This window comes from Pseudoalteromonas sp. C8, assembly GCF_011378685.1.
In the GTDB taxonomy this organism is placed as follows: domain Bacteria; phylum Pseudomonadota; class Gammaproteobacteria; order Enterobacterales; family Alteromonadaceae; genus Pseudoalteromonas; species Pseudoalteromonas arctica.
In genome coordinates this window covers 115,343-226,679 of record NZ_WTKT01000006.1, presented here as the reverse complement: position 1 = coordinate 226,679, position 111,337 = coordinate 115,343, and the positions used below count along the sequence as shown (strand labels likewise).

At 38.2% G+C, this 111,337-nt stretch carries 83 protein-coding genes, 1 tRNA gene and 1 pseudogene (1 of these 85 only partly in view); 15 read left to right on the top strand and 70 right to left on the bottom strand.

Features of this window, described 5'->3' with window-relative positions:
* The first annotated feature begins 559 nt into the window (after window positions 1–559).
* Window positions 560–2,017, top strand: a complete 1,458-nt coding sequence (locus GQR39_RS08190; protein WP_165735337.1) for a hypothetical protein — start codon at window positions 560–562, stop codon at window positions 2,015–2,017.
* Window positions 2,018–3,091: 1,074 nt separating this feature from the next.
* On the opposite strand, the gene GQR39_RS08185 is transcribed toward GQR39_RS08190, so the two are convergent.
* From GQR39_RS08185 to wecA, 25 genes are all read right to left on the bottom strand, one after another.
* Window positions 3,092–3,739, bottom strand: coding sequence for a hypothetical protein (locus GQR39_RS08185; protein ID WP_165735336.1), 648 nt, complete (start codon window positions 3,737–3,739; stop codon window positions 3,092–3,094).
* Between the two features lie 99 nt (window positions 3,740–3,838).
* Entirely contained in the window at window positions 3,839–5,446 is a 1,608-nt protein-coding gene (locus GQR39_RS08180) for a sulfotransferase family 2 domain-containing protein (protein ID WP_165735335.1), read from the bottom strand.
* Window positions 5,427–5,534, bottom strand: a complete 108-nt coding sequence (locus GQR39_RS20470) for a helix-turn-helix domain-containing protein (RefSeq protein WP_346774493.1) — start codon at window positions 5,532–5,534, stop codon at window positions 5,427–5,429. The genes GQR39_RS08180 and GQR39_RS20470 overlap by 20 nt, the downstream gene beginning before the upstream one ends.
* Before the next feature lie 96 nt (window positions 5,535–5,630).
* Window positions 5,631–6,266 carry a transposase gene (locus GQR39_RS08175; protein WP_240918188.1) on the bottom strand — a complete coding sequence of 212 codons (636 nt, stop codon included), beginning with the start codon at window positions 6,264–6,266 and terminating at the stop codon, window positions 5,631–5,633.
* 281 nt (window positions 6,267–6,547) lie between these two features.
* Complete coding sequence (locus GQR39_RS20415) at window positions 6,548–6,670, bottom strand: hypothetical protein (RefSeq protein ID WP_277344324.1); 123 nt, start codon at window positions 6,668–6,670, stop codon at window positions 6,548–6,550.
* A gap of 5 nt (window positions 6,671–6,675) precedes the next feature.
* A complete protein-coding gene (locus tag GQR39_RS08170) occupies window positions 6,676–8,934 on the bottom strand; it encodes a WcbI family polysaccharide biosynthesis putative acetyltransferase (RefSeq protein ID WP_165735334.1) in 2,259 nt (752 codons plus the stop codon).
* A complete protein-coding gene (locus GQR39_RS08165; protein WP_165735333.1) occupies window positions 8,927–9,661 on the bottom strand; it encodes a sulfotransferase family 2 domain-containing protein in 735 nt (244 codons plus the stop codon). Before GQR39_RS08165 ends, GQR39_RS08170 begins: the two co-directional genes overlap by 8 nt.
* A 62-nt stretch (window positions 9,662–9,723) precedes the next feature.
* On the bottom strand, window positions 9,724–12,486 hold the full coding sequence (locus tag GQR39_RS08160; RefSeq protein WP_165735332.1) for a glycosyltransferase: 2,763 nt from the start codon (window positions 12,484–12,486) through the stop codon (window positions 9,724–9,726).
* Window positions 12,487–12,695: 209 nt separating this feature from the next.
* Window positions 12,696–14,114 (bottom strand): phosphomannomutase, encoded by a 1,419-nt coding sequence (locus GQR39_RS08155; RefSeq protein WP_165735331.1) that lies wholly within the window; start codon window positions 14,112–14,114, stop codon window positions 12,696–12,698.
* Between the two features lie 16 nt (window positions 14,115–14,130).
* On the bottom strand, window positions 14,131–17,853 hold the full coding sequence (locus GQR39_RS08150) for a glycosyltransferase family 1 protein (RefSeq protein ID WP_206007796.1): 3,723 nt from the start codon (window positions 17,851–17,853) through the stop codon (window positions 14,131–14,133).
* 3 nt (window positions 17,854–17,856) lie between these two features.
* The gene (locus GQR39_RS08145; RefSeq protein ID WP_165735329.1) at window positions 17,857–19,062 is read right to left on the bottom strand and encodes a hypothetical protein; all 1,206 of its coding nucleotides are present in this window, start codon (window positions 19,060–19,062) and stop codon (window positions 17,857–17,859) included.
* A 9-nt stretch (window positions 19,063–19,071) separates the two neighbouring features.
* The gene (locus tag GQR39_RS08140) at window positions 19,072–21,057 is read right to left on the bottom strand and encodes a glycosyl transferase family 90 (protein ID WP_165735328.1); all 1,986 of its coding nucleotides are present in this window, start codon (window positions 21,055–21,057) and stop codon (window positions 19,072–19,074) included.
* 28 nt (window positions 21,058–21,085) lie between these two features.
* Window positions 21,086–21,832 carry a hypothetical protein gene (locus GQR39_RS08135; protein WP_165735327.1) on the bottom strand — a complete coding sequence of 249 codons (747 nt, stop codon included), beginning with the start codon at window positions 21,830–21,832 and terminating at the stop codon, window positions 21,086–21,088.
* 86 nt (window positions 21,833–21,918) lie between these two features.
* Complete coding sequence (locus GQR39_RS08130) at window positions 21,919–23,334, bottom strand: mannose-1-phosphate guanylyltransferase/mannose-6-phosphate isomerase (protein WP_165735326.1); 1,416 nt, start codon at window positions 23,332–23,334, stop codon at window positions 21,919–21,921.
* Window positions 23,335–23,376: 42 nt separating this feature from the next.
* Window positions 23,377–24,612 (bottom strand): mannose-6-phosphate isomerase, class I, encoded by a 1,236-nt coding sequence (gene manA / locus GQR39_RS08125; RefSeq protein WP_165735325.1) that lies wholly within the window; start codon window positions 24,610–24,612, stop codon window positions 23,377–23,379.
* Between the two features lie 497 nt (window positions 24,613–25,109).
* A complete protein-coding gene (rfbB, locus tag GQR39_RS08120) occupies window positions 25,110–26,195 on the bottom strand; it encodes a dTDP-glucose 4,6-dehydratase (RefSeq protein WP_165735324.1) in 1,086 nt (361 codons plus the stop codon).
* A gap of 1,579 nt (window positions 26,196–27,774) precedes the next feature.
* Window positions 27,775–28,683 (bottom strand): dTDP-4-dehydrorhamnose reductase, encoded by a 909-nt coding sequence (gene rfbD / locus GQR39_RS08115; RefSeq protein ID WP_165735323.1) that lies wholly within the window; start codon window positions 28,681–28,683, stop codon window positions 27,775–27,777.
* 24 nt (window positions 28,684–28,707) lie between these two features.
* The gene (gene rfbC / locus GQR39_RS08110) at window positions 28,708–29,253 is read right to left on the bottom strand and encodes a dTDP-4-dehydrorhamnose 3,5-epimerase (protein WP_165735322.1); all 546 of its coding nucleotides are present in this window, start codon (window positions 29,251–29,253) and stop codon (window positions 28,708–28,710) included.
* A gap of 12 nt (window positions 29,254–29,265) precedes the next feature.
* Window positions 29,266–30,177, bottom strand: coding sequence for a glucose-1-phosphate thymidylyltransferase RfbA (gene rfbA / locus GQR39_RS08105; protein ID WP_165735321.1), 912 nt, complete (start codon window positions 30,175–30,177; stop codon window positions 29,266–29,268).
* Between the two features lie 47 nt (window positions 30,178–30,224).
* Window positions 30,225–31,691 carry a lipopolysaccharide biosynthesis protein gene (locus GQR39_RS08100; protein WP_165735320.1) on the bottom strand — a complete coding sequence of 489 codons (1,467 nt, stop codon included), beginning with the start codon at window positions 31,689–31,691 and terminating at the stop codon, window positions 30,225–30,227.
* Between the two features lie 2 nt (window positions 31,692–31,693).
* Window positions 31,694–32,344: an ABC transporter ATP-binding protein gene (locus GQR39_RS08095; protein ID WP_165735319.1), complete on the bottom strand. Its 651-nt coding sequence runs from the start codon at window positions 32,342–32,344 to the stop codon at window positions 31,694–31,696.
* 24 nt (window positions 32,345–32,368) lie between these two features.
* On the bottom strand, window positions 32,369–33,154 hold the full coding sequence (locus GQR39_RS08090; RefSeq protein WP_165735318.1) for an ABC transporter permease: 786 nt from the start codon (window positions 33,152–33,154) through the stop codon (window positions 32,369–32,371).
* 2 nt (window positions 33,155–33,156) lie between these two features.
* Window positions 33,157–34,884: a polysaccharide biosynthesis/export family protein gene (locus GQR39_RS08085; protein WP_165735317.1), complete on the bottom strand. Its 1,728-nt coding sequence runs from the start codon at window positions 34,882–34,884 to the stop codon at window positions 33,157–33,159.
* 7 nt (window positions 34,885–34,891) lie between these two features.
* Window positions 34,892–35,278 (bottom strand): hypothetical protein, encoded by a 387-nt coding sequence (locus GQR39_RS08080; protein WP_152609335.1) that lies wholly within the window; start codon window positions 35,276–35,278, stop codon window positions 34,892–34,894.
* A 53-nt stretch (window positions 35,279–35,331) separates the two neighbouring features.
* The gene (gene wecA, locus GQR39_RS08075; protein ID WP_039485641.1) at window positions 35,332–36,363 is read right to left on the bottom strand and encodes a UDP-N-acetylglucosamine--undecaprenyl-phosphate N-acetylglucosaminephosphotransferase; all 1,032 of its coding nucleotides are present in this window, start codon (window positions 36,361–36,363) and stop codon (window positions 35,332–35,334) included.
* A 380-nt stretch (window positions 36,364–36,743) separates the two neighbouring features.
* Here wecA and GQR39_RS08070 point away from each other — a divergent pair, with 380 nt between their 5' ends.
* Window positions 36,744–38,114, top strand: a complete 1,371-nt coding sequence (locus GQR39_RS08070; RefSeq protein ID WP_165735316.1) for an MBL fold metallo-hydrolase — start codon at window positions 36,744–36,746, stop codon at window positions 38,112–38,114.
* A 184-nt stretch (window positions 38,115–38,298) separates the two neighbouring features.
* On the top strand, window positions 38,299–39,441 hold the full coding sequence (locus GQR39_RS08065; RefSeq protein WP_165735315.1) for an acyltransferase: 1,143 nt from the start codon (window positions 38,299–38,301) through the stop codon (window positions 39,439–39,441).
* Between the two features lie 36 nt (window positions 39,442–39,477).
* Here GQR39_RS08065 and GQR39_RS08060 read toward each other — a convergent pair whose 3' ends face one another.
* The 10 genes from GQR39_RS08060 to GQR39_RS08010 form a co-directional block, all read right to left on the bottom strand.
* A complete protein-coding gene (locus tag GQR39_RS08060; RefSeq protein WP_165735314.1) occupies window positions 39,478–40,344 on the bottom strand; it encodes a hypothetical protein in 867 nt (288 codons plus the stop codon).
* 1 nt (window position 40,345) lies between these two features.
* Window positions 40,346–41,665 (bottom strand): lipopolysaccharide biosynthesis protein, encoded by a 1,320-nt coding sequence (locus GQR39_RS08055; protein WP_165735313.1) that lies wholly within the window; start codon window positions 41,663–41,665, stop codon window positions 40,346–40,348.
* A gap of 346 nt (window positions 41,666–42,011) precedes the next feature.
* Window positions 42,012–43,184 carry a glycosyltransferase gene (locus GQR39_RS08050; protein ID WP_165735312.1) on the bottom strand — a complete coding sequence of 391 codons (1,173 nt, stop codon included), beginning with the start codon at window positions 43,182–43,184 and terminating at the stop codon, window positions 42,012–42,014.
* A 952-nt stretch (window positions 43,185–44,136) separates the two neighbouring features.
* A complete protein-coding gene (locus GQR39_RS08040) occupies window positions 44,137–45,000 on the bottom strand; it encodes a glycosyltransferase family 2 protein (RefSeq protein WP_165735310.1) in 864 nt (287 codons plus the stop codon).
* Between the two features lie 124 nt (window positions 45,001–45,124).
* Window positions 45,125–45,871, bottom strand: coding sequence for a glycosyltransferase family 2 protein (locus GQR39_RS08035; protein WP_165735309.1), 747 nt, complete (start codon window positions 45,869–45,871; stop codon window positions 45,125–45,127).
* Window positions 45,872–46,828 carry an exopolysaccharide biosynthesis polyprenyl glycosylphosphotransferase gene (locus GQR39_RS08030; protein ID WP_165735308.1) on the bottom strand — a complete coding sequence of 319 codons (957 nt, stop codon included), beginning with the start codon at window positions 46,826–46,828 and terminating at the stop codon, window positions 45,872–45,874.
* Window positions 46,809–47,786, bottom strand: a complete 978-nt coding sequence (locus tag GQR39_RS08025) for a Wzz/FepE/Etk N-terminal domain-containing protein (RefSeq protein WP_165735307.1) — start codon at window positions 47,784–47,786, stop codon at window positions 46,809–46,811. Before GQR39_RS08025 ends, GQR39_RS08030 begins: the two co-directional genes overlap by 20 nt.
* Before the next feature lie 64 nt (window positions 47,787–47,850).
* On the bottom strand, window positions 47,851–50,529 hold the full coding sequence (locus GQR39_RS08020; RefSeq protein WP_165735306.1) for an SLBB domain-containing protein: 2,679 nt from the start codon (window positions 50,527–50,529) through the stop codon (window positions 47,851–47,853).
* 122 nt (window positions 50,530–50,651) lie between these two features.
* On the bottom strand, window positions 50,652–51,440 hold the full coding sequence (locus GQR39_RS08015; protein ID WP_165735305.1) for a DUF481 domain-containing protein: 789 nt from the start codon (window positions 51,438–51,440) through the stop codon (window positions 50,652–50,654).
* Window positions 51,441–51,625: 185 nt separating this feature from the next.
* Complete coding sequence (locus GQR39_RS08010) at window positions 51,626–52,444, bottom strand: mechanosensitive ion channel domain-containing protein (protein ID WP_165735304.1); 819 nt, start codon at window positions 52,442–52,444, stop codon at window positions 51,626–51,628.
* A 275-nt stretch (window positions 52,445–52,719) separates the two neighbouring features.
* Between GQR39_RS08010 and GQR39_RS08005 the strand changes: the two genes are divergently transcribed.
* The 9 genes and pseudogenes from GQR39_RS08005 to GQR39_RS07970 all read left to right on the top strand — a co-directional run bounded on the left by GQR39_RS08005 (window position 52,720) and on the right by GQR39_RS07970 (window position 67,484).
* Window positions 52,720–52,795, top strand: a tRNA-His gene (locus tag GQR39_RS08005).
* A 482-nt stretch (window positions 52,796–53,277) separates the two neighbouring features.
* Window positions 53,278–54,603, top strand: coding sequence for a surface lipoprotein assembly modifier (locus tag GQR39_RS08000; RefSeq protein ID WP_165735303.1), 1,326 nt, complete (start codon window positions 53,278–53,280; stop codon window positions 54,601–54,603).
* Between the two features lie 12 nt (window positions 54,604–54,615).
* Window positions 54,616–55,734 (top strand): FecR family protein, encoded by a 1,119-nt coding sequence (locus tag GQR39_RS07995; protein WP_165735302.1) that lies wholly within the window; start codon window positions 54,616–54,618, stop codon window positions 55,732–55,734.
* 39 nt (window positions 55,735–55,773) lie between these two features.
* The gene (locus tag GQR39_RS07990) at window positions 55,774–59,655 is read left to right on the top strand and encodes an Ig-like domain-containing protein (RefSeq protein ID WP_240918187.1); all 3,882 of its coding nucleotides are present in this window, start codon (window positions 55,774–55,776) and stop codon (window positions 59,653–59,655) included.
* Window positions 59,622–59,702, top strand: a pseudogene (locus tag GQR39_RS20465) (hypothetical protein); the annotation flags it as partial. The gene GQR39_RS07990 and the pseudogene GQR39_RS20465, both read left to right, overlap by 34 nt.
* 27 nt (window positions 59,703–59,729) lie before the next feature.
* Window positions 59,730–62,768: an Ig-like domain-containing protein gene (locus tag GQR39_RS20265; protein ID WP_165735242.1), complete on the top strand. Its 3,039-nt coding sequence runs from the start codon at window positions 59,730–59,732 to the stop codon at window positions 62,766–62,768.
* A 9-nt stretch (window positions 62,769–62,777) separates the two neighbouring features.
* Window positions 62,778–63,611, top strand: a complete 834-nt coding sequence (locus GQR39_RS07980) for an MBL fold metallo-hydrolase (protein WP_101217992.1) — start codon at window positions 62,778–62,780, stop codon at window positions 63,609–63,611.
* Window positions 63,612–63,739: 128 nt separating this feature from the next.
* Window positions 63,740–65,851, top strand: a complete 2,112-nt coding sequence (locus GQR39_RS20460) for an adenylate/guanylate cyclase domain-containing protein (protein WP_346774492.1) — start codon at window positions 63,740–63,742, stop codon at window positions 65,849–65,851.
* Complete coding sequence (locus tag GQR39_RS07970; RefSeq protein ID WP_007586383.1) at window positions 65,823–67,484, top strand: HD domain-containing phosphohydrolase; 1,662 nt, start codon at window positions 65,823–65,825, stop codon at window positions 67,482–67,484. The genes GQR39_RS20460 and GQR39_RS07970 overlap by 29 nt, the downstream gene beginning before the upstream one ends.
* Before the next feature lie 256 nt (window positions 67,485–67,740).
* Here GQR39_RS07970 and GQR39_RS07965 read toward each other — a convergent pair whose 3' ends face one another.
* From GQR39_RS07965 to GQR39_RS07905, 13 genes are all read right to left on the bottom strand, one after another.
* Window positions 67,741–69,168: an NAD-dependent succinate-semialdehyde dehydrogenase gene (locus GQR39_RS07965; protein WP_165735301.1), complete on the bottom strand. Its 1,428-nt coding sequence runs from the start codon at window positions 69,166–69,168 to the stop codon at window positions 67,741–67,743.
* Between the two features lie 248 nt (window positions 69,169–69,416).
* Window positions 69,417–69,755 carry an ISC system 2Fe-2S type ferredoxin gene (gene fdx, locus GQR39_RS07960; protein ID WP_165735300.1) on the bottom strand — a complete coding sequence of 113 codons (339 nt, stop codon included), beginning with the start codon at window positions 69,753–69,755 and terminating at the stop codon, window positions 69,417–69,419.
* 11 nt (window positions 69,756–69,766) lie between these two features.
* The gene (gene hscA, locus GQR39_RS07955) at window positions 69,767–71,629 is read right to left on the bottom strand and encodes a Fe-S protein assembly chaperone HscA (protein ID WP_165735299.1); all 1,863 of its coding nucleotides are present in this window, start codon (window positions 71,627–71,629) and stop codon (window positions 69,767–69,769) included.
* Window positions 71,630–71,670: 41 nt separating this feature from the next.
* A complete protein-coding gene (gene hscB, locus GQR39_RS07950) occupies window positions 71,671–72,198 on the bottom strand; it encodes a co-chaperone HscB (RefSeq protein ID WP_007586374.1) in 528 nt (175 codons plus the stop codon).
* Window positions 72,199–72,280: 82 nt separating this feature from the next.
* Window positions 72,281–72,604, bottom strand: coding sequence for an iron-sulfur cluster assembly protein IscA (iscA, locus tag GQR39_RS07945; RefSeq protein ID WP_007377674.1), 324 nt, complete (start codon window positions 72,602–72,604; stop codon window positions 72,281–72,283).
* A 12-nt stretch (window positions 72,605–72,616) separates the two neighbouring features.
* Window positions 72,617–73,000, bottom strand: coding sequence for a Fe-S cluster assembly scaffold IscU (gene iscU, locus GQR39_RS07940; protein WP_007377675.1), 384 nt, complete (start codon window positions 72,998–73,000; stop codon window positions 72,617–72,619).
* Window positions 73,001–73,041: 41 nt separating this feature from the next.
* Window positions 73,042–74,259, bottom strand: coding sequence for an IscS subfamily cysteine desulfurase (locus GQR39_RS07935; RefSeq protein WP_002958425.1), 1,218 nt, complete (start codon window positions 74,257–74,259; stop codon window positions 73,042–73,044).
* Between the two features lie 24 nt (window positions 74,260–74,283).
* Window positions 74,284–74,775, bottom strand: coding sequence for a Fe-S cluster assembly transcriptional regulator IscR (iscR, locus tag GQR39_RS07930; protein WP_007586371.1), 492 nt, complete (start codon window positions 74,773–74,775; stop codon window positions 74,284–74,286).
* A 236-nt stretch (window positions 74,776–75,011) separates the two neighbouring features.
* Window positions 75,012–75,737: a tRNA (cytosine(32)/uridine(32)-2'-O)-methyltransferase TrmJ gene (gene trmJ / locus GQR39_RS07925; RefSeq protein ID WP_024589846.1), complete on the bottom strand. Its 726-nt coding sequence runs from the start codon at window positions 75,735–75,737 to the stop codon at window positions 75,012–75,014.
* Window positions 75,738–75,894: 157 nt separating this feature from the next.
* On the bottom strand, window positions 75,895–76,650 hold the full coding sequence (locus tag GQR39_RS07920) for a class I SAM-dependent methyltransferase (RefSeq protein WP_010554084.1): 756 nt from the start codon (window positions 76,648–76,650) through the stop codon (window positions 75,895–75,897).
* Window positions 76,651–76,707: 57 nt separating this feature from the next.
* Entirely contained in the window at window positions 76,708–77,886 is a 1,179-nt protein-coding gene (locus GQR39_RS07915) for a response regulator (protein WP_165735298.1), read from the bottom strand.
* 139 nt (window positions 77,887–78,025) lie between these two features.
* A complete protein-coding gene (prlC, locus tag GQR39_RS07910) occupies window positions 78,026–80,065 on the bottom strand; it encodes an oligopeptidase A (RefSeq protein ID WP_165735297.1) in 2,040 nt (679 codons plus the stop codon).
* Between the two features lie 86 nt (window positions 80,066–80,151).
* Window positions 80,152–80,826, bottom strand: a complete 675-nt coding sequence (locus tag GQR39_RS07905; RefSeq protein WP_165735296.1) for a DUF2461 domain-containing protein — start codon at window positions 80,824–80,826, stop codon at window positions 80,152–80,154.
* 78 nt (window positions 80,827–80,904) lie between these two features.
* Between GQR39_RS07905 and gorA the strand changes: the two genes are divergently transcribed.
* From gorA to GQR39_RS07890, 3 genes are all read left to right on the top strand, one after another.
* Entirely contained in the window at window positions 80,905–82,266 is a 1,362-nt protein-coding gene (gene gorA, locus GQR39_RS07900; protein ID WP_165735295.1) for a glutathione-disulfide reductase, read from the top strand.
* 264 nt (window positions 82,267–82,530) lie between these two features.
* Window positions 82,531–83,163, top strand: a complete 633-nt coding sequence (locus GQR39_RS07895) for a hypothetical protein (RefSeq protein WP_024594473.1) — start codon at window positions 82,531–82,533, stop codon at window positions 83,161–83,163.
* Between the two features lie 107 nt (window positions 83,164–83,270).
* On the top strand, window positions 83,271–84,107 hold the full coding sequence (locus GQR39_RS07890; RefSeq protein WP_024594472.1) for a mechanosensitive ion channel family protein: 837 nt from the start codon (window positions 83,271–83,273) through the stop codon (window positions 84,105–84,107).
* A 330-nt stretch (window positions 84,108–84,437) separates the two neighbouring features.
* On the opposite strand, the gene tldD is transcribed toward GQR39_RS07890, so the two are convergent.
* From tldD to GQR39_RS07780, 22 genes are all read right to left on the bottom strand, one after another.
* The gene (gene tldD / locus GQR39_RS07885) at window positions 84,438–85,877 is read right to left on the bottom strand and encodes a metalloprotease TldD (protein WP_165735294.1); all 1,440 of its coding nucleotides are present in this window, start codon (window positions 85,875–85,877) and stop codon (window positions 84,438–84,440) included.
* A complete protein-coding gene (locus GQR39_RS07880; RefSeq protein ID WP_165735293.1) occupies window positions 85,874–86,713 on the bottom strand; it encodes a carbon-nitrogen hydrolase family protein in 840 nt (279 codons plus the stop codon). The genes tldD and GQR39_RS07880 overlap by 4 nt, the downstream gene beginning before the upstream one ends.
* A complete protein-coding gene (locus tag GQR39_RS07875; RefSeq protein ID WP_165735292.1) occupies window positions 86,710–90,567 on the bottom strand; it encodes a YhdP family protein in 3,858 nt (1,285 codons plus the stop codon). Before GQR39_RS07875 ends, GQR39_RS07880 begins: the two co-directional genes overlap by 4 nt.
* Window positions 90,567–92,039 carry a ribonuclease G gene (gene rng / locus GQR39_RS07870; protein WP_007586345.1) on the bottom strand — a complete coding sequence of 491 codons (1,473 nt, stop codon included), beginning with the start codon at window positions 92,037–92,039 and terminating at the stop codon, window positions 90,567–90,569. Before rng ends, GQR39_RS07875 begins: the two co-directional genes overlap by 1 nt.
* A gap of 1 nt (window position 92,040) precedes the next feature.
* Complete coding sequence (locus GQR39_RS07865; RefSeq protein ID WP_165735291.1) at window positions 92,041–92,610, bottom strand: Maf family protein; 570 nt, start codon at window positions 92,608–92,610, stop codon at window positions 92,041–92,043.
* Entirely contained in the window at window positions 92,610–93,089 is a 480-nt protein-coding gene (gene mreD, locus GQR39_RS07860) for a rod shape-determining protein MreD (RefSeq protein WP_007586341.1), read from the bottom strand. The genes GQR39_RS07865 and mreD overlap by 1 nt, the downstream gene beginning before the upstream one ends.
* Window positions 93,082–93,924 (bottom strand): rod shape-determining protein MreC, encoded by an 843-nt coding sequence (gene mreC, locus GQR39_RS07855; protein ID WP_010553767.1) that lies wholly within the window; start codon window positions 93,922–93,924, stop codon window positions 93,082–93,084. The genes mreD and mreC overlap by 8 nt, the downstream gene beginning before the upstream one ends.
* On the bottom strand, window positions 93,924–94,967 hold the full coding sequence (locus GQR39_RS07850) for a rod shape-determining protein (RefSeq protein WP_007586338.1): 1,044 nt from the start codon (window positions 94,965–94,967) through the stop codon (window positions 93,924–93,926). The genes mreC and GQR39_RS07850 overlap by 1 nt, the downstream gene beginning before the upstream one ends.
* Window positions 94,968–95,101: 134 nt before the next feature.
* Window positions 95,102–97,150, bottom strand: coding sequence for a formylglycine-generating enzyme family protein (locus tag GQR39_RS07845; RefSeq protein WP_165735290.1), 2,049 nt, complete (start codon window positions 97,148–97,150; stop codon window positions 95,102–95,104).
* A gap of 121 nt (window positions 97,151–97,271) precedes the next feature.
* Window positions 97,272–101,012: an H-type lectin domain-containing protein gene (locus GQR39_RS07840; RefSeq protein WP_165735289.1), complete on the bottom strand. Its 3,741-nt coding sequence runs from the start codon at window positions 101,010–101,012 to the stop codon at window positions 97,272–97,274.
* Window positions 101,009–101,500 (bottom strand): agglutinin biogenesis protein MshP, encoded by a 492-nt coding sequence (locus GQR39_RS07835; RefSeq protein ID WP_165721209.1) that lies wholly within the window; start codon window positions 101,498–101,500, stop codon window positions 101,009–101,011. The genes GQR39_RS07840 and GQR39_RS07835 overlap by 4 nt, the downstream gene beginning before the upstream one ends.
* Window positions 101,490–102,329, bottom strand: a complete 840-nt coding sequence (locus GQR39_RS07830) for a type II secretion system protein (RefSeq protein ID WP_165735288.1) — start codon at window positions 102,327–102,329, stop codon at window positions 101,490–101,492. The genes GQR39_RS07835 and GQR39_RS07830 overlap by 11 nt, the downstream gene beginning before the upstream one ends.
* Window positions 102,329–102,880, bottom strand: a complete 552-nt coding sequence (locus tag GQR39_RS07825) for a prepilin-type N-terminal cleavage/methylation domain-containing protein (RefSeq protein WP_165735287.1) — start codon at window positions 102,878–102,880, stop codon at window positions 102,329–102,331. The genes GQR39_RS07830 and GQR39_RS07825 overlap by 1 nt, the downstream gene beginning before the upstream one ends.
* Entirely contained in the window at window positions 102,867–103,358 is a 492-nt protein-coding gene (locus GQR39_RS07820) for a type II secretion system protein (RefSeq protein ID WP_165735286.1), read from the bottom strand. The genes GQR39_RS07825 and GQR39_RS07820 overlap by 14 nt, the downstream gene beginning before the upstream one ends.
* Window positions 103,359–103,366: 8 nt before the next feature.
* The gene (locus GQR39_RS07815; RefSeq protein WP_165735285.1) at window positions 103,367–103,891 is read right to left on the bottom strand and encodes a prepilin-type N-terminal cleavage/methylation domain-containing protein; all 525 of its coding nucleotides are present in this window, start codon (window positions 103,889–103,891) and stop codon (window positions 103,367–103,369) included.
* A 22-nt stretch (window positions 103,892–103,913) separates the two neighbouring features.
* The gene (locus GQR39_RS07810) at window positions 103,914–104,498 is read right to left on the bottom strand and encodes a prepilin-type N-terminal cleavage/methylation domain-containing protein (protein WP_165735284.1); all 585 of its coding nucleotides are present in this window, start codon (window positions 104,496–104,498) and stop codon (window positions 103,914–103,916) included.
* Window positions 104,499–104,502: 4 nt separating this feature from the next.
* A complete protein-coding gene (locus tag GQR39_RS07805) occupies window positions 104,503–105,723 on the bottom strand; it encodes a type II secretion system F family protein (protein ID WP_165735283.1) in 1,221 nt (406 codons plus the stop codon).
* The gene (locus tag GQR39_RS07800; RefSeq protein ID WP_024589866.1) at window positions 105,710–107,437 is read right to left on the bottom strand and encodes a GspE/PulE family protein; all 1,728 of its coding nucleotides are present in this window, start codon (window positions 107,435–107,437) and stop codon (window positions 105,710–105,712) included. Before GQR39_RS07800 ends, GQR39_RS07805 begins: the two co-directional genes overlap by 14 nt.
* Window positions 107,434–108,576, bottom strand: a complete 1,143-nt coding sequence (locus GQR39_RS07795) for a tetratricopeptide repeat protein (protein ID WP_010553776.1) — start codon at window positions 108,574–108,576, stop codon at window positions 107,434–107,436. The genes GQR39_RS07800 and GQR39_RS07795 overlap by 4 nt, the downstream gene beginning before the upstream one ends.
* On the bottom strand, window positions 108,573–109,475 hold the full coding sequence (locus tag GQR39_RS07790; RefSeq protein WP_007586321.1) for an AAA family ATPase: 903 nt from the start codon (window positions 109,473–109,475) through the stop codon (window positions 108,573–108,575). Before GQR39_RS07790 ends, GQR39_RS07795 begins: the two co-directional genes overlap by 4 nt.
* 2 nt (window positions 109,476–109,477) lie before the next feature.
* Entirely contained in the window at window positions 109,478–111,142 is a 1,665-nt protein-coding gene (gene mshL / locus GQR39_RS07785; protein WP_101217852.1) for a pilus (MSHA type) biogenesis protein MshL, read from the bottom strand.
* On the bottom strand, window positions 111,120–111,337 hold the 3' portion of the coding sequence (locus tag GQR39_RS07780; protein ID WP_024594540.1) for an agglutinin biogenesis protein MshK. The gene runs 109 nt beyond the window's last position; 218 of the gene's 327 nt are visible here — the last part of the coding sequence; its start codon lies off the right edge, out of view; its stop codon occupies window positions 111,120–111,122. The genes mshL and GQR39_RS07780 overlap by 23 nt, the downstream gene beginning before the upstream one ends.

Below are 111,337 nucleotides of genomic sequence, written 5' to 3'. Positions count from 1 at the left end.
TTAAAATCTAACTTAGCAAAAAAGCCAGCTCTAACAGTTACACCGACGAGTAATTGGATCTTCTTTTTCACTCTCGGTGAGCTCTGTGTTCTCTGTGGTGATAACAATGTCTTAATCACTTTATAAAAACAAATCTACCACCGAGGGCACAGAGGCGCTGCGCACTACACCGAGGAGTTATTTGATCTTCTCCTTCACTTCTCTGTGTTCTCTGTGGTGATAATAGTCTCTAAATCACTTTCGTTGTATATTTAAAAACAAATCTACCACCGAGGGCACAGAGGCGCTTCGCGCTACACCGAGGAGTTATTAGCTCTTCTCCTTCACTTCTCTGTGCACTCTGTGTTCTCTGTGGTGATAACAATGTCTTAATCACTTTTAAAAACAATCTACCACCGAGAACGCCGAGGCGCTTCGCGCTACACCGAGGAGTTATAAAATCTTTACGTCATCATGATGATACATATAGAATACGCCCATAAAAAAGCTTTATGAAAAAGGAGTCTGTAGTACTTCTGTTCATACATAAAAAATATAATTGAACGTAAAGGGAGATACCGTGAAAATATTGGAAGTGCTAAAAAATGCTGATTTAAGTACAGTACAAAATGGCCAAGATACTGTCGCAGACATGTATTACAGATACAAAATAAAAGACTTAAATAAGCCAATTGTAATCACCTTTCCCCCTAACAGAGAAAAAATCAATAATAATCCGAACATCGCCCCTTTTAATTTTAACTTTTTATGTCGATACGATATAAATATTTTATGTTTTGGTGTACTAGGTGCCCATAAAAATAACTATTTTATGCATCCAGAATTTTCAGCATTTATAGAAAAGTTAGGGGTTGCATTAAAGCCTTTTAAAATACGATTAGGGTACGCAAATAGTAAGGGAGGATTTGGAATTGGGGCTTATGCTAACGCGCTAAAATTAGATCATGCAATTTTATTTCATCCCGTTAGTACAAAAAATATAGCGCTAGTTCCATGGGACAACCAAGCTACAACTAAAGCTTCACAGCACCTAGATTGGTCAGGCCCTTACGGAGACGTAAATATGGGGGAGTGCAAGGGTTTTGTAATATACGACCCCCTCAATCCAATTGACGTAAAACATGCAAATAGATTCCCTAATTTAAAACATATAAAAATGTATGGATACGGGCATAGCCAAGGATATTATTTTTTAGCACAGCATTCCGATCTAATTAAAGAAATGTTAAATGGCTTCATAAATAAACAAGAAGTAGATATAACAAACCTAAGAAAAAAAGGTAAATTGCTCAGAACAACTAGCTATTACTACACCAAACTTTTAGAAAAGAAGCCGCAAAATAAAACACTACTAAAAAGCCGAGAAAAACTTGAAAAACTTGTCACTTCACCACAAGTAAAACCCATAAAAAAGCAATCAGAAAAGAATATTAATACAATTAGAGATTCAGCTTTAGCTTTAGAAAAAATAAGTGTTGAAAAGGCACTAAACCTGATGAAAATTGCATTAGAGCTAAGCCCTAAAGACTCATTTATTATTAATAAAGTCAATGAATACACTCTAGGTTTTATGGAGTTATCACTAAAAAATAATTTAAAAGAAGAAAAATGTAAGCAAATAAAAAGTAAAGCTGGGAAAGTATTATATTTTGATCATATTAAAAATAAATGTATTACGGTTAGTGCATCCAAAGCCCATACCGACAACCTCTCATTAGTTGCATTGAATATATCCGCTTCAAACCAAGTTTCGTTTTTTACTATAAAAAACAAGACTGTTCTAGTTCCTTTATTTTTATCAAAGAAAGGTCTTACAAAAAGTGCTAATAATAACTTTAAAAGTCTTTCCGAATTAATTAAGACTAATGACGGCTACTACCTAATAAAAACTGAAGAATGTTATTTGTGTACAGGGCCTTCTGGTAAAGTTTTATCTAATCGTAAAGTCGCTAATAATTGGGAGCGTTTCAGTATTAGTAATTTACCTAAAAACATTTTGGACCCTTTGGTAAATTAATCCAAAGCAGCTACTAGCTCTTCAAATAATTATATAAGATTTAGTAGAGATGGTTTGTGCACCAGTTAATCTGGTGCAAACCGATGTTTATGCTTTGCCCCACTTCCCTTGTGTTACCTTTATAGTAATTAAAGTATTGTTACCATCTAGGCGCTTAGCACCATACAGAGAAGCTATCTGCTCTTCTCTGTGCCCCCTGTGTTCTCAGTGGTGATAGCAATGTCTTAATCACTTTATAAAAACAATTTATCACCGAGGGCACAGAGGCGCTGCTCGCTACACCGAGGAATTATTAGAGCTTCTCTTTTACTTCTCCTTCACTTCTCCTTCACTTCTCTGTGAACTCTGTGTTCTCGGTGGTGATTACAATGTCTTCATCACTTTATAAAAACAATTCTACCACCGAGGGCACGGAGGTGCTGCGAGCTACACCAAGGAGGTATTAGCTCTTCTACCTCACTTCTCTGTGTTCTCGGTGTTCTCTGTGGTGATAACAAGGTCTTAATTACTTTAAGAGCTTTTAGCCCAAGACAATTTTACCACCGAGGGCACAGAGGCGCTACGCGCTACACCGAGGAGTTATTAGCTCTTCTCTTTTACTTATCTGTGCACTCTGTGTTCTCGGTGGTGATAACAATGACTTCGTCACTTTAAGAGCTTTTAGCACAAGACAAATCTACCACCGAGGGCACAGAGGCGCTGCGCACTACACTGAGGAGTTATTGGCTTTTCTCCTTCACTGCTCTGTGCTCTCTGTGGTGATAACAATGACTTAGTCACTTTAAGAGCTTTAGCCCAAGACAATTCTACCACCGAGGGCACAGAGGCGCTGCGCGCTACACCGAGGAGTTATTCGCTCTTCTCCTTCACTTCTCTGTGAACTCTGTGTTCTCTGTGGTGATAACAATGTCTTAATCACTTTATAAAAAAAATCTACCACCGAGGACACAGAGGCGCTGCGCGCTAAACCGAGGAATTATTAGAGCTTCCCCTTCACTTCTCTGTGCACTCTGTGTTCTCTGTGGTGATAATCATGTCTTAATCACTTGTTTATAGGGTATAAAACCAAATATGTTATTGGTTGGTGGTGGCTAGCTTGGCTTGGTAGGTCTTCACTTTATTATTAATTACCTTACCATGAGGGCGGGCTTGTTGGGCGAGTAGCATTAAGCTTAATGCTTTTTTCAAATCTGTACTTTCAAGCCTCATAGCTTCATCACGAATAAAATCCACATTAAGCGGATCAGTTAAATCACTATCTTTAATATTATGTATATCTAAACGCGGCGCTTTTTGAGGTTGTTTGTTCTTTATATTAAAAAACGAAAATAAATGGTTAGCTATACTTTCTAAACGCTTTTCGTCAAGCGTATACAAGCTATTAGTTATAGCTTCAGCCACGTTTGGCTCGCCCGTAACTTGTAGCTCACCGTTTTGTAACGCATTAATAATTACTTGTTTATCGTTTAAGCTCATTGCTACATTAAGCTTGGTTTTTATCTCCGCGCTAAATTTACGCAACTTAGTTGCTTCAAAACCTGTATAGCCATAGCTTACAAACCAACTTTTTTTAATATCAGTCACATTTAGCTTAACTACTTCGCCTTTTAAGTTACCCAAGGGCGCGTTTAAAAATAAGTAATTTAACGCCTTGCACAAAGCTTTGTTTTGAAGTGTTTTAGGTATTAACCTAAGCGAGGTGGTAATCAGAGTTTTTTTCATTTTTCAATTACTTAAATTAAAGAGGAAAGTATAAGAGTTGCATAAAGTGCTTTATTAAATTAATAAAACACTTTAATTAAAGCAGGTAAGAAAGTTAAATCAGCTAAACAAAAGATCGTTTTCATCACAGTGTTTACTATAAAGAGCTAAATCATCAGCATAAAGTTTTTTAACCAACTGCACTAACTCTTCAGTATAGAGCGCTTTATGGCTTGGGCATTTACCCCCGCGCTTAAGTACGGCAATATCAAATGCTGTGGTTTGGCTGTAGTTATCATCGTTAAGCATTTCATATTTATCAGTACCGTGCCCTGTCAAACTGCGAGCATCAACCACATTAAAATCTATTTTTTCTTTTAATGTGACTATCGCTTTATCAAAGTGCTCTAAGGAAAAGTAATCGTCATACTCTTTATACAATAAAAACTGATTCTGTGGTTTCCAATGTATATTGGCACCTTTCATAGGTGGCACAGCAAGCGATTCAACAAATTGCTCAAAGGTTAAATCATCAAGTTTAACCTCTCGTTTAAGTAAATCGCGGTACTGCCAAGCATCGAGCTCTTTGGCTACAAATTTATCTAAAAATACACTCGCTAAGCGCCTAAATGGGCAACGCAGTACAACAAACTTATATTGTGCGGTCGCCGCCTCTTTTAAGGTGGGTTTAAACGTTTGGTTGTTAGTATGTATCCAATTACCTTGTTCAATACTACTTACACAACCGTTAGCCATAGCAACCGATAAACGTAATGTAGAACAGCCATTTTTAGGTATAAATGAGTATATAGTATCGCTATCATACACCTGCATAGCATAATCCATACAGAATTGATGCTTAGCATTATTGTTAAGGTTATTAATACTGCTATCTGTGTATAAGAAGCCGGATTTATTACTCTTTTTTGCTTTAACAACTGCATTGTTACTTATTATTGCATTATTTAAAGACTCAATACTTTTTTCTTGTTCATTTACAATATGTAACAAGATAGCAATTATTTTTTCATTTGTTATATTTGGAGCATCTGATTTTATATTACTAACCTCATTGTTAAAAGGTTCGCCCCCTTGATCCCTCATTAATAAATTAACTGCATCTAAATCTTTTTTAGAGTTAACTAGCACACTGTTTAACTCTTCAGCTGTTGGAAATAAACCTTTCAAATTTATATCTGGGGTATTTAACGAACCTACTTTATGTTTTTTTAATAATACACCGAGCTCTCTTGGCAAAACTTGTTCTGTAAACAAAGAGTTGTACAGTGCATACATCGCGATCTCTAATTGACTAGGGGCTTCATTAATTCTAATTGTAGAAATATTATTCTTTAGACCTAGAAGTTCAAACATAGCCTGACTTGCGTCAACGCAACTATCAAAGTTGATAAAGTGACACCTTGCACCATTAAAGCCTGCCCATAATTGCATGTGTTCCGAAAAATTAACGCCCTTTTTACTCCACTCCTTAAAGCTTTTAACTTCACCTAAATATGACTTATGCTTTATACCCCATTGCAAATATGCTGACTTAATCCACTTATCATGCCTGCGAATAAACGTTACTGTTTCAAGTTCAAAATCACTATTCAACCTTTCAAGTACATGACGTAACCTTTCGTAACTAACAAACAAACTTTCGTTAGACCATATAATAGTTGTATACCCTTTAGAAACACTCACGGGGTCAAGTCTTGTATTTTGCAATAATACGACTAATTTGAGAGTAATGTAAGCCAAAATAATCACCAATCTGTTTTTGCGTATAACCACCAGAGCGATATGCATTAAGTATTGCTTGGTGCTTATTTATTGCATTAGATTGGTATTCTTTTAGTGTCCGAGGTGTTGCACTTCGCTGTTTAAAAGGAATTTCAAGTAAATCTCCTTCTCATTCACTTTGCATTTCTTGATGCTTTGCAACAAAATCATCATCACCTAGGAATATTTGATGCTGTAAATCATCCCATACTGACTTACCCACACCATCTTTAACAAAGACAATATAGGCTCGAATAGCATCTCGCCGATTATTAGCAAATAACTTCAGTAAAGCATCTGTCGATAACCATTCTGGCGAATCAACATTCCCAAGCATACAATGCCAACTAGACCACAACCACTCATCGGGAGAATTAACCATTTTAGCTCTAACTGGATTTAAAACAATATATCGGCATAATTCGAGCAGGTAGACATCTTTATCAACTAAAATGGCCTTGTACCTACCTTGAAATAAATGCCCTACACGGCCATGTCTACGGTTCATTGATTGGGTGAAAACACCATTTAGGTGGCGCATCCCTTTACTAAGGTTTGCATCGGGCGTTTCGACCAAAAGATGATAATGATTAGTCATTAAACAATAGGCATGAACAACCCAATTATAACGATCACAGGCATCTGCTAAAATCGCTAAAAACAATTCAAAATCATCATCCTGAAGATAAATGATATTCCGACCATTGCCCCGTGAAGTGACATGGTAAAGCGCACCAGCAAACTCTAAGCGTAACGGTCGACTCATAAAGCACCTTAACAAGTTAAACAATATGCAATAAGGTTAGCCTAAAAATCGATAAAAGAAGTAATCATGCAAAAATCAAGACTTGACCCCGTTATCGCGTTATCGTATAAAAACCAGGACCTATATCACCGCAGGAGATAAATAGATTAGTTACCCAGGCATTAGGGTTATTTGTATGAAGGTTATTAATAAAACCAACTAGATTTTTTGCATGAATTTTTTTGGCTATTCTCGCCCTATATTGAATTAAACTACGGAACTCTGTCTAGTCTTATAAAAGATTAAAATGGTTCACTTCCTTTATAGCGAAGCACTACCGTCCAACGTGGTACATCTTGTAAAATATAACTAGATACATCATTCGGTAAATTATCTATAAAGGCTTTTACATCTTTATTTTTCATATAATTTAACTTACCGAATTGAGAAACTTGCGAAATTGATTAACTTCCTTAGAGCTCTTTAATTCTGGAATAACCTTCAAAGCAATATCAATACCTCTTTGGCTTATAGAGGCATTAGCAGTCAAACTGTCCTGCTCTTTATCAATTTCTACACTTAGTATTTCATTGATAATAGCAATCATATTTTTACAAAAAACATCAAAGTTAAACACTTTGAGCTTACTATTAAAAATAAGCTCTGCATTTTTAAAAAACATGTCGTATTGCTCATCTACTGAACTACTCAAGTTATCTCTAAAATACTTTAAACTTTCTGCATCGGTAAGCTTACTAATAAAGTCCTTATAACTTGATTTTATAAAGTGTTCACAACCTCGATCACCCAGAATAACTTGCTCTAAATTAGAACCAAAAGCAACCTTCATAGCGCTAAAAACTAGTTTATGTAAAGTATAAAAGTTTCTTTCTCTACCTTTCCTATTAGCAAAATAATGCCCTACCAGTGGACCTAAAAGGTTTTCGTCACTTATTAATATTTTTTTTATACTTGGCTGTTCACCTTGCATAGTTTCTACTATTGAATTTAATATATTAGCAAGCTTTATAATTACGACTTCTTCGTCAGCCTTGTCAACTAATAAAGCCGCTTGTAATACTTTTGTATAATCATTTCTTAATGATTTATAACTATCAGAAAAGTTAGATCTAATCGTAATTAATCCAATGCTTTCACTTGTTAATAAGCCTTCGTTTTTCTCTAATATGTTTTGAAAAGAGGTTGTTCCTGTTTTATGCGGCCCTAAATGTAAGATTATCCTTGGCTTCGCAACTCTATCGCTCGGTGCATTGAAAATAGAAGTTCCTTTCTGTACTTGTGACCAATGATTCTTTTTCTTATGCTGTAACTCATTAACTAAAGAGAAGTATTTTGAAAGGTCTGTTTGGTCTAATATATCAAGGTTATTAGAGCCTTTACAAAACTCATTAAACAAGCCAGGCCCAGTTGTGCTCCATACATCAACACCTACCTCACAGTCTAAATTGTAAAGAATCTTATTCCATATATTGTTCAACACTGGGTGTTGCGCAGCCGTTAGTATAAAGCCATTCCAAATGCCCCCATGCCACTTCCTCATAACTTGTAAAGATTTAGGCCTATTAAATAAATCAATCAACGACTTATTACAGCTTGTTGCCGCATCGACATATAATCCACCCTTTGCTAAGCAATAAGCGACTCTAAATATATCTGATTGCATCGCGGGTAGTTTAGCTTTGAGGAAAAGAGTTGAAGCTTTCTTATCATAATGATCGCGTATAAATTTTACAGCCTGTTCATGATTAAATATCTTATATTCAAATTCAGGGTTATTTTTTTTCCAAGTATCAGTCAGTTTTTTAATTTCAGCTGGTAGTTCACCATCCCAATATTGAACTATTACTTTAGGTATTATTGTCTCTTCAATGCTTTTGGACTGACTATTCATATTTTTTTTATAAAAATCATAAAAATCTTTAACTAATTGCCCTGTTGTCTTTAATACAACCTTCTTATCTTTAATCAGCTTATGTTCAGGGCTTTCGCCACTTTTCATAAAAGGTATAAACTGACCTAAAAAAGCTCCTGCTGGCTTTTCATTTAGCGGTAGCTCTTTGAGCTTAAGACGCTTAAGAATTCGTTTTGTATACTCTAAAAGTAAATTATTACGAGGATGGTTAAATGTATGAAATAAGCGGTGCTTAGCATTTTTAATGTAATCAACAATAGCTACATCAGCCAACTTTTCTCTAGCCGCTAATTCTTCGTAACTGTCAGCCTGCTTAGCCGCGTTATTATTTTGCTTATTAAGCTCTAATACAGCTGTATTTATATCTTTACCGCTCTCCCAGCATTCATAAACAACGGGGAAATGATAGTCACCAAAAGGAGGTTCTGCCCCACGAAGGTTCTTTGGTAAGTTTCTTAAATACGGGGTATCTGCGTAACTAAATAAATTAACAATCTTAACTAATTTATGTCCATAAGACTGTGCTAACAAGTCTGTTTGTACAAATTTACAGGGATAGTTGTCACTAACTAATTGCGCGATTATGTAATCAGCCTCTTCAAAAAAAGGCTTATACTCAGCTTCTTGAACGGAATTAAGTAAATGGACAATTGCGACTTTGGTAACTTCTATTTCATCACTCATAGCCTCAAGTAAGCTTGCTATTGGTCTTGCTTGGCAATTTCCAACAACAACAACTTTTTTTTTATTAGTCATTATTTAATTTATCCCAGATTTCTAGATCAACTACATTAGCCGTAGCTAACATATCAAAAACCTCGTCACCTAATTGCTCTTTAATTTCTGCTAATTTTTCATCTAAGGTTTTTTTAACTCCGCGGGATACATTTTTCTCTACTGGTTTTAGCTTAATACCTTCAAACCCTTCCGCTTTTAATAAAGCCTCTAAACGCTCTAACGATTCTGAATACTTTTCAACTAAGCCAACAAAAGGTAGCGCTTCTATCGCCATTTTAGCTCTTGTTGCTTCATCGCCTTGTTTTTCACCAAACATCGTAGCTAAACGATGAGCATGAAAATCACAACACTGTCGATCCCCTTTTACCGAGAGACGAGACTCAATATAACCCGCTAGTGTACTTTCACGTGCTAATGTAGCTCCATAGCTCTCCCCTCCCTGTTTTCTTTCAAAGGAATAAGCGGAAGCAATTCTATCAATTGGGTGACGATAAAAAATAACCGGTATGATTTTTATACCTTCAATTTGAGGAACTGGAAATATAGCAGTATGCGATGAAAAGCATTTAGCTTGAGGGTTATCAATAACCCATTGTTTGAGCTCCTCTCTATTTTTAGCAGGCTGCCCAGGAAACTCTTTAGTAACCCATTCACCCTCTTCTTCACTAAAATTTTCTTTTAGGGCTGCATCTAATGATGTGCCTGCATTTTTGAAAAGATGATAGTGCAAGATGATTGTTTTCATTTTCTATCCTGTTATTTTAATTGCTACTTAGCCCTAAAGAGTAAGTAGCAATTAATATCTATTTATTTACTTGAATACACGCCTACGCTCGAAAAAATCTTTTTAAACGCTTTATGGCCATGTTCAAAAGAGTACTTTTCAGCAACTAGGGTTTGCTCATTCTCGGCGAACTTTTCCCACAGTTTTTTATCGTCGTATAGTTTTATTATCGCATCGACCCATTCTTGTGGCTCTTGCGCTATCAAGGTGCTTATACCTTGTGTTAAACCAGTGCCTTCAGCGGCTACTTCGGTAAGAATCGTGGGTGTACCGTAAGCCATAGCTTCAAGTACTTTACCTTTAATACCCGCGCCCGAAAGTAATGGCGCAACAAACACACGGTGATCGTGGTAAACGCCGTCAAGTGTTTCTGCAAAACCAACCATTTCAACGTTATCGCAATTATATTCATCATATTCGACAGGCATATTACTGCCGTACACATAAAGCATAATCTCTGGACGCTGTTTTGCAAGTAAAGGCATAATATCATTAACTAAATATTCTACTGCCTCACCATTAGGGGTGTGGTTAAAGCCACCTAAGAATGCAATTCCTTCACGTTTTTCAAATGCAGGCCCTACAGGTTTTTGCTCAAGCACCCACGGCGTTATATGTAATTTTTTTGTATTTAATATATGTGACGTAATAACAGCATGCTCTGTCGCGTTATAGCATAAAACAGCATCAGCTTTTTGGCACACAGTAAGCTCTTCTGAGCGAGTTTTAAGCGCTTTATTGATAGCGTCATCATCATCGTCATCAACACGAAGAGAAGCCCTTAATTCACGTAAAAAATGTAAATCAGCATTATTAAAAATAACTTTAGCGTTAGAGTTGTCGTTAATATAGTCAATATAATCTTGTGCTATGTAGTAACGTGTTATGTAAACAGCATCAAATTCATCTAAGCGAGTTTCTAGTACGTGGTTTACGCTATGGTAAAACGGTGCATACAACACCTCTACGCCCATACGCTGTAACTCTGTTGTGTATTTGCCAAAGTGCGCTAGGTTGGCAGGTACAAAGGTCACTTTAAACCCTTGCGACTGAATTAGCTTAATTTCTTGAATGGCAGCATAACTGCCTGCGTCTTTATTTGGCGTTGGAGTTGCGTAGTCAATCACCAGTATACGCTGATCGATATTGCGATCTTTTTCAAACCTTAAATTTTCAAAGCTAGGGGTTCCATTATTACGGAAATCTTTAAACCACTTAGAGCGAAAAGTTTGTTCGTTAATTACTTGGTAACGCTTTAGGCCTTTAGTTACATCAGTACCGTGGCTGTGGCCTTCAAAATGGACCACTTCAGAGTGCGGCACATAAACAGTTTTGTAACCAGCTGCACGTACTTTAAACGCTATGTCTGTATCTTCGTAATAGCAAGGTACTAGCTCTTCACTAAACTCACCTACTTCATTCCATACATCTTTGGTAATACACATTGCAGCGCCTGTTAGGTAGTCAACCTCGCGTGCATAATTGTACTCTGGCGTTAGTGGATTTAAGTCTCGCCCTACATTCCACGGCTCGCCAGTGCCCCAAACAATACCACCCGCTTCTTGCATGGTGCCATCAAGGTTGAGCAATTTAGAACCTGTCATACCTATTAGCGAATCGCTTTTGTGTTTTGCTACTAATTCATCTAACCAGTATGATGTTACTTCTGTATCGTTGTTTAAAAATACAATGTAATCACCCTTGGCTTTTTTAGCCGCAGCATTACAGTTACGTAAAAAACGTAGGTTTTCTACATTGCGGGAAACAACTAAGTTACCAATAATGCTTTGCGCTTCACTTGTTTCATCTGTAGAACAATCGTCGGCTAAAATAACCTCATAGCTTGTTTTATTGTAAGCTAAAACAATTGAAGCAATACAATAATAAGTAAGAGCAAACTGGTTATAAGCCGGCACTATAATAGACACTTCAGGGTTTTTAAATTTAGGTATATCAAATGGTATAAAACTAGTACGCCCTTCAAAGCCCTGAGAAATTATTTTATGAACCGTATTTAAATTTCCATGATCGAGCAGTGCTTCGCCATCAGCTATGCTTTGCAGTTGAAAACATAACGACTCATAGCGCTTATCAGCCTGTTTAGAAAGAGATAAAAAACCTGGCTTATTAAAGCTATCTTTAAGATATTGCCACGGTGTTTTTATTGTTTGGCTATTAATAACGGCAGTAGCGGCAATTTGAGGTTGGTTTAAAAGAGCAACTTTAATTAAATGATTGTGCCCATCAGTTAACTCTAAAGGAAGTCCAAACATTACGTCGAACGACGTTTCGGTACTGCTTTTAGTAATTTGGCCAATTTGCTTATTTTCGTTAAAAAGTAAAAAGGTCTGCTCTTCAACCGCTTGGTCTGCCTCTACATGCACCACTACGTGGCCGTGCTGTTCGCCTTTTATATTTATTCTTAATTTAGGCTTGGTATGTTTTCGAACAAAAACGGCATTTTCGATAGGTTGGGCAGTCACGGTATTAACAAGAGTATAAGTAACTTCACGGTCATCGTTAACAGGTAGCTCTTCTATGTTTATTTTAAAGCTATGCTTACCATTGCCAATTTCTGCTTTATCTAAATCTTCTCGGTAAATATCAGCAACGCCAGTACCTAAAACACGATTTTCAGCAACAATGCTTACCGCAATTGGCTCATCGTTAAGTCTGTTATAAGCCCAGCCAAAAACAGCGCCAGCTTCAACATTATCAATTGCACCAATAAGCGACTCTTCTGCTTTTGGGGTAGCGGTTACTATAGAATCATTTTGTTCGGTCATTTTTGTTACCTGTATTTGGCTTCTTTTTATTTAAAGAAATCGTTATCTACATTATTTTTATACTATTTCACGCATTGCTTTATATGTAAATTAGTTACACTAATTAGTTATATTAATTAACAAAAAATTAAAGGGCTAATATAAAAAAAGTGTACACAACAAATAGCAAGCCTTAACGTTGCTAATTTTTGCATACACTTATTAAAAGCTTATAGTGCTTTAATGTTACTTAATACTTGCTCTACATAGTTTTTGGCAACCAGTTCAGAGTTTGCCTCAGCATAGCAGCGTAATTCAGGCGCATTACCCGACGGACGCAAATGAATAATATCATCATTACTTAAAGTTAACCTTAAGCCATCTGTCGTATTTGAAGCACTAACTTTAATGTTTTCAAAGCCTAAGTGGCTTAGTAATGCATCAGGATCCGCTTTTGCTACCTCAATAATTGACAAGCTACGCTGCGTAGCAAAGTCTTTTACCCTATCGCTTGCTGTAAAACGCCTTGGTAAGTTAGCAACTAAACTCGAAACCGTAGCATTGCTCGCTGCTGCTAGTAACACAATGGCAGGTAGTACAGCATCACGCGTAGGTAATGCACTTAAGCGAGCGCCATTAATAGTAATATCGGAGCCCAATAAAAAACCACCGTTTGCTTCAAAACCGGCAACACTTTCGTAGTCATTATTTAGCTTTTCAAACTCAGCAATAACATAAGGCGAACCAATCTTAGTGCGCGCTACATGTTTAAAGCTATTTGATTTTTCAATAGCCGTATTACAGCTAACCGGCACTGCTAAAGCTTCAATGTTAAGCAATTGCGAGCACAATAAACCTAAAATATCACCACGTAGCCACTCGCCTTTTTCGTCTGCAACTAAAGGCCTGTCACCGTCACCATCTGTCGAAAATATAAAATCAAAGTTATGCTGCTTTGACCAATTACGTGCTTTTAAGCAATCGTCTTCACTAACAGCTTCGGTATCAATAGGTACAAACACGTCAGAACGCTCAAGCGCCGTAACATTTGCACCCAACTGAGTAAAAATATCGCCATATAAATCGCGTCCAGCGCTTGAATGCTCATAAATACCTACATTTTTACCAGCAAGCACTTGTGCATCAAATAACGATGTATAACGCTCAACGTAAAGCTGAGCTGCGCTAGAGTCGGTTACAAGCTCGTTTAAATGCGTAACAGGCTCAAACGTTGCTTCGCACGACAAAATTAATTGCTCATCGTTTTTACCAATTTCGCCATCTGGGCGGTAAAACTTAAGCCCATTACGGTCAAACGGTATGTGGCTGCCCGTCACCATAATAGACGGAATATTTTTAGCCATAGCGGCAGCAGCTAAAGCCGGAGTAGGCACAACGCCATAATAAATTACGTTAATACCGTATTGCTCAAGTACCGCAGCACATGCTTTTGCAATGTCTGGGCTGCTTGGGCGGTTATCAATCGCAATAGCAACGCTAGAAAACTCAAAATTTGTTTTCATAACGTTAATAAACGCAGCAGTAAACGCGCCACATGTGTCGGCAGTAAACTCTGTTACTAGCCCTCGTGCTCCGCTGGTGCCAAAGTTAACAGCCGATTGCTCAATAATTTTAGATGAAATAAGCATAATAAAATCCAATAATTTAAATGTTGTTAGCGTTTAACGTTGTAAACGATAATTTTGCAAAACAAATCGATAACATACGTTCGCCTGCTAATTCCTTTGCCTGACCATTAGTAACAAACTTAATTCTAAATTGGTTTTTTATTAATGCTTTCATATCATCTGGAGTAATAGTAAAACTGTATTCCATAAAGTCGCTAGAAAGAGTCTTTTTCTCTACTAGTTTTTTACCAAAATACATGCTCAGCTCAATAGGCTCTTGAAGCTCTTTAAATGGCGAACAAATTACCTTAGCTTTAGTAATAAGCGTTTCTTTGGCAAGTAAGTTACTAATATCTAGCTCACCTGTGGTTTCGGCCATCCATACATGCGAGCTTTCTAATTTATTAAACCCGCGTAATGTAATAGGTGTATCAGGGCTAAATGCTACAGCTAGCTCTTGTGGTTTAATAGTGTCGGTGTTTAATGCGTCCATCCATGTAAAGTCAACTTCTGGTTGCACTTGCTTAACTTTAACTTGCTCAATTTCGTGCGTAGTTAAATTAAATCGCCATGCATGTTTATTGTAATAAATTTCAATAAACTCAGATTCTTCAATATGTTTAGTATTTGCAAATAAGCCAAGGTAACCCGTGTTATACGCTTCAACCGTATCAAAGTGGCTTACCGCCCACACACCTTTATGCGACTTATTACCCAGCTTATTTACCAGTGCGTACGTAAACAGTGATTCTTTGTCGTCACCGTAATAAGGCAATGGGAATTTTTCGCTGTTAATTGCTGCAAATAAAAAGTACTGCTCTACGTCAATTTCAGGACCAAATGGACCTCTAAAGTGAACTAATTGCGGTGCCTCTAATTCGTAGTTATCAGGGGTTGCTTCTTGTTCAAGTTGAGCAACATAAGGCTGAGTAAGTAATAATTTTTTCTCATTACCAAACCAACGTACGCCCTCTTGTACAAGCTCTATCCCTATTGAATGAGCGCCTTTTAATAACCAATCGGTATTAACGCGTATTGGTAATAACAGTTCATTATTTACTGGCAATACAAACGGAATATGCGTACGCGGGTTATCGTAATTTATACAATTGCCTGCTTTATCATACAAGTGGTAGCTTAAGTTAATATTTAAACCGGCTGGATGGCCTAAATTACTTGACCATAAATTATCACTTAAGTTTTTAACCGCTACTGCAATTCGTAAGTGTGAACCATCGTCAGATAAAAACGGCCCTTCTGCAATGTTAAGCGTATGAGTTGTTTCGTGCTCTTCAAGTGCTTTAAGTGTATAAATTTCACCTACATCATTGAATGCCGTATTTGGCAGTACTTGCTCTGGCTCGTAGTATTTATGCCAATTACCATTTAATACTACCTCTTTAATTTCTTGCGCGCTTTCATCCCAGCTTGGCCAATTAACCTCTACCGCTTTGTGATCTACATCAAGCTCAGTTTCAATGTAATCGGTAATTGTATTTGCTAACGATTCAGCAGAGCCTACTTCAAAGTAAGTCGCTTTTGGTGCGCCTTCACCCACTTCTCTAAACACTGGTAAGTCTGCCAATATTACTGGGCAGTTTTTACGCCCAGCTTCAACCACTGGTAAGCCAAAACCTTCAAGGTATGAGGTCATAATTAGTGCATCGGCTTCTTGGTATACGGCTGCTAAGCCAGAGTCAGATATACCTTGTCGCCAAAATAACCGTTTTTCACGCTCTGGGTGGTTTTCAAGCATAGCTTGTAATAACTTAGTATCCCAACCTGCTTTACCTACAATAACAAGATTTACATCAACGCCTTGTTCCCATAATTTTTCAAACGCTTTTAAACCATAATATTGGCCTTTACGTGGCTCAATAGTACCTACCATTAAAAAAGTTGGGCGAGTTTTGGTAAAACCTAGCTCGCTTACATCAGGCTCTACATCAGCAAAGTCGGCACCTAATCTAAAGTAGCCTATTTTCATAGGGCGCGGTAATTTTATGTCTTCAATTAGTTGGTATACTTCGTCGGCTACCGCACGCGATACACACACAATACCGGTAGAGTACCCTAGTACAAATTCAAACCAACGTCTAAACGCCGGTGGCATACCTTCGTCGGTCATTGCCGACATGGTCAATGGACCAATATCATGAATACCATGTACTACTTCTTCACCACATACCAGCGCATCAGCTAGGCGCGGCTCTTGCCCTTCAATAAAGGTCCATGAGCTATCTAGCAATAAGTACGAATCATTATTTTCAAATGTGATTCTGTTTTGAGGCTGTAATTTAACAGCAGGTTTACTTAACTCAGAAAGTGCATACCAACCAGATGCATCCCTACAATAGCTTAATACCGTTTGGTTTTGCTCTGTTGCATTTTGTTTTAATGCTGCTTTAGCTAAGTTATGCATTACACGCTGAATACCCGAAAGTACCGGGCTTTGAGCTGTAGAAGTAACATCCATAATAAGGCGAGAACTTTGCGCCGTAGCAGGCTTTTCAGCACTTGCTTCGTCTACGGTTTTAGCCGGGCGCTCACTTAATGCTTGGTTAAAAGCATTTAAGCTTAAGTCTACCGCTTTAGCCCACGAAAAAGTCAAAGCACGCTCATAACCATGAGCAATTATGGTGTCTCTAAATGTGTCGTTGGTTAATAGTTTTTGAAGCAGATAAGTTAAAGTATGGTGTACATCAGGATCGAACAACTGATCATCGCTTTGTACAACCTCTTCTACTGCGCCGCCCGAGGCCGAAAAAAACGGGGTGCCACAAGCCATAGCCTCAAGTGCGCCTAAACCAAACCCCTCCATACGAGAAGGCTGTACAGCTGCAAATGCATTTTTATATAAATCAACCAGCTCTTTATCAGAAATATAACCCGTGGTTACTAAATTAGTTTGCGGGATAGAATGCTCATCAAAAATAGCTCTTAACGGGTTAATGTACTCGTCACCAAAGTCGCCAACCAGTACTAGCTTCATCTCGCCCGCACGGCACGCCGACAAGTTAGCCATTGCTTTAACTAAGCACGGTACATTTTTACGCCAATCCATGCCACCAACATACACAACATAGTCGCCATACTGTGCGCCAATCGAGTTTTCGTCATACACCCAATTATTAATTAATGCTTGAATATCGTCAGAAAGCCCAGCCGATATAGCCACGCTATTTGTTTGCTCGTAAATATCTTGGTATTCGTCTTCAGTAAACTGTGAGTTACACAGCACTACGTCAAAATTTGGTATTTGCTCAAAACGGCGGTAGTAAAGTTTATACGCATTTTCGTCTTGCAAATAAATGTCTGGGTAACGGTGCGGTATAGCATCGTGATATATACACGACGTTAAAATATCGCTATTAATATAACCCGGTTTAATAAATGGGTTTGAGCAATCTACTGAACCCTCAAACGGGCTTGGCGATAAAGCTATATCTGGATTTATTGTATTTATATGCTCAGCTAAAATATATTCATCTGTCATACGTTCAGTACAATACCCGCGGCGAACTTCACCATCAGGAGTTATTCCATACCAGGTTTGTATATCGCAACTTGGCACAACTTTTTTAATATAATTACGTGCAGCTACTGCTTCTTGCTTCATAGAACCATTAAGCGAAACCACTAACTCTACGTTTTTTTCGGCGAGTTCTTTTAGGAAATCAATTACATAACGGCCAATACCGCGTACATTACTACCTGTTTGAAAACACTGTCCGTCTACCCAAATTTTCATTGCTGCCATGCCCTATACTTTTACTGTTTGTAACTTAGTTTTAATCGAGTCAACTTTAGCGCTAACGTGCTTCAAATTGTATTTGCTTTCAAAGTTCATATCGTCAAACTTTGCCAATAAACTAAGTAGTTTTAATTTAAAACCAGCGGCATTCTTTACATTACCTCTTGCTAGCGCCCGCTCTATTTTCAAAAACTCATTATCACAATGTAGCAAATTAATATCGCAATAATTGCGTATTAATATTTGTACTAAAAAGGCAATGGTTTCGTTTTCTTCAAACATTTTATCGGCGGAGCCTTCCACAGCGAACTTTTTAAAGTCAGCTTCAATATCGGTCAATAAAAAATGACTGTTTGCCTTACAAAATGCAATGTTCGACTCTCGATAAAAAGCATTAATTTTTGATGCTAACGCTCGTGAAATAGTAATAGGTTCTTTACACTCTATTTGTTCAAAATATAAGTTAAGCAACTCTTTTTTCATAGAAATCGTTCGTATAACATTACGTAAATTAAACCCTATTAATCCCATGCGATAGTCAAGTTTTTCGTTTACTCTTGCGGGGGTAGTATAATCACTTAACGAAATACCTAAAATATTAGCTAAGTCTTCTATAACATTTTTATGCTTATTAAATGGCTTAAATGTTACGTGAGAAAATACCGCTGCCCACCTTTGCCATAAATCATAATAATTAAAATATACAGACTCGTTTTTCCATAAATTTTCGACTTCTGCTTTACTGTGAGTTAAATTTCTTACCCCTACAGATAGCCGGCTTTGAAATAAATCTGCTTGTGGTCTTACGTAACATAAGATTTGCATATCATCATCACTAAAGTGTGGGGCAAATAATGCTTTTACACTTTCAACCATTTCTTTAGTTATTATGCGAGAGTGTAAGTGCTCACTCGACACAATAAAATGACTGCAGTTAAGGGATTTAGCAAACTCAACTTCATTTTTAAAATCAAGCTCTAACTGTGTTTTAAATGCTGTAAATTCATCGTTATTACTAATATTATAGCGTTCAAACCCATCATCACTTACACCATGGGTCAGCGGATAAACACTTGCCTTTCGGTGATCTACCTCGCCCAATAATTTCGAATAGTACACACCAGCTTCTTGTAGTGGCTGCCTATTTTGCGCGCCCCACAACTGTAGAGATGAGGTACCTGTTTTTTCAGTACCAATATGAATGACTAACTTCACTATCTTTCCTTATTTGTTTAAACCTAAGTACTGCATCACAAGCATTCGCTGCAAATATAACTCTTTAGTATCATCTTTAAACTGAGTCATATATTTTTTACCATTTAAAGCAATACTTTTACATTCAGCATCATGAGCCTTAGCCCAACCTAATAACTCTTCTAAGTTAGAATAGTCATCATCAAGCGGTAAGTAATGAACATAAGGCTCTAAAAGGCCTTCCATTAACCAAGTCTCTTTAGTGGGTTTACACATAATAGGCACGGAGTTCGATTCTAAAACCCATTTTAAATTTGTGGCTACATCATTCCCTTCAAGGCTTATAATAAATTTATTTTTTAATTGAGCCGCTATACTTGTATAAGGTTTAAAATAATTGCCATCTAACTCTTTACCTTGCACAACTTTAGAAAAGCCAACATCATAAGCATTGTGGTACTTTTCAACAAATATAGCTCTTTTATCATCATAACCTGTTGTTGCACCACGCCAAATAGCACTATCTAATTTACTTTCCCAAGAAATATCTCCTGAAATATCGTATTTCCAATGCCTGTTAGTGTTTAACTTTAATAATATAGATTTTTGACAACCAATTTTTCTTGCTTTTACAAAGGCTACTTTAGGTTTTGTTGTGAGTGTTTTATCTCCTAGCTGCACAGGAATAACTACATCACCTCTAATAGATTCAAAAATTTCTTCAAGATCTTTTAAATATGTTTTAGCTATATCAACGTCTTTAAACGTATTTTTTTTGAAGGAAAAAATTTTATCTGTAGTTATTTTTTTAGAATCCACTTTGTTGTTTTTATACCTAATACTTGTAAAAGGCATGTAGTAATCAAGCCTTTCTAAGTCTGTTTTTAAAGCAACGCCATTTTTTTCACCTAGTAAAAACTCAGCATATGCTTTTTTATTTTTGATCAATACCCCTTGAGGTCTAATTTTATTAGCCGCTGTAAGTAAATCATATGCATTTGTTAGGTTAGAGCCATTGTTTAGGGAATTAATAGCGCTATCTCTAATTGAGTCAACTACTTTATCAATATTTAAACCGTATTGATATTTACACAGCGTTCTTATTAACAAGTCAATATCAAGTGGTTTAACCTTAAACTCACCATCTTCATAATCACCCATTTCATTATCAAAAAAGTTACTTTTATAAGCTAGTTGCTTAGATAGTTTCTTATTGGATTCATCAAAAACATTCAAAAAACTGAGTGCATCTTCTTTATGAAGAAGGACTTTATTTTTATTGGGCTTTATTATTTTCTTTAAATCACTCAGTTGTTTATCATTCAACCCAAACTGAGCAAAAAGATGCCAATATCTATTTTGGTTTAAAGCTAAAGACTCATTAACTTTTACTTCGTTTAATTCAAATGGCAAACCTATAACCTTTGAAAAAAAACGGCAAAGCCCTTCTTTTTTAACTACATCAAAGTCGAACACTTTTACGTAGTTACTGCCAAAACTATCAATCCATAATTTTATTTTTTTACTAAAATCAAAATATTCTAGTACTTTAATTGTTACTTCAGGTAAAGGTTCTGGCGAGTGCCCCATTAAAATACTACCGGGGTTTGATTTATACGTAACCGTTTTAGCTGACTGCTCTTTAAAGCTACGTGCTAACTTGTCTTGCCTGCGTAAAAAGGCAATTATATGTACTTCATCAAATAAGCTTTTAGCAAATTCACATATTTTATTAATTTCATCTGGGTTTGTAATAAAACATAAATGCTCAGCTGAAAAAACAACATTATTTTTACTTGTAGATTTTAATATTTCAAAAAATTTATTTTTTATTGAATATTTAGCATTAACAAAGTCACTTTCAACTTTTACTACCTCTGAACTATTACCACTTGGGTGAGTATATAAAAAGTCCCAATCAGCAAGTTGCAAATCATTTAAAGAATCTTTTAATGAATGCTGTATCGATGTTGAACCTGTTTTATGGAAGCCTATGTGTATATACAACTTTCTCATTTTTATTTTTCACCTTTGTTTAGTAAGCCTATAAATCGAGGATACATGAAAGCATTTTTTGTATTGATAATTCTCTTAGATATAGGCTATCTAAAAGGTGATGATCAGCATATGCAGGTATAAAGATAGATTTACATTGCCCGAGTCTAGTCGGATCTTCGATTTCTTTATTTATATCAAAGTACTTTTGATCACTTTCTTTGTTTTCTTTTAACAGCTGATTGAATTTAATATGTGTTTTATATCTTTCATAATTGGACGGGAAAGCTGTGTTCAACTCATTTTTATATTGATTGATTTCCGCTTGGTTATTAACGTTCTCAGTAATAATCTTACTAGTATAGTTTATTGCTTTTAGCCTAGACTTTGTTAATACTGATAAGTTAATACCTTTTAAAATTATTTTAGAATTATCAAAATTTAAGCTTTTAACTAATTCGTTAATTGACGATAAATAAGTGTCGCATAGCATATTTAAATAACTTTCTAATTCAAAACTTTCATTTTTTACTACTTTCCTATAGTAAAGTCCTAATTCTATATCGACTTGTCCCAAGGCAAACACAATGTAATCAGGCTTAAATTCATTATATGCATTGATGAACTTTTCTCTAGAATTGAGGGTGCTTTCTCTTCTACCAAAGCCTAAAATTGTTGCAGCAGTTAATTTAACAACTTTTGTTTCAACACCACGAAATGATTCATTTAACTCTTTTAACTCATTAGTTAAATTGAAATAGATAGAGTGACTATCTCCAAATATTAAAACCTTCATGTATTTGCCGCCTTTATTAATAGTAAAAATATTTTTGTATTGAGCATCACGATTTAATTAGTAATGCTAAATACAAGTACAAACAACTAATCTTTATCAAAACCATACAAATCTTCTAGGCGTACTATATCGTCTTTTGCGATATACGAGCCTGTTTGTACTTCAATCATTACTAGTGGAATACTGCCTGGATTCTCTATTGAATGCACAGCCCCAATAGGAATATACGTTGATTGGTTTTCGGTAATTAGCGATTCTTTATCGTCGCAGCGTACTTTTGCAGTACCCGATACTACAATCCAGTGCTCTGCACGGTGGTAATGCATTTGCAGCGATAAACGCGCATGGGGCTTAATAGTTACTTGCTTAGATTTATAACGCTCACCGCGTTGTAGTAAATTTATGTGACCCCAAGGGCGGTAAACAGTTCTGTGTTGTACCGACTCTAGGCGCTCTTCACGGTTTAGTTGCTCAACTACTTTTTTAACGTCTTGCACGCGTGATTGGTCAGCAATTAATACCGCGTCGCTGGTTTCTACTATTACAAGGTTACTAACGCCAACGGTGGCAACTAGCTTATCGCGGGCATCTATTAAACAGTTTTTTGTATCAATGCTTTTAACGTCGCCACGTTTTACGTTTTGGTTTTCGTCTTTTTCTTTTACTTCCCAAATTGACGACCACGAGCCTACGTCGCTCCAGCCGGCATTAAGTGGGATCATGGCTGCATGTGCAGTTTGCTCCATAATTGCGTAGTCTATTGAGTCGTCTGGGCAGGTTAAAAACGATTCGGCATCAACACGAATAAATTCTGAGTCGTTTACAGCGTTGTGTATAGCAGCTTTACAGGCAGTCAGTATTTCTGGCTGATGTTTTTCAAGCTCTTGTATGTAGGTACTGGCTTTAAATAAAAACATGCCGCTGTTCCAAAAATATTCGCCCGACTCTACATACGTAGTGGCCGTTTTTAAATTTGGTTTTTCTACAAACTCTTCAACTAATAGGCAATCACTGCCCTTTATTTGCTTGCCACTGCGTATATAGCCATAACCTGTTTCTGGTTTGTTTGGCACTATACCAAATGTAACGAGTCGCCCTGCTTCTGCACATTTTTGGGCTTGCTTAATTGCAGTATGAAATGCATTTACATCGGTAATTACATGATCCGCTGCAAGTACTAGCAGTAAAGGGTCTGAGCCTTTTTCAATTGCTTTAATAGCGGCTAATGCAACCGCTGGTGCGGTATTGCGCCCTTGTGGCTCAAGTAATATGTCGCCACCTAGTGCGTCTATTTCGTTAAGCTGCTCGGCTACTATAAAGCGGTGGCCTTTATTACAAATAATTGAAGGTGCGAGTGTTTCAAGCCCTTTTAAGCGCAAAATTGTTTCTTGCAGCATGGTGCTTTCACCAATTAGTGATAAAAACTGCTTTGGGTGTTGCTTACGAGAAAGTGGCCATAGTCGTGAGCCGTTACCGCCCGACATAATTACTGGTAAAATCATTTGTGTTCCTTAAAATTTAAAACTTTTTAATTGAGTACGCTATTAAGCAATAGTGTTAACTATTGGCGTATATGCTCTGGCTACTTTACCGGTGCCTTTAATCTGGTAGCTTGAATTTTCGGCCGATATTAAGCAACTTTCACCTGCCTTTAAAGCGACCTGGCAGCCGTTACTTGCAAGCACTTGTATGTTGCCTTCAGCTACAAATAAAATTTCGGCTGAGCGCACGCTATCTACTTTATGTGTTGCGTTGCTTAGCACGATAATATTAAGCTTAAAGTCGTCAACATTAGTACTATAGCTGTGCTCGTTTTTGTTTAACTTTGTGGCGTTAAGCTTTAAATCGCTTTGTTTTTTTGGCTCAAACACGGTGGTATGTAAAAGCTCTTTTACATCTACATGCTTAGGCGTTAAACCACCACGCAGTACGTTGTCTGAGTTAGCCATTAACTCAAGCGATGTGCCTTTTAAATACGCATGTAGCGTACCTGCATTTAAAAACATAGCTTCGCCAGGTTGTAATACTATGTAGTTAATTAATAGTGGGCTTAATACGCCTATATCGCCGGGGTACTTATTATTAATATTAATTATTAGCTGCCATAAAGTTTTTAGTGGCATTGGGTCGATATTTGCTTTTAGGCGCTGTTTTATATTATTAATAACTTCGTTTACTAGCTCTGCGGGGGCTGGATGAGTCATTAAGGCTTGGTAAAATTGCTTTAAGCCTTGTGAGGTAAGCGCTGAAACAAACGTATTAATTATAGGGGATAAGTTAGCTCCTTTAACTAAATTAAACAGCTTAACTATTTGAGAATATTCACGAAAGCCATTTAAGGCATGAAACTCGGTAATTGCATATACAAGTTCGGGCTTGTGGTTATCGTCTTTGTAGTTACGGTGCGCTGCTGTTAGCGGTATTTGTTCTGCATTTTCTTTTTCCCAACCTGCCAAAGCCTGTAACTTGTTAGGATGGCTTTGAATCGACAGTGGCGAATCTGCTGATAAAACTTTAAATAAAAACGACAGCTTGTTTGAAAACTTAGCGGCGCATACTTGGCCTAATATATTTGTTGGATTACGTGCTATCCACTCATTCAGAGGTTTTGAATCGTTATTAGTTAAAACAACTGAGGACGTTGCTTTAGGGTGTGCGCCCATCCAAAGTTCTGCAAGGGGCTTGTTTTGTGGGTTGTTGTAACCATACAACTCAACCATACTCTTAGAGCAACCCCATTCATTATTAATTATGGGGTTTTCTAAAACATATACAGTCATGGTAATAATCCTTTATAAATACAATACTGCTTGGTGGCTTTATATAAGCGCTTATAACCAAATTTGTAACTTAAACACCAGGATTAAACTAGTAGTACTTACGTAGTATATTTGACTCCCTGTGTTTTTTCTAGCGGACAATTTTAGCACAAAATAAACATAGTGGTTAGCATGTATTTGAGCTCAGGATGATAAATTTATGCTAGTCGCTATTTTAAAACTCTTTGCATTGAGCTTGCTGTTTATAAGATGAAAGTTAAATGTTACAAATATGATAACCCCACCAAATTTACGTAAAAAGGTTCTGATTATAGGCTTGTTAATTTTTAAGAATCAACAAGCCTTATGCTATTTGATACAAAAAAGAATATAGTGTAAGCAGTGTTTTGCTGTGTAATTTAATGTTCAAAAAATTAGTGTATTACGAGCTAGCTAAAAACCATTACAAAGCTGTAAAAGCACTTATTGATAGTGCTTTAAGTACTTTATTTTAAATACTATTTAGCTAGCAAAGGTGTCCACCAGCTTTCGTTATCTAAGTACCAATCGAGTGTTTTAGCAAAGCCTGTTTCAAAGCTTTCGGCTGGTACGTAACCTAATTCGTTGTTTGTTTTAGTTGCATCAATAGCATAACGACGGTCGTGCCCTGCGCGGTCTGTTACGTAAGTAATTAACTGTTCAACATTATTAGCAATTGCCGATTTTGCATTAGGGAAGCGCTTTGCAAGTTCTGGATTGGTTGCAAATTTTTCGCCCATTACTTTACATACTAGTTTTACTATGTCGATATTGGCCCATTCGTTGTTGCCGCCAATGTTATAGTTTTCGCCTATGCGGCCTTTTTTAAGTACTAGCTCTATACCACGGGCGTGATCTTCTACGTATAGCCAGTCGCGTATTTGCTGACCGTCGCCATACACAGGCAGTGGCTTGTCGTTCAAAATGTTTGTAACAATAAGCGGTATTAGTTTTTCAGGAAAGTGAAACGGGCCGTAGTTGTTTGAACAGTTTGATGTTGTAACCTCAAGCCCATAAGTATGGTGATACGCACGTACTAAGTGATCGCTCGCGGCTTTTGACGCTGAATAAGGTGAGTTTGGTGCGTATGCTGTTTCTTCGGTAAAGGCCGGATCGGTTGCACTTAATGTGCCGTATACTTCGTCGGTACTTACATGATGAAAGCGATGCTCTAGTGGCTCATTGCCAGCCGCTTTTGGCTCGTCTATCCACTTTTTTTTAGCCGCTTTTAATAAGCTGTATGTACCAAGTATGTTTGTTTCAATAAAGGCATCTGGCCCTGTAATTGAGCGATCTACATGCGACTCTGCTGCAAAGTGTACTATGGTATTTAACTGATGAGTGTCGATTAGGTTTTCAATTAGGGTTGTATCGCAAATATCGCCGTGTACAAATGTCATGTTTGGGTTATTTGCTACAGAGTTTAGGTTGGCTTTGTTGCCCGCATAGGTAAGTGCGTCTAGCACTATTACTTTGTCTTGTGGGTTTTGTTTTAGCCAGTAGTGCACAAAGTTTGCGCCTATAAAACCTGCTCCGCCTGTTACTAATAGATTTTTAACTGTCATCTGCTATTCCATTTATAAATTTTTGGCTTTTAGGCCTTAAATCGTCGTTATAAGTCCTCAGCTATAAGCTGTAAAACTGTTGAATTTTTTATATATTAAATTTTTATACTATAAAGAGCTTTGTGGTTTTACTCACTACTTCGAGGAGTTATTAGGTCTGCTCGTTACTTCTCTGTGTTCATAAAATCACTTTAAAATAAATCTACCACCGAGGGCACAGAGGCGCTTCGCGCTACACCGAGAAAAAGATCTTCCCCTTCACTTCTCTGTGTTCTCGGTGGTGATAACAATGTCTTATTCACTTTATGAGCCTTAGCCCAAGACAATTTTTACCACCGAGGACACCGAGGCGCTTCGCGCTGCACCGAGAAAAAGATCTTCTCCTTCACTTCTCTGTGAGCTCTGTGTTCTCTGTGGTGATAAAATCACTTTAGTTTTTTACTTAAAAATAAATCTACCACCGAGGGCACAGAGGCGCTGCGCGCTACACCGAGAAGTAATTAGATCTTCTCCTTCACTTCTCTGTGTCCTCTGTGTTCTCGGTGGTGATTACAATCTCTTAATCACTTTATGAGCTTTATGAGCTTTAGCCCAAGACAAGTTTACCACCGAGGGCACAGAGGCGCTTCGCGCTACACTGAGAAGTAATTAGCTCTTCTCTTTCACTTCTCTGTGTCCTCTGTGTTCTCGGTGGTGATAACAATGTCTTAATCACTTTATAACCTTTAGCCCAAGACAATTTTACCACAGAGGGCACCGAGGCGCTGCGCGCTACACCGAAAAGTAATTAGATCTTCTCCTACACTTCTCTGTGTTCTCTGTGTTCTCGGTGTTCTCTGTGGTGATAACAATCTCTTATTCACTTTACGAGCGAGGTATAAAACCTCACCTACAAAACAATTTTGCCACCGAGGGCACAGAGGCGCTTCGCGCTACACCGAGGAGTAATTAGCGCTTCTCTTTCACTTCTCTGTGTCCTCTGTGTTCTCGGTGGTGATAACAATCACTTTGGTTTTTTTACTTAAAAATAAATCTACCACCGAGGGCACCGAGGCGCTGCGCGCTTCACCGAGAAAAAGATCTTCTCTTTCACTTCTCTATATCCTCTGTGGTGATAACAATCTCTTATTCACTTTATGAGCGAGGTATAAAACCTCACCTACAAAACAAATCTACCACCGAGGGCACCGAGGCGCTGCGCGCTTCACCGAGAAAAAGATCTTCTCTTTCACTTCTCTATATCCTCTGTGGTGATAACAATCTCTTATTCACTTTATGAGCGAGGTATAAAACCTCACCTACAAAACAATTTTACCACCGAGGGCACAGAGGCGCTGCGCGCTACACCGAGAAAAAGATCTTCTCCTTAACTTCTCTGTGTTCTCTGTGGTGATAAAATCACTTTATAAGCTTTAGCCCAAAACAATTTTACCACCGAGGGCACCGAGGCGCTGCGCGCTTCACCGAGAAAAAGATCTTCTCTTTCACTTCTCTGTGGTGATAGCAATGTCTTATTCACTTTATGAGCTTTAGCCCAAGACAATTTCGCCACAGAGGTGTGTTCGCCTATATATGTAATTTAAGCTTGCGCTTTTAACTCTGTTAGCATTGCTCTTAACTGTGCACGCCAGTGCACCGTTTTTACACCGCTTAGCTCTTCTGCTTGTGCTTTATTAAGCACACTAAATGCTGGGCGTTTAGCCGGTGTTGGGTAGCTTGCCGCAGGTATTGCACTAATAGGTATCGCTTTACTTAATAACCCTTGCTCTACCGCGAGCTCTTGTATTGCTACAGCAAAGTCGTACCACGAGGCCACACCTGCATCAGTCCAATTGAGTATTAACGAATTATTAGTGCTGCCGTGCTGCTCATTAATTGTATTATCACTTGTTTTAGCAACTAATGCCCAAAGCATATTAGCCAAACCAGCGGCCCATGTTGGTGTACCAACTTGGTCACCTACTATACCTAATTGCTCTTTTTCGCTCATTAAGCGCAGCATCGTTTTTACAAAGTTATTACCAAAAACTGAGTACACCCATGCTGTGCGCACTATTATTGCTTGCGACCCTAAAGCCTCGTTAATAGCCTGCTCACCAGCTAGTTTAGACGCACCGTAAACACCCAATGGGTTTGTCGTGTCGCTTGCGGTATAAGGCAAAGTGCTCGTGCCATCAAACACAAAGTCAGTCGATATGTGTATAAGCTTAGCGTTAATATGCTTACACACATTTGCTAAATTAGCTGCACCTTGCTTATTCACTGCGTATGCTTGATCAACATCAGTTTCCGCTTTATCAACCGCAGTATATGCTGCTGCATTAATAACTATATCTGGCGAATGGCTTATTAATAGCTCGTTTACTTGCTCAACATTACTAATATCGAGCTCTTTAGATCCAAAGCAAATTAGCTCTACATTGCTTGGGCAGGTTTTTTGTAACTCTGAGCCTAATTGGCCATTTTTACCTGTTATTAATACTTTCATGGTGGCTACTTAATTTATTGAATATTAAAATGTTGGGGCGTTATTAAAGCTAAGGCCAGCTTCGTCTTTGGCAGACAACTGTGGTAACTTACCTTCCACTAATGGCCAATCTATATTTAGAGTTGGGTCATCCCATTTTATTGATACTTCAACATTTGGGTTATAAACGTCAGTACATTTATATACAAACTCAGCGCTCTCGGTGGTTACATAAAAACCATGTGCAAAACCTTCTGGCACCCAAAGTTGGCGTTTGTTTTCAGCCGACAATAAAACCCCTACCCATTGCCCAAAAGTAGCTGAGTCTTTACGCATATCTACAGCTACATCATATACCTCACCCTGTGTTACGCGTACTAACTTACCTTGGGTGTTTTGTGTTTGGTAATGCAAACCGCGCAATATACCGTGCGCCGATTTACTGTGGTTTTCTTGCACAAAGGTGCGCTCGCCACAATGCTGGTTAAATAGCTCAGTACGAAAAGTTTCCATAAAAAAACCACGTTCGTCGCCAAACACTTGCGGCTCTATTATTTTTACATCAGGGATGCTGGTTTCAATAAATTTCATTGTTATTGCCTATTAAAATACAGTTTGATCTAAAAGCCCTAGTAAGTATTTGCCATAGCCCGATTTTTTAAGTGGCTTAGCAAGCTTTTTGAGTTGCTCAGCATTTATGTAACCCATGCGGTAAGCTATTTCTTCTGGGCAATTAATTTTTAAACCTTGGCGTTTTTCTATTGCGCGAATAAAGTTAGCTGCGTCTAGTAAATCATCTAGTGTACCTGTATCTAGCCAAGCAGTACCGCGTCCCATTATTTCAACGTTTAGCTCTTTTTTAACTAGGTATTGTTCTATTACGTCGGTAATTTCAAGCTCGCCACGTTCAGATGGTTTTACGTTTTTAGCAAACTCGACCACACGGCTATCAAAAAAGTATAACCCTGGTACAGCGTAGTTTGATTTAGGTTTATCTGGCTTTTCTTCTATTGAGATGGCTTTACCGCTTTGGTCAAATTCAACCACACCATACGACTTAGGATTTGCTACATGATAACCAAACACAGTAGCGCCTTGCTCACAACTTGTTGCATTTTGAAGCGAAATAGATAAATCGTGACCGTAAAACAAGTTATCGCCTAACACTAACGCGGCGCATTGACCTTGTAAAAAATCTTCAGCTAATAAAAATGCTTGCGCTAGGCCATCGGGGCTTGGTTGTTCTTTGTACTCAAACGTAATACCCCATGCGCTACCATCACCAAGTAACTCTTTAAAGCGTGGTAGCTCCTGAGGAGTCGATATAATTAGTATTTCGGTAATACCCGCCATCATTAAAGTAGATACCGGATAAAATATCATTGGTTTGTCGTATACCGGCATTAACTGCTTACTTACTACTTTAGTAAGTGGGTATAAGCGAGTGCCTGAGCCACCAGCTAAAATGATACCTTTACGAGCCAATTTTTTGGCTGGAGCTTTTATAGAGTGCATATAGAATCCTATCCATTAATTTTAATTAGTTACTTGTAATCTAAAGCTTATCTTAGCTCTTTTACTGTGGCTAAAACTATTTTACCAATACCAAACAGCATCAGCTGTAATACAGCAAACAGTAAAATATTATATAAGGTAGCTGGGTACTTGTTGTCTTGCGGTAATGTGGCTGATTCTACAACCACTAAATATTTTAACTGCCTATAAGCTTCTATTCTAGCTTTATCTAAAGACACCTCAGAAGACGTATAGCCTTTAAGCGCGAGCTCTAACTCTATTTTTAAATCAGAAAATTGCGCAAGTACTTCGCTTACTGAGGTTCCATTGTTTTTAATATTATTGTTAGTGCCCTGCTGGGTAGATAGCCTGTCTCGCTCCAGTTCTAGTTGTTTTTTAAGCGCACTAAGCTCAGAGGCTAGCATAACTACTTGCGGGGCTTTTTCGGTCATGGTTGAACGCAAGCCTTTTAGCTGCGCACTTTTAGTCGCTATTTGCCCTTCAAGCCCGTAAGTTATTTGCTGAAGTGCTAAACCTTCGGCTTCTGGGTCGAGTAAGTTATTTTTTTGCTGAAAAGCGAGGGTGTTTTTTTGCGCATCGCGTAAGCGCTGCTCAACTTTTGCATGCTCTAACCTTATAAACTGTAACTGCGCGTCAGCTAATTGGTGGCCTATAGAGTTTATATACCACTCTGCGCGGTTAACAATTGCTTGCGTTAAGGTGTTAGCAAATTCGGGGGTAAAGCCCTGTACTAAAATTTTAATTACCCCCGACGCTTCGTCAATCTCTACTGTGGTGTGATCTATATAAAACTTTAGTAAATCTTCTATGCTGGCGTCGCTGCTTAAACGTGAAAATACATCGCCACCATTTTGGTAATGTTCTTTTAAGTTATTGTGTGTTTGTAAGTAATTTAGCATGTCTTCTGAATGAATATACGCTTTTGCTATTTCGGTATCAGCTGTTGAGTTTCCGCCTACACCCAAACCGCTCAGTAGCGCCATTGACGGGTCCATTGTTGCCATGCCATCTGGCTGCTGAATTATTAATTGCGCGCGGCTTTCAAACCGTGGTGCAGCCCAAACTAACTGGTAAAATGCAAATAGCACAAACGGTACAGCTAGTAACAAAACCCAAGGCTGGGCCCACTTTTTTGAGCTGAAATTATTATTTAATTTACTGAAAAAGTTATCCAATTTATTATTTTTTTCTTCGCTGTTTTTTTTATTTTCACTTTGCTTTGTACTTGTCTCAGTAGAAGAGCTGGTTTGCGTTTGCTTTGCATGTAAGGCCACTTCGTCGCTTAATCGCTTTAAATGTATTTTTATTTTTGGTCTATCTGGCTGTAATGTGCGCACACGTTGCATAACTCTACGAGCTAGATAAATGTCTGTTTTCTCTAATTGTTGAGAAAGTTTAAAAAGCTCATCGGCGTTATTCCAAACCTCTGGGCTCGTTTTTTTGTGTAGTTCGCTAAAGCGTTGCTCTATTGTATTAACTGCTTGTTGACTCATAATTATAATGCCTGGTAATGAGCAATTCCTTGCTCTAAATCGTTGTAAAAAGTGAGTTCACCTTTGTGTAATACAATGGCGCTGTCGCAAAAATGTCTTAACTCATCCATTTCGTGACTAACCATTATAACACTGGCATTTTTACTCTTTTGTGTAAGCGCTTGGCGAGTTTTATTTCTAAATTTTGCATCGCCCACGGAGGTAACTTCATCTATAAGATACACATCAAAATCTATACCTATTGAGCACGCAAATGCTAAACGCGGCTTCATACCGCTTGAATATGTGCTTACTGGCAGGTCGAACTTACGGCCTAACTCTGCAAACTTACGAACACGCTGTACATATGTGTCTAAATCGGCTACACCGTTAATAGTACCAATAAAACGGGCGTTTTCGGCGCCACTCATTTGTGGGTGAATCCCCGTAGCTAATGCTACCGGCCACGACAAATGAAGATCAGTTATAATTTTACCTTTGTTTGGGTACTCACTGCCAGCCAGCATCCTAAATAACGTAGACTTACCCGCACCATTAGAACCTAAAATAGCAATATTGTGGCCTGATGGAATTTCAAAATTTAAGTTTTTAAAAATATACTGATTCCCCAATGCTGAGGGGTAATATTTTGTGACGTTTTGTAGTTTTATCAACGCTATATTCCTTGTTGCATTTACTTACCTGCTTATAGCCTGTTTCCACGAGATGTGGTAAATACTTGCTGCAAAAAATAGGGCAACTAAGGCTGAAGAAAACAGATAAAACTCGCTTACAGCCTCTGTGCTGTATGTGTTATAAGCTGCATGGCGGGTTAGCTCTATTGCGTGTAAAATAGGATTCCAGTCGAGGTATGGCCAGTATTCTTTAGGTACATCTTGCATAGAAAAAAACACTGCTGATATAAAAAACATTGGCCGAGATAACACACTTTGTATTTTACTTATCTCAGGTACGTAGCACTGGGCTATTGCAAACATTAGCCCAAGCGATAAGGCAAACATCCAAAGTGTAACTATGTTTAATAGTATAAAAAGTGGATCGTCTAATTTAAAATCCATTTTTAAAAAGTACATAATCAAAAATATTAATACAAAAACCGATAGCTTAATTAACAAACTAAATAAGGCAGATGCTAAAACACTACTTATTGGTTGCACTTGCCTAAAAGCAAATAACGATTTATTTTTTTTAATAGCCGAAGCACAATTTGTGAGGGTTCCTAAAAACAGCTGTATTAGCAACATGCCATACATCATAAATTCGAATGTTGGCATTGTATGCGTATCACCACCATCCATTCTGCCACGTAAAAAAGACAGCAAAAAAATGAAGCTTAACGGCTGAAATATAGCCCATGCCAGCCCTAATCTATCGTTAAAGCCGGTGCGAATTTCACGAACAAAAAGGGCAAATATAACGTCGCGCCATATTGCCCAATTACTACGTTTAAGTACGGTAGTCATAATTAAGTTGCTACATTTGCCGCAATAGCAATTTGGTAAATTATTTGCGTAATATCTTTAACCGATTGCAAAAACTTAGTGTCGACTTTTGGTAATACTAATATTTGATCCCCTGGTTTTAAGTTGCCGTAGGCGTCTACGTCTATCATGCCGTTAGGGTGTATTACCATTATTTGCTCATAATTAGCGCGTTCGCTATAACCTCCAGCCCATGCGATGTAGTCATCTATTGTTGCATTTGGGTTATACACTAGCGCTTGTGGCATAAGTACTTCGCCGCCTATGTGTATTAGGTCTGTTTTGGCTGGTATGTAAACTACATCACCCTGCTCTAAACGAATATTAGCTACTTGGCCTTGATCTGAAATTACAACCTTGCCAAGCGGAATCGCTTTGCGGGCACGTTCTGTAAATTCTAAAATCATTTTGCCTTCTTCGGCTCTTATTTTGGCTTCTCCGTCGGAAGATGCAGGTGCTGTAAATATGCTGCGCTCTAATCTGTCCAACGATTGGTCAATCATCTCTTTTTGTTTTTTAGCTACGCTTTTACGCTGAATATAAATTGATTGATAATCGGCAAGATCTTTATCTATTTGTATGTTGGCAAGTAGGTCGTGCAAGCGGGTGTTGTTTTTTACCGCAAAGTACGATGGCCCTAAGTAACTACCCGCAACTTGAATATCGAGCACTTGTGCACGTATATCGTCGTTAAAAATAAGGCGGTCGCCATCTTTAAGTGTAAAGCTTTTAAACTCATTGTAAGGTAAGTAAACCGAAAATGGGCCTGTTTTACGATCGCCTACAATTCCTACGTGACTTACTTTAGCAAGTGGCAAAGCAAACTTTGCGAGTTGTTCACCCGTTGCTTGATTGTCGTTAAATTCAAACCTAAACGGTGCTCTTACACTTCCTGATACAACAACTGTTGCCTTTTGGCGCTCAACTAAAATTACGTCGTTATCTTTAAAGTTAAATTTAGGGAGGTAGCCACTTAAAATAAAGTCGTATAGGTCTATATTTTGAATTACTTTGTCGTCACGCAATACTTTTATAGAGCGGTAGCTGCCTCGCTCAGAGTCAATTCCGCCGGCACGCTTTAGGTAATACAAAATACTGTCGGAAGCTATTCCTGCGTATTGCCCTGGGCGAACAATACTGCCACTTATGTAAATACTCACTGGTGTTGCTGTCAGTAAGTTTACGTATATTTGTACACTACTTTTGTACACTTCTTTTATTTTATTACTTACATAGCTGTTTAGCTGGCTTGCTTTAACATCGGCCACGTATACAGGGCCTACATTCGTTATAAATAAATTTCCTTGGTTATCAACAGTAATAACTTCTGACTGATTTATTGCTCCCCATAACCAAATAGAAACTTTGTCGCCGGGTGCTATTGTGTAATCGTCGTTTAAGCCGTCTTGACGCTCGCTTTCGTAGCCGCCTGCAAATAAGTTTGCACCATACGGTGGTGGTAAACCTAACTCTGAAGTAGGCAGCAATTCGGCTGCTGACATTTCGCCTGGTAATAGTGTTCCTGAACGCCCTTGTTTATTGTATGTCCCATTTTGTAATGAAGCATTAGGTAGTTGCGTTTGGGTTGTACCTGCGTTTTCAAGCTGGCTTAAAGATATTTGCTCTGCAGCGATAGCGCTATTACTAAATGAGCTTACTGCAAAACAGGTTAATATTAAAAATACTTTAAATGTGTTGCTTAACATGTTCATAAAAGGCTTAAGCTCCAAAGCTAATTTGGTTGTTTTTATTTTCAATTACCTGAGGCGTAATTACCCATTGTTGATTAGCATTTTTACATGCAGCTCTGCGCTCTTGTTTGGCTAATTGCTCTGATTTTTTTAGGTATACTACTGTGCATAATTCACCGAGTGCTGACGTATATTGCTGGCCTAATATAAACTCAATATTATTATATTGCCCTGTATAGCCTTGTTGCTGAGTTTCTAATACTTCACTTAGTTGTTGTGGTACTACGCTCGTATCAGCAGACTTTATTGGCTCGTCTATTAAAGCCCGTGTTGCATGAAGAACTGGAGGTGCTGTAGCACAGCCTGTTAAAATAAGAAAAGGGACAAGTGATAGTATAACTTTATTTTTTTTCATTATTTATTTTCTAATCTATTGGTAAGTAACAAAATAAAATTCCTTTGATGCAGCTAAATTTGCGTTAACTTTTTCCATGCATGTCTAGTAAGTGCCGAATAGCACATAAAAAACAATAAAAAAGACACTAGCATTATCCACTCAGCTACAGCATAAACTTCAGCTAGACAACCTAGTGCGGCTAGTATACTTGCACCAGCAGAAATAACAATAAGCGAAAAACGATGGCTGTAACCAGCAGATTCAAACAAATGATGCAAATGCTGTCTGTCTGCCTGAAAAGGGGATGTTCCTGATTTAACTCTACGCATTATTACTGTTGCCATGTCCATTAAAGGCACTGCAATTATGTACAAAGCGGTTACAGGTCTTAATGCTGGCGCATCTAATTCTATTCCTATTACCATGAGCCAAACTAGAGTTAAGCCTATGAGCATATTGCCAGAGTCACCCATAAATATTTTTGTGACTGAACTATGCAGCTTGAGATTAAATATTAAATAACCCAATAAGGCGGCAATAAATAAAAAAGGTAGCAAATACCATGCATTAGTAACTCGACTTAGTAAAAAAGCTAAAGCAGTAAATGCGACTAAGCTGAGTAAACCGACTAACCCGTCCATGCCATCCATCATGTTAATAGCATTTATTCCCGCTATTATTGCAATGATCGTTAATATTACCCCAAACCCTGCTAGTTTTAGTTCAAACCAACCTAAAATATACCCTAAGCTGTGTAAATATATCTCTGTTCCAAATATAACTAACGAGGCTACAAGTACCTGTGCAACAAGGCGAATTTTTACCGAGAGTTGATAACGGTCATCTAGGGTACCCAAAAAAAGTACCAACGCTGATGCAACTAAATAAATATTTAAGTTTCGGCTGTGCTCTATAAATAACATTGAAGTAATTAGTACAGCTAAATAAATTGCAATTCCGCCAACTAAAGGAATGTTTCCTTTATGTATTTTTCGATCGCAAGGGAAATCAACCAATCCTGTTTTTATAGCTATGGGGTTAATCACTTTTATGGCAACAAGTGAGATAGTGAATGTAATTAAGAGAGGGAACCAAAAGTCCATTATTTATCCATCAATGTAAATAGGGGGAAATACTTAGGCATACTTATCATCCATAACCATGCAAAAACCTTATATTTATATGCAGTTAATTATAACTATGTTCCCAATAAATAAATACCAAAAAAAACTTAGAATAATTTATTGCGCCAAAAAGGGTATCACAAATAATAGCTCAATGCGCGATACACGCTAATCTGATCAGTACCAGCACATAAGATAGATAAGCATACTTAAACACAACCTGAACACTATGTAATTCTAGTTATACCTATACTTTACCTTTATCGTAAGATAACAGCGCTGTAACTTACCTTGAATATTTATACTTTAGCTCCTACCTTAAATGCCAATATAATAAATACGTGTCAATAAGGAAAATAATGCAAATACTTCATCACGGAGCGGTTAGTGGGGTTACTGGTTCGTGTCACGAGCTGGTAATTAACGAGCAAACAAGTGTACTTATTGACTGCGGATTATTTCAGGGTGAGGATTCTAAAGCAGATCTTTCAATTGAATTTGATATTACCCATGTAACTGCGCTTATTGTTACCCATTGCCATATTGACCATGTTGGTCGAATTCCTTACTTATTAGCAGCCGGTTTTAAAGGACCTATTTTTACAAGTATTGCATCGGCCAGTTTATTACCTTTGGTAATTGAAGATGCTTTAAAAGTGGGTGTAACTCGCGACCCTAAAATTATAGCTGCCTGCTTAAGCTTATTAAATAAACGCGTAGTTGCTGTTGATTATAAAACGTGGTTTGAACTGCCTTGCAAAGGGCTCAATAAAGCTAAGGCGAGATTACAGCGTGCTGGGCATATATTAGGTTCTGCCTACGTTGAAATTGACGTTACAAATAATGATGATAACAAACATCGTATTGTATTTTCAGGAGATTTAGGCGCGCCGTATACCCCGCTACTTCCTTCTCCTAAGCCACCTTATAAAGCCGACACCCTAGTTATAGAATCAACCTACGGCGATAAAAATCATCAAGGCCGTAAGGAACGTACTCAAACGCTAAAAAATATTATTGAGCGCGCTGTTAGCGACAACGGCGTGGTGTTAGTGCCAGCTTTTAGTATTGGCCGTACACAAGAGCTACTTTATGAATTAGAACAACTCATACATAGCTCATCTAAAAAATCTAAATGGCGAGACATTCACGTAATACTCGATTCCCCCATGGCTGCTAACTTTACCGAGCAATACAGAAACTTCAAACACTTGTGGGATAGCGAAGCTAAACGCAAAGTTGCTAAAGGTAGGCACCCGCTAGACTTTGAAAACTTAACGACCGTAGACTCACACAAGGAGCATATGGCTATTATTAATTATTTAAGCTCGCGGCAAACACCCGCCATAATATTAGCTGCAAGCGGTATGTGCACCGGAGGTCGAATAGTCAATTATTTAGAGCGATTCTTGGGCGACAAAACCACCGATGTATTGTTTGTAGGTTACCAAGGACGTGGCACGCTAGGACGCGAAATACAAAAATACGGGCCACATAATGGGTATGTTTTTATAAATGATGCTCGTATTACTATAAACGCAAAAGTACATATAATTAGTGGCTATAGCGCCCATGCAGATCAAAACGGATTAATTAAGTTTGTAACAGGTATGCCTAAAAAGCCAAGCCATATAAAAATTGTACATGGCGATGAAGATGCAAAAAGCGCGTTAGCAGCAAAGTATAAAGAAGTGTTAAGTAATGATGTTAAAATTGAGATAGGTAAATAACCTCAAGTATAGCAACTTAGCGCACTCTAACAGTCATTAAGCAAAGGAAAACACTTTTGCCGGTATCTTCTTCCCAAAAACTTTAATATTTGGAGTAATAACAAAATAAAAATACACTCCATACCCCTTACGCTGCTGTACAATGTTGCACTTTAGCTCCAATATATAAACTAGGAAGCAAGCTTTGCAAACTACATTAAACGTAATAATACCGATAATATCATTTTTAATATGTATTTTGACCGCTTACATTTTAGGTAAAACTCCCGCATTTAATTTTCTCAATGCAAGAGAAAACCGTTTTAAGAGCCTTGATGGTATAAGGGGGTTTTTAGCGTTATCAGTATTTTTTCATCATTTTGTAATCACTTATTATTGGAAAAAAAACGATATTTGGGCATCACCTCCCGAAAAGATGTTTGATAACTTCGGCAGTGTTGGTGTCGCTATTTTTTTTATTATAACTGGCTTCCTATTCATATCTAAAATAACTAAGAAAAGCACAACTAACTGGGTATCCCTTTATAAATCTAGGTTTTTTAGAATCGTTCCTTTGTATGGATTTACTTTGGTAGTTATTTCATTAGTTGTATTTGCCAGTTCTAAATTTAATTTGCACGTGTCAATCCCGATGCTTATTAAAGACTACATAAAATGGGGACTATTTCACGGGGGGAGTTTGAATGGGTTTACAGATACTCGAAAAATTATTGCCGGTGTAGATTGGACCCTTAAATACGAGTGGCTTTTTTACATCTGTTTACCTCTAATATCACTATGCATAAGCAAACTTAAAAAAGTTGGTATATATTTATTAGTAGCAGCTACCCTAATATTATTTCTTCAACCGTTCTATATTTTTTCATTTAAAACAAGTTATTTCATTTTCTTTTGTATTGGTGGCTTTGCTTCCTACTTAATAAAAAACTACAAACCCAATTTTAAGATAACAGGTAAAATAGCTTCAACCATTAATCTTCTGTTTATTATTATTGCAATGCTTTACCCAAATACATTAGATATTTTTCACGTTTTTACTATAGCTATTGTTTTTTTACTAACGCTATTAGGCAACGATCTTTTTGGAATATTTACATTGCGTTCTTCTATTATCTTAGGTGAAATTAGCTATAGTATTTACTTACTCCATGGAGTTATTTTATATCTCTTATTCACGGTAGCATTTCCTCTTGAAGCTTCAAGTAGCCTGTTAAGTGACTTTTTACTACTCATGCCTTTGACTTCAGTAGCCGTAGTTTTAATATCAGCAGCTACTTTTTTATTGATTGAAAGGCCTTGTATGAGTATTGGTAAAAAATCAACTTAGACGTTTATTTTAAAAGGAAAAATTAATTTCTTAAAGCTATTTTTCATTCCTATAATGGGAACCAGATATAAATGCTTTTAATGTGTAACTTAGGTTGAGTGGACCTTTTTTGATTTTCAATACTCTAAGGAGATTAATTGCTACCAACTTTGAAATTTTATAAAAGGCTATATGAAGGGGATAGTAATACCTCCATTGTAAACCCACATCGTAGCCTCTCTCTTTTACCCGAAACCTACTTATTCCACCCGACTCTGACTCCAACCTTGATAATGAGTGAGATAGCGGAGGAAGAATGATTACTCTTTCATTTTTTTCTAGTCTATTCAGCCTAAAACAAAAAGCCGTATCTACACCATATAAATAAAAATTATTATCAAATACAGAACCGTATACCTCTTTTATTTCGTCGCATATGTTTTTTCCAATAACTAGCCCGCTTCCTATGGCAAAAATTTTATCTTTAGATTTACATACATACTTATGATCTTGAATAATTGTGAGATTTATTATTGGACCTTCAGTTTTATTATCAAATTGAATTGTAGGAATGCCTACCTCTGATTCGCCTAGATTTAGCGCTTCAGATAAATATTGATCGTTTAAATCTGTATCGTCATCTAAAATAATATAACTTTTTGAATCAAACTGAGATATGAATAAATTATATATTTTTGCTAGTGATTCGTTTTTAATAGTTTCTTGTATTTCAACGTTAAAACCTCGAGATATTAACTGGCTAACATTACGATTATCTAATGAAAATGGGCCATTATTCCAAATTACTAACTGACAGTTACTAAAAGACAATTTAGATTGGGCAAGCCTGTTTAACGTTTTTGACTGGTGAATTTCTTTATTATAAATAATTACAATAATAGCTGAATTAAATATCTTTAGCATCTCACACTTTCCCACTTAACATTGCTAAACTCATTAGTGTAGCAGCCAGAAATATTGGTAGCATTTTTACAAAAAACAAAATAGCTGATTGATTAAACACTTTTTTATACATTAATAAATATGTTTGAACGAAATTAATATGCATCGCAATTACTAAGTACCATGAGATTGATAAAATATCTCTTTCAAAAATCCCTATTACGATAGCTGCAATCATTAGTACCGCAGATAAACAACCGCTTAAAAATAGTACACCGGCTTTATCCATTGCTTGAAAAAAGCTTCCACTCGTTGAAGCAACAACTTGGACTGGTATTGAAATCGCTAATATTTTTATAATAGGAATTACCCCCTTCCACTGCTCTCCCAGCATTATTAGTACTATAAATTCGGATAAAAAAAACATTGCGATGCCAGCAGCAATAGCAACCATAGACAGTTTAAAAGTAAATGCCATATGAATTTTTTCTACTTTATCTTTGTCATCTCTATTTTGACGTATAACAGGCTGTATTGCTGGTGTCATAGCAAATGTTAATAACATTAATGGGTATTTCATCAACTGATATGATTTATCATAAATTCCTAGTGATGCTGCACCTAAAAATTTACCAATCAAAATATTATCTAAGTTCCTAGAAAAGAAATTTATAAAGTTGAAACCGAACTGGTAAAGTGAAAAAGAAAGCAAAGGCTTTATGGCTGATAGTTGACTTCCTATTTTAGGTCTACCGAAATCCGTATTAGCAGAAAAATAAAATTGCATTAAGAATGATATACATGCACTTGCTAAATATTTAGCAGATAGAGCATAGACCGCATCTATATAATAGTTTAATAGAAAAGCTATAGAGGTAGATGTAATTTCTGCAATCGTACCTGATATCGCAATCTTATAAAACGATTGATCACGAAGCAGTAAAGCGTTTGGCACAATCGTGATAGCAAACAAGATTAGAGACACTGAGACAAATGGGACAACTTGCTCAATCCCCTTAATTTGATAAAAAGAGACTAAAAAGTCAGAAGACAATAAAAAAAGTCCGGCTAGGATAACCCCAATAATTAAAGTTAGAGTAAATATACCATCTCTCTCTTTATTGGATAATTGAGTAAGGTTTATTATTGCTGGCCCTAAGCCCGCCTCAGCCATCAACTGAAAAAAAAGATAAAAAACCATTATTGCAGCAATTATACCAAAGACTTCAGGAGTGAAGACACGAGCCAAAATCATCATTGATATTAGATTTACTAAGTAAACCGAATATCTACCTAAAACACTTTTTCCAATTGCTTTATACAACAATTTATTTTCTTTCATTAATTTTAATCGCCTATCTAAAGCCAAAATTTGCATTATTTAAAATGAACTATTTATGACTCGTTAAATTTTATTGTGTAAATAATGGTGACAATGATATAACTAAAATAGTTGTATAAAGAAATTTATACTCTTTGGGTGGTTGTACGAAGTCAAAAGTAGCACTTATATACAACCTTGATCTTTAATGATTACAGAATAATACTAAACCAATTTAAGGGATTAAACCTGTCGTTAACTGTGTTAAAAATTTCTGATAAAGAACAACTGAATAACGAAAACTTTTCCTTGTTATCGATAAATTTTTCTTACCTAAGAATAGACCACACGACTAAGAAAATTGAGATTACTTAGCGATTAAAGACTTTAAAAAATCGATCCAATAATGTTGACTTGAATAAACTGACATTTTTTTAGCTTCAGCCTGTAGTTGACTATATAAAACTTCGTCCGTAGCAAGTTTATTAACTGAATCACTTAATTCTTGCATGTTCCCAGGACTAAATATCAGTCCATTTACGTTATGCTTAACAAAAGCTTTAACGCCTCCTGTATTTGAAACGATAACTGGTTTATTGAAGGCCCAACCTTCCATAATTACCCTAGGAAAGCCTTCATAATGATTATTTGAAGGCACGACTACAACGTCTGTTTGATTGTAGTATTCGCTAAGTTCACTATTGGGTAATAACCCTGTAAACGTAACAGTTTCTTGTAGTGAAAGTGAATCAACTAATTGCTTAGCCTCATCTAAATCAGCACCATCACCTATAATAGTTAGCTCTACTTTTTCTTTTAGTTGATTCGCAACCTGAATTAAATCAAATACCCCCTTGTCTTTAACTATACGTCCAAGAAACAGCATCTTAAATAATGTTTTTCTTTTCAATGTAGGCGCTATATTACCTGGCTTTTTAGCCATTAAATCAACAAACTGATATGTGTTTTTAGGTGAGTATTTAGCACTGAAAGTCTCTAAAACATCCCCTGTGCATAAGTTAATTGTATTTTTATGTTCGCATATTTTCTTGAGTTTAATACGTAAATACTTTGAAAAAAGAAATCCAAAAACCTTTTCTGAAAATGAATACTTTGGATCTTTCCAAGTACTAGAAGAATCGGCACACATATGGTGTAAAACTTTTTCGCCTGCTTTTAAAGCTTGAATACCAAAAAGTAAGCTTCCCATTGATGGTGACCTAATCCAAAAGTATGCGCCACTATGCTCTGCGATCACTTTATCAGCATTTAGTTTATAGCTTTTAATATAACCTCGTTGAAAAAGACTCTTAATCGCAAAGTCTTTCGTAGAAGAATAGCTTGGAAATGGATAAAAATGACTTTCATTAACCTCTGTACTATAACTAAGTGGCAATGAAGCAACTTTTTTTACCGGTGAGCATACATATACAGACTCAGTGCCTATCGCATCTTGCAAAAATGCAGCTGAAGTTTGTTTGGTATAATAATTACCATTATACGAATCGAAGGTCTCACCTACGAATGCAACTATTTTCATGAAAATTAAACCTTGAAGTCAACGGTAATTAGCTTTATGTAACAAATCACGCAGTAAAGAATAAAGATAGGAAAGAAGTACTTTTTCTTACCTATATTTTGATAGAAGTAATACAAAACAAATGGCTCAAGCATTGTGTAAACCAAAGTAAAACGTCCCGAAATAACTGACGATTTCGAAAAAATCAAGCTAAAGACCACTATAACAAAACCAAAGTAGATGTACTCAGAATATTGAGCGTTGCTTTTTCTACATAATAAAAAAAGCAGTAAAAGCATGGAAATGAAAAGATAAATCAGAGATGAGATTGACTTGCCTTCTTGATATTTTGTACCGACATAATAATAGTAACCAGTGGCCATAAGAATATGATTCATTAATATACTTATACCTACTGATGCAACAATAAAAATTCCTAGCCAAAACAGGTTATTTTTTAAAAATATCTTTCTTTTGTCATTCAGTAAGTACCTAACCGAATTAGATAAAAAATAAACGACAATTATCGCATTGTGGAATAAGATGGGAAAAAGTGAAATCAACCAGAAATGTTTTTTCTTATACAAAAAGGAAAAAACGACTAAAAATAGTGATATAGCCAAACCAAATCTGATTTGTGTACCCAAAAAACCTTGAGAGATGAAAATGAGGTTTGGGAAGGCAAACAAAAATATTGCGTTATTTCTATATAAAAACGCTATTAGTATAACCTCTAGAACTAAAATAAAGATCCAAAAGCTCAAAAATTCAGACTTAAATACTTTAAAAGGATAGGCTATAGACTCGAAACCTAACTCAAATTGCCACCAATCGTTTTTATAGTTTGCTAGATAGTTTGGATAATCAACATTCAATGCTTTGTCGAAATTCATAAATAAAAATAAAACGATCAATAAAACTAATTTTAGAGAAAATAAGTAAAAGTCTCTTTTTTTTATATGCCAGCTCATTGTTATTTAATTACTCTAAATGTTTTAAGTAATTGTTTCGCAAATTTTAAACATATCGCTTTAATAAACTTAGCCAAAAGTTTGTGTTTTAAGGAAAAGACTAACGCTCTTTTATAGTGCTTATGGGATATCATTGAGCGTAAAATAACTAAATAATAAAAACCTGTTGTGGCCTCATTACTTAATAAATCTTTATACATATTTAGCCATTCCAATGAAAAATTATAATCATTTAACTTAGGAATTTGTATAAACTCATATGCAACGCTTTCTAGCAGAACAAACTTTGCACCACACTTCTCTAGTGATAAACAAAATTGATAATCTTGATGCCTTTTTAAGCTATGAAAAGGTGCTCTTTTTGCTAAAGCTGTAGGAAGTAATATGCCACTAGTTTGGATTATTTGTTGCGCTTTAAATAAGTATTCACCAACAGTTTCACCTTCTTGAATTTTACGTGTAGGGCGGATTATTTCTCGAGATCCATCAATAATCTTACATGTAGAATAAATAACAATATCTTTCCCTAGATCAACTGACTTTTGTTCGTATAACTCTAACTGCTTTTCTAATTTGGTTGGGTACCAAATATCGTCATAATCCAAAAACGCAACAAACTGCCCTTCAGCATTTCTTACACCCACATTTCTCGATAGCCCACCATGTAGGTTATATTCATTGCGTATGATTTTTATACGAGGGTCAGTAATAGATTTGAGTTCACATTTAGCTTCAAGTGGAGAGCAATCATCAACAACTATGACCTGAATGTTATTAATTGTCTGCTTAAGCGCACTCTGCACCGCTTTTATTAACAATCCAGGGATAGTTGAGTAGAAAGGTATTACCACTGTTACATGTGTCATAGGTCTATAATCTTATTTAAGTTCGTGCTTTATCCGGCATACTTTATAACGTTCAATCAGCATCATACTTTTACGAAAATAGTATAATCCTACAAACTTTAAAGATAAAAATAGCGCATAGTACTTATTTTTTATTTTTAAAAAAGCCGTTAAAAGCATAAAAAAAGAAATAATAAGAAGATTGAAAGATGTCAAATTTTAAAACATCTCTATAAAAAACCCACTGCCATTTCAGTATCTTAAATTTATTTTTCGTCATACCTGAATCATGCCGATATGACGCTAAAACATCAGAAAGACCCTCAGCATGTGGTATGTCTTTTAGGATATCAAGCCAAAGCCCCATATCTTGGCGCTTTCTTATTGTAGGCATATATTTTTTACCTACAATTGCGGTGTCGTAAATTGCAGTTAAACAACCAATTACATTCCCATATAATAATTTAGAATACGTGGTTTGCTTTGGAGGGGTAATAATACCTTGAGAATTCCCCTGGCTGTCTATCTTTTGATAGGCCGTATAGGATAGACCTATTTTATTAGCTTTCATGAATTCAATTTGTAATTCTAATTTTTTAGGTGCCCACATATCGTCGGAATCTAGAAAAGCTATAAAGCGTCCTTTAGCCTCTGCAATTGAGTTATTTCTAGCACAACCAGCACCACCATTAACCTTACTCGTAAATAATTTTATTCTTGAATCTATTTGCTGAAATTGCTTAATTAATTCACGTGTATTGTCTTGTGAGCAATCATCTGTAATTAATAACTCCCAGTGTAGATATGTTTGCCGCCTTACAGACTCGATACTCTGAGTAATATACCGACTAGAATTATAAGTCGGCATAATAATAGAAACCATTGGGCCCATTTAACGCCCCAGACCAAACAAAACGACTTTAATCGTTTTAAACATTATTTTTAAATCACCAAAAGTACTATGATGTTTAATATAGTGAATATCGTATTTATGTTTCCATATAGCATCTTCTACTGAAGCACCATAAGGATAACTTATCTGCGCAAGCCCAGTTACACCCGGCTTTACCGCGTGTCTAAACCTATAATACGGTATTTCTTTTTCGAGCTCTGTAATGAACACTTCCCGTTCAGGTCTAGGTCCTACCATTGACATTTCACCACGCAGTACATTGATAAACTGTGGTAGCTCATCGATTCTTGTCTTCCTAATAAACCTACCAACTTTGGTGACTCTTGAATCATTTGCTTGAGCCCACTGAGCTCCATCGGCTTCGGCATCACGAGACATCGAACGAAATTTTATTACTTCAAACTCTTCATTATATTGCCCTGTTCTGGTTTGCTTATAAAAAATAGGACCTCTACTCTCCAATTTTATTAAAATCGCAAATAAGATACCAATAGGTAATGTAAGTAAAATTAATAGTATTGCACTAAGCACATCAATAAATCGTTTTGCTACCTGCGTTTTTTTCACTGATAAGATAGAAAATGCTTTTTGATGTAAAAAATAGTTACTTTGGAGAAGCTGTACCTCAGTAAAACCCAGCCTATTATCTAAATAACTAACTAATGGCTCTACCCACGCACCAAGCTCAGTTGCTTTAACTAAATAGTCTTTTTGAGTTTTACTCAAATTTGTACTTTCAAAGTGACAAATAACTTTTAAACTAAAGTCTTTTATTGAATAATCATTAAAAACCAGCTCAAATTCATATTCTTTAAGTATGCTTTGAAGCTCTTCAGTTCTATTTTCGGGACAAAAAATGAAAATAGTATTTTGTTTTAAAACTTCTTTTTTTGATTTAAATCGTTTCACTGAAAAGTTACCCATTAGTGTGTTCATTAATAGATTCTTCTGGATTAGAACTTAAGTACATAACTGAAACGATAAATAGCGATAGTAATAGTCCAGCTAAAAATCCCAAAATGCATATTAAAGATCGTCTTGGTTTAAATTTTTTTTCGGGAACGATCGCGGGATCGACCGTTTTAAATACATATTCAGTTCTAACGTTTGCAAACATTATTATTTTTGCTTGCTCTTCTAATAGGGTAAATAAAATTGATTTCATATTTGATATTTCAGTGTTTTGAATCTGTTGGGTTAAAAACAAGGTGCTTTTTTGTGCTTCATCAACATCTCTAATTCGCATAACCTCATTTATATCTGTCACTAACCAGTCAACCCAATTCTTAGCAATATATGGCGAGTAATGCTCTACAGATAGTTTAATCATGCCTGTATCAGGATCTAACTCCACACTCATGGCTTCTTGTAATTTGATATATGCTTCTTGCATAGATGGCTTAGCTTTAAAAGGGAGCTTAACTTCTCTTACCCACTCTTGAGTCTCGCTATTAAATATTTCTTTATCGTATGAAATTTTATTTTGATATAAGTCCCATTCTTTAACTGCCATCAAGTCTTTAAGAATGTCGTGCTGCTCTATAAATTTACTACTGAACTTTCTTGATTTTAAAACTTCAATTGCCAAACCTGTTTTACTCGAACTACTCGAACCACCTAAATCTACTCCAGCAAGGTTAGCGATACCACCAAACTGTCCAGCTAAGGAAGCTAAACCGTTATTTTGTTGCTGCTCAGCTGGAGATAATAGAGCCTCAGCCTTATAGATATTTGGCAACTGTAGTGCGTATATAACTACTGCAATACTAATGATTGAAGTTATTAATGCTATTAATAGCTTTTTAGACCATATAAAGATGAAGAGCTCTCTGAGATCAACTTCATCATTTTTAACTAAGCCTTCCTTGGACTGAATATAGCTGCTATTTTCCATGACTTAATGAAACCTTTTTAGTATTGCTACGTAATTTAAAGTATTTGTAATGTAAAAATACATATCACAAACTTCCAATAGCAGCGACAGCCACACCTAACTGATAAAGAATCTGCGTTGCTGTGCTCCAAAGCGTTAGCTTATCCATGTGCCCTGCATCCATTGGTATTACTATTGTGTCACCGGGTTCTAACTGTTCAGCATTATTAGCTGCAAACCAGCCACCTGTACTTGGTATTTTCACTGAACCATTGGCTTTAATAATGTAAATTCTATCTTCAGCAGCACGCTCTTTAAGGCCACCACTTAGCGCAATATAATCATCAACACTAACACCTGATTTATAAAGATGTGATGTTGAGTAGTTAACTTCACCTATTACACTGATTGAATCGCGCTTGCTTGGTACATAAAGTGTATCGCCATCTTGTAATACTAAGTTTTGTTGATTATTTACAATTAAAGGTAAGTCAATTACTAAACGCCCTACAGCTTCAACACTTGCGAGGTCGTTTAACAGCATGTTCATTTCTTCATAAGAAAGTGTGCTGCTACTCACCGAGTTTTGGAAGCTTTTAGAAGCTATATCGCGGCGAAGCTCTGTGGATAAACGCGCTAGTTGTTTTTGTTCTTGTTCTTTAATTGATGTACGGGTAAATACAGCTGCTTTTTGCTCTGCAAATTGTGAAAAACCACCCGCGCGTTCCAGTAATTCAGTTAGCGTTTCACCTCGGCGTATCGTGTACGTACCTGGAAATTTAAGCTCACCTTTTAATTCTACTTTTACGTTTTCTTGCCAGTTTGGAATAGCGAAAACGTTTATGCTGTCTTTACTTTGTAACGTAATATTACTTTGAAGATCGCCCTTCATGGCGCTTTCAAGATCAAATCGTAAGTGTTCTATTTTAGAACCATCGCTGGCTACAATACGTGTAATTTCAGCTTGTTTTACGTAGGCAGACTCCAATAAACCACCGGCTGCAGTTATTAAGTCTTTTACCTCACCACCAATCATTAGTGGATAAATACCAGGGAAAGTAACATTCCCGCTGATTTCAACTAATTGCATAGCTTGTTGCACTGATGCTTGCTGTTTAAATTTAGCAATAATCGGCGCTAATAAGTTATGGCGGCTAAATAATGCGTAATCTTCAGGTTTGAGTTCTTGGTCTTCTTCTTCTTTTGCTTTGCGTTTAGAAATTTCAGCAATTGTTAGTATTTTATTGTCTTCAAGAACAAGCTCTTCGTCTTCTTGATTAACACCAATATATTTTTCGAACTCTTTTTGCTCAAACTTGTGCCATTGCTCTGCTTTTTGTTGCTGCTCTTGTTGCTCTTGGCTAAGGGCCATATTTGCTAGAGCTGATTGCTCTGCTTCTTTTTCTTCAAAACGACTAAATACAACTATCTTGTCATTAGCTTTAAGTTGTAAGTTGTTTTCAGGATTTTTAATAATCGCTTGAGCAACGTCGAACTGATGCGCTTCTATATCACCGTTTACATTTATTTCGCGGATTACGAGGCCGTAGCTTAAATCGGCTTGCGGTAGTAGGTCACCGCGTATAGATTTAAGTACATCTGAAATACGCTTGCCTTGGTGCCATTGATAATTACCTGGGCGTGCTACTGCACCAATTAAGCTAATTGAATTTTGATATTGCGAGCTAACTGAATTAAAGCGAATACGGTCGCCATCTTGCGGGATATAGTTAATTTGTGGTTTTGAAAAATCGACCGAGAGTACTTCTTTACGGTCGAAGTTGAAGCGCTCTACCACTGCATTTTTAGCATAGGCATTTGGTTTGAGGCCTCCGGCCATTGCTAATAACTGCTTAGCAGATTCACCTTTTTTAAGTTCAAAAATAGCGGGACGTTTAACTGCACCTTCAACTGTTACTTGAGCGCCAACTGATGGTATAAATACAACATCACCCGGTTTTAATACGATATCGTTGCTGCTATCGCCTTTAATAAGTAAGTCGTAAAGGTCAAAATTTGCTACAATCTTGCCTGCGCGTTTAACTTGAATATTACGTAGAGAAGCAATATCAGACACGCCACCACTTACAAATAATGCGTGCGAAACGGTTGTTAATGATGAAACACTGTAGCTACCAGGCTTGTAAGCCTCACCTAGCACTAAAATACGCATGCTACGAAGCTGACCAAGTGATACAAACGCTTTTACACCTATTACCTCTTGCTCTACTTTTACTTTTATTAGTTCTTTAATTTCAGCAAAGGTTAAACCAGTCACTTCTACAGGGCTTAAGTCTGGAATACTAATACGTCCTTCACGGTCAACTATAACTTCAAAACTTTCACTTTCTTTACCGTAAAAGTTTATTTTTAATTGATCGCCAGGGCCCACAATATATGTATCTGGTACTGCGGCATTTTCGCTTGGCATAAACGTAGTAGGTTCACCTGCAAACAACTCATAGCCATATGGCTTAAGTTCGTCTATTTTTGGTTTAAAGCGCTCTTCATCTGTAAGCTCTTCTTTTTCAGGCTCGGTACGCTCACCAATACTACTTTGCTGCTGTGTATTATTTTGAGTATTAGATTGGTTTGCACCAGTGATCGTTGATATATCAACACCATACTGTTTTGCTAGCGCTTCTTGTTGAGCTTTTGGTAGCTTTTTAAACTGCTCAAGTTGAGACGCTGTTGGCGTAAAAGCCAAAGTACTAAAACTACAAAGTAGAATAAAAGCACTAATAAATTGTGTAAAAACTTTCACGAGTAGGCATATCCCTAGGTCTACAACCAAAATTGGCCGCTATAATACCTTAATTATAAGCAAATAAAAAAGGGACTTTCGTCCCTTTTGTCACTTAAATGTCATTAACTTAACTACATTGGTTAAAAACTGTAAACCAACGTGAATGACGTTTCTGTGTCAGTGCTTTCTTTGTCATCAGCAACATCTGAGTTGTTAGTGACATTAAAAGCGACTTTCATTTGTAACGAGCCGTTTATTTTTGCAAGTAATGCAGTTTCAGAACGAGTTTTAGTGTTTGTATCACCGTACTCTACAGCAACTAATTGAGTAAAACGTGCACTCTCAGAAATTTGCCAGTTGTAATCTAATTTACCTAAGGCAATTACTTCGCCTTCAAATTCACCAGCAAGAGAGTTACCGTTGTCATCAACTTCAGAGCTGTCATCTGGGTATTCAAAATATTTATAACCAGGACCAACTTCGGCACTTAACCACATTGTTTTTTCGTTTAATAAACGTAGACCGTAACCTGCAGAAATTACTGACTCACTTCTATATGCTCCAAAATAATCTGAAACGTGTGAACCATAAATGAATAGATGAGAATGATCTTCATTTAATTTGTAATTACCTTGCGCTGAAATCGAGTACTTTTCATTAGTGCGCTGCTTATTTTTGTCGCCATTAGCATCTTCAACTTCATCTTCTTTATAGATGCCGTCTAGTTTGTATTCGTTGTTCCAGTTTTCAAGGTTGTGCTGTACTTTAATACCACCTTTGAGTGTGGTCGTTTCTGTATTACCACTTGTGATAATAGCACCTAGTTCACTGGTAACTTCCCATGTTCTTTGTTCTGCGTCTGCGTCTGCAGCAAATGCATTTGTTGCAGCAGATGCTGCAACTAAAACTGATAAAAGCTTTAATTTCATTAAAAAATAACCTTTGTATAAATGTATACCTATTTTATTAAAGCGTTACTTGTTAGAGCAAGCAAAACAGCTAAGTAATAATGTAAAAAATTTCATGCAGCAAATACTGCATGAAATTTTATGTCTAATAGCCGCTTTATCACTACAACAATTAAAGATAACTTTAATTAAATAACTATTTAAAATTAGTCTTGCTTGTGTAAATGAACATCCATTTGTGGAAATGGGATTGCAATATTTGCATCATCTAATGCAATTTTAATATTTTCCATTAATGACCAGTAAGTAGGCCAGTAATCAGCAGAGTTAACCCAAGGGCGAACAACAAAGTTTACGCTAGAATCACCTAGCTCAGATACAGCTACTGTATAAGCTGGGTCTTTAAGTATGCGTGTTTCTGCATCTAATACAGATTTTAATACTTCTTTTGCTTGACGTAAATCAGCATCGTAACTAACACCAATAACTAAATCGATACGGCGAGTAGACTCACGCGAGAAGTTAGTAATAGCGCCTGACATTATTTGAGAGTTTGGTACGATGATTACTTTATTATCTGGAGTACGAAGTTCAGTTGAGAATATTTCGATTTTCTTAACAGTACCCATTTTATTACCTGCTTCAACAAAGTCACCAGACTTGAATGGGCGAAGTAAAATAATAAGTACGCCTGATGCGAAGTTAGATAATGAACCTTGTAATGCTAAGCCAACAGCTAAGCCTGCAGCACCTAAAATAGCAATGAACGAAGTTGTTTCAATACCAATTTGCGAAAGTGCCATTAAAATAGTAACAGCAAATACAAGTGTGTACACAATGCTTGAAACAAACGACCCTACAGCTTTATCTACTTTCTTTTTAGCAAAACCTTTTTCAGTTAAGTTAGAACAAAACTTAGCGATACGACTACCAAGTAAAAAGATAACAAGCGCAACAACAGCTTGTATACCGTAGTGTAAGATTAGGCCTGAGTTATCGTTAAGCCAATTAAGTACTGAATCCATATTTACTCCAAATGTTTTTTATTAAGCGTTTTCCGAGCATTATTATACATTAATTTACAATTTATTCTCATAGAATAATGAATTAATACTATTAAATTCGCCTGTATTCGATTTTTCGCGAAGGTTATGCGACAAATATGTTACCTAATCCCCGTAAATACTAGCTGTCCAACACTGATTAAATTTGTTTATTTTAATTTATTTCACTTTTAGACTTCACAACATTTATTATTTTATGTATTATGCGCGCCACACCAAACAAGGTGTGTGTAGTGGCGGTTGTAGCTCAGTTGGTAGAGCCCCGGATTGTGATTCCGGTTGTCGCGGGTTCAAGCCCCGTCAATCGCCCCACTTTTTCTCCTAGTAATGCCCTTATTTATATTTTAATAATTCCCCTAAATTATATTTTTTAATATGCTATACAGCATACCCAAGCTTTATTACCCAAATTAATTAATATTTTAAGCTAAATTAGTTTATCAGCAACCTCTCCCCTTTAATTAGTTTAACTTGAAGATTTATTAGCAAGTATTTAGCCTGCAATTAAATAACATTTATTTAACCAATGTGATTACATTGGCTGTACTTAAGTACAAAAAGTGCTAGATTTCTAGTACTAATACCAAACCTGCATAAATATTTGAGCAACTTAACGAATTAAATTTCACTAAAACGTTGTTAAAATTTTTTTATTTAGAACAACTAGATACAAAAATTTTCGCCTAGTTCTAGCGTGATTTTCTTAACGTTAAATAGACCTCACATATAAGCAGATTGGTATAACATCACTTTATTACAAAACATCAAACTTCCTATGGGATATAAAATTAAGCATGATTAAACAGCTTTTAAGAAATTTACTATGTAGTTATTTGGCCTTAATAAGTTTTAGCTCATTGGCTCAAAGCAATGATGAATATGATAATCTATTGATTAAACTGCAAAAATTAGTTTCTGAAAAGAAATATACTCAGGCTTACGAAAAAAGTAACAGTGAATTTCAATACTTAGGTGAGCCTGTTTATGATTTTTTACTTGGGGTTTCTGCGCTTAAAACAGGAAATGCGGCACCTGCTGTATTTGCTTTTGAACGCGTAGTTGAAAACAACCCTAGATGGTATGAAGCTCGCTTGTACTTAGTTCGTGCTTATTTAACCGTTAATAATTTACCTGCTGCCGATACCCAAGCTTTAATACTGATTAACTCACCTAATACACCTAATAACATAAAGTCTTCGGCCCAGTCGTTACTTGATACAACCACACTTAAAAAGCAAGAAGCTGGACGTTCTTATAAGCAAAATATTGAGCTTGCCCTTGGCGTTGATGGCAACGTAAATGCGGGTACGGCAGAAAATACGATTATAATCCCTAATATTGGTGAATTTTTATTATCGCCAGAAAGTAAAAGTACGCAAGACAACTATGCGCGACTAAATTACAGAGGAAAGTACTCTCACCCTATAGATCAGAAAAGTTTAATCACTTTGAGTGTTAATACCGGGTGGTACAAGTTTGCAGAACTCAGCCAATACGATCGTATAAATGCGCATATTAATGCTGCCTATCAATATAAACAAAATGACATAAGTTGGTTTGCACAAGTATCGACGACTCCATTAATGCTTGATGGCGATCTTTATCGTACTGAATCAGCTTTAACAGCAGGTGCTAGTTATAAGCTGAATAAACAAGTTAATTTATTTAGCTCTGCGACTGCGGGTGTTTTAAATAATAGATTTGATGAAAAGCTCAATAATTCGTTTTATGCAATAAACGCAGGAGCTAGCTATGCAACTAAGCAATGGTTTCAAAGTTTAAGTGTTAACGCTAAAAATGAAGAAGCCGATATTACTGAAGGTGAATTTAATAGCCGTAATATTACGAGTTTGTACTACCAAGTGAACACTCAACTAGCTCAACATTGGCAGTTGTTATCTCTTGCTGGATACCAATGGATTAATTATAAAGATGATCACCCTTTATTTTTACAAGAACGTGCCGATAACCTCTTTATGCTCTCAACCACTGTTCGCTATTTAGTTAATCGTGATTTAGCAATACAGTTGGCTGCCAACTATCAAGATAAATCCAGTAATATTTCTTTATTCGAATATGACCGTTTAGATATCAATTTAAGCGCTTCTTACTCATTTTAATTTAAGGTATTTATGAAACATTTACTCCCTGTAATTACCACTTTACTTTGTGTAAGTTTTTATACACAAGCAAACTCCCCTGCTGGTAAAACTATTTTAGCGCGAGGCTCTGTACTAGCGGTTGATGGAAGCTCTGAACAACGGCAGTTGCAGCGCAGAGATACCGTTTTTGGTGTAGATCGCATTACGACTGGAGAGAAAAGCAAAGCGCAATTTTCAATGTCGGATGGTGGTTTAATCGCTTTAAAAGAAAATTCAGAACTCAATATTGCTAACTACGAATTTGATGATAATACCCAACAAGGTTCTGCTTCTATTGAGTTACTTAAAGGTGGTTTACGCTCTATTTCGGGTGTGATTAAAAAAAATGGCGGCTCTTATAATGTAAAAACCCCCGTTGGATCTATTGGTATACGTGGAACACATTTTGAAGTTCAGCTCGTTGAAGGCAACGTGTTTTTAGCTGTATGGGATGGCGCAATAGATTTAACTTTAGAAAATAATAGCGTGGTTTCTTTGGGTGATAACGAGGCCTTTTCGTTTGCACAAATTACAGCCTCTGGTGAAGTATTAAAAACGACGCGTGCGGCACGTGTGTTTGATCAAAATATAGTAACGATCGACCCTAAAGATGACAACGAAGAAGAGGCTGAACAAGCATCTGTAACTGAAGTTGAAGTAAATGCTTTTGAAGCAGATACAGATACTATGGATATATATTCTGAACAACAATTTCAAACAGTTAGCAGCGCATCTTTAGTCGATCAAATAGCTCAGCGCCAAGGTGTATTTAACTATGAAGCATCAAGCTTTAATGTAAATTCGAGTGTGGGTGCTGTTACTGACTTTGCTATGACTATGGCTGTTGATTTTGATAATGGCACAGTGCCTGATGGCGAAATTAGTTTTAATGACGCGGGCGGAAATTGGTATGCGGCTTACAGCGGTTTAATAAATTTAAGCGAACTTGACTTAGCCGTTACATTTGCATCCCATGGCAACAATAAAGCCGAGGGCGATGTTGATGCAATATTTTTGAATGACTTAGACAACATTACTGGCAACTTTAATCTTAACGAAATAAATAATCCTGATGTAAATGCTAGCGGTTCTTTTAAATTAGAACCATAAACACATTGGATACAAAGCTTTTATTATGGAGTATTTAAAATGACAGCAAAAAATATATTTTTGCTTGGTTCTATGGTGTTTTTGTTAAGTGCCTGTGGAGGCTCAGAAGAAAGCCCTGCTCAAGAGGCAATACAATCACCTACCGCTGAAGTAGTACCGCCAACGGTGACTAGCTATATAAATTTGGCTGGTGTTATAGCGAGCAATCAAACCAAGAATACAAAAGTTTTAGGTGCTGTCACTTCAAGTAGAGGAGTAGTTGGATCAAGCATAGCTAATACACGCGCTAATATTGTTTTTTCACAAACAAACGAAACTGTGCAAGGCAACGTTTCTTTTTTACTTGAAGCTTCGGATACCGATGGCATTGCTGAAGCTAATTTAGTGCTCCCTAGTGTCAATAAAAGCATATCACTGTGTTCTTCTGATTGTGGTTTTGACTACGAAAAATCAATTATAGGCCTCAGCCCTGCACTTTATGGCGTAACTCCAGGAGAGATACGCCTAGAAATATGGATAACTGACACTTTAAATAATCAAGTCCTTGCTGATGCAATTACTTTTAACTGGCAACCATATCAAATTGAAGGTGTTACAGCTCAGCGAGACGAAGATAATATTAATCTTTCGTGGCAAGCTAACCCCGAACTTAATCGTTATAACGTTTATATTGCAACTCAAGCTGGAGTTTCATCTACTAATATTAATGAATTAGAAAACGGGCAACAATTTTTAAGTATTCAAGATACTGCATTAAGCATTACCGAGTCACTTACAGATAAAAGTTATCAAGTACTTATTACCGGTATTGATGGCAGTGGTGAAAGTGGCTTTGCTAATATAATAAACATAGCACCAGTGGGTGGAGAGCTTGCATTTGCACCAGAAGCTAATGCCGATCAGTTTCAGATAAATGAAGATCAAACTCTGCAAGGCAACGTTCTAACAAATGATACGAATCAATACAGTGGCGATTTACGTGTAAATGCAGATGCATTAATTCTACCGCAGCATGGCACCATTAATATAAGTGAAAATGGGGATTTTACTTATATCCCTATTGCAAACTTTAATGGTGAAGATGCCTTTAGCTATCAAGTTGCTAACGAGCTAGGTATGACAGACACCGCAGTTGTAGAGATAACTATTTTAGCTGTTAACGACGCCCCTATTGCGCTTGATAATACTTATAACATCACAAACAATGGAACCTTAGTTGTCCTATCGCCTGGCTTACTTATTAACGATAGCGATATTGATTTAGATAACTTAACTGTTGATACAACGCCTGTTAGCGAACCGACAAGAGGACAATTAACCCTTTTTGATAATGGTAGCTTTGAATACCAAGGCGAGCAGAACATGCAAGGTGAGGACAGCTTTCAGTATAGAGTTGTTGATGCACAAGGTGCTCAGGCTATTGCAAATGTAACTATTGTAAGCTCAAACACTAACGTAGCCCCTGTAACAAAAAATGATAGCTATAGTTTAAGCGAAGATGAAACACTTGTGGTTACAGCAACCAATGGTGTGCTTAGTAACGATACTGACCCAAATAATGACAGTTTTTCAGTTGATGAAACATTTATTGTGGCACCAACACATGGCCAACTATTATTAGCAATTGATGGCAGCTTTAGTTATGTGCCGGATGCTAATTTTAATGGTGTTGATCAATTTCAATATCAAGCTATAGACTCATTAGGTGCAACCTCTACAGCCACAGTAACTTTAATAATAAACAGCCAACCCGATAGCCCTGTCGCACAAAATGATGCCTATCAATTTAGTAAAAATAAACTATTTGAAGTAACAGTACAAAATGGCTTATTAATTAACGATTTTAATATTGAGGCTGGCGATTTATCAGTTAACACCACGGCAATCAATGCAACTCAAAATGGCGAGCTTACATTAAAAGTTGATGGCTCATTTACCTACCAACCAGACTTAGGTTTTATTGGTGTAGATAGCTTTACTTATTCAATTTCAAATGAGCAAGGCTTAACTGCTACAGCTCAAGTAACCTTAAGTGAAAGCGGCGTTAATACTTTTCCAGAAGCCAATAACGATCAATTTACGTTAGACGAAGACAGCTCTGCATCTTTATTAGACGTGCTAGCTAACGACACTGATGCAGATGGCGATACGATTAGTATTTCGAACATAGAAAATATTGCTGGAGAAGCGACTATTGTCGCCGGAAAAATACAGTTTACTCCACCAGCAAACTTTTCAGGTGAGATAGTACTAACTTACACCATTACGGATGGTTATAGCACTGGTAATGAAGGCATAAACGACAGAACAGCAAGTGTGACGATTACCGTGACACCCGTTAATGATGCCCCTACTGCAAATACTGATTCAGCAACGATGAACGAAGATGCTCCTGCGTTATTAGTTAACGTACTAGCTAACGACTCCGACATTGATGGCGATACTCTTACAATAACAGCTGCTACTGCAGATATAGGTTCTGCATCTGTTGTTGATAATAAAATCCAATACACGCCTGCTGCTAATACAAATGGAACAGCAATTATTAGCTACACAATAAGTGATGGTAATGGCGGTACTGCAACTACAAACTTATCAATAATTATTACTCCTGTAAACGATACTCCTATTGCAAACGCAGACTCAGCGACAGTAGATGAAGATGCAGCGCCAATACTAATAAACGTATTGGCAAATGACTCTGACGTGGATGGTGATAGTCTCACTATCAGTGCTGCTTCGGCAGATATTGGCTCAGTCTCAGTGGTTGGCAATCAAATTCAATATACACCGGCAGCCGACGACAACGGCGTAGCAACAGTTACTTATACTGTAAGCGATAGCAGCGGTGGTGCCAGTACAACAACGTTAACTATCACTATTACCCCCGTAAACGATGCTCCAATTGCAAACGCAGACTCGGCTACCATGGCTGAAGATGCAGCACCGATACTAATAAACGTATTGGCAAACGACTCAGACGTGGATGGCGACAGCCTGACGATCAGTGCTGCCTCGGCAGATATTGGCTCGGTCTCAGTGGTTGGCAATCAAATTCAATATACACCGGCGGCCGACAGCAATGGCTTAGCAATAGTTACTTATACCGTTAGTGATAATAATGGCGGAACAGATAATACCACGGTCACTATTACTATAACTGCAGTGAACGATACACCTGTTGCCAATAACGATACTGCTACTATGGCTGAAGATGCAGCGCCAATACTGATAAACGTATTAGCCAATGACTCAGATGAAGACGGCGACAGCTTGACGATAAGTGCAGTCTCAGCTGATATTGGCTCAGCCTCAGTAGTTGGCAATCAAATTCAATACACACCGGCAGCTGATAGCAATGGCTTAGCAACAGTTACTTATACCGTTAGTGATAATAATGGTGGAACAAATACTGCCACGGTCGCTATTACGATAACTGCCGTGAATGATGTACCTGTTGCCAATAACGATACCGCTACTATGGCTGAAAATGCAGCGCCAATACTGATAAACGTATTAGAAAATGACTCAGATGTAGATGGCGACAGCCTGGCGATCAGTGCAGCATCAGCCGATATTGGCTCAGTCTCAGTAGTTGGTAATCAAATTCAATACACACCGGCAGCCGATAGCAACGGCTTAGCAACAGTTACTTATACTGTTAGTGATAATAATGGTGGAACGAATACTGCCACGCTCGCTATTACGATAACTGCCGTGAATGATGCACCTGTTGCCAATAATGATACCGCAACCATGGCTGAAGATGCAGCACCAATACTGATAAACGTATTAGCAAATGATACTGACTCTGATGGCGATAGCTTGGTGATCTCTTCAGCCTCAGCTGATATTGGCTCGGTCTCAGTAGTTGGCAATCAAATTCAATATNCACACCGGCAGCCGATAGCAACGGCTTAGCAACAGTTACTTATACTGTTAGTGATAATAATGGTGGAACGAATACTGCCACGCTCGCTATTACGATAACTGCCGTGAATGATGCACCTGTTGCCAATAATGATACCGCAACCATGGCTGAAGATGCAGCACCAATACTGATAAACGTATTAGCAAATGATACTGACTCTGATGGCGATAGCTTGGTGATCTCTTCAGCCTCAGCTGATATTGGCTCGGTCTCAGTAGTTGGCAATCAAATTCAATATACGCCTGAAGCCAATACCAATGGACTTGCCACGGTAACTTATACGATTAGTGATAATAATGGCGGAACCAATACAGCCACAGTGGTCATTACCGTAACTGGTGTTAACGATGCACCTGTAGCATTGGTTCAAAGTTTTAGTATTAGTGAAAATGCTACAGATGGCGACATCATAGGGACTGTTAGCGCGTCAGATATTGAGAACCAGACCTTAACTTATAGTTTAACTGGCGGTGACACTGCTTCATTTGAAATTAATAGTAGCTCTGGTGTTTTATCAACCGTAGGTGAAAGCCCATTTGATTTTGAAACAACTAATCAATATATCTTAAATGTCACTATAACTGATGATGGCACACCTAATGAAAGTTCAAACGTTAACATAACCGTTAATATTACTGATGAAGTTGAACTCCTTATTCCAACTGAAGATGTGACATTTGGCCGCCCAATTACAGGTGAGCTTGATCTTTCAAACATTTTTTCTGGTGGTGAGTTTAAAGACAGTATTGAGCTTAATGGCAAACTATATTTTGTTGGTTTTACCAACAATGCTGATAAAGACCTTCTTATTGTCTCTTACTCAAACAATGGTGATATGAATACTACCTTTAATAACACCGGCACTAAAATACTCGATTTAGATCAAGACGAAGAAGCCACCGCTATTATTTCTGACGGTACAGATCTTTTCATTGCCTATTCTAGTTTTGATGGCACCCATAATGAAGCTTGTATACTTAAAATGGATCTCGCTGGAACGTTAAGCACTGGTTCGGATGATGATGATGATGACGACGACGGTGAAAGTGGCGCAGGTGTTCAGTGTACAACGCTTAATAGTACTACCGTTATTAATGACCTTGAAATTGATGGCGATAAATTACTGGCTGTGGGCAAACACTTTGATGGCACTCAAAACGATAGTTTATGGATACATTATAAAAAATCAGATCTAGATTTTGAGAACTCTACTCCAGCTATTGTCGATGTTAGCGGCGCTAATCGAGATGATGAAGGCTTTGCAATTAAGAACTTTGATGATTCCGATTACTTAGTGGTTGGGAGTGTTACCAATGCAGAGGGAACAAAAGACTCTCTACTTCGTTATTTAAAATCTGATGGCGATAATGACAATAACTTTAATGGTGGTGCAGCACTAACAATTGATATATTTGATAATGATAAAGATGACGAACTTTTTGCTGTAGGCGGAGTTGTTGATTCTGAATTTACTGCCTTCGCAGGTGGATATGTAACAAGAACCAGCGGTGAAAAAGAAGCGGTAGTATTAGCTATTAATAAAGATGGGGAGCTAATCACCACCTTTGGTAATGCTGGTATTGCAATTTATGATATTGATAATGATAGTGGAAATGGTGATGGCGGCGCTAAAATTACAGGTATTAAACACGAGCCTAGTAACAATGGCATTAGTTTGTCGGGGACGACTGGCGTATCAGCCTCAGAAAAATTATTTTCAGCACGGATTAATAATCAAGGTACTTTAGATAGTGCCTATGGCACCTCCGGCATTAATATAATTGATGGTATAAGTGGTAAGCAATTTGCCAATACTTTAGCTATCGACTCTAATGACACTATTTGGGTAGCTGGTGTTAATGATGACTCAAATACAAAACCGTTTATTGCAGCAATAGACAGCCAAGCCACATTATTTAGTAACTTTGAAACGAATGGTTACTTTACCCTTAATAATTTAGTAGATGCGACAAACGATGAATCAATGCACGTTTTACAACTTAGCAATGACCCTCATGCTGGTAAGTACATTCTTGCATCAACGGCTAAATCGGACTCAATTACTAAGTTAGTATTAACACGCTTTACGAGTGCGGGTGATATAGATACTAGCTTTAGCGAAAGTGGCCATAAAGAAATTGCCATAGATTTGAGTAAGTCGCGCGTCGCTTTAACCGAGCAAAGCGACGGCAATTTAGTTATTACAGGCTCTAAAAATAGTGAAAATGGTGAAGCGGGCTTTGTAGCTAAAGTTGATCAGTCTGGTAATTTAGACACTTCATTTGCAACAGACGGTGTATACACAACCTCTGTCAGTGGCGCAGAATTGGTAAACCTGACAGGTATTGCACTTGATAATAGCGGTAACATTATTACTGTTGGGTCAATCGTAATAAGTGGCACTCCTAGCCCAATCGTTATAATGTTGACGCCAGAAGGTACCCTTGAGCCTAACTTTGGCACTGGCGGAAGTATCATAGGCTCAGCTTTTGAGTACTATAACCGTGTACATACCGACAATGCAGATATTTTCATTGGTGGTAAGGCAGTATTAAGTGGCACTTCAAAGCTAATCGCATTGAAGTTAAGCTCAAACGGTACTGAAGTCTTTAAATATGTAGGTGAAGGAACCACAGATACCGACAATAAAATAGCGCAGATTTTGACTGACACAACGGGTAAGTTATATTTAATAGCAAACCTTATTGATTCGCCAAATAAAGCCAATGTTATTAGACTGCTTGTTACGGGTACGCTCGATACTAGCTTTGCCGTAAATGGTGTCGGTGAATATACTTTGGCCTCAACCGGTAACACTGAGCTAAGCGGTGCAGCGATCGATAGTAGCAACCGACTTATTTTAGCCGGCAAGGCTAACAATAAAGGAATGTTAGCGCGTATCTTAACTGACGGTACTTTAGACAATACGTTTGGACCCAGTGGTGCCGGATTTTATGAAGCAAGCCAATGTACCAGTACACATGTATTTACTTCAATCATCTTACAAAATGATACCCAAGTTGTTGTAAGCAGCACCTGTAATGACACTAACTCTAACAATGTTAGTATTTCTAAATTCAATTTTGTAGAAGATGGAGCTTAGCCTTAAATTATGAAAGTTGAATTTTTTGGTGTTAGAGGCTCAATGGCTTCAGCAGGAAGTAATACGCACATTTTTGGAGGAAATACCTCATGTGTGTACATCGAACAAAATAATGGCAAAGATCTCATTTTAGACTCTGGTACCGGTATTGTAGAACTCGGTACACGTTTACTAGAAACACAAAGTCCTATCAATATTTTGCTAACGCATAACCATTGGGACCATATTCAAGGGTTTCCTTTTTTTAAACCTATTTACCAACCTAACCGCGATATAACTATTACTGTGGGTAACGTTGATGATAAAAAAAGTGAAGATGCCATATTAAAGCAAATGAGTGGTTCGTACTTTCCGGTGTGTTATCAAGATTTACCTGCCAGCATTACGCTTAATACTGATTTATCGTCTCAAAAGCAATTTACACTTAATGGTTTTTTGGTTTCGACTGCTCCACTAAATCACCCTGGTGGTGGTACTGCTTATTGTATTAAAGCAGATGAAAAAAAGGTGGCTTACGTTACCGACAATGAGCTAAATCCGCCAGAAAAAGCAAACACAAGTATTAGCGAATGGGTCAACTTTATTGAAGGCGCTGATTTACTAATTCATGATGCTCAATTTATAGATGCAGACTTGCCTCTTAAACATGGTTGGGGGCATAGCACCATAGATCAGGTGGCTGAGCTTGCTATAAAAGCGAGTATTAAAAATGTGGTTATTATTAGCCACGATCCATCAAGAACCGATGAACAGTTATTAGCTATAGAAAAATATTTACACACGCAGTACGCTCAACAGGTAAAAATAGAGTGCGGCCGAGAAGGACGAGTTTTTGATTTTTAGTCTATCAAGGAGCGTTACTCATTAGCTCCTTAAAACCAATTACTTCAAAGCACTTTTTCATTGGCGCTGTTATTACATTATTAATTGCATCAATAGAGCTATTTTCAACTGGGTCGCTTGCAAAGTTAGTGAACCGCGTAGAAGGTATAATATACGACTCTCGGTTGTTACTAACACTTTCAGAGACGCCTAGGCGTATTGATGAAACCGTTGTAATAATTGATATCGATGAAAAGAGCATGCAAGAACAAGGACGCTTTCCTTGGAGTCGCTCAAAAGTAGCTGACCTTGTTACAAAGCTTACTGATGCAGGTGTTATTGTTATTGCATTCGATATATTTTTTTCTGAACAGGAAGAAAACCCTGTTACAAAAATTATGTCTGAAATTCCTGATTTATCAAAAAAGTACACCATCCCCTTTGCTGAAATTACTAAACAAGTCGATGCAGACACAAAACTAGCAAGCGCATTATCTAAAAATGATACTGTTCTTGGTTTTTTATTAATTGATGAACAACTCACTAATCAAAACTTGCCAGCTAAAAGCAGTGTTGTATGGGCAAATGCGGATCATACTAATTCACAAATAAACCAGTTTCCTGGTGCTATTGTAAATATTCCTCAGTTACAAAATGCTACAACGGGCACCGGTTTTATCAATGCACATAGCGATGAAGATGGCTTTATACGTAAAGCAGCTCTTATAAATCGAGTTGGCAATAAGCTCTACCCTTCTTTAGCACTTGAAGTTGCTCGACTTTATACCCTTGCTGAAAACATAGAAACTCGTTCCAATATATTAGATGGTATAACGTTATTCGAAGGTATAAAGTTTCAAGATAAGTGGATTCAAACTGATGAATATGGGCAAATATTAATTCCTTACAAAGGGCGTGCACATAGCTTCCCTTATTATTCGGCTACCGATATTTTGACCAAAAAAATTGGTTTAGAGGAATTAGAAGGCACTGTAGCGTTTATTGGTACATCGGCAATTGGACTCGCTGATTTAAGATCAACACCTGTTGGTTTACAGTATCCCGGTGTTGAGGTACATGCCAACATATTTGAAGGGTTAATGCACCCAGAACTACTTCCATCTAAACCTAATTGGTCACTGGGAGCAAGTTTACTCATCATTGCATTAACGGGTAGCGTATTGTCGTTTTTTAGCCACGGTAAGAGCGCACGTTTTATTATTATTTTGTCTCTTATAGTCACAAGTGTCGTTATATTTTTAAACGTTTATTTATGGTCAGTACAAAAAATTAGTTTACCTTTATTAATGCCCCTTTTACTCATCATTATATTAGCGGGTTATTACATCATTGTTGGTTCTATCGCTGAAATGAAACATAGCCGAAAAATAAAATCTATGTTTGACCAATATATGCCTCCTGAGCGTATAAATCAGATGATACTACAGGGTAAAAGTTTATCTCAAAAAAGTGAGCGAAAAAATATGACGGTGCTATTTGCCGACATCCGTAGCTTCACTTCTTTATCCGAAAGTATGTCGCCCCATCAGTTAAGTGAATACTTAAACGAATATCTTACGGCTATTACCAAAATCATATTTGATCATAACGGAACTATTGATAAGTACGTAGGCGATATGGTGATGGCATTTTGGAATGCTCCACTAAAAGATGAAAACCACGCTCGCCATGGTGTTGAAGCCGCTATGGGTATGATTAACGGGTTAACGCAAGTAAATCAGTTATTTGCAGAAAACAATCAGCCTGCAATAAAAATTGGTATCGGTTTAAGTACTGGCGATATGAATGTAGGTGATATGGGTTCGGTTTACCGTAAAGCCTATACAGTTCTTGGTGATACTGTTAATTTAGGTGCTAGAGTAGAAAGCTTGACCAAATTTTATGGCGTAGCTATTCTTGTTACAGAAGAAACGATGAAGGAATGCCCTCATATTTCATTTCGTTTAATAGATAAAGTACAAGTTGTCGGAAAAACAACGGCTGTACTGTTGTTTGAGCCTATAAACTTTACAGATAAGCTCGATGAAGAACAGTTAAATGAAGTTAAAAAATCACAGCAGGCCATGACGCTTTTTTATAATAAAAACTGGCCACAAGCGCTTAGCTTATTTAAAGAACTACACAGCACGACCATATTTAGCTCTGACGTTTATACCATTTTTATCGAACGTATTAAGGGCACTGATTTGCAAACACTAGCTAAGGATTGGAATGGTGCCTTCAAACATACTAAAAAGTAGTAAACATATGCGACAGCACATTAAAGACAAAACAAACCTTCAGCATTTTATCGATATTAGTATTAGGCTAACAACAGAAAAAAACTCGTCTAAGTTACTTGATGAAATACTGCAAGTTGTGATGTCGATAGCAAATTCTGATGCTGGCAGCATTTACTCTATTACCCCAAACAAACAACTCAAGTTTGAAACGGTAATAAATAAGTCATTAAATCTTTATTTAGGTGGAACTTTAGGGAGCCCTGTAGATTTTCCTAATATAGATCTTTTTATTGATGGCAAACCAAACGAAACCGCTATTGTTGCCCACTCTGCAAATTCTGGCGAAGTGATTAACATTCCTGATGTGTATGATGCCCTGCCCTTTGATATGAGCGCAGCTCGCAAAATGGATGCACGCACAGGTTATCGTTCTGAGTCCATGCTAACAATTCCTTTAAAAGATCATGAAGATGACATTATTGGTGTAATCCAGCTTATAAATGTAAAAGATGCGCAAAATAAAAACATTCCTTTTAGTGAAGAGCTTGTCACTCTAATTCGATCTTTTGCCTCTTTAGGCGCTATTTCACTAACTAACTCGACACTAATTAAGGGAATGGAAGATCTTTTTTCAACCTTTGCTGAAACAATTGCGATGGCAATAGATGAAAAGTCTCCTCATACCGGTGGCCATTGTAAACGAGTGCCAGCACTCACGTTAATGCTAGCTGATGCCGTGCATGATATAAATAAAGGCCCTTTGGCTTCATTTTCAATGAGTGAAGCCGACCGACATGAGCTTGATATAGCAGGCTGGTTACATGACTGCGGGAAAATCGCGACTCCCGATCACATTATGGAAAAGTCGACAAAACTAGAAACTATTTTTGATCGAATAAAATATGTAGATGCTAAATTTGAAATAATTAGCCGAGATTTAAAAATAGCGTATCAGCAAAAAATCATCTGTGCGATGAAGCTGCAAAAACCTATCGAAGTTCAACAATTTGAACGCCTACTTGATACCGAGCTTAAACAGTTGGCATTAGACCGTGCATTATTACAGCGTGTGAATGTAGGGGGCGAGTTTTTAGGTGATGCAGAACTTGAGCACATTGAACGCATTGCAAACAAATACCAACTCGTTATAAATGATATTAATACACCATTGCTCTCAGCTGATGAAGTTGAAAACTTAACAATACGAAGAGGCACGTTAACCGAAGCCGAACGTGAAGTAATGAAACGTCATATGGATGTAACTAAAAATATTTTAGATGCCCTGCCGTTCCCTAAACACTTAAGCAATGTGACTGAATATGCTTTAGGTCATCATGAAAAACTTGACGGTACTGGTTACCCAAGAGGTTTAACCAAAGAGCAAATGTCGGTGCCTGCAAGGTTAATGGCTATTACGGATATTTTTGAAGCGCTATCTGCAGTAGACAGGCCCTACAAAAAAGCAAAACCGGTCAGTGAGTGTTTATTTATTTTAGGGTCAATGGTTGCTAAAAACCATCTTGATGCTGACATTTTTGCTATTTTTATTGAGTCGCAAGTCTATAAAAATTATATCAATGAATATGCTAACCCAGAGCAGCTAGATGAGGTAGATTTTGATAACTTACCCGGTTACACACCTATAAGTTAGCACCTATAAAGCAATGCCTATCCAAACAAAAAAATGCCACCTTACGGTGGCATTTACACACGGGGTTATTTCTACTTATAGAAATCCTTTTACTTTTTATTTGTTTTTTTATGTTGTTTTATTAACAAAAAATATGTTCCCAAAGGTAGCATTTAGCGCTTTGGGTAGCAACAGTAAAAGGTAAAGTTCATATATCTGCCATATTAACGTCATAAAAAAGCGCGAAGTAAATTCGCGCTCGTATACTTAACTGCCGTTATATTTTAATACAAACGTATTTTTCTTCTAGGTACTCATCCAGCCCTTGATGCCCACCTTCTCGGCCCAAACCAGATTGTTTAACGCCACCGAAAGGCGCTACTGGGTTTGATATAACACCTTCATTTACACCTACCATACCAAATTCAAGCCCTTCACTAATTCGGTAAATTTGCTTAATATTTTGGCTATAAAAATAGGCTGCTAGACCAAATGGTACATCGTTAGCAAGTGCAAGCACTTCACTTTCTTCATCAAAAGGAATAACCGTTAATACTGGACCAAATACTTCTTCGTGGTAAATATCCATGTCAGTAGTTACGTTGTTTACTATTAATGGGTTTTGAAAGCTGCCACCTAAGTCACTATTATCGCCAATCAACGTAGCACCTTTATCGAGTGCGTCTTGTACTAACTGTTGTACTTTCTCTTTGGCTTTAGGGTAAATAAGCGGACCAATATCAACATCGTCTTCAAAACCATTTGCCACTTTTAACGCTGCAACCTTAGGCGTGATTTTTGACAGTACTTTGTCGAGAATATTACGCTGTATAAAGATACGGTTTGCAGCAACACATGCCTGCCCACTATTTCTAAATTTAGCCGCCATTAGCCCTTCTACAGCTTCATCTAAATCTGCATTATCAAAAATGATAAAAGGCGCATTGCCGCCAAGCTCCATCGAGGTGCGTTTAATTGTGTCTGCACATTGAGATAGCAACTGCTTACCTACACCGGTAGAGCCGGTAAATGTAAACTTACGCACGATTTCTGAGTCAGTCAGCATTTTACCTACTGTTTTGGCATCTTGTGAAACCAGTACATTAAATGCACCTTTAACAAAACCAGCTTGATCGGCCAAATAAGCAAGTGCGATAGCGCATAGTGGCGTATGTTCAGAAGGTTTAAGTATAAAGCTACAGCCCGCAGCGTAAGCTGGAGCTACTTTACGAGTAACCATAGCAACAGGGAAATTCCACGGCGTAATACCAGCTACAACACCGACAGGCTGCTTAAAGTTAGTTAAACGATGCGAGTTATCTGTTGGCGGAATTACATCTCCGTAACTACGTTTGGCTTCTTCTGCAAACCATTTGATAAAACCTGCACCGTAGTTAATTTCGCCAAGGGATTCTTTGAGTGGTTTACCTTGCTCTTTGGTCATTAGCTCTGCAAGTGTTTGCTTGTGCTTTATAACTAGCTCGTACCAGCGCATCAACGTTTCGCTTCGCTCGGTGGCATTCGTCGCTTTTAACTTAACAAAAGCCCCTTGAGCTGCAGTTATTGCGCTATTTACACCCTGCTCGTCAATATCGCTTACATCAACAATACTTTTTTCGGTAGCGGGATCGTTAACGCTAAAGTGCGTATCAGTTTTATAAAATTCGCCGTTAATAAATGAGTCTGAGAAAATAAGATTACTCAAAATAAACCTCCAAAATAGATTTTAGGGATTGGGTTGAACTCGTAGCAGCGGGTTTACCCCGCGTTTATATAATCTGAAAAATACGTGATCATTTTGATGTTCAAGTTTGAGATTAGAAAAATTTAACTTAAAACGTTTGAGATTTAAAAACGCGACATAAAGTCGCTGCTACGTGTTTATAAATGCTTTTTTGAAACAAAAAAGCCGCTGTATCAAACAGCGGCTTTTAATATATACATCGTTAAAAACTAGTGCTCTTCATTAACGATATTGAGATTGTACTTAGGTATTTCAACCACTAAGTCTTCATCTCTTATAATTGCTTGGCAACCAAGGCGTGACTCAGGCTCTAAACCCCATGCTTTATCTAGCATGTCATCTTCTAGCTCATCACTCTCTTGTAGTGAATCAAATCCTTCACGAATCACTAAATGACACGTAGTACATGCACACGACTTTTCGCAGGCATGTGCAATACTAATGCCATTTTTAAGTGCCGCGTCAAGTACCGTTTGGCCTGCAGGGGCTTCAATTGCAGCGCCGTCAGGACATAATTCAGGATGTGGAAGAAAAACAATTTGTGGCATTCTAATCTCTCTTAAATGTTGTCTACTGACTGCCCTGTAAGGGCCTTTTTAATTGATGCATCCATTCTACGCGATGCAAAGTCGCTACTCGCATTATCGACTTTTTCGATAGCTGCTTTAATTTCGCCAGGCTCTTGTGCATTTTCGCGCACTTTTACCAGTTCTGCAATTTCAGCGCGCAAGTTAGCAAGTTGCATATCGTCAAGCAATGCAGCATCGGCTGCAAGTGATGCATTAAGCGCTTCTATTACGCGTAGTGCTTCTACTTGTTGCTCTTTAAGCATACGTGCTTGCATATCGCCTTTAGCGTTGCTCATTGACTCTTTTAGCATGTTAGCTACTTGGTCATCAGATAAACCAAACGAAGGCTTAACCTGAATCTCAGCTTGTACACCTGTTGATTTTTCCATAGCTGAAACACTTAATAAGCCATCTGCATCTACCTTAAAGGTCACACGAATATGCGCAGCGCCTGCCGCCATTGGTGGAATACCTTTTAAGCTAAACTTAGCAAGCGATCGACAATCATCAACAAGCTCACGCTCGCCTTGCAGCACATGTAATGACATAGCTGTTTGGCCGTCTTTAAACGTTGTAAATTCTTGCGCGCGAGCTACCGGAATCGTTGTATTGCGTGGAATGATTTTTTCAACCAAACCGCCCATCGTTTCAAGGCCTAGCGACAACGGCAATACATCAAGTAACAACATGTCAGAATCAGGCTTATTGCCAATTAACACATCAGCCTGAAGCGCAGCACCTAGTGCTACTACACGATCTGGGTCGATTGAAGTCAGTGGCTCTTTATCAAAAAAACTTTGTACTTGGCTACGTACCAGTGGCATACGGGTTGAACCGCCTACCATAATAACTTGCAGTACTTCGTCGTTTTCTATGCCAGCATCTTTTACAGCACGACGACACGAACGCAGCGTTTTTTTAACGAGTGGCATAGCCATTTCGTCAAACGTTTCGCGCGTTACTTCTACTGTGTATTTTTGATCGTCAAACTCAAGACCTACGTTTACTTTAGCGTATTGGCTTAATGCTTCTTTACACGCTTTTGCTTTATTGATGAATAAACGTAAAACTGAAGGTGACAACGCTGACACACCAGTTTGCTGCTTAAAGTAATCAACAAGTAGTGAGTCAAAGTCATCGCCGCCGAGGCTTGAGTCGCCACCGGTTGCCATTACTTCAAACACACCTTGGTGTAATCTAAGTACTGATATATCAAATGTACCACCGCCTAAGTCGTAAACAGCAATAATACCTTCTTGGCCAGAATCTAAACCATAAGCAACGGCTGCTGCTGTTGGCTCATTTAATAAACGTAGTACGTTAATACCAGCAAGTTCTGCGGCATCTTTAGTACTTTGGCGCTGTGCGTCATCAAAGTACGCTGGTACTGTGATTACAGCCCCTAAAATTTCTTGGTTGCCAAAACTTTGCTCAGCTCGTGCTTTTAATGCGGCTAAAATATGGCTTGATGCTTTAATTGGACTGATTTTACCTGCCGCAGTTTCTATTGCTAGCGCACCATTGTGCTCACAAAACTCATACGGTAGTTGCCCATAACTTTGCTCTATTTCAGCCTGAGTTTTACCTAAAAAACGCTTAATCGAAATAAGTGTATTAGCAGGGTCTTGCGTTGCTGCTTGTGCAGCCTCTGCGCCAACAGTAATACCGCCTGCTTGATAACGAACAACCGACGGTAACATAGCCGCGCCAAGATCATCAGTTAACGTGCGGGCTTCGCCACTTTGTACTGTTGCAACTAATGAGTTAGTTGTACCAAGATCAATACCAATAGCTAGTTTATGTTCGTGTGGTGCCGCGCTCTGCCCCGGCTCAGCAATTTGCAATAATGCCATAATGCTCTTTAAACTCGTGTTGCTCGCTTTGCAGCAAGTAATTAATCGTCAAATAAACTGTCTTCAATACGCTCTAGTTCGTCACGTAACTTATAAACAAACTTCAGTTTACGAATATTATCTGCGGCAAGTTGATATTGCTGCTCATCGTTACTTGCGAGTTGCTCGGCAAGTTGTGCACTGTACTGCGTGTTTAGTTGCTTAATTTGTTTTTCAAAATTTGCAATCGCAGTATCAGGATCGCGCGACGATGTTAGCTCTTCAAGCTCTTCGCGAAGTTCCATTTGCTGCATTAAAAACATTGGATCTTGCAAGGTTTGCTGCTCTGCACGAATATCAACGCCTAGCTCGCTCAGCATATATTCAGCACGTTTTACTGGGTGCTTTAATGTTTGTAGCGCATCGTTAATTTCGGCGGCGCTTTGCACTGCCATTAACTTATCGCGGCTGCTCGCATTCGCGTGGCGATCTGGATGTACAGTACGCTGTAATTCCAAGTAGTGCTTGTTAACCGTTGCTAAATCAATATTGTAATCAACGGGGACTGCAAATAATTCAAAGTAACGCATAACTTCAACCAATAATATTCAGAAATAACAAAGCCCTACATTAACTGGCAGGGCTTATTTATACTACAAAGATATTTTAAGCTTAAACGGTAAAGCTTTCGCCACAACCACACTCATCTGCTTGATTAGGGTTTCTAAATTTAAACCCTTCATTTAAGCCTTCTTTAGTGTAGTCGAGCTCTGTGCCATCGATGTAAACTAAGCTTTTAGCGTCAACAATTAATGTTACACCTTTAGCCGCAAAAGTTTCATCGTCTTCGTTTAAATCGTCAACAAACTCAAGTACATAAGCAAGACCTGAACAGCCCGTCGTTTTAATGCCAACGCGCAGGCCTAAACCTTTACCGCGGTTTGCTAAAAATGATTGTACGCGGTTTGCTGCCGCATCTGTCAATGTCACTGCCATGAGTTTCTCTTCTTACTTCGCTTGTTTGCTTTTGTAGTCTGCAATTGCTGCTTGAATTGCGTCTTCGGCTAAAATTGAACAGTGAATTTTCACTGGTGGTAATTCAAGCTCTGCACTGATATCAGTGTTTTTAATTGTCGCTGCTTCGTCTAGCGTTTTGCCTTTAACCCACTCTGTTACAAGTGAAGATGAAGCAATTGCGCTACCACAACCGTAGGTTTTGAATTTTGCATCTTCAATAACGCCTTCGGCAGATACTTTAATTTGCAATTTCATTACGTCACCACATGCTGGTGCGCCTACCATACCCGTTGCCACTGACGGATCATTCTTATCTAGAGTACCTACGTTACGTGGGTTTTCTACGTGGTCGATTACTTTATCACTATAAGCCATTATTCTATCCTCATTACCTGCTAGGGTATGTGCTCACACTATTAGTGGTGAGCCCATTCAACTGAATCTAAATCAATACCTTCTTGATGCATCTCCCAAAGTGGAGACATCTCACGTAGGCGACCGATAGAGTTTTTCATTAATTCGACGGTGTAATCAATCTCTTCTTCGGTAGTAAAGCGACCAATACTAAAACGAATTGAGCTATGTGCTAATTCGTCGTTACGGCCAAGTGCACGTAATACATAAGAAGGCTCTAAGCTTGCAGATGTACAGGCTGAACCTGACGATACTGCAATGTCTTTTACTGCCATAAGTAACGACTCACCTTCAACAAAGTTAAAGCTGATGTTTACAATGCCAGGTACTGATTGGTCTTGCGTGCCGTTAAAGTATACTTCGTCCATATCAGCCATAATGCCGTCGATTAAACGATTACGTAAGGCGCTGATGTGTGCGTGATCTTTTTCGAAATCTTGCTTAGCAATTTTAAACGCAGTACCCATACCCACTAATTGGTGAGTAGCTAGTGTACCAGAGCGCATACCACGTTCATGTCCGCCACCGTGCATTTGCGCTTCAAGGCGAGCACGTGGTTTACGACGAACGTAAAGTGCGCCAACACCTTTAGGGCCATACACTTTATGTGCAGAGAACGACATAAAATCAACTTTAAGCTGTTGCACGTCGATTAATACTTTACCCGCGCTTTGCGCTGCATCTACGTGGAACATAATTTTACGTTCGCGACACATTTCGCCAATAGTCGCGATATCTTGAATTACACCTAGCTCGTTATTAACGTGCATGATGCTTACAAGTACTGTGTCGTCACGCATTGTGTCGGCAAGTTTTTGTAAATCAAGTAGGCCGTTTTCTTCAACGTCCATGTAAGTTACTTCAAAACCTTGGCGCTCAAGCTCACGACATGTGTCGATTACTGCTTTATGCTCAGTTTTAGCGGTAATAACGTGCTTACCTTTTTTCTTGTAAAACTGTGCTGCACCTTTAATAGCAAGGTTATTTGATTCTGTTGCACCCGATGTGAAAACAATTTCACGTGGGTCTGCATTAATTAAATCAGCAATATCTGTACGTGCTTGGTCAACAGCTTCTTCTGCTTGCCAACCAAAACGGTGTGAGCGTGACGCAGGATTACCAAACTTACCGTCCATTGTCAGGCATTGCATCATTTCTTTAGCAACACGTTCGTCAACAGGCGTGGTCGCTGCGTAATCTAAATAAATCGGTAACTTCATTTCTCTCTCCGCTGCAGGTCAACCTTAAAGTTGACAGCTTACTTGAATGTTTTCCAACTGCTTAATTGCATTATTAATACTGTTATCTTGGCGCGATGCTATTTCTTTCACATCTGATTTTTCCACCAATTCAGCAAGGGTAATATTATTCAAAAATTCTTCTATGCGTGCGCTTAGGTCTGACCACAAATTATGTGTTAAACAACGCATACCACTCTGACAGCCGGTATCGGCACCTTGGCAACGTGTTGCATCGACCGATTCGTCTACGGCGCTAATAATATCGCCAACAGAGATAACGCTCGCTTCACGCCCTAGTAAATAACCACCACCAGGTCCACGAACAGAACTTACTAGGCCATTTTTACGTAAACGAGCAAATAATTGTTCAAGGTAAGACAAAGAAATTTCTTGTCTTTGTGAAATATCAGCAAGGGCTACAGGACCTACACCTGTGTGTAGTGCAACATCCAGCATAGCTGTAACGGCATATCTGCCTTTTGATGTTAACTTCATAACGCCCCCTGCACAAAAGAGTGCAAATTTTAATTACCAGAGTAAATTAGTCAAGTATTATCACTTGATAAAAATTTGATTTAGAAACTCTTACTTTTAAATTGTAGAGTTAACAAATTTTCAATACTTGACCTCTTTGGTCAAGTATTACAGCCATTGTAATTACCTGAGTAATTTAGTCAAGTATTAGCGCGTTAATTAGTCTAGGTCTTTTATAACTAATAGCTATACCTAAGTTACTTAGGGATAGCCTTATTAATTGAGGTGAGAATACCGCGTAAAATATTCATTTCAGCATCTTCAGGGTGAGCTCGGTTGAACAAACGGCGCAATTTAGTCATAACTAAACCAGGGTGTTGCTTGATGATAAAGCCTGTTTTAAACAACGTGTCTTCAAGGTGATCATAAAACAGCTCAGTTTGCTTTGAGCTTGGGTAAACTGCATCGTCTTCTTCAACCTTTTTAGGTTGTTGATTTAAAAATGCCATGCGAGTTTCGTAGCTAAGTGTTTGTACGGCCATAGCTAAATTAAGCGAGCTGTACTCTGGATTAGCAGGAATACATACATGGTAATTACAAAGCTGTAATTCTTCATTAGTTAAACCACTGTTTTCACGACCAAATACTAGCGCTACAGGACCATTTACGGCTTCAGCAACGAGCTTTTCACCACATTCACGTGGTTCAACCATTGGCCACGAAAGCGTACGAGAACGCGCACTTGTGCCAATCGTTAATGTACAGTCAGCGATAGCTTCTTCAACGGTACCTACAATAACTGCATTGCCTAAAACATCAGTTGCGCCTGCAGCTAATGCACTTGCTTGGCTGTCTATTTCGCAAGCAGGATCAACTAAATAAAGTTTTGATAAACCCATGGTTTTCATGGCGCGAGCCGCCGAACCAATATTGCCCGAATGTGACGTGTTAACTAAAACAATGCGAATATCATCTAAGATCATTACTGTGCTACTTTGCTATGCCAAAAAATTGCGCAAATTCTAACATGAAAATGTAATAAGATCCTAGATTCAAAAGGCTAGATCCTATGATCAAACCCAATATAACGATTCTTACATGGATAAGTTCTAGGGATATAACGCCGATTTGTTTTGATGCTTAAACCATTGCCGCTTTTACATAGACATCAAAACGGTTCTTTTTGGTTTTGATCTGCATACTTGGGGTTTTTTCGTTTAAGAATGGGGCGTAATCGGGGCGCTTTACAACGACACGCTTACTGGCAAGTGGATAGGCAAAATCAAGTAGGTCGTCAGCGTCGTTGTCTGCACCAACAAGCTCTTGGAATACGCGCATTTCTTTTTTAACTAATGCTGATTTTTCGCGATGCGGGAACATGGGATCTAGATAAACAACATCAGGCATGCTTTCGCATTGAGAGAGCAAAGTATGGCTTGAGCCAAATATTAGGCTCATATTTTCTTTCATCCACAAACCAATTTCAATATCGCTATAGGCTCGCTTTAAACCATCGTATAAAAGTGCAGCTACAACCGGGTGACGTTCATGTAATATAACTTTGCACCCTAGCGAGGCAAGTACAAAACCATCTCGCCCTAAACCAGCGGTAGCATCAAGTACAACAGGCGTTGCGCCTTTATTTAAACCCACCGCTTTGGCAATTGCTTGCCCTTTACCACCGCCAAACTTACGCCTATGGGCGGCAGCACCGGTTACAAAATCAACGTTAATTGCACCTAGTTTAGGCTCGTCGGTTTTAAATAGACTTAACCCTTTATCATCGTAATGTAAGCTAAAGCCACTGCAATTTTGCGCCCATTGGGCTAAACCAAAGCGTGTTTCTAATTCATTTAAATAAGGGCGTAACTCTTTAAAAGCACACTGAATAACCACAATAAACTCCGACGATAAAATACGCCTGTAGTATATCAACCGCTTTACTTTAAAGCACTAAAATAGCTCTATATCACTATGATGATTCGTATTGACCTTTGCGGCTTCCGCTTTAGTACGTAAATTAGATATAAGTTCATTGCGGCTTTCGGCAACTTGTTTAAGCTGATATTTGATAAAGGCTAAATCACTATTAGCCGATACAAATAACTGCATTGTTTGATCCAATTGAGATATATATAAAGTGAGATCCGCAGGATTTGCTTGTGTTTGTTGTAGCTTAATAGCGCAGTCAAGTTCATGTAGCTGCTCTATAAACTCTTTAGTACTTTTGTTTTGCTCTACATTTTGAGTAGTTAACTGCTTAACAATATCTTGAAGGGCTGTACTTATTTGAGCTGCCTGCTCATAACTGCTTTCGCTTCTTTCCATGGTAACAACCTTCTCGTTGGTTACTTCTAATATATGCGGGAACAGATCTTTGTAGCGCCCATACAAAGCATCGTTATCAACTGGCATATTTTTTATCAAAAGGGACACTTTGGGATAATTAATGATAGTGCTGCTACCAATATCAACAAATCGTTGAGCATTTCGATGTTGCTCAAGCAGCTCTTGTTCTAACGGGCAAACACCACTTTGCTGGCTGTAAAAAATACCTTTTCCTTGATACCAAAACACAACCACAACATCTAAATTTAAAGGAGCAAAAAAGGTAAAAAAGTATTCACTCAACGATTGAAAATTATTAGCGTGATAACTTTGTCCAACGTAGCGCATTATACGCCCCATATCGCCCGACTCTGTCATTGCTATTTCTGCTGTTTTATTCGCTTTTGCTATATCCAATTTAAGTTTTGCGCATTTTTGCCTATATTCGTAAAGTACCTTTATTCGCGCTATTAACTCTTCTGCATTAAAAGGTTTTGTAATGTAATCGGATGCGCCGACGCTATAACCTTTTACCCGATCGCTTAGCTCTATTTTAGATGAGAGAAACATAACGGGAATATCTTGAGTATTTTGACTTTGCTTTATTGTTTTACATACGTCATAACCTGACATACCTGGCATTTCAATATCGAGTAAAATAATATCTGGGTTGTATTTATTGGTTAGCCTTAATCCTTCATCGCCATCTTTTGCATGAATTATTTTACAAAACCCTGCTAAAGACTCTTCAATTATATGATGAACATACTTGTCGTCATCAATTGCCAATACCAACTTTGCCATGCCTTAGTCCATTTTATTAGGTGTGCTAAAAGCATAGTACGGTAGGATGAAATTACTAAAAATTATTAGATAATAATTTTAAAATAATAAAAAAGCGCCATTAAGGCGCTTTAATTTGGTTTGTGTTAAATATTAATTTTTAAACAGCAATACCGCTATGGCGTAGTAACGCGTCGACATTTGGCTCACGACCACGGAACTTTTTAAATAATTCCATTGGCTCTTCACTGCCGCCTTTTTCTAAAATATTTTGCATGAAGGCTTGCCCTGTTTCAGCGTTAAAAATACCTTCTTCTTCAAATTTAGAAAATGCATCAGCAGAAAGTACTTCAGCCCATTTATACGAGTAGTAACCTGCACTATAACCACCGGCAAAAATATGGCTAAAACCATTTTGAAAACGGTTAAACTCAGGCGGTTTAACGATTGATGTGCGGCTACGCACATCGTTTAGTACTGCTTGAATTTGGCATTGCTCACCCGCTTTGTAATCGTTATGGATTTTAAAATCGAATAACGAAAACTCAATTTGACGTAGCATTTGTACGCCTGAGTTATAGTTTTTAGCAGCAAGTAACTTATCAAGTAACTCTTTAGGTAACGGCTCACCCGTTTCATAATGACCTGAAATAAAGCTCAGGGCCTCTTCGTCATAACACCAGTTTTCTAAAAACTGACTAGGAAGCTCTACCGCATCCCACGCTACACCATTAATGCCAGCCACTGGCGCGGCATCAACCTGTGTAAGCATGTGGTGAATACCATGACCAAACTCATGAAATAAAGTAGTTACTTCGTCATGAGTAAACAGCGCAGGTTTATCGCCAACCGCCTTATTAAAGTTACACACTAAATAAGCCACTGGAGTTTGTAGTTCGCCGTTAGCACGTACTTTACGACCCATACAGTCGTCCATCCACGCGCCGCCACGTTTGTGGTCACGTGCATATAAATCGAGATAAAAACGTCCGCGTAGAGTATTGCTACTATCTACAATTTCAAAAAAGCGTACATCTTTGTGATAAGTATCAAAGTCAGTAACTTCTTTTACGCTAATACCAAATAAGCGATTAACGGTTTCGAATAAGCCGCTAAGCACTTTATTTGCTGGGAAGTAAGGACGTAGTACTTCGTCTGAAATTGCATACTTTTCTTGCTTAAGCTTTTCGCTGTAGTAACCAAGATCCCATGCTTCTAATTCAGAAATACCGTGTTTTTGCTCAGCATACGCTTTTAGCTCGGCCACTTCTTGCTCTGCTTGTGGTTTTGATTTAGCTGCTAGGTCTTCTAAAAATGAGAATACTTGTTCTGGTGTTTCGGCCATTTTAGTCGCCAGTGACTTTTCAGCGTAGCTGTTAAACCCCAGTAACTGTGCAAGTTCATGACGAAGCGCAAGCTCCTCGCTCATAATATCAGAGTTATCAAACTCACCGGCGTTAGGGCCTTGATCTGATGCGCGCGTAGAAAACGCAGTGTAGGTTTCTTTGCGTAATTCGCGGTTATCTGCGTAAGCCATTATTGGTAAATACGACGGGAAATCGAGTGTAAATAACCAGCCATCTAATTCTTTACTTTTTGCGGTATCAGCTGCAAGTGCTAAAGCAGATTCAGGCAAGCCAGCTAAGTCGCTCTCATCAGTAATATGTTTGTGCCAAGCAAGTGTGGCATCCATTACGTTGTTGCCAAATTTTGAGGCAAGTTCTGATAAACGCGCGCTAATTTCGCCGTAGCGTTTTTGCTGCTCTGCCGCCAGAGCAATACCCGATAATTTAAAATCGCGTAGCGCATTAGTAATTGTTTTTTGTTGTGCTGTAGTCAGCGTTTTAAATTCGTCACTGTTATAAAGCGTATTATACGCGTTGTATAAACCTTGGTGCTGACCTACAAATGTTGAATATTCAGATATTAACGGTAAGCACTGCTCGTAAGCTTCACGTAATTCGTCGTTATTCATTACTGAATTTAAATGCGATACAGGGGAGAACATGCGCGATAATTTATCGTCAGCTTCTTCAAGGGGTAATACTAAGTCATCCCACGTATACGAGCCTTTAGCTAACACGTCATCAATGGCTTTACGACAAAGCTCGATACCGTCTTTTAGTGCTGGTACTACGTACTCAGGCTTTATTTTTGAAAATGGTGGTAAGCCTTCAAGGCCAATTAATGGGTTGCTCATAAATACTCTCTTTGCGTTAATGCATTACGTTTTAAATTGGGTCTAAAAGTAAAAAAACAACTCAGCCGCTTTTAAGTTGTTTAATTTTAATATGGTTGCTCCAGAGCAAAACACAAATAACCCATTAATGAGTCGGCCACTTTATAACGTTCTAACACCGTATCAACTAAATTATTGCTACATATTTGTTTTTGAGTAAGCGAGCTAATGGCTATAAAGTCTTTTCGCTTGAGCTCATCTATTAAGGGATGCTCTTTTTCAAAACCTCTTGGCGGGCGTTTTAGCGATTCTCCTGACATTTCAAATATAGATTTAAATTGTTCATCATAAATTGCTTTTTTATAGCTATTTGGGTTTTCATCTATGCAGGTTCTAATTGCGTTAAGCGCCTTTGATTCTGGTCGCCAAATACCAGCACCTACAAAACATTCGTCATTTGCTAAGTGAAAGTAAAAACCCGGGGCGTGTACGTCTTTTCCCATAAAATGGCGAAATTGAATCCCTATATTAATTTTATATGGGGTTTTATCTTTACTAAAACGCGCGTCTTTATGGATTCTCATTAAGCTACCGCCCACTTTTTTATCTGATGCGACAAAATGGCTAGAAACATCAGCAAGTGGTGCTTGCATTTGCCTAATGAAATCTAAAGCGGGCTCTCTTACGTATTCCTCATACTGTGATTTATGGTCGTTAAACCAGTCTCTATTATTGTTTTTATCAAGCTGAGCAAGAAATTCGAATGTTTTTTTACTAAACATAGGTCACCTAAACACTCTTTATTTTTAAAACTTAATGTTATGCTAATGCGCATAAAACTCAACGCCTAAGGACATAAAATGACACAACACTTTGATTATATTGCAATCGGTGGTGGCAGTGGTGGTATTGCCTCTGCAAATAGAGCGGCAATGCGTGGCGCTAAAGTAGCACTTATAGAAGCAAAACACATGGGCGGCACGTGTGTAAACGTAGGCTGCGTACCTAAAAAAGTAATGTGGCACGGTGCTCAGGTTGCTGAAGCAATTAATTTATATGCCCCAGATTACGGCTTTAATGTTGAAGTAAAAGGCTTTGATTGGAGCAAACTAGTAGAAAGCCGTGAAGCCTACATAGGCCGAATTCATAAAGGTTATGACAGTGGCCTTGCTAGCAATGGCGTTACTGTAATTAAAGGCTTTGCTAAATTTGTAGATAATAAAACAGTTGAAGTAAACGGCGAGCACTACACAGCCGACCATATATTAATTGCAGTAGGCGGCCGCCCAAGCATTCCGCATATTGAAGGTGCTGAACACGGTATCGATTCAAATGGCTTTTTTGAACTAAAAGAGCAACCTAAACGCGTTGCAGTAATAGGCGCAGGCTACATAGCCGTTGAGCTTGCTGGTGTATTACATGGTTTAGGTACTGAGACACATTTATTTGTACGTAAGCATTCTCCACTTCGTAACTTTGACCCATACATAGTTGAAACACTTGTTGATGTTATGGCTGCTGAAGGCCCTACTCTTCATACAGAATCTGTACCTCATAAATTAGTTAAAGAAGATGATGGCTCTGTAACGCTACATTTAGATAATGGCAAAACTCATAACGTTGACCAAGTAATTTGGGCCATTGGCCGCCAGCCAACAACAGATGCAATTAATGTAGCTGCTGCCGGCGTAGAAGTTAACAGCGATGGTTTTGTAAAAGTTGATGAGTATCAAAATACCACAGCTAAAAATGTATACGCGGTTGGCGATATCATCGAAAATGGTATTGAACTTACACCGGTAGCAGTAAAAGCAGGCCGTACTTTATCTGAGCGTTTATTTAATAAAGAACTACCAGATGATTTAAAAATGGATTACAGCTTAGTTCCTACTGTTGTATTTAGTCATCCACCTATTGGTACTATTGGTTTAACTGAGCAAGAAGCTATTTCTCAGTACGGCGAAGAAAACGTTAAAATTTACCAATCTGGTTTTACGGCTATGTACACAGCGGTAACTAAACATCGCCAGCCTTGTAAAATGAAACTTGTATGTGCCGGCCCTGACGAAAAAGTAGTTGGCCTACATGGTATTGGTTTTGCGGTTGATGAAATGATTCAAGGTTTTGCCGTTGCCATGAAAATGGGCGCTACTAAAGCTGATTTTGATGCCGTTGTTGCGATTCACCCGACAGGCTCGGAAGAATTTGTAACGATGCGCTAGGCGCTAAACTCTAAGTTCTCAATTATAAAAAGCCCTTGCTAAGTAAATAGTAAGGGCTTTTTAATGCTTGTTATATTTTGCACAACAAACCACTTAAAACGTCACATTAAAAACATCCATTCAACATTAAATAAATATCTAAGCCATTATTTTAACAGCAAAAATATTAGACCGATAAAAAGATTAAAAGTTTAAATTTTGTTTTGGCTTTAAGGCATTTTTACAATTAGAATCTCGCGCATTTATAGTTTCTCTTGGTTATTTATGTTTTTACTGCGATCTTTTATTTATTTATTATGCCTAGCGGGTGTTGCTCATTTAATTCAACTTGAAGGCTTTGAATTAAAACAGTATGCACTTTACAGTGAAGAAACTCTTACTGAACATATGCAAGATGTTTTAACTTTTTTAAGCTGTATTTTGTTTTTCTATGCTTCGCGAATTAACTTTCAACTCAAAATACCGGCAGTATTACTTGCTGCGTTATCGGCAATGATGTTTGTAAGAGAGTTTGATACCTACCTCGACTTATACTTTTTTGATGGCGCTTGGCAAAGTATCGTCTATTCAATTTTAGCTGGTGTGTTTGTTTATTTAATAACAAACAAAGGAAGTATTTTTAACGCTTTAAAAGCCTATAGCTTCACTCCTAGTTATGGAATTTGCTTATCAGGCATGGTTACTTTACTCGCATTTTCGCGAATGATGGGCAAAGGCGCATTTTGGCATTCAGTAATGGGCGATGACTACGTACGTGCAGTAAAAAACATTGTTGAAGAGGGTATAGAAACGCTTGGCTATACTCTAATCTTTATTTCAGCCATTGAGCTTGTACTCATATGCCGAAAAAGAATGGCTAAAAATCACAAACATTGCACTGATGAAGTAACTCAATAGCGTTTCTCCATTTTTATTGGTTACTTTTTTTGCACTAAATTTGCTAATTGGTTTAATAAATCAATATACTGAGCCTGTTTTTATCAACTCGCGTTTAATTGGATATTATGACTAAAGATATATTGCTGCATCCGTTTCTTCTTTCAATTGTAATGATCACAATTGCATTTGTACTAAAAGTACTTGTTGATAAGCTGGCTAAAAATCGCGCAGAAAAAAAAGAAAAAGATATTCGTTACATCGCACACAATATTAAGCATTTTATTAATTTTGTAATGATGATATCGCTGCTATTTGTGTGGTCTACCGAAATTCAAAACTTTGCACTTTCTATTGCTGCTTTTGCTGTAGCGATTGTGCTTGCAACGCGTGAGTTTATTCAGTGTGTAATAGGCTTTTTTTACCTCGTAACAACCCGCCCGTTTAGAGTCGGTGATTGGATACAAGTTGGTGATTATTTTGGTGAAGTAGCTGAAACGGATTGGATAAAAACAACCATGCATGAAATTGATATACATACTTATCAATTTTCTAGAAAAACCATATACATACCTAATAATAAGCTGATTACCAGCTCTATTAAAAACTTAAACTTTGTAAAACGCTTTGTTACACATCATTTTATTATTGTCCGAAGAGAGAGCTTTAATCCGTACCCTATTCACGACACATTAACTGAGCAAGCTAAGCTGTATTGCGAAGAGTTTCAAGAAGTAGCAAGCCGTTATAATTCGATGATTGAGCGTAAACTTGATGCAAAAATATCTGGCCCAGAACCAGTAATTCACTTTGGTACAACCGATTTAGGTGAATTTAAAGCAAGCTTTACCTTGTTTTGCCCAACAGAAAAAGCGCTTGAGATAGAGCATAAATTAACAGAGTGCTTTTTTGCATTATGGTATAAAGAGGCTGAAAAAAATAAAGAGGATGAAGGAGAAGCATAAACCTCGCCTACACAAAGTAAAAATACAAATCGTAGGTGCGAATTTATTTCGCGCTCTATTTCTAAGTCTGTATTTAAAAAGCGAGGTGTAAAACCTCACCTACCCAAAGTAAGAATGCAAATCGTAGGTGCGAATTTATTTCGCGCTCTATTACGTGAGCGTATATTTAAAAAGCGAGGTGTAAAACCTCACCTACAATAAACATCAAGCATATAGCGAATTTACTTCGCGCATAGAGCCCAGCTTAAACGTAAAAAGCGAAGTGTAAAACCTCACCTACAATAAACATCAAGCACGTAGGTGCGAATTCACTTCGCGCTTGAGTAATATTTAAGCTGTACCACCGACCGTTAACTGATCAATTTTAAGGCTTGGTTGGCCTACGCCTACCGGTACGCTTTGACCATCTTTACCACAAACACCAACACCTTTATCAAGTGCTAAGTCGTTACCAACCATAGATATTTGCTGCATTACTTCTGGTCCATTACCAATAAGCGTTGCGCCTTTAATTGGTTGGGTAATTTTACCATTTTCGATTAAATACGCTTCTGATGCGCTAAATACAAACTTACCTGAGGTTATATCAACTTGTCCGCCGCCAAAGTTAGGCGCGAATACCCCTTTTTTAACTGAGCTGATAATATCGGCTTGGCTGTGCTCACCACCTAACATGTAGGTGTTAGTCATGCGAGGCATTGGTAAATGCGCATAAGACTCACGACGTGCGTTACCTGTAGGGCTTACACCCATTAAACGCGCGTTTAGCTTATCTTGCATATAGCCTTTTAAAATACCGTTTTCGATGAGTACGTTGTAAGCGGCTGGTGTGCCTTCATCATCCACATTAAGTGACCCACGGCGATCGGCCATGGTGCCATCATCAACAACAGTACACAGCTCAGATGCTACTTTTTGGCCCACTTTACCACTAAACGCAGACGCGCCTTTGCGGTTAAAGTCGCCTTCAAGTCCATGCCCTACTGCTTCGTGTAAAAGCACGCCAGGCCAACCATTACCAAGTACAACTTCCATCGTGCCTGCAGGTGCATCAATAGCTTCAAGATTTACTTTAGCTTGGCGTACCGCTTCTTCAGCAAATTCCATCCAACGTGGTTTACCATCAACAAGTTCTTTAAAGTAACCATAATCTAAACGTGCACCACCACCTGCGCCACCGCGTTCACGGCGACCATTTTTTTCAAGCAGCACTGAGCAGTTTAAACGAATAAGCGGGCGAATATCGGTGGCAAACGTACCGTCACTTGCTGCGATTAATACTTCTTCGTAAACCGCTGACATTGAACTAATTACTTGCTCTGCATCGGGTGCTAGTTCACGAATATAGTTTTCAAGTTCGCGTAATAAACTCACCTTGTCGGTATCGCTCATACTCGAAATTGGCTGATGCGGTGCAAACTGCTCTTTAGCTTTAACATCACTAAATACTTTAATCGCTCTATCTTCGCCAGCATCTGCGATGCTACGAGCCGCTGTAGCCGCTTTATTAAGTGCTTCAAGATTTATTGCATCAGAGTAAGAAAAACCTGTTTTTTCGCCGCTTACAGCACGTACCCCAACGCCACGTTCAACGTTATAAGAGCCTTCTTTAACTAAGCCGTCTTCAAGCACCCACGACTCGTGATGGCTTGATTGAAAATATAAATCGGCGTAATCCACTTTATGCTGATGTATGTAAGCGAGCGTTTTTTCGAGCTCTTCTCTATTTAACTGGCTGTCTTGTAGTAAATGCTGTTCAACCGAATTCATAATAAATGCTCTCTAAATCGTTGATGAGACTGCACGGGCATATCTCGTCTAATTTTTTGTAACTGGTCTAAATCTGCGTTGCAGCTTATAAAACCGGTGCCTGTTGGCAATTCACTCAGGATACTTCCCCAAGGTGAAATAATAATACTGTGGCCATATGTTTGTCGGCCATTTTCATGTGTACCGTACTGAGCTGCTGCAACTACATAACATTGCGCTTCTATTGCGCGAGCTGCTAATAATGGCTGCCAATGCGCTTGTCCTGTGACGACTGTAAATGCACTTGGTACTAAAATAATATCGGCGCCTTGGCGTACTAGTTCATTGAATAAGCCACTAAAGCGCAGATCATAACATACTGTTAAGCCTATTTTACCAAAGGGAGAATCAACAACAACCACATCGCTACCTGCTTGGGTAAAATCTGACTCTCGATAGCTACCTGTTTGATCATCTACGTTTACATCAAATAAATGTATTTTGTTATACGTTGCAACCAGCTCGCCTTGATTATTATATAAGTGCGATGCTGCATAATATTTATGTTCGTTAAATGGCTCAGGCATTGTCCCTGCATTTAACCAAATATTATGGTGTTGGCACAATTCACTAAGTTGTAGTTTGTATCGCTCAACTTGCTTAGCAATGGCTAGCGTGTCGTTGCCACTTTTACTAAACACTAAAAAAGCCTCAGGCAAACAAACAAGTAATGGTCTTGTTGCTGGAAGGGTTTTAAGGGCACGCTTTAAGCTTGCTATGTTGTCATCAGGGTTTAGCCCTGAACACATTTGCAGGGCAACTATTGTGGGAGTGCTTAGTATTTCAGTTTTATTCATTGCGTTACTATTGCTTGTGCATCTTTAAGTTTTAAATCGACTGATGCTTGTGGCTGATTTTGCGCAGCTTGAGGAAGCGTAACTTCACGACTTTTTCTGTCGAGTTCTTGGACAATGGGATCGTTCATTTTACCCGTTACTTTAAAGTTGATCTCTGAGATGACGCGCGCAGAATGAATAACTTTATCAATTGCTAAGGCAGCAAGCCCTGTTACTGGGTTTACCATCCATGCAACTATAACCGGAATACTCGAGGTTACCTGCGGCGCTACAGCAAGATCATAATCTATATCAAGCGTGTTTAAATTTGCATAACCTTTAATGGTTAAATCGGCGGGTACGCCGTCCATTTTGGTATCTTTAGTGTAAGCAATACCGTTTTCTAACTGCATAGTGCCTTGCATGCTGTTATAAAAAAAGCCCTTTGAAAATACATCTCTAAAATCAAGTTTCAGCTTGCGTACTAATGAATCAAGGCTCAGTAACGAAAATACGCGTGCCCCGCCATCGCTAACTTCAGTTAAGTGACCTTCTCCTAAATCCCAAGCTATCTCGCCACTTAAACTTTTCACATCAAAATCATAAGGTGCTGCTTGCCAAGTAAGATCATAATTTAGATCGGCTTTTGAGTCTTTAATCGCGGAGGTTATATCAAACTCACCAAACAGTGCGCCTATGTCATCACTTTTAAGCTCGCCACTTAGCGTTGTTAATCCATTTTGCCACTGCCCTTTAGTGCGCAGTAAATGATCGCCTTTATCGACTACAAGTTCTGATATTGATAAACGCTCTCCATCACCTAATAATGACGCACTCACTTTATCAAGTTGGTAGCGGTCAATTTTGCAATCACTACATTCAAACTCAATGGCAGGTATTTTAGTAAGCCAGCTCAAGTCTTTCTCAGGAAGTACATCTGTTATTTCAAGTGCTTGCTCATTGTGCGGTGCAAAATTAAGCCTTAAGTAATCGGCATTAATTCGTATGGGCTGGCTAGGCTGTGATGTAGGGATAAAAACCCCAGCTCTAAGTTCTTTAGCATTTAGCTTTAGGTATAAATCGTCTTTTGATGGTGCTAAACGCATTTCAAAATCATTAAAAATGATGTTACTCGCATCAAGCATACCTATATTTGCGACCACCTCATTAAGCGGTGGCATAATCCCTTTTGATTCTTGATCTGGGTTTGCTTTACCTGCTTTAATTATTTGATCAATCAGATCAAACCAAGGCACTAATTCACTCTGCTCAAGATTTATATTTACGCTTAAGTCTTTTTGGTTTAATCCTAAATCTTGTTTTCCGAGCACAAAATGGACATTACTAAACTGTGATTTTCCATTTTCTAAAATAGCATTAAAGTAAAACTGTTGATTAGCGTTTGCTGTAATGAGATTAGAAATATCATCACCTTGAACTACTGCATCAAGTGCCCACGCTTGTTCGCTATTTTTATTATAAGGTGCGGGTAAGTTACTCGTTAAGCCAAGTAGTTCTGAGTTTACCTGTGCACGGTAATTAAAGCCTTGTTCGGTAAAATTAAGTACTAAACCAATATCAACATCGCTTTGCCCACTTAAATAATTTTTTAATATACCTTGTCCACTATCTATTAGTGTATCAGCGTCAATTTTGGCGTTTATATCTATGTTTGCTTGGTAATTTTTTGCATCACTTTTACTGCTGTAATCAATAATTAGCGGCATGCCCAGCCACTTCGCAGTCGCATTTTTAAGTGTGATATTGTCGTTTTTAAAATTAAGCTCGCCAGTTAAGTTTTTAAGCTCAATCCCTGGCGTTGCTATAAATACTGGCAAGTCATTTAAATTAACCTTGCCGCTAACACTGGCCCCACCTTTAAATTTTGAGCCTACTAAAAGCTCAATACTGGCATCGGCTTCGCCTTTGCCCTGCACAACTTTAAAAATTTCAGCAAGAGGTTTAGCAATAGGTGTCGCTGCAAAAAAGTCATGTAACTTTTCCATTTGTGCTTTTTTATCAATTTGCACAATAAGTTCATCAGCATGCATTAAATCTGCAATGCTTACCTGTACACTATTACCAATATCTAAATTAACCAACTTACCTTGCTGGCTATATATGTCCATACGCTCATTATCAAAATGTAGCTGTACGTCGGCATTGGTGACCAAAGGCCAATCAGGATCAAACTCATAGGTTGCGTTGTCTATTTGCGCTAATACACCAAACTGGCCACTGCCATCGGTGAATGGAAAACCAGATAAAGGACCTGCAAATAAGACTTGTGCTTTAGATACTTCTCCGCCTTTAATTGCCCCATTTAAATAGCTAACGAGCTCAGGGCTCATCGCTTTTAATGGGAAGTAATGACCTGCAATTTTGGCATCTGGGGCGAAGGCTTCAGCGTAAAGATCTAATCGAGGATCATCTGTTAGACTAATTTGTAATTCTGCAGCAAGAGTGACGTCATCATTATCAAACCATATATTGTCACTACTTATATGCCAGCCATCATCTCGCTTAGCTAAATCTAGCTCTACATTTAGCTGATTATAATTTATGTCGTTACTAAAGCTTTCGCCTGTAACTAATGTGCCATTTTCGCCAAATAAATTTATTCGACCACTACTTTGATTAAGTAAACCATTTACTCTAAGTCCTTGTGCTGCAGGTACCGATCTTAATTCTTGCCAACCAATATTGTCAGCCTCAAACCATAATTGCCATTGCTGTGTATTAGAGAAATTTAAATAAGCTTGATCTATTTGCCCGCTAGGTTGGCGCTCTAAAAATGGTTCAAGTGCATCAAAATTACTTAGCCCTGCTAGGTTACTAAGTAATTCAAAATCAACTTGATGGAGCCACACTTCATTTTTCGCCCCTAGTTGAGCTTCAAACTCTAAACTTGGCCATGCTTTATCGTTACTATTAAATGTTAAACCGGTGCTTTTTAAGTGCCAGCTATTTTGCTCGGGATATAGATGGAATCCACCTTCACTCAAGCTAACTTGTTGGCTTTGCTCTTCTCGCTGCCAACGCACAAAGCTTGGTAGCCACTGCATTTTTATATCGCTTACAAAACCTTTATCTAGTTTTAGCCACGCTTGTAAATTAATATCGCTATGCAGTTGTTGCTTTTGCGTATTTATATATTGCGCTAACCAGTTAGATACATCGACCTTATTAGCCTGCACATAAATGTCGCCCGCAACTTGCTCTAGGGTATCGCCAGTAAGTGCTATTCGCGCATCAAAATCACCGACCGAAATACCCGGCAATGCTAAGCTCCCACTACCAAGATGCTGCTCATCTTCATTTTGCCAAACAATATTTTTGAGGAGTAACTTACGCTCTTTACCGTCTTCTAGAACAAAGTTAATACTGGAATTTTCTATTGCAAAATGACCCGTTTTACCCAAAAACAGTTCTTCAATTAGCTCTTTTTGCTCAAAAGAGACTTCGTCGTTGTCACCGGTTTTAAATAAGTTGGTGATATTTACACTGGTATGAAAACCATTAATAACAAAATAATTAGATCTAAGTTGCAGCGCTTTTAAGCTTTCCCATAAGTTTAGCTCTAAGCTGGTTTTAGCAATGGTGAGTGATATTGGTGCAGTTTCGTTATCTTTAAACGATAAATTCTCTAATACTAATGCAGGACCACTGCCCTGCCAACTAGCTGATATTTCACCTATAGATAAGCTTATTTCAAACTTTTCGTGTAAATAGCTTTCTATATTCCCTTTGTATTCGTTTGCATACGGAAGGGTATATTTTAAAATTGAAACAATAACGGCCAGTAATACCAAAATTATGGCGCAGGTCTGCCATAACTTTCTAAAACAAAAAAAACAGACCGCTTTTGCTTTCATTACATCATTACCACATCAAACTGTTCTTGGCTGTATAAGCTCTCTGTTTGAATATTGACTTGCTTACCAATAAATAGTTCAAGCTCGGCAAGGTTATGGTACTCATCGTTTAGTAAGGCTTCGCTCACAGCAGGCGCTGCGTACACCATAAACTTATCGGCAGCGTATGCTCTATTAACGCGTACTATTTCACGTAGTATTTCGTAGCAAACCGTTTCAACTGTTTTTTGCGAACCACGACCAGAACACGCAGGGCATACATCACATAAAATATGCTCTAAGCTTTCGCGTGTACGTTTACGTGTCATTTCAACAAGCCCAAGTGCTGAAAGCCCATTGATATTTGTTTTAGTGCGATCTTTTGCAAGTGCTGATTCAAGTGAATGCAATACTCGGCGCTTATGATCCTCACTTACCATATCGATAAAGTCGATAATGATAATACCGCCTAAATTACGCAGCCTAAGCTGGCGAGCAATTGCAGAGGTTGCTTCTACGTTGGTATTAAAAATTGTTTCTTCTAAATTACGATGTCCTACAAATGCACCAGTATTAACATCAACAGTCGTCATTGCTTCTGTTTGGTCAATAATTATATAACCACCAGATTTTAGTGTAACTTTACGATGTAGTGCTTTTTGAATTTCGTTTTCAACATCAAACAAATCAAATATAGGTCGCTCACCGGGGTAGTACTCTAGTACTTGAGAAAGCTGTGGAACAAACTCTTCAGTAAATAACTTTAGCTCTTCATGAGTAAGTTTAGAGTCAACGCGAATGCGTTCCATATCTTCGCCTACATAGTCACGTAGCGTTCTGAAGGCAAGCGTTAAATCTTCGTGAAGGATGCTGGCCTTACTGGTTTTTTTGCGACGAGCTGTAATTTTTTCCCACAGTTTTCTTAAAAAACCGGCATCGTGTCGTAATTCTGCTTCGCTAGCGCCTTCGGCTGCTGTACGTACAATAAAGCTGCCATTTTCATCGCCATATTCTGCGACTATTTTTTTAAGGCGTGAGCGCTCTTCTTCAGTTTCAATACGCTGACTAACCCCTACATGGGTCGCATCTGGCATAAACACTAAATAGCGAGAAGGAATAGTTATATCTGTGGTGAGTCTTGCGCCTTTAGTGCCTAGCGGATCTTTTACCACTTGCACCATAATGTATTGGCCTTGACGAACTAACTCTCTAATGTCTTGTACTTTTTTTATTGGTACGTCGTCTACGCCTTCAACAATAGAGGCACTATTTACAATGTCGGATGCATGCAAAAATGCCGCCTTTTCAAGGCCGATATCAACAAAAGCAGCCTGCATACCCGGAAGTACACGGCTTATTTTTCCTAGGTAAATATTGCCTACAATACCTAGATTACCAATTCGCTCTAGCTGTATTTCTTGCAGTACACCGTTTTCTATTAGGGCAACACGGCTTTCGCTCGGTGTGACATTGATCAGTAATTCTGTACTCATGTTACCTTCTTAAGAATGTTTTTAATAATTGTTCGGTTTCATATAAAGGTAAGCCTACAACAGAAAAATAGCTACCCGCAATGTAAGTAACAAAGCGACCACCTAAACCTTGGATACCGTAGCCACCGGCTTTATCTTGTGGCTCATTAGAATCCCAGTAGGTATTTATTTCTTCATCAGTTAAAGTTTTAAAGGTGACATCTGTGCTTACAACACAGCTAAGCACATCATTTTGCGTCGCAAATGCAACTGCGGTAAGTACTTGATGTGTGTTACCTGATAAACGTTTTAATGTGTGTATAAAATCGTTTTTATCACGAGGTTTACCCAGCGATTCGTTATCGATAACAACCACAGTATCACTACCAAGTACAGGGCGATCGGTATATCCAAGCTCTACACCGCTTTGGGCTTTCAAGCGAGCTAAACGCTCAACAAGTGCTCTAGGTTGCTCGTTTGGAAGTGGGCTTTCATCTGCATCAACACTAAATTGTGTAAATTCGACACCTAATTGGCTTAATAACTCTTTACGACGGGGAGAGGCTGATGCCAAATATACTGCGGTAGTCATTACCTGATCCTAAAATGTCTGCGATATTTACGAAGTAGTAAAAACACCCAAAACCAACTAACCATTCCGGTTGCTACTGGCCATAAATACTGTGGATTAAAGTAAACCCCTAACAAAAAGTGATTTAGCCAAAACTGCATTAAATGATACAGCGTTAAAAACAAACCAATTAATAAGCTCTGTTGCCAAAGCGAAAAGTTACGAATTTTTTGAAAGTTGCTCGCGGTTACAAATATACATATTGAAAATGTAAGCGAGTTCACACCTAGCGGTGAGCCAGATGCTAAATCTATTAATAAACCAACAACCCAAGCAGTACCAATATTTAAACGATGCGGTACTGCCAACGACCAATACATAAGTACAAGTAAAACCCAGTCAGGTCTAAATGGTTCAAACGAAAAAGGGAGCGGCATTAATGCCATTATTAACGCAAAAAAGATGCTTAGCGCAATTAACAATGAATAACGATTAATCATCGCTGATTTGCTCCTGTTGATTACGCCATAAAATAACCAGCAAACGAATGCGATCTAATTGCGCAATCGGTTCTGCAAAAACTTGTGCAAACGGGCGGCCTTCATCACGGTTTATTTCGGTTACTACAGCCACCGGGTATCCCTCTGGGAATGTGCCACCTAATCCTGATGTAACAAGTACATCGCCAATTCGCACATCTAAGCTGTGCGGAACGTGAGAGAGCTTAACGACGTTAATTTTACCTATGCCCTCAACAACCGTTCGTACATCGTTACGCAGTATACGCACAGGTGTGGCATGCGTAGTGTCGGTCATGAGTAATACGCGTGACGTAGTTGACCCTACTTTAGTTAATTGCCCTACTACACCCATCTCATCAATTACGGCTTGGCTTTCACTAAGTCCATCGGTGGTACCACGATTTATAACAACTTGATGGCTATACGGGTTTGAATGCACAGAAAGTACTTGAGCAATAATTTTACGATTTGATTGCTTTGCAGATGAGCCTAATAAGGCGCGTAGTTTTTGGTTTTCTCTGGCTAGAAATTGATACTGCTGAAGTTGCTCGCTTTGTAGCATTTGCTTTTTTTTCAGCGCTTCGTTTTCAGTAAGAAGTTGCTCCCGCGTATGCAGGCTTTTAGCACTTAAGCTAAATAATTCGTAGGGTAAATTAGCAACATAAATTAGTGGGCTAACTAAGGTATTGAGGCTGGTACGAACAACGGTACCACCTTGCGTATATCTGTCTCCAACAATGAGTACGATACTCAAAAGCACTGCGACAAAAAGTCGCAGTTGCAAAGAGACTGTGCGTCCAAACATTAATTTCATTAGTCGTAACTAAAAACGTCACCACCATGAACATCAATCATTTCCAATGCTTTACCACCACCACGTGCAACACATGTAAGTGGATCATCAGCAACAACAACCGGAATACCCGTTTCTTCCATTAATAAACGGTCTAAATCTTTTAACAATGCGCCACCGCCAGTAAGTACCATACCGTGTGCAGAAATATCTGATGCCAGCTCTGGTGGTGATTGCTCAAGCGCAACCATTACTGCACTCACAATACCCATTAATGGCTCTTGTAGAGCTTCTAGGATTTCGTGTGAGTTAAGTGTGAATGAACGCGGAACACCTTCTGCAAGGTTACGACCGCGCACTTCAATTTCGATTGGCTCATCAGTTTTAAACGCAGAACCAATTTGATGCTTAATATTTTCAGCTGTCGCTTCACCAATTAAACTACCAAAGTTACGGCGTACATAATTAATAATAGCTTCGTCAAACTTATCACCACCAATACGAACAGATGATGAGTAAACAACGCCGTTAAGTGAAATAATAGCAACTTCAGTTGTACCACCACCAATATCAACAACCATAGAGCCTGTTGCTTCTGATACTGGTAAGCCTGCACCAATAGCTGCTGCCATTGGTTCTTCAATTAAGTAAACTTCACGAGCACCTGCACCCATTGCAGATTCACGTATTGCACGTTTTTCTACTTGAGTAGCACCACACGGTACACAAATTAGTACACGCGGACTTGGACGCATAAAGTTATTGTTATGCACTTGTTTAATGAAGTGTTGTAACATTTTTTCTGTTACAAAAAAGTCAGCAATAACACCGTCTTTCATTGGACGAATCGCTTTTATATTACCCGGTGTACGACCTAACATAAGCTTTGCTTCTGTACCTACAGATGCAACACTTTTAGGTCCACCAGCACGCTCTTGGCGGATAGCAACAACAGAAGGTTCATTTAATACAATGCCTTCGTCTTTTACATAAATTAGGGTATTGGCTGTACCCAAGTCGATCGATAGATCGTTAGAAAAAATACCACGGAGTTTTTTAAACATGAGGCTGGATGACCTTTGAAATACGTTCTTATATTAGCTGCCTCACTTTAACATGCTCAACTATATGAGCAATATAAAGCGCAGCGCCTTTGTGAATTTGTGAAAAAAGGAAGCAAAGCTTCCTTAATTGAGTTTTATCGTTCGCGAACTAAGCGAAAACCAATGTAGTTAGATCTAAAATCAGGCGCTAAAATTAAACGCGTAGATGCACGAGCAAGGCTTGGTGCAAAGTTCCACGCTCCGCCTCTTACTGCTACATCAGACTCACCTGATTCTTTATCGGTCCATTCCCATACATTGCCTACGGTATCGTATAATCCAAATGCATTTGGAGAAAAAGAACCTACTGGTGATGCACGTCTGTTTGACCATTCACTACCACACCAACCACAGTTAGCTAGGTTTTTACCAATTTCGTTACCCCAAGGGTATTCTGTTTCAGTTCCTGCGCGTGCTGCGTATTCCCACTCAACTTCGTTAGGTAAACGAAATTGCTGTCCTGTTTGACCAGATAACCACTCAGCGTAAGCTTTTGCATCGTTATAAGTTAAACATACAGCAGGAAAGTCACTGCCTTGCTCAAAACCAGGATTACGCCAATTTAAATTTGCTTCCCATACTGGTTCGCCATTTAAATAATACGCACACCCTTTATTTTTTTCCGCTTGAGTTTTATAACCTGTATTTGCTACAAACTTTTCGTAGGCACCCACGGTTACTTCTTTACTTTGCATAGCAAAAGAATTTGCTATTACTTTTTCAATTACTGGACGTTCATTAGCTAAACCATTGCCGTTAATATCGCCCATTTTAAATTTGCCTGCAGGAATAACGACAACCGGCGTTTCAACGTTTGCATTTAATACATTAACGTTTTCACTAACCTGGCGTGTTGTTACTTCTGGTTGCTCTCGAGTATAGGTCGGTGCAGCAATCGACTTAGGCTTTTTTACTAAATTTGCATTAATTGTTTGCGCTTTATTCAAATCAACACGTGCTTGATAAGGTTTATAACCAAGTTTACGTATTTCAATGTTATGAATGCCCGGCGGTAAACGTGTAATCAAGCGTGTTGAGCCAAAGCTTACACCATCGATAAACACTTCATCGTCGTATACGTTTGATCGTAATGTTAGCTCTACCGATTGATCCTTCTTCTTATTAAGGATAGAAGGGTAATCTTTTTTCACCAATGCAGGTTTAACTGAATAATCACGTACTGGCTGCTCATTTAAACGAGAAACCGACACTGTGTTGCTATTATCCGCGCTATTACTGAATGTTAACTGACTATCAGTAAATGTATTGTTATACGCTGGTTGATAAGCAGCCGTAAGTGGCGTGCCGTACTCAGAACAATAGCGGTTATCTATGCTTAATAAGCTACATAAACGGCTGCTATTAACTTCACCGCGCATAGTTACGCTTAAGTTAACGTTGTAATTACCTTGGCCGCTAAATGCACTGTTAACTACATGGCTACTTAATATTTGTACTTGAGCGCCCGCCAAATTACGTTTTGGCTCAACAATGCGCTCTTCTGTTAGATTTGCAAAAATTTGATCAACAAAGCGTTTAGTTGCTTTTTGTAGACCCATTTGCTGACCGCGTTGCTCACATGCTGCTAGCGTTTCTGTTCGCTTACAGTTAATAGTGTGGTTAACCTCAAGCGTACCTTCACGTGTAAACTCGTTACGTAAACGCTCTACGCGGGCTGTAGTTAACTGCTCTTTTAAACTTTCTAATGTATTTAAAAGCGTATGCTTAGCAACACGAATTTGTTCTATATCTTTACGGTGGGATGCAATTGCCGCCAACTGCATAGAAATGTCATCTTTATTTTGCTTATGATCAATCACCGCTTTTTGATAGCGTGATTGAGCCGCACTAATATTAATAGTGGGATCGTCAATTAAACGACGGTACATTTCGTTCATCGCATCGAGCGCTTGGTTTTTTTCTTTATCTAGCTCTGTAGAACGAGAACGAAGTAGCTCTAATTGATTTTGTAACTGACTTTCTTCTTTAAGATGTTTTTCAAGTATTCTTGTCGAGTTATCGTATTCTGTCTGTTTAACACTAATCTCTGAGTCAATTCCAGTCACTGTAGCTGTGTCTTGTGCAAATGCACTACTAGCTAACAAACTAGCTGAAATTAACAGAGATAAAGGAGTAATTCGCATATATTCCAGTCCCAAAAAGCGGCAATTATTTGGTCGTTATTATTTTTTATAATTAAAGCCTTATGCTATGTACTTGCAGCACAAAACACAAGCTTTGTTCAATTATTATATTAGTTTACAACTATTCGCGTGTTTCACGCCAGTAAATAACCCGATCATTTCCTCTAAAGCGTCCAAATTGTAAAATAGTACGAGGATCAAGCTGTGTTCCATCGCCCTGCCAATCCCACTTTAACCAATCATAAGTATTATATTCTAAGGTAAATTCACCCAAACCATTTGGCTGTGCATAAATACCGTTATCTGCCGGATACACTCCCGCTTCTAGCTGGCCAGATACACCAGTCCCATATTTATAGGTTAATTGTGGGCTGCTAGGTGATATTTGAGTGATTTGGGTATGATCAAATACACTACAATTATCTTCAGTGTTATTTACAAATCCACTGCCGTTGTAATACTGAGCCTGCATAGGAATAAGTAAAGGGTCGAGATCGGAGCCTGCGTTATTGCCAAGGACTAAACGTCCAAACCTAAACTCTATCGGTAATGCATTTAGTCGTACGCTATTACAACCACCCGAGCATGCTGTTTGTGTATTAGGTTTATCATTTGCATCAATGAGTGTTGCTCCTTCTATGTTAGAAAGCGTTGCCATTAAGCTCACCATAGCGAACGGTCCGTCTGCTTGCCCTACACCTAATCTTTTAAGTGTCGTGTTGAGTTGGCTCATTTGCCATTGACCATCGCTTGTATCTCCCCAGTTGTTATTTCCTAGGTTTACTAAGCGGCTAGTAAAATTAGTTGCAGGTACATAGTTACCTACTTCATTATTTTCGGCATTAACGTCTACACTTGATTTATCAAAGCCCGCTTTATAATTAGCCATTAGCTCACCATTTTGATTTTGTGCTTGTACTGTAAAGCCAAGTTCAAAAGGTTGATCAAGGTAAGTTAAATTACTGCCGTATTGCGTGCATTGCGCGGCAGCTTGAACCCCCACTACCTGAAACTGCGAAGGTGCAAAACGACCAACGTTATATAGCTCACCTTTTACATCTCCCGCACCAAAATAATCGGCATCTTGAAGGCCTGCTGTTAAATCAATGATGCCAACTTGGTCGTAATTATATTGCGATATAGATTCACTCAAACTACCTGTATCACTAAACGCAACAGTACTCATCGCTTCAAGCGTACCTTGAATGCCTGGCGTAGGCGCTTTAAGTAATGCCTCTACAAGCGGTTGCTCTGTAATAAAATGCTTAGCTATGTTGTTATTTGTAATATTGCTGTAGTTGTCTGGGAAACCATCGTTGTTAGTGTCTTGCCCTGTTTGCCACTGCACCGCATTCATTTTTAAATCGAATGCTTCGCCAGTTAACCTAAATAAGCTCCCATTAGCGTTTGCTGCATAACCATCACTTGCAACTTCCATCGCTAATCCGAATGGCTTTACAACATATTCATTTGAACTACCTGTTAGATTTACTGACAGGTTAGTAATTGGATCTAAAATTAAGTTGGTTTTTACATTTAAACTCAACTTTCCTGCATCGGGATAATTTATAACAATCGGGGCTTTAGACTCACTATCAAAGTTTAGCGTGAACGATTTAGCTGCTTGCTCGACCGCAAAGGTATTATTGTTGTTACTAAGTGAAACCGTATCAGAACAACTTGCACCAGCACTGCATGTATACGATAAATCTAAGCTTACATCACCACCGGCGGGAAATGCGGCTTCGCATACGCCCGTAGTGGTATTTGTTTTTACCGCTTGAATAGATAGCGCTTTTGCATTAAATCCAGTATTTGAAGGCTTTGCTGATAACTGAGTAGGAATTGTAGTATTTCCATCTGTATCATTATTAAAAATAAATCCAGCATCAGAAAACGTAACTTTGCAGCCACTCAAACCAACATTATTACCACCGATATAACAACGAAGAGGTGCAGAAGGATCCGCAGTGTTATATCCAAATGTAACACTGCCTGTGGTGCGTTTAGCAAATTCGACAACCGCTGATCCTGTAAAATTAATATTCTCCCCCGTAACCCAACTTTGCTGACCACTATTATCTGGAGAAAGGTTTAAACTAGACGGCTCAGCAAATAATAAGTCGCAGGCATCATTAGCGCAGGCTGTTAGTGTCATTTCTTTAGCTTCACACGTTAGACCTTTGTTATCGCTTATTGTTAAACGATAATGATCCAGTGTTTCTGGTGTATAAATACCACAAAAACCAGGGATACTTTCGGGTACTGGTAGAGCGTCAAACGTTGAGCTCCCTTCGGTAATAATTTGAGTAGCCGATGTAATTGATCCCTGATACGTTACATTTTGAGCGATTCTTACCTCACCAGTTGCAACAATATAGCCCGCAATATTTGCATCGGCTGCAATAGCAACCGCACCATCGACATAAATAGCCAAGTACGCGCCAGTTTCTACTACTATATTTGTTTTACCTATATTCAAAAATGAAGTTGATAGAAGTGAGGTTGTGTCTTTTAAAAAAATACGTGTAGGCGCTGTTACTCTGTATTGTGTTTCCAGCATACTTAACTGCAACTCATCGTAATAATAGTCGCCAGCTAAAGACGTAGGTACGGGCCCTGTTGAGCTACCATCATTTGTAACCGTTGGCACCTGCGCCGCTTGATTCGGTTCTAAAGAGTTATAACCACCAGCAACACACGCCTGACCATTACACAAAGGAGGGCTTGTCAGCGCTGTAGAAATTAAACTTGTGGTGGTGACAAACTGCGCATTACCATCGGTTATTTCTACTCCCTGCACCAGCTGCACTTCACCATTGTTATAAGTAGAAATAGCGCCTGGGAATAGCGTATCACAATCTAAAATATCACCATTAAATACAAAGGTACTGGTCATGGCGAGTATTGATGCTTCCTCGTTTACGTGACGGCGCTCGTTATCGCCATCACGATCTTCGTCAACAACAAGTCCTAGCCTGTCAGTTCGCAGGTTACAGCTGCGTAGCCACCCGCCATCATCTTCTTGGCGTGAGTTTTTACTTGCTACAACTAACGGAGCCACACTAAAGTTATTAGTAAAACTAAAGTAATTACAGCCATTGCTCCAGCCGTCAACTTCAAAGCCTGTGAAAAAAGTTTCCCACGATACCTCAACGCCATTATCGTCAGAAAATGTGCGGTTACTTCCGGGCTCTACAGCCATATAGGCAACAGTTTCGGTTTTTATGAGCCCAAGTGCTGTTTCAGATGCTTCTAAAGCAATATTAACGCCGCTGGCAGATAGAGAATTACTTTCTACTGCAACTGTTAAAAACGGAATTAATGCCTCAGAAGGTGGATTGCTGTCTATGCTATTGAGTGTTTGTAACGAATGGAAAAAGTTTGGCCTTTGAGTAAACGGTTCAGCAAATGTTAAAGACTTATAGCCTTTAGGTGTTAATGGAGCAAAGCCAGACTTAGAGCCATACTGTAATTCGAGCAATAGATCAGTATTACCTACTTCCATAATTGTGCCGTCTGGAAATTGATGCACACCATACTCAATGGCTAAATAGTGCGCTCCCATACTAATATGCCCGCCATCCTCTCCTGAAGGTTCAAGCGGTAAGGCCTCAAAGCTAGTTGTGGTTATATTACGTATTCTTATTATTGCAGGGTTTCCGCCTTGGTTTGTTGAGAGCATAAAAACAGCAGGAGGCGTTATATATTGCTGTTGAAAATTAACTTCTGTCCAAACAGGCGATGTATATGTATCTTGCAGCTCTATATAACGGCCTTCGATTTTTGGAGGCACTGCATTTGCGTAATTACAAAGTAACACGCAGCTAAAAAATATAGTGACCAATGCATTTTTCATCATGGTAAAGTTTTAGCCTCCACACTGAGCGTTCTTTGTGTTTGCCAATAATCTTTTCTGCAGCTACTCCCTGCAGGGCAATCAATTGCGGCGCATGTTGCACTGCTTTGTAAGTAATATATATTCACAAGCCCGTTGGTTGTACTGCTATCAGGTAAGTCTATATATTCATCGCAACTCACCACTACTTTACAGTTAGCTAAATATGCAGTTTGGAAGGTTAAATCAGTAGTAACTGATGTACAGCTTTGAACTGAGCTATTTGTTGGAAATAGTTGCGTTAAACCACTTTCTAGGCCGCTTTGTGCTGCCATAAAAGCGCGAGCCCCATAATACTCAATCGTATTTTGTTGAGATGCACCAGAAAGCACTTTAACTAATGCTAATCCTAGTGCTAATAAAGCAACAATAATTACCAAAGAAACAATTATTAAGTTCCCTTTTTGTTTACTGAGTAAGGCTTTTCCGTGAGGATTTTTTTTAAGGTACATTAGGAATATGTACCTCATGGTTAAAGTTCATTACTTCAGTATCGTTAAATTGCATTTGCGCATTCACATTAAGCACAGCGTTTCTTTGTAGGGAGAGCGCATCAAGAGTAAAAAATAAATCGCTCGCTAAATTATTGGCAATGTAAATACCTAATAAATCACGTTTAACACCACTGCTTATTTGTAAGCTCACGGCATCTAATTGATTAACAGTAAAACCGTAATTGGTATATCTATATAAATACTGCCCTTCAACGCAAAAACTTACAGGTTCTGAAAGTAAATAAAGGCGTTTACTCGGCGACTCTTGGGTAAATGCTTTGCTAAATTGCCACTCATCAATTTCGCTCGCTGAACTGTTAAATGCTGATACTTGCAAGCGCTTATTATTGTTTTCATCGTATATATCAGCACTGCTTAATGGGTAAATAGTTGCCCAATCTCCAGCTTGCGGCTGCGTTAAATTATTAAGTTCAAAATCAACAGCGCTAACATTAAAAGGCGCTGCAGTAGGTAGGTAATTTGTATAGTGGGTTGCCGATAAAAATGGCGTAAATTCTAAGCACTGCTGAGCACTACAGGCCCCGCTAGTATTATTATCGCAAGAAAGCCTTAATGAATTTGGCGTAGCGTGGCGAAGCTCTTTACTAAGTCGCGTTATTAAAAAGCGGGCCTGGGCTACTGCTTCTTGACGTTCAACACCTTGTGAGTAAATACTGACCCCAGCACCAATAAATGAAAATGCACTTACGGCTAAAATACCAATAATAACCATGACAAGTAATAGTTCTATAAGGGTAAATGCATTTTGGTATTTAGCTCTTTGCATTAGTAATTCCCTTTATATGCACTAAATCCGTAAACTTCGCCTAAGGGTGATGTTACTTCAATAGTAATACGCTTAAAGGTTGTGCCATCGTTGATGGTCAATTCGTTAAAGTCGCTATCGTACTCAACAGTAACAACTAAGTTAAAGTCACTGTATTGGCTTAACACCTCACCTAAGCTATTGGTGATAGGCTGGTTAGACAGTGCAATATAGTCATCTACATCGTTATAACTGGTTCGGGTTTCTAGGCCTGCCCCTAAGCTATCGACGCCTAAATCGCCCTCTGCGGTACAAGGCTCAACACCCAAGGTTGTTTCGCCGCAACGCCTAAAAGGTGCACTTCTATCGCTGTGCTCATCAAACGATTTACTTTGAATTTCGTTCATTAGTGATTGACCAAATTCAGAGGCTCTTAAAGCCACAATTGGCTCTGCACTTCTTTTTGCTTGCGGGGCAATTAAAGCGGTAATAATGCTTAATGCAATAGCAAACATGACTATGCCAATAATAAGCTCAATTAAAGTGAAACCTTTTACTTTAAGGGCACGCATAGATAAGCCCTTCACCACTTATGCATACGCCAGCTAATCCAACGTCTATTCGACACTGCGTAGTACAGGTTTGATTTGATTTACCTAAAGGATCAAAACTAATTTGGGTAAATATATTCGCGTTACTATCTAAAGCACTAAATGCTATATCACTTCTTTGCGTGTTTATTTGTACCACTAAATGATCGGTGTTATTAGCATCGGCTCCACCGGTACATGTATCGGGTGTGGGGGGAGCAATAAGTGTGGAGGTTATATAAAGGTTATGACAACTTGCCATTGCTGTATTTTGCATGGCACGAAGCTGCACTGTCCTCAGTGCATTTAAAGTACGATTTCGATATGAATACGCATCTTCTGTTGAGCTGCCCAGAAATTTGGGAACTGCCGTTACCGACAGTATACCCAATATTACTAGAGTAATAATTAACTCAATGAGTGTGAAGCCACGCAATCGTTGCTTACTACTGCTTTTCATTTATGAAATTAACAACCTTCTATAAAAAGCTCAACTTTAGGCGCTGTTACAACTGTTCTAATTGGCGCTGTTGCTGCTGCTGCTGTTGCTTCTGTATACTCAATTCTACAATCATCCCCTTGCTTATAACTATTTGGGAAAATAATCACTTTTGTACCATCTACAACCAAATTAAAATCTGCAGAATCGTTATCTGCAAACTCTACATCAAGAAAAGCTTCAAAATCATCTTGAGTTGCCTTTGGGTAGCCATAAACAGTATTAACAGTCCCAGTATCTACTGTAACTGTAGCCGTTTCTTCTTTGTGATCACTAGCAATAATAGACTTGCCGTTTACGATATTCATACCACTACGAATAGAGCCCTGTAAGCCTTCAAGTGTTGAAGCATTGGCATCACCTTGCAAGTTTAAAAAGCGAGGTGCTGCGGTAACAGCTAAAATGCCTAAAATAACAATTACGATGATCAATTCAACAAGTGTAAAACCTGCTTGTTTATTCATTGGTAAACTTTTTAACGATTGCGTTTTCATAAGTAAGCCTCTTTTTAATTACTTAATTTTTAAATATTTTTACTTTGCCTGTTTTAGCAAAGTATGAAAAACCTGTTAAACCTGATATTTCACTCGTATTAGTAGGTATACTTTTAATATCAATGGTATGAGTTAAATAGTAGTCGCATTGCGTACTTTCTGCATTGTACCTAACTAAAAAATTTACACTTTTTATTCTTGATATTTCATTACTTAACGTACTACTGGGTGCGTCTTGTAAAATTACATTTAAAACTTGGCGACATTTATTAGCATTTATAGCTTCTGCACGAGTATCTTTTTTTTCTGTTTCATCGCTTGTTGGTGTACCTAACACTCCATCAATACCAACTATTACACCTCCATAATTAACAAATGTTTTGTTTGACCTACTGCTTGGTCTTCCTTCTAATTCCCATTGACCCCTAACCATGCCAACGGCCGATGAAAAACTACCCGCAATAGCATCTACGCTTGCATTATGCGCTTGATTTTTAATACCTATATATTGAGGTATAGCAAAGCTCAAAATTACTGCCAGTAAAATAACAACAATAACTAACTCAAATAATGAGAAACCTTTTGAGTAAGCCTTTGACGCAATCACTTGGTTAATTACCTTTAATCGCTGACATCATGTTCCACATAGGCATAAAAATACCCAACGCTAAAATCAGCACCATAATGGCAACAAACACAGTTAAAATAGGTTCGATTTTTGCGGTTAAACTACGTAGATCGTAATCAACTTCACGCTCATAATAATCAGCAGCCTCTTGTAATAGCTCATCAACCCGACCTGTTTCCTCTCCCACCGCAACCATCTGTAATACAAGCTGAGAAAACAGTTCAGAGCTTTTTGACGCTCTAAGTAAACTATCGCCCTTTTCTATATCTTGGCGCATAGTAACAATCGCTTTTTCCATATAACTATTATCTACTGCATGCGCAGTAAGCGATAATCCAGTGGTCATGGGAACACCCGATCGTAATACCATAGCTAAACTTTGGCTGTAGCGAGCAAGCAAAGTACGTTTTAGAATATCGCCAATAAATGGAATTTTTAATTTATATTGATCCCACTTAAAGCGCCCAGTATCTGTATTTAAATAACGCTTCCAAGCGAATACCGCTCCAATACCCATTACCAACAATAACCACCAGTAATTAACAAAAAAGCTGCTAGTACCAATTAATATTTGAGTCATTAACGGCAATTCGGCATCGAATTTGGCAAACATGCTCGCAAAGGTAGGAATTACAAAAATATTTAAAATAACCATAGCTGCTACAAGAGCCAAAATAACAAAAGTAGGGTAGCGCATAGCTGCTTTTATTCGTTTGCGAGTTTCCTGTTCTTTTTCAAAGTAAATAGCGAGTTGATAAAATGCATCTTCTAATCGGCCAGAACCTTCACCAACCATTACCATTGACACGGTTAGGCGGCTAAACACCTCGTTATGAATTGCCATTGCACTGGATAAGTCGCGGCCTTGCTCAAGTTGCCTGGTAACTTCCATCAATACATTTTTAAATTCTTTATTTTGTGTTGTATCTGCCAATCCAATCATTGCTCGTATAATTGGAATACCCGCTTTTAGTAGCGAATACATTTGTCTAGAAAACATAATCATGTCGTCTAGCGTTATTTTTTCGACAAATAAGTTATCGAAAATTTTAATGTTATTTTTTGTTTCAACTAAAGAGATTGATATTGGTATAAATTGACGCTTCATTAAACTATCAGCTACGCCAGCTTGGTTACTCGCTTCTAATTGGCCTTTTACCAAAACACCTTTGCTGTCTTTCGCTTTATAGCTATATAGTTGCATCAATATCCCCTACTATTTCTGGGATATATTCAGCCACTTTAAATACTTCATCTAAAGAGGTAATACCTTTCTTAGCGTAATTTAATGCCATTGCTGAGAGTGGCGAAAAGTTTGCGCTATTTTTAGCGGCTTTCGCAAAACCTTGTGTGTCGTTCACTCGTAAGGCATCCATCATTGCATCATCCATTTCGAGCAACTCAAAAATACCTACACGCCCTTTATAACCAGTGTGATTACATGCTGTGCAACCTTGCCCTTTAGAAAATTGAGCATCTGTAATCTCTTCGCCTAAATATTTTAACCAACTTATTTCTTGGCGATCTGGCAAGTACGGTACTCTACAGTCATTACATACTCGCCTTACTAATCGCTGAGCAATAATCGCTCGCAGTGAACTTGCCACTAAGTAAGCCGGTGCACCCATATCGATTAAGCGCATAGCGCTGGTAATTGCATCATTGGTATGTAACGTTGATAGTACTAGGTGGCCTGTTAAAGCGGCCCTTAATCCAATATCTACGGTTTCTTGGTCACGCATTTCGCCAACCATTATAATGTCAGGATCTTGCCTTAGAGCTGTCCGTAAAATACTGGCAAAACTTAGCCCTATTTTATTATTTATTTGTACCTGGTTAATACGTCCAATACGATACTCAACCGGATCCTCTACGGTAATAATTTTACTTTCTTGTTGGTTTAACTCACTCAATGCACCATAAAGTGTGGTTGTTTTACCCGAGCCTGTTGGGCCAGTAACTAAAACCATGCCATGTGGACGTTTTATAATGCTGCGCACACGTTTTAATATGTGTGCCGGCATACCCGTTTCATCTAACGATAATAATCCTGCAGATTGATCAAGCAAACGCATTACAACTGATTCACCATGCTGAACGGGCATGGTAGATAGGCGCACATCAATACTATGGCTGCGCACTTTTATATTAAACCGGCCATCTTGAGGGAGGCGTTTTTCAGATATATCTAATCCCGACATAAGCTTTAAACGTAGCACTAGTGCCGATGCTATTTTTACTTGGTTAAGAGTGTGCTCTTGTAATATTCCATCTACACGTTGACGAATGCGAAGCAAACCTTCATCTGGCTCAATGTGAATATCGGATGCGCGAACTTGCACAGCGTCCTCAAATATTGATTGCAGTAACTTTACAACGGTTGCATCGGATGTCTCATCACCTAAAGAGTTTAAATCAAATTCTTCTACGTCTTGATATTCTTCATGGAGTTGTGCTGCAAAGTTGGTAATTTCATCTGTGCGGCGATATACGTTGTCAAACGCAGCCATGATTTGGCTTTCTTGTACAACAGCTAAATCTATTCGTTTAGGAGCAAGCATAGTAGCAAGTTGATCAAGGCCCCTTAAATCAGCAGGATCGCTCATCCCGACCAAAACAGAGTCACCATTGTCTTCGATTACTAGTGCTCTGTAACGACGCGCATATACCTCAGATAAAAGCTTAGATACATCGTGTGATATTTTTCGCTGTGATATATCTAAAAAAGGTACCTGTAATTGCTGCGCTAAAAAGCGTAATAATTGTGGCTCACTAATAAACTCAAGTGTAATAAGTGTCGAACCTAATTTACGGCCCGTTGCAGCTTGAACATTTAATGCTTCACTTAGTTGCGCTTCGGTGATCATGTGTTCGTGGACAAGTAAATCGCCTAAGCGCATTTTTAAACTAGGTCTCATACGGCCTCCTTTAGTGCAACTAAACGCTGTAATGCATGCTGGGTCATAGCGGTATTTAACCCACCTAAATCTAGAGCTACTTTATAAAGCTGTTTAGCATCGAGGTACTCTCCTAGTGCATCTTTTGAGGTTGCAAGTGCAAGCCACCACTTGGCTTGACTAGGCTGGAGCTGTGTAAGATGTTTAAAGCTTTCAAGTGCTTTGTGGTGCTTACTCGCACTTTGCGCAGCAGTACCTTGCAGCACCCAAAAATCAAGATTCGCCTGGGATTCAAATTCATCACTTAAAAGCAGTAATACTCCTTCATACTGTTGTTGCATAATGAGTATTTTGCTTAGCATTACACGCCATTCAAGTACGTTAGGGTTTTGGCGAATACCTGATTGCAAAACCTGCTGTGCAGAATTTATATCTTGTTGTTTAAAGTAAGTTGCAGCCAGTAAATTTCGAGCCTCAACATGTAAAGGCGATTGCGCTAAAATAATGTTTAAATCACTAATAGCTTCGTTGTATAAGCCAAACTGTATTGCCTGTTTAGCTGCTGCTAATTGCTCGACCAATAAAGCCTGTGGTGACTTAGTTTCTGCCGCGCTTTTGATCATAGTATTTTGTGGCTTAGTTTTAGTCACTGAAGTAGTTTTTGGCTTGCTGACAATAACTTTGCTAGCCACTAACATATTATCTTTAGCTAGTGCAGGGCTTTGTTTAACCTCGGCAATTACAACCGGCTCAGCCGTTGGTTGAGAAACCAGTGATGTTGCTTCACTCAACTTGGATTCAGCTAAATCATTCACTTCCGGTTTCATTTGCTCAACTTGCACAGCCTTCTTCACAACTTCTTGCTCAACTAAAGGCTCTACAGTGCTTTTTTCATCTTGAGAATCAGATAAATTAGAGCTCAAAACCGCGACCATTTTTTGCTGTGGTAGCACAGACTCACGTTGAGTTTCTTTTTTGTCGGCGGTCGGTAAATACAGGTATGCTAAAAAAATGACACTTAGCATAATAAGTAAAATTGCGGCTTTAAATACAATGTTTTTTACATCATATATTGGCTTTACGCTTATACCTTCTTGAATATTCACTTGTTTAGCTTCACGTTGCTCAATATTTTTAAGCATATTATTTATAACGCTCATAACCACTGCCTCCATACCCATATGGCAGCAATAGCTAAAACACTAAACATTAACGCGCTGTAGCTCCAATATTGACCGGTTCGATATTTTGCGCAGTCTTCGGTATCTTTTATGGCAAGCTGAATATGGCGATTTGTTATTGTATTTAACCCTTCACCGTAAGCTTGTAATAGTGCTTTGTGGCATAAAATATTAACTAATCTAGGAATTCCACGGCTTGCTCTGGCAATCTTAAGCCCCATACTATTATTAAATAAAGGAGGTCTATTAAATCCTGCAACTTGTAAGCGATGATTAATATAATAAACAACCTCAGCGCCAGTCATCGCCCGTAATTTATAAGAAAAACTAATACGTTGGCGCAGCTGCCTTACTTTATTGTTTGCCAGTTTTTCATCAAGTTCAGGTTGCCCAAATAACACAACTTGAATCAGCTTTTCGCTTTCTGTTTCTAAGTTTGTAAATAATCTCAGCGCCTCTAGTGTCTCCCAACTCAAGCATTGCGCCTCATCTATCAAAAGCACTACGCGCTCATTATCTTCTTGTAAGTCGAGTAAGTGATGATTTATAAGCTGCCCTAGTGCTTGTTGGTCCAATGCTTTATCTACATCCATACCCAGCTCAATTGCAATCGCCCATCTAAGCTCTTCAGGGCTTAAATAAGAGTTAGGTAAATAAGCCACAATGTAATCTGGCTCAAGTTGGTTTAATAGCTTCCTACAAAGCAACGTTTTACCTGTCCCAACTTCACCGGTGACTTTAATAAACCCCTCACCCATTTCAATGGCTGTTGTTAGCACTTGCATCGCTTCGTGGTGCGGCTCAAGTGCACAAAAAAATTGTGTGTTAGGGGTTAACGTGAAAGGCATTTCACTTAAATTAAAAAAGCTTAAATACATAGTTAGTTTTCATACCATGTTTTTAAAAGCTGACGGCTTTCACCTTGTTGTTTTTTCCAAGTATCGGGCATAACAACGGTTGGTTTGATTAAAATAATTAGTTCTTTTTTCTCTTGGCGTTTACGAATACTTTTGAATAAGTTGCCAAATATGGGGATATCACCCAGCACGGGTGTTTTTGATTCTTCATCCTGTGTTGACGTTTGCATCAAACCACCAATAACCACTATTTCGCCACTTTGAGCGCGAATAACGGTATCTGATTCTCGAATGTTGCTCTGCGCTAGAGGTAATTCAAAACGTTGATCGTCTAAAGTAATTACCTTTAGCTGCTCTTCTGTTTCAGTTACTGAAGGGTGAACATGCAAAATAACTGAGCCGTACTTGTCAATTTGCGGCGTTACATCAAGCGCAATACCAGAAAAGAACGGTGTTAAATCAATCTCAGGCGAGGTAGTTGTAGCAGTACCAGTTACCGTCGTACTTGATACATTAGTAACAAAGTATTCGTCTTGCCCTACTTTTATAACTGCTTTTTGGTTGTTTGTAGCCGTAACGCGAGGGTTAGATAGCATCTGCACATCACCTTGGGTTTCTAGCAAGTTAATAACCCCGTTAAAGTCACCCTTTTGAATTGTCAGCGATGACGCTCCGCCAATGGCAGCCGAAATACTATTACTAATTGTAGAACCCGCTGTTGTAGCAAACGAAATACCGCCTTCTAAACCACTGGCTATGCGCTCCCAGTTGACCCCTTGTTGGTACTCATCTTTTAAGGTTACTTCTATTATTTTTGCTTCTAAAATAACTTGGCGTTGCAGGTTTTCTTGGCTTTGACGTAAAAACTCTTTTAGCTGACTAATTTCGCTTGGTAATGCATTTACGGTTACCAAACTAGCTTGTGGGCTTGCAACAACATAGCGCCCATCGCTTGCGCCAATTAAAGACTTAAGGGCAACTTCTAATTCCTTCCAAAAATCGTTTTTATTAATTGTTTGGATTCGAGAACCATTCAAATCTAAGCTTTGATTATCGCCGCCAAATTCACTATTTTGCTGGTTACTATTACCTGAACTCGAACCACTAGAACCACTGCCACTTTGTGCAAATTGACTCACCCCACCAGCAACAACACTCACTGTAGACTGACCATGGCGTTGCATCATTAAATAATTTACAGGTATTGTTTCTGTGCGCATTTTGGCTGGTAGTACTTGTACAATTCGTCCTTCATTAACAATATCTAAAGGATACATACGCTTAATAACATTAATGACTTCATTAAACGTAACGCTTTTAAGATTTAAATTAATTGTGCCATTTACCTCAGGATGCACAGCAACACTAAAAGGGGTATCGTCTGTTAAGCCTGCAAAAAAAGCGCCTATTTCAACATCATTTGCTGCAACATCAAAACGCTTTATAGATAAATCATCACTTATAGTTTGCTCATTATTTATAGATGACAATAAGCTTTGTGTAAGTTCGCTTGGCATTTGTAAAGGCACAATTACTTTAGGCTCTGTAGGTCTTTCAGATAACTCTTGCTCTATATGATTTTTAACCTCTTTACCTGGTTTAAAGCTATGGCACGCAGTTAAAAATGTAGGTAACAATAGAAGAACAAGCCACGGATGAGATAAATTATTTTTTAATTTCATAGTCATATAATTCTAATTTTATTTGTTTATCATCATTTGCTAACACAACCTGTTTTGAGTTAATGCTTAGCACCCGAAAATCATCTACAGCATCACCAACTCGATAAATATGGCCTGAAATAATGGCCTTAAATGCTGTACTGTTTTTAATAATAGATTGCAATTTAAGTTCTGTGTTTTGAGTTACACTCTTGTTGTTAT

Coding starts and splice junctions, on each gene's coding strand:
- fdx (WP_165735300.1), bottom strand. CDS start 69,755: ATGCCACAAATTGTTTTTCTTCCACATCCTGAATTATGTCCTGACGGC.
- GQR39_RS08035 (WP_165735309.1), bottom strand. CDS start 45,871: ATGGGCCCAATGGTTTCTATTATTATGCCGACTTATAATTCTAGTCGG.
- tldD (WP_165735294.1), bottom strand. CDS start 85,877: ATGAATTCGGTTGAACAGCATTTACTACAAGACAGCCAGTTAAATAGA.
- GQR39_RS08070 (WP_165735316.1), top strand. CDS start 36,744: ATGCAAATACTTCATCACGGAGCGGTTAGTGGGGTTACTGGTTCGTGT.
- rfbA (WP_165735321.1), bottom strand. CDS start 30,177: ATGCACTCTATAAAAGCTCCAGCCAAAAAATTGGCTCGTAAAGGTATC.
- GQR39_RS08080 (WP_152609335.1), bottom strand. CDS start 35,278: ATGAAAAAAAATAAAGTTATACTATCACTTGTCCCTTTTCTTATTTTA.
- GQR39_RS07845 (WP_165735290.1), bottom strand. CDS start 97,150: ATGCGAATTACTCCTTTATCTCTGTTAATTTCAGCTAGTTTGTTAGCT.
- GQR39_RS08025 (WP_165735307.1), bottom strand. CDS start 47,786: ATGGAAAATAGCAGCTATATTCAGTCCAAGGAAGGCTTAGTTAAAAAT.
- GQR39_RS07830 (WP_165735288.1), bottom strand. CDS start 102,329: ATGCAAAGAGCTAAATACCAAAATGCATTTACCCTTATAGAACTATTA.
- GQR39_RS07935 (WP_002958425.1), bottom strand. CDS start 74,259: ATGAAGTTACCGATTTATTTAGATTACGCAGCGACCACGCCTGTTGAC.
- GQR39_RS08015 (WP_165735305.1), bottom strand. CDS start 51,440: ATGAAATTAAAGCTTTTATCAGTTTTAGTTGCAGCATCTGCTGCAACA.
- GQR39_RS07995 (WP_165735302.1), top strand. CDS start 54,616: ATGAAACATTTACTCCCTGTAATTACCACTTTACTTTGTGTAAGTTTT.
- gorA (WP_165735295.1), top strand. CDS start 80,905: ATGACACAACACTTTGATTATATTGCAATCGGTGGTGGCAGTGGTGGT.
- GQR39_RS07835 (WP_165721209.1), bottom strand. CDS start 101,500: ATGTACCTTAAAAAAAATCCTCACGGAAAAGCCTTACTCAGTAAACAA.
- GQR39_RS08090 (WP_165735318.1), bottom strand. CDS start 33,154: ATGACTACCGTACTTAAACGTAGTAATTGGGCAATATGGCGCGACGTT.
- GQR39_RS07815 (WP_165735285.1), bottom strand. CDS start 103,891: ATGAAAACGCAATCGTTAAAAAGTTTACCAATGAATAAACAAGCAGGT.
- GQR39_RS07880 (WP_165735293.1), bottom strand. CDS start 86,713: ATGAATAAAACTGAAATACTAAGCACTCCCACAATAGTTGCCCTGCAA.
- prlC (WP_165735297.1), bottom strand. CDS start 80,065: ATGAGCAACCCATTAATTGGCCTTGAAGGCTTACCACCATTTTCAAAA.
- GQR39_RS07915 (WP_165735298.1), bottom strand. CDS start 77,886: ATGGCAAAGTTGGTATTGGCAATTGATGACGACAAGTATGTTCATCAT.
- GQR39_RS07905 (WP_165735296.1), bottom strand. CDS start 80,826: ATGTTTAGTAAAAAAACATTCGAATTTCTTGCTCAGCTTGATAAAAAC.
- GQR39_RS08085 (WP_165735317.1), bottom strand. CDS start 34,884: ATGAACATGTTAAGCAACACATTTAAAGTATTTTTAATATTAACCTGT.
- GQR39_RS07820 (WP_165735286.1), bottom strand. CDS start 103,358: ATGAAAAGCAGTAGTAAGCAACGATTGCGTGGCTTCACACTCATTGAG.
- rng (WP_007586345.1), bottom strand. CDS start 92,039: ATGAGTACAGAATTACTGATCAATGTCACACCGAGCGAAAGCCGTGTT.
- GQR39_RS08060 (WP_165735314.1), bottom strand. CDS start 40,344: ATGCTAAAGATATTTAATTCAGCTATTATTGTAATTATTTATAATAAA.
- rfbC (WP_165735322.1), bottom strand. CDS start 29,253: ATGAAATTTATTGAAACCAGCATCCCTGATGTAAAAATAATAGAGCCG.
- GQR39_RS07865 (WP_165735291.1), bottom strand. CDS start 92,610: ATGACTACCGCAGTATATTTGGCATCAGCCTCTCCCCGTCGTAAAGAG.
- GQR39_RS08050 (WP_165735312.1), bottom strand. CDS start 43,184: ATGAAAATAGTTGCATTCGTAGGTGAGACCTTCGATTCGTATAATGGT.
- hscB (WP_007586374.1), bottom strand. CDS start 72,198: ATGCGTTACTTTGAATTATTTGCAGTCCCCGTTGATTACAATATTGAT.
- trmJ (WP_024589846.1), bottom strand. CDS start 75,737: ATGATCTTAGATGATATTCGCATTGTTTTAGTTAACACGTCACATTCG.
- mreC (WP_010553767.1), bottom strand. CDS start 93,924: ATGAAATTAATGTTTGGACGCACAGTCTCTTTGCAACTGCGACTTTTT.
- hscA (WP_165735299.1), bottom strand. CDS start 71,629: ATGGCATTATTGCAAATTGCTGAGCCGGGGCAGAGCGCGGCACCACAC.
- GQR39_RS07825 (WP_165735287.1), bottom strand. CDS start 102,880: ATGCGTGCCCTTAAAGTAAAAGGTTTCACTTTAATTGAGCTTATTATT.
- GQR39_RS07840 (WP_165735289.1), bottom strand. CDS start 101,012: ATGATGAAAAATGCATTGGTCACTATATTTTTTAGCTGCGTGTTACTT.
- GQR39_RS08170 (WP_165735334.1), bottom strand. CDS start 8,934: ATGACTAATAAAAAAAAAGTTGTTGTTGTTGGAAATTGCCAAGCAAGA.
- wecA (WP_039485641.1), bottom strand. CDS start 36,363: ATGGACTTTTGGTTCCCTCTCTTAATTACATTCACTATCTCACTTGTT.
- GQR39_RS08185 (WP_165735336.1), bottom strand. CDS start 3,739: ATGAAAAAAACTCTGATTACCACCTCGCTTAGGTTAATACCTAAAACA.
- rfbD (WP_165735323.1), bottom strand. CDS start 28,683: ATGAAAGTATTAATAACAGGTAAAAATGGCCAATTAGGCTCAGAGTTA.
- GQR39_RS08030 (WP_165735308.1), bottom strand. CDS start 46,828: ATGAACACACTAATGGGTAACTTTTCAGTGAAACGATTTAAATCAAAA.
- iscA (WP_007377674.1), bottom strand. CDS start 72,604: ATGGCAGTGACATTGACAGATGCGGCAGCAAACCGCGTACAATCATTT.
- GQR39_RS07790 (WP_007586321.1), bottom strand. CDS start 109,475: ATGTATTTAAGCTTTTTTAATTTAAGTGAAATGCCTTTCACGTTAACC.
- GQR39_RS20415 (WP_277344324.1), bottom strand. CDS start 6,670: ATGAAAAATAAAGATGTAAAAGCCTTTATAGATAATTTACCGAATGAT.
- GQR39_RS07875 (WP_165735292.1), bottom strand. CDS start 90,567: ATGAAAGCAAAAGCGGTCTGTTTTTTTTGTTTTAGAAAGTTATGGCAG.
- GQR39_RS08155 (WP_165735331.1), bottom strand. CDS start 14,114: ATGCTTATTTCATCTAAAATTATTGAGCAATCGGCTGTTAACTTTGGC.
- GQR39_RS08000 (WP_165735303.1), top strand. CDS start 53,278: ATGATTAAACAGCTTTTAAGAAATTTACTATGTAGTTATTTGGCCTTA.
- GQR39_RS07980 (WP_101217992.1), top strand. CDS start 62,778: ATGAAAGTTGAATTTTTTGGTGTTAGAGGCTCAATGGCTTCAGCAGGA.
- GQR39_RS08160 (WP_165735332.1), bottom strand. CDS start 12,486: ATGACCGAACAAAATGATTCTATAGTAACCGCTACCCCAAAAGCAGAA.
- GQR39_RS08165 (WP_165735333.1), bottom strand. CDS start 9,661: ATGAAAACAATCATCTTGCACTATCATCTTTTCAAAAATGCAGGCACA.
- GQR39_RS08055 (WP_165735313.1), bottom strand. CDS start 41,665: ATGAAAGAAAATAAATTGTTGTATAAAGCAATTGGAAAAAGTGTTTTA.
- iscR (WP_007586371.1), bottom strand. CDS start 74,775: ATGAAGTTAACATCAAAAGGCAGATATGCCGTTACAGCTATGCTGGAT.
- GQR39_RS08175 (WP_240918188.1), bottom strand. CDS start 6,266: ATGAGTCGACCGTTACGCTTAGAGTTTGCTGGTGCGCTTTACCATGTC.
- rfbB (WP_165735324.1), bottom strand. CDS start 26,195: ATGACAGTTAAAAATCTATTAGTAACAGGCGGAGCAGGTTTTATAGGC.
- GQR39_RS07850 (WP_007586338.1), bottom strand. CDS start 94,967: ATGTTTAAAAAACTCCGTGGTATTTTTTCTAACGATCTATCGATCGAC.
- GQR39_RS07895 (WP_024594473.1), top strand. CDS start 82,531: ATGTTTTTACTGCGATCTTTTATTTATTTATTATGCCTAGCGGGTGTT.
- GQR39_RS08040 (WP_165735310.1), bottom strand. CDS start 45,000: ATGACACATGTAACAGTGGTAATACCTTTCTACTCAACTATCCCTGGA.
- GQR39_RS07805 (WP_165735283.1), bottom strand. CDS start 105,723: ATGCAACTATATAGCTATAAAGCGAAAGACAGCAAAGGTGTTTTGGTA.
- GQR39_RS07970 (WP_007586383.1), top strand. CDS start 65,823: ATGGTGCCTTCAAACATACTAAAAAGTAGTAAACATATGCGACAGCAC.
- GQR39_RS08100 (WP_165735320.1), bottom strand. CDS start 31,691: ATGAGTCAACAAGCAGTTAATACAATAGAGCAACGCTTTAGCGAACTA.
- GQR39_RS07890 (WP_024594472.1), top strand. CDS start 83,271: ATGACTAAAGATATATTGCTGCATCCGTTTCTTCTTTCAATTGTAATG.
- manA (WP_165735325.1), bottom strand. CDS start 24,612: ATGACTGTATATGTTTTAGAAAACCCCATAATTAATAATGAATGGGGT.
- GQR39_RS08135 (WP_165735327.1), bottom strand. CDS start 21,832: ATGAAGGTTTTAATATTTGGAGATAGTCACTCTATCTATTTCAATTTA.
- mreD (WP_007586341.1), bottom strand. CDS start 93,089: ATGATTAATCGTTATTCATTGTTAATTGCGCTAAGCATCTTTTTTGCG.
- GQR39_RS08010 (WP_165735304.1), bottom strand. CDS start 52,444: ATGGATTCAGTACTTAATTGGCTTAACGATAACTCAGGCCTAATCTTA.
- GQR39_RS08140 (WP_165735328.1), bottom strand. CDS start 21,057: ATGAGAAAGTTGTATATACACATAGGCTTCCATAAAACAGGTTCAACA.
- iscU (WP_007377675.1), bottom strand. CDS start 73,000: ATGGCTTATAGTGATAAAGTAATCGACCACGTAGAAAACCCACGTAAC.
- mshL (WP_101217852.1), bottom strand. CDS start 111,142: ATGACTATGAAATTAAAAAATAATTTATCTCATCCGTGGCTTGTTCTT.
- GQR39_RS07800 (WP_024589866.1), bottom strand. CDS start 107,437: ATGAGACCTAGTTTAAAAATGCGCTTAGGCGATTTACTTGTCCACGAA.
- GQR39_RS08150 (WP_206007796.1), bottom strand. CDS start 17,853: ATGGCAGCAATGAAAATTTGGGTAGACGGACAGTGTTTTCAAACAGGT.
- GQR39_RS08130 (WP_165735326.1), bottom strand. CDS start 23,334: ATGATTTTACCAGTAATTATGTCGGGCGGTAACGGCTCACGACTATGG.
- GQR39_RS07795 (WP_010553776.1), bottom strand. CDS start 108,576: ATGAGCGTTATAAATAATATGCTTAAAAATATTGAGCAACGTGAAGCT.